Source organism: Galbibacter marinus, assembly GCF_000300875.1.
Lineage (GTDB): Bacteria > Bacteroidota > Bacteroidia > Flavobacteriales > Flavobacteriaceae > Galbibacter > Galbibacter marinus.
In genome coordinates, this window is the sequence record NZ_AMSG01000001.1 from 288,357 (window position 1) to 398,436 (window position 110,080).

Annotated in this window: 92 protein-coding genes and 2 tRNA genes (1 of these 94 running past the window's edge); 50 read left to right on the forward strand and 44 right to left on the reverse strand. The window is 37.2% G+C overall.

Translation table 11 applies throughout. The features are described 5' to 3' along the window. Together I215_RS01270 and I215_RS01275 are read left to right on the forward strand one after the other, a co-directional pair. Window positions 1-986 carry the 3' end of a TonB-dependent receptor domain-containing protein gene (locus tag I215_RS01270; protein ID WP_040459657.1) on the forward strand. The gene continues 1,429 nt to the left of window position 1, outside the view, so 986 of the gene's 2,415 nt are visible here — the last part of the coding sequence; its start codon lies off the left edge, out of view; it ends in the stop codon at window positions 984-986. A gap of 84 nt (window positions 987-1,070) precedes the next feature. Continuing rightward, entirely contained in the window at window positions 1,071-2,267 is a 1,197-nt protein-coding gene (locus I215_RS01275; RefSeq protein ID WP_008990132.1) for an SH3 domain-containing C40 family peptidase, read from the forward strand. 15 nt (window positions 2,268-2,282) lie between these two features. Here the strand turns inward: I215_RS01275 and I215_RS01280 are convergent, their stop codons facing one another. The 4 genes from I215_RS01280 to I215_RS01295 form a co-directional block, all read right to left on the reverse strand. Then, window positions 2,283-2,666 (reverse strand): DUF3037 domain-containing protein, encoded by a 384-nt coding sequence (locus I215_RS01280; RefSeq protein WP_008990133.1) that lies wholly within the window; start codon window positions 2,664-2,666, stop codon window positions 2,283-2,285. Then, window positions 2,644-3,438 (reverse strand): HipA family kinase, encoded by a 795-nt coding sequence (locus tag I215_RS01285; RefSeq protein ID WP_040459658.1) that lies wholly within the window; start codon window positions 3,436-3,438, stop codon window positions 2,644-2,646. The genes I215_RS01280 and I215_RS01285 overlap by 23 nt, the downstream gene beginning before the upstream one ends. Before the next feature lie 116 nt (window positions 3,439-3,554). Next, window positions 3,555-4,943, reverse strand: coding sequence for a SusD/RagB family nutrient-binding outer membrane lipoprotein (locus I215_RS01290; protein ID WP_008990135.1), 1,389 nt, complete (start codon window positions 4,941-4,943; stop codon window positions 3,555-3,557). A gap of 11 nt (window positions 4,944-4,954) precedes the next feature. Continuing rightward, window positions 4,955-8,137 carry a SusC/RagA family TonB-linked outer membrane protein gene (locus I215_RS01295; RefSeq protein WP_008990136.1) on the reverse strand — a complete coding sequence of 1,061 codons (3,183 nt, stop codon included), beginning with the start codon at window positions 8,135-8,137 and terminating at the stop codon, window positions 4,955-4,957. Window positions 8,138-8,379: 242 nt separating this feature from the next. Between I215_RS01295 and dusB the strand changes: the two genes are divergently transcribed. Then, window positions 8,380-9,372: a tRNA dihydrouridine synthase DusB gene (gene dusB, locus I215_RS01300; protein ID WP_008990137.1), complete on the forward strand. Its 993-nt coding sequence runs from the start codon at window positions 8,380-8,382 to the stop codon at window positions 9,370-9,372. On the opposite strand, the gene I215_RS01305 is transcribed toward dusB, so the two are convergent. Both I215_RS01305 and rbfA read right to left on the reverse strand, forming a co-directional pair. Continuing rightward, on the reverse strand, window positions 9,369-10,586 hold the full coding sequence (locus tag I215_RS01305) for an ABC transporter permease (protein ID WP_008990138.1): 1,218 nt from the start codon (window positions 10,584-10,586) through the stop codon (window positions 9,369-9,371). The genes dusB and I215_RS01305 overlap by 4 nt on opposite strands. Before the next feature lie 4 nt (window positions 10,587-10,590). After that, entirely contained in the window at window positions 10,591-10,983 is a 393-nt protein-coding gene (gene rbfA, locus I215_RS01310; protein WP_008990139.1) for a 30S ribosome-binding factor RbfA, read from the reverse strand. Window positions 10,984-11,046: 63 nt separating this feature from the next. Here rbfA and mce point away from each other — a divergent pair, with 63 nt between their 5' ends. The 3 genes from mce to I215_RS16730 all read left to right on the forward strand — a co-directional run bounded on the left by mce (window position 11,047) and on the right by I215_RS16730 (window position 12,086). Further along, entirely contained in the window at window positions 11,047-11,460 is a 414-nt protein-coding gene (mce, locus tag I215_RS01315) for a methylmalonyl-CoA epimerase (protein ID WP_008990140.1), read from the forward strand. A 65-nt stretch (window positions 11,461-11,525) separates the two neighbouring features. Further along, a tRNA-Ile gene (locus I215_RS01320) sits at window positions 11,526-11,599 on the forward strand. Between the two features lie 199 nt (window positions 11,600-11,798). Then, window positions 11,799-12,086, forward strand: a complete 288-nt coding sequence (locus tag I215_RS16730) for an ISAon1 family transposase N-terminal region protein (RefSeq protein WP_449404096.1) — start codon at window positions 11,799-11,801, stop codon at window positions 12,084-12,086. Between the two features lie 271 nt (window positions 12,087-12,357). On the opposite strand, the gene I215_RS01325 is transcribed toward I215_RS16730, so the two are convergent. Next, entirely contained in the window at window positions 12,358-12,957 is a 600-nt protein-coding gene (locus tag I215_RS01325) for a response regulator transcription factor (RefSeq protein ID WP_008990141.1), read from the reverse strand. Window positions 12,958-12,988: 31 nt separating this feature from the next. Continuing rightward, a complete protein-coding gene (locus tag I215_RS01330; RefSeq protein ID WP_162131548.1) occupies window positions 12,989-15,988 on the reverse strand; it encodes a ligand-binding sensor domain-containing protein in 3,000 nt (999 codons plus the stop codon). Window positions 15,989-16,474: 486 nt separating this feature from the next. On the opposite strand from I215_RS01330, the gene I215_RS01335 reads away from it, so the two are divergent. The 5 genes from I215_RS01335 (at window position 16,475) to I215_RS01355 (ending at window position 24,506) form a co-directional block, all read left to right on the forward strand. Further along, window positions 16,475-18,274, forward strand: a complete 1,800-nt coding sequence (locus tag I215_RS01335) for a coiled-coil domain-containing protein (protein ID WP_008990143.1) — start codon at window positions 16,475-16,477, stop codon at window positions 18,272-18,274. A 92-nt stretch (window positions 18,275-18,366) separates the two neighbouring features. Next, window positions 18,367-19,137, forward strand: coding sequence for a BT1926 family outer membrane beta-barrel protein (locus I215_RS01340; protein WP_008990144.1), 771 nt, complete (start codon window positions 18,367-18,369; stop codon window positions 19,135-19,137). A gap of 150 nt (window positions 19,138-19,287) precedes the next feature. Further along, on the forward strand, window positions 19,288-19,587 hold the full coding sequence (locus tag I215_RS01345) for a cupin domain-containing protein (RefSeq protein WP_008990145.1): 300 nt from the start codon (window positions 19,288-19,290) through the stop codon (window positions 19,585-19,587). Window positions 19,588-19,727: 140 nt separating this feature from the next. Continuing rightward, a complete protein-coding gene (locus I215_RS01350) occupies window positions 19,728-22,391 on the forward strand; it encodes an alpha-L-rhamnosidase (RefSeq protein ID WP_040459660.1) in 2,664 nt (887 codons plus the stop codon). Between the two features lie 165 nt (window positions 22,392-22,556). Then, window positions 22,557-24,506 (forward strand): M1 family metallopeptidase, encoded by a 1,950-nt coding sequence (locus I215_RS01355; protein ID WP_008990147.1) that lies wholly within the window; start codon window positions 22,557-22,559, stop codon window positions 24,504-24,506. A 271-nt stretch (window positions 24,507-24,777) separates the two neighbouring features. On the opposite strand, the gene I215_RS01360 is transcribed toward I215_RS01355, so the two are convergent. After that, complete coding sequence (locus I215_RS01360; RefSeq protein ID WP_008990148.1) at window positions 24,778-25,158, reverse strand: DUF1508 domain-containing protein; 381 nt, start codon at window positions 25,156-25,158, stop codon at window positions 24,778-24,780. 184 nt (window positions 25,159-25,342) lie between these two features. Beyond that, on the reverse strand, window positions 25,343-25,933 hold the full coding sequence (locus I215_RS01365) for a riboflavin synthase (RefSeq protein ID WP_008990149.1): 591 nt from the start codon (window positions 25,931-25,933) through the stop codon (window positions 25,343-25,345). A gap of 136 nt (window positions 25,934-26,069) precedes the next feature. On the opposite strand from I215_RS01365, the gene pdxA reads away from it, so the two are divergent. The 9 genes from pdxA to I215_RS01410 all read left to right on the forward strand — a co-directional run bounded on the left by pdxA (window position 26,070) and on the right by I215_RS01410 (window position 33,761). After that, window positions 26,070-27,116, forward strand: a complete 1,047-nt coding sequence (gene pdxA / locus I215_RS01370) for a 4-hydroxythreonine-4-phosphate dehydrogenase PdxA (protein WP_008990150.1) — start codon at window positions 26,070-26,072, stop codon at window positions 27,114-27,116. Window positions 27,117-27,216: 100 nt separating this feature from the next. Next, complete coding sequence (locus I215_RS01375; protein ID WP_008990151.1) at window positions 27,217-27,753, forward strand: YceD family protein; 537 nt, start codon at window positions 27,217-27,219, stop codon at window positions 27,751-27,753. A 9-nt stretch (window positions 27,754-27,762) separates the two neighbouring features. Continuing rightward, on the forward strand, window positions 27,763-27,960 hold the full coding sequence (gene rpmF, locus I215_RS01380; protein ID WP_008990152.1) for a 50S ribosomal protein L32: 198 nt from the start codon (window positions 27,763-27,765) through the stop codon (window positions 27,958-27,960). A 176-nt stretch (window positions 27,961-28,136) separates the two neighbouring features. Then, complete coding sequence (locus tag I215_RS01385) at window positions 28,137-29,132, forward strand: beta-ketoacyl-ACP synthase III (RefSeq protein WP_008990153.1); 996 nt, start codon at window positions 28,137-28,139, stop codon at window positions 29,130-29,132. Between the two features lie 34 nt (window positions 29,133-29,166). Further along, entirely contained in the window at window positions 29,167-29,658 is a 492-nt protein-coding gene (gene accB / locus I215_RS01390; RefSeq protein WP_008990154.1) for an acetyl-CoA carboxylase biotin carboxyl carrier protein, read from the forward strand. An 87-nt stretch (window positions 29,659-29,745) separates the two neighbouring features. Then, window positions 29,746-31,104, forward strand: coding sequence for an acetyl-CoA carboxylase biotin carboxylase subunit (gene accC / locus I215_RS01395; protein ID WP_008990155.1), 1,359 nt, complete (start codon window positions 29,746-29,748; stop codon window positions 31,102-31,104). Between the two features lie 101 nt (window positions 31,105-31,205). Further along, entirely contained in the window at window positions 31,206-32,342 is a 1,137-nt protein-coding gene (locus I215_RS01400; RefSeq protein ID WP_008990156.1) for an NAD(P)/FAD-dependent oxidoreductase, read from the forward strand. Continuing rightward, window positions 32,335-33,042, forward strand: coding sequence for a monofunctional biosynthetic peptidoglycan transglycosylase (gene mtgA, locus I215_RS01405; protein ID WP_008990157.1), 708 nt, complete (start codon window positions 32,335-32,337; stop codon window positions 33,040-33,042). Before I215_RS01400 ends, mtgA begins: the two co-directional genes overlap by 8 nt. Window positions 33,043-33,206: 164 nt before the next feature. Then, entirely contained in the window at window positions 33,207-33,761 is a 555-nt protein-coding gene (locus I215_RS01410; RefSeq protein WP_008990158.1) for a DUF5004 domain-containing protein, read from the forward strand. A gap of 76 nt (window positions 33,762-33,837) precedes the next feature. On the opposite strand, the gene I215_RS01415 is transcribed toward I215_RS01410, so the two are convergent. After that, window positions 33,838-34,791, reverse strand: coding sequence for an ABC transporter ATP-binding protein (locus I215_RS01415; RefSeq protein ID WP_008990159.1), 954 nt, complete (start codon window positions 34,789-34,791; stop codon window positions 33,838-33,840). 459 nt (window positions 34,792-35,250) lie between these two features. Here I215_RS01415 and I215_RS01425 point away from each other — a divergent pair, with 459 nt between their 5' ends. Beyond that, on the forward strand, window positions 35,251-35,814 hold the full coding sequence (locus I215_RS01425; protein ID WP_040459688.1) for a helix-turn-helix domain-containing protein: 564 nt from the start codon (window positions 35,251-35,253) through the stop codon (window positions 35,812-35,814). Between the two features lie 194 nt (window positions 35,815-36,008). Here I215_RS01425 and I215_RS01430 read toward each other — a convergent pair whose 3' ends face one another. From I215_RS01430 to I215_RS01460, 7 genes are all read right to left on the reverse strand, one after another. Then, window positions 36,009-36,554: a DUF1697 domain-containing protein gene (locus I215_RS01430; protein ID WP_008990162.1), complete on the reverse strand. Its 546-nt coding sequence runs from the start codon at window positions 36,552-36,554 to the stop codon at window positions 36,009-36,011. A 75-nt stretch (window positions 36,555-36,629) separates the two neighbouring features. After that, entirely contained in the window at window positions 36,630-38,180 is a 1,551-nt protein-coding gene (locus I215_RS01435) for a M20/M25/M40 family metallo-hydrolase (protein ID WP_040459690.1), read from the reverse strand. 13 nt (window positions 38,181-38,193) lie between these two features. After that, entirely contained in the window at window positions 38,194-40,341 is a 2,148-nt protein-coding gene (locus I215_RS01440) for a prolyl oligopeptidase family serine peptidase (protein ID WP_008990164.1), read from the reverse strand. A 100-nt stretch (window positions 40,342-40,441) separates the two neighbouring features. Beyond that, window positions 40,442-41,431 carry an aspartate-semialdehyde dehydrogenase gene (locus I215_RS01445; RefSeq protein WP_008990165.1) on the reverse strand — a complete coding sequence of 330 codons (990 nt, stop codon included), beginning with the start codon at window positions 41,429-41,431 and terminating at the stop codon, window positions 40,442-40,444. Window positions 41,432-41,638: 207 nt separating this feature from the next. Then, window positions 41,639-42,061, reverse strand: coding sequence for a large-conductance mechanosensitive channel protein MscL (gene mscL, locus I215_RS01450; protein ID WP_008990166.1), 423 nt, complete (start codon window positions 42,059-42,061; stop codon window positions 41,639-41,641). Between the two features lie 231 nt (window positions 42,062-42,292). Continuing rightward, a complete protein-coding gene (alr, locus tag I215_RS01455; protein ID WP_008990167.1) occupies window positions 42,293-43,396 on the reverse strand; it encodes an alanine racemase in 1,104 nt (367 codons plus the stop codon). Next, window positions 43,362-44,042, reverse strand: coding sequence for a thymidine kinase (locus I215_RS01460; RefSeq protein WP_008990168.1), 681 nt, complete (start codon window positions 44,040-44,042; stop codon window positions 43,362-43,364). The genes alr and I215_RS01460 overlap by 35 nt, the downstream gene beginning before the upstream one ends. A 353-nt stretch (window positions 44,043-44,395) precedes the next feature. Between I215_RS01460 and I215_RS01465 the strand changes: the two genes are divergently transcribed. From I215_RS01465 to I215_RS01505, 9 genes are all read left to right on the forward strand, one after another. Beyond that, window positions 44,396-45,097 carry a hypothetical protein gene (locus I215_RS01465; RefSeq protein ID WP_237738907.1) on the forward strand — a complete coding sequence of 234 codons (702 nt, stop codon included), beginning with the start codon at window positions 44,396-44,398 and terminating at the stop codon, window positions 45,095-45,097. A gap of 72 nt (window positions 45,098-45,169) precedes the next feature. After that, entirely contained in the window at window positions 45,170-45,841 is a 672-nt protein-coding gene (rsmI, locus tag I215_RS01470) for a 16S rRNA (cytidine(1402)-2'-O)-methyltransferase (RefSeq protein WP_008990170.1), read from the forward strand. A 14-nt stretch (window positions 45,842-45,855) separates the two neighbouring features. Next, window positions 45,856-46,428 (forward strand): uracil-DNA glycosylase family protein, encoded by a 573-nt coding sequence (locus I215_RS01475; protein WP_040459661.1) that lies wholly within the window; start codon window positions 45,856-45,858, stop codon window positions 46,426-46,428. A 114-nt stretch (window positions 46,429-46,542) separates the two neighbouring features. Beyond that, a complete protein-coding gene (locus I215_RS01480; protein ID WP_008990172.1) occupies window positions 46,543-46,968 on the forward strand; it encodes an OsmC family protein in 426 nt (141 codons plus the stop codon). Between the two features lie 84 nt (window positions 46,969-47,052). Further along, window positions 47,053-48,714, forward strand: coding sequence for a single-stranded-DNA-specific exonuclease RecJ (gene recJ, locus I215_RS01485; protein ID WP_008990173.1), 1,662 nt, complete (start codon window positions 47,053-47,055; stop codon window positions 48,712-48,714). Window positions 48,715-48,815: 101 nt separating this feature from the next. Next, the gene (gene msrB / locus I215_RS01490; RefSeq protein ID WP_008990174.1) at window positions 48,816-49,280 is read left to right on the forward strand and encodes a peptide-methionine (R)-S-oxide reductase MsrB; all 465 of its coding nucleotides are present in this window, start codon (window positions 48,816-48,818) and stop codon (window positions 49,278-49,280) included. Continuing rightward, complete coding sequence (gene msrA, locus I215_RS01495) at window positions 49,267-49,821, forward strand: peptide-methionine (S)-S-oxide reductase MsrA (RefSeq protein WP_008990175.1); 555 nt, start codon at window positions 49,267-49,269, stop codon at window positions 49,819-49,821. Before msrB ends, msrA begins: the two co-directional genes overlap by 14 nt. A gap of 31 nt (window positions 49,822-49,852) precedes the next feature. Continuing rightward, entirely contained in the window at window positions 49,853-51,424 is a 1,572-nt protein-coding gene (locus tag I215_RS01500) for a protein adenylyltransferase SelO (RefSeq protein ID WP_156800160.1), read from the forward strand. Between the two features lie 16 nt (window positions 51,425-51,440). Then, on the forward strand, window positions 51,441-51,845 hold the full coding sequence (locus I215_RS01505; RefSeq protein WP_008990177.1) for a DM13 domain-containing protein: 405 nt from the start codon (window positions 51,441-51,443) through the stop codon (window positions 51,843-51,845). Between the two features lie 18 nt (window positions 51,846-51,863). On the opposite strand, the gene I215_RS01510 is transcribed toward I215_RS01505, so the two are convergent. Continuing rightward, complete coding sequence (locus I215_RS01510; RefSeq protein ID WP_008990178.1) at window positions 51,864-52,625, reverse strand: UDP-2,3-diacylglucosamine diphosphatase; 762 nt, start codon at window positions 52,623-52,625, stop codon at window positions 51,864-51,866. 53 nt (window positions 52,626-52,678) lie between these two features. Then, window positions 52,679-53,131 carry a 6-pyruvoyl trahydropterin synthase family protein gene (locus I215_RS01515; protein WP_008990179.1) on the reverse strand — a complete coding sequence of 151 codons (453 nt, stop codon included), beginning with the start codon at window positions 53,129-53,131 and terminating at the stop codon, window positions 52,679-52,681. Between the two features lie 287 nt (window positions 53,132-53,418). Between I215_RS01515 and I215_RS01520 the strand changes: the two genes are divergently transcribed. From I215_RS01520 to I215_RS01560, 9 genes are all read left to right on the forward strand, one after another. Beyond that, entirely contained in the window at window positions 53,419-56,742 is a 3,324-nt protein-coding gene (locus tag I215_RS01520; protein WP_008990180.1) for a SusC/RagA family TonB-linked outer membrane protein, read from the forward strand. Window positions 56,743-56,754: 12 nt separating this feature from the next. Continuing rightward, window positions 56,755-58,581, forward strand: coding sequence for a RagB/SusD family nutrient uptake outer membrane protein (locus I215_RS01525; RefSeq protein ID WP_008990181.1), 1,827 nt, complete (start codon window positions 56,755-56,757; stop codon window positions 58,579-58,581). Between the two features lie 21 nt (window positions 58,582-58,602). Beyond that, window positions 58,603-60,276: a DUF5123 domain-containing protein gene (locus I215_RS01530; protein ID WP_008990182.1), complete on the forward strand. Its 1,674-nt coding sequence runs from the start codon at window positions 58,603-58,605 to the stop codon at window positions 60,274-60,276. A gap of 150 nt (window positions 60,277-60,426) precedes the next feature. Continuing rightward, on the forward strand, window positions 60,427-62,631 hold the full coding sequence (locus I215_RS01535) for a pectinesterase family protein (RefSeq protein ID WP_008990183.1): 2,205 nt from the start codon (window positions 60,427-60,429) through the stop codon (window positions 62,629-62,631). A gap of 10 nt (window positions 62,632-62,641) precedes the next feature. After that, window positions 62,642-64,042 carry a glycoside hydrolase family 28 protein gene (locus I215_RS01540; RefSeq protein ID WP_008990184.1) on the forward strand — a complete coding sequence of 467 codons (1,401 nt, stop codon included), beginning with the start codon at window positions 62,642-62,644 and terminating at the stop codon, window positions 64,040-64,042. Between the two features lie 6 nt (window positions 64,043-64,048). After that, window positions 64,049-65,686 (forward strand): glycoside hydrolase family 43 protein, encoded by a 1,638-nt coding sequence (locus tag I215_RS01545; RefSeq protein ID WP_008990185.1) that lies wholly within the window; start codon window positions 64,049-64,051, stop codon window positions 65,684-65,686. 75 nt (window positions 65,687-65,761) lie between these two features. Continuing rightward, window positions 65,762-68,407 carry a glycoside hydrolase family 3 C-terminal domain-containing protein gene (locus I215_RS01550; RefSeq protein WP_008990186.1) on the forward strand — a complete coding sequence of 882 codons (2,646 nt, stop codon included), beginning with the start codon at window positions 65,762-65,764 and terminating at the stop codon, window positions 68,405-68,407. A gap of 18 nt (window positions 68,408-68,425) precedes the next feature. Then, window positions 68,426-70,099 (forward strand): alpha/beta hydrolase fold domain-containing protein, encoded by a 1,674-nt coding sequence (locus tag I215_RS01555; protein WP_008990187.1) that lies wholly within the window; start codon window positions 68,426-68,428, stop codon window positions 70,097-70,099. A gap of 131 nt (window positions 70,100-70,230) precedes the next feature. Next, window positions 70,231-70,872 carry a 2OG-Fe(II) oxygenase gene (locus tag I215_RS01560; protein WP_008990188.1) on the forward strand — a complete coding sequence of 214 codons (642 nt, stop codon included), beginning with the start codon at window positions 70,231-70,233 and terminating at the stop codon, window positions 70,870-70,872. Between the two features lie 12 nt (window positions 70,873-70,884). Here I215_RS01560 and I215_RS01565 read toward each other — a convergent pair whose 3' ends face one another. Both I215_RS01565 and I215_RS01570 read right to left on the reverse strand, forming a co-directional pair. Then, window positions 70,885-71,652 (reverse strand): enoyl-CoA hydratase/isomerase family protein, encoded by a 768-nt coding sequence (locus I215_RS01565; protein ID WP_008990189.1) that lies wholly within the window; start codon window positions 71,650-71,652, stop codon window positions 70,885-70,887. A gap of 36 nt (window positions 71,653-71,688) precedes the next feature. Next, window positions 71,689-73,017, reverse strand: a complete 1,329-nt coding sequence (locus I215_RS01570; protein ID WP_008990190.1) for an MATE family efflux transporter — start codon at window positions 73,015-73,017, stop codon at window positions 71,689-71,691. Window positions 73,018-73,132: 115 nt separating this feature from the next. Between I215_RS01570 and I215_RS01575 the strand changes: the two genes are divergently transcribed. Continuing rightward, the gene (locus I215_RS01575) at window positions 73,133-73,927 is read left to right on the forward strand and encodes a universal stress protein (protein WP_008990191.1); all 795 of its coding nucleotides are present in this window, start codon (window positions 73,133-73,135) and stop codon (window positions 73,925-73,927) included. A gap of 35 nt (window positions 73,928-73,962) precedes the next feature. Continuing rightward, window positions 73,963-74,036, forward strand: a tRNA-Ala gene (locus I215_RS01580). Window positions 74,037-74,426: 390 nt separating this feature from the next. Here the strand turns inward: I215_RS01580 and I215_RS01585 are convergent. Continuing rightward, on the reverse strand, window positions 74,427-74,675 hold the full coding sequence (locus tag I215_RS01585; RefSeq protein WP_008990192.1) for a helix-turn-helix domain-containing protein: 249 nt from the start codon (window positions 74,673-74,675) through the stop codon (window positions 74,427-74,429). 200 nt (window positions 74,676-74,875) lie between these two features. Between I215_RS01585 and I215_RS01590 the strand changes: the two genes are divergently transcribed. From I215_RS01590 to I215_RS01600, 3 genes are all read left to right on the forward strand, one after another. Further along, window positions 74,876-75,289: a hypothetical protein gene (locus tag I215_RS01590; protein WP_008990193.1), complete on the forward strand. Its 414-nt coding sequence runs from the start codon at window positions 74,876-74,878 to the stop codon at window positions 75,287-75,289. A gap of 101 nt (window positions 75,290-75,390) precedes the next feature. After that, on the forward strand, window positions 75,391-75,777 hold the full coding sequence (locus I215_RS01595) for a hypothetical protein (RefSeq protein ID WP_008990194.1): 387 nt from the start codon (window positions 75,391-75,393) through the stop codon (window positions 75,775-75,777). Between the two features lie 41 nt (window positions 75,778-75,818). Further along, the gene (locus I215_RS01600) at window positions 75,819-76,571 is read left to right on the forward strand and encodes a hypothetical protein (RefSeq protein WP_008990195.1); all 753 of its coding nucleotides are present in this window, start codon (window positions 75,819-75,821) and stop codon (window positions 76,569-76,571) included. Window positions 76,572-77,115: 544 nt separating this feature from the next. Here the strand turns inward: I215_RS01600 and I215_RS01610 are convergent. The 5 genes from I215_RS01610 to I215_RS01630 all read right to left on the reverse strand — a co-directional run bounded on the left by I215_RS01610 (window position 77,116) and on the right by I215_RS01630 (window position 79,435). Further along, a complete protein-coding gene (locus tag I215_RS01610) occupies window positions 77,116-77,685 on the reverse strand; it encodes a hypothetical protein (RefSeq protein ID WP_008990197.1) in 570 nt (189 codons plus the stop codon). Beyond that, entirely contained in the window at window positions 77,685-78,014 is a 330-nt protein-coding gene (locus I215_RS01615) for a helix-turn-helix domain-containing protein (protein ID WP_008990198.1), read from the reverse strand. The genes I215_RS01610 and I215_RS01615 overlap by 1 nt, the downstream gene beginning before the upstream one ends. Before the next feature lie 195 nt (window positions 78,015-78,209). Next, window positions 78,210-78,554: an IS3 family transposase gene (locus I215_RS16450; RefSeq protein WP_394330789.1), complete on the reverse strand. Its 345-nt coding sequence runs from the start codon at window positions 78,552-78,554 to the stop codon at window positions 78,210-78,212. A gap of 185 nt (window positions 78,555-78,739) precedes the next feature. After that, window positions 78,740-79,051, reverse strand: a complete 312-nt coding sequence (locus I215_RS01625; RefSeq protein WP_008990200.1) for a transposase — start codon at window positions 79,049-79,051, stop codon at window positions 78,740-78,742. A gap of 42 nt (window positions 79,052-79,093) precedes the next feature. Further along, complete coding sequence (locus tag I215_RS01630; RefSeq protein WP_008990201.1) at window positions 79,094-79,435, reverse strand: hypothetical protein; 342 nt, start codon at window positions 79,433-79,435, stop codon at window positions 79,094-79,096. Window positions 79,436-79,475: 40 nt separating this feature from the next. Between I215_RS01630 and I215_RS01635 the strand changes: the two genes are divergently transcribed. After that, window positions 79,476-80,186, forward strand: a complete 711-nt coding sequence (locus I215_RS01635) for an SDR family oxidoreductase (protein WP_008990202.1) — start codon at window positions 79,476-79,478, stop codon at window positions 80,184-80,186. 14 nt (window positions 80,187-80,200) lie between these two features. On the opposite strand, the gene I215_RS01640 is transcribed toward I215_RS01635, so the two are convergent. The 5 genes from I215_RS01640 to I215_RS01665 all read right to left on the reverse strand — a co-directional run bounded on the left by I215_RS01640 (window position 80,201) and on the right by I215_RS01665 (window position 89,957). Next, the gene (locus tag I215_RS01640) at window positions 80,201-81,049 is read right to left on the reverse strand and encodes an alpha/beta hydrolase family protein (protein WP_008990203.1); all 849 of its coding nucleotides are present in this window, start codon (window positions 81,047-81,049) and stop codon (window positions 80,201-80,203) included. After that, window positions 81,042-83,795: a PD-(D/E)XK nuclease family protein gene (locus I215_RS01645; protein WP_008990204.1), complete on the reverse strand. Its 2,754-nt coding sequence runs from the start codon at window positions 83,793-83,795 to the stop codon at window positions 81,042-81,044. Before I215_RS01645 ends, I215_RS01640 begins: the two co-directional genes overlap by 8 nt. A gap of 249 nt (window positions 83,796-84,044) precedes the next feature. Then, a complete protein-coding gene (locus I215_RS01655) occupies window positions 84,045-85,394 on the reverse strand; it encodes an OmpA family protein (RefSeq protein ID WP_008990205.1) in 1,350 nt (449 codons plus the stop codon). A gap of 109 nt (window positions 85,395-85,503) precedes the next feature. Next, complete coding sequence (gene kbl, locus I215_RS01660) at window positions 85,504-86,697, reverse strand: glycine C-acetyltransferase (protein ID WP_008990206.1); 1,194 nt, start codon at window positions 86,695-86,697, stop codon at window positions 85,504-85,506. A gap of 128 nt (window positions 86,698-86,825) precedes the next feature. Beyond that, entirely contained in the window at window positions 86,826-89,957 is a 3,132-nt protein-coding gene (locus tag I215_RS01665; protein WP_008990207.1) for a UvrD-helicase domain-containing protein, read from the reverse strand. Between the two features lie 122 nt (window positions 89,958-90,079). Here I215_RS01665 and I215_RS01670 point away from each other — a divergent pair, with 122 nt between their 5' ends. Both I215_RS01670 and I215_RS01675 read left to right on the forward strand, forming a co-directional pair. Next, complete coding sequence (locus I215_RS01670) at window positions 90,080-90,688, forward strand: superoxide dismutase (RefSeq protein ID WP_008990208.1); 609 nt, start codon at window positions 90,080-90,082, stop codon at window positions 90,686-90,688. A 127-nt stretch (window positions 90,689-90,815) separates the two neighbouring features. Next, entirely contained in the window at window positions 90,816-91,823 is a 1,008-nt protein-coding gene (locus I215_RS01675; protein ID WP_008990209.1) for an LLM class flavin-dependent oxidoreductase, read from the forward strand. A 117-nt stretch (window positions 91,824-91,940) separates the two neighbouring features. On the opposite strand, the gene I215_RS01680 is transcribed toward I215_RS01675, so the two are convergent. The 7 genes from I215_RS01680 to I215_RS01710 all read right to left on the reverse strand — a co-directional run bounded on the left by I215_RS01680 (window position 91,941) and on the right by I215_RS01710 (window position 99,505). Further along, window positions 91,941-92,777: a 3-keto-disaccharide hydrolase gene (locus I215_RS01680; protein ID WP_008990210.1), complete on the reverse strand. Its 837-nt coding sequence runs from the start codon at window positions 92,775-92,777 to the stop codon at window positions 91,941-91,943. After that, a complete protein-coding gene (locus I215_RS01685) occupies window positions 92,774-93,523 on the reverse strand; it encodes a 3-keto-disaccharide hydrolase (protein WP_008990211.1) in 750 nt (249 codons plus the stop codon). The genes I215_RS01680 and I215_RS01685 overlap by 4 nt, the downstream gene beginning before the upstream one ends. Before the next feature lie 18 nt (window positions 93,524-93,541). Next, window positions 93,542-94,594, reverse strand: a complete 1,053-nt coding sequence (locus I215_RS01690) for a sugar phosphate isomerase/epimerase family protein (protein WP_008990212.1) — start codon at window positions 94,592-94,594, stop codon at window positions 93,542-93,544. A gap of 95 nt (window positions 94,595-94,689) precedes the next feature. Continuing rightward, window positions 94,690-95,838, reverse strand: a complete 1,149-nt coding sequence (locus I215_RS01695; RefSeq protein WP_008990213.1) for a Gfo/Idh/MocA family protein — start codon at window positions 95,836-95,838, stop codon at window positions 94,690-94,692. A gap of 129 nt (window positions 95,839-95,967) precedes the next feature. Beyond that, on the reverse strand, window positions 95,968-97,101 hold the full coding sequence (locus I215_RS01700) for a Gfo/Idh/MocA family protein (RefSeq protein WP_008990214.1): 1,134 nt from the start codon (window positions 97,099-97,101) through the stop codon (window positions 95,968-95,970). Between the two features lie 118 nt (window positions 97,102-97,219). After that, window positions 97,220-98,446, reverse strand: coding sequence for a nucleoside permease (locus tag I215_RS01705; RefSeq protein ID WP_008990215.1), 1,227 nt, complete (start codon window positions 98,444-98,446; stop codon window positions 97,220-97,222). Window positions 98,447-98,491: 45 nt separating this feature from the next. Next, complete coding sequence (locus I215_RS01710; RefSeq protein ID WP_008990216.1) at window positions 98,492-99,505, reverse strand: sugar phosphate isomerase/epimerase family protein; 1,014 nt, start codon at window positions 99,503-99,505, stop codon at window positions 98,492-98,494. A gap of 146 nt (window positions 99,506-99,651) precedes the next feature. Between I215_RS01710 and I215_RS01715 the strand changes: the two genes are divergently transcribed. Both I215_RS01715 and I215_RS01720 read left to right on the forward strand, forming a co-directional pair. Next, on the forward strand, window positions 99,652-101,367 hold the full coding sequence (locus tag I215_RS01715) for a GMC oxidoreductase (protein ID WP_008990217.1): 1,716 nt from the start codon (window positions 99,652-99,654) through the stop codon (window positions 101,365-101,367). Between the two features lie 12 nt (window positions 101,368-101,379). Then, window positions 101,380-102,027 (forward strand): gluconate 2-dehydrogenase subunit 3 family protein, encoded by a 648-nt coding sequence (locus I215_RS01720; RefSeq protein ID WP_008990218.1) that lies wholly within the window; start codon window positions 101,380-101,382, stop codon window positions 102,025-102,027. A gap of 261 nt (window positions 102,028-102,288) precedes the next feature. Here the strand turns inward: I215_RS01720 and I215_RS01725 are convergent, their stop codons facing one another. From I215_RS01725 to I215_RS01740, 4 genes are read right to left on the reverse strand one after another with little or no spacing between them, the layout of a single operon-like run. After that, window positions 102,289-105,762: an efflux RND transporter permease subunit gene (locus I215_RS01725; RefSeq protein WP_008990219.1), complete on the reverse strand. Its 3,474-nt coding sequence runs from the start codon at window positions 105,760-105,762 to the stop codon at window positions 102,289-102,291. Window positions 105,763-105,765: 3 nt separating this feature from the next. Further along, window positions 105,766-106,929, reverse strand: a complete 1,164-nt coding sequence (locus tag I215_RS01730; protein ID WP_008990220.1) for an efflux RND transporter periplasmic adaptor subunit — start codon at window positions 106,927-106,929, stop codon at window positions 105,766-105,768. Window positions 106,930-106,940: 11 nt separating this feature from the next. Beyond that, the gene (locus I215_RS01735) at window positions 106,941-108,305 is read right to left on the reverse strand and encodes a TolC family protein (RefSeq protein ID WP_008990221.1); all 1,365 of its coding nucleotides are present in this window, start codon (window positions 108,303-108,305) and stop codon (window positions 106,941-106,943) included. A 4-nt stretch (window positions 108,306-108,309) separates the two neighbouring features. Then, window positions 108,310-108,918: a TetR/AcrR family transcriptional regulator gene (locus tag I215_RS01740; protein WP_008990222.1), complete on the reverse strand. Its 609-nt coding sequence runs from the start codon at window positions 108,916-108,918 to the stop codon at window positions 108,310-108,312. 126 nt (window positions 108,919-109,044) lie between these two features. Here I215_RS01740 and I215_RS01745 point away from each other — a divergent pair, with 126 nt between their 5' ends. Beyond that, on the forward strand, window positions 109,045-110,019 hold the full coding sequence (locus tag I215_RS01745; RefSeq protein WP_008990223.1) for a polyprenyl synthetase family protein: 975 nt from the start codon (window positions 109,045-109,047) through the stop codon (window positions 110,017-110,019). The last annotated feature ends 61 nt before the right edge of the window (window positions 110,020-110,080 follow it).

The following is a 110,080-nucleotide window of genomic DNA, read 5'->3' on the forward strand; positions in this document are numbered from 1 at the left end:
AAGAAGATAACCTATCCTTATATGTCAATTATTCAAAGGATTGGGATATTTGGTCAATTCAAGCTGGACTACGAGGCGAATCAACAAATACCTCAGGCGTTTCCCAGACCTTAGGAGAGATCAATGGACAGGACTATTTAGAACTTTTCCCAAATGTTGGCATACAGCATCAATTAAACGAAAATCATCTTCTTGGTGTGTATTATAAAAGAGGAATCAATAGGCCAAGGTATCAGAGCCTTAATCCGTATCGTTACTATGTAAATGAATACAATTTTATCAGTGGAAATCCTAACTTAACCAGAGCAATTGAAAACAGAGTAGGGCTTGAGTATACCTATAGCGGTAACTTTATTTTCGATTTGTATTATCAACATATTAAAGGGGATTTGAACCGTTTTAGTTTTCAAGACAACGAAAACAAATTTTTATACAATGCTTATTTTAACGCCGAAGAGTTTTATCAATACAGTCTTGATTTTACACATTATAGATACCTTACAAAAAACTGGTTTGTAAGCCTTTATAGTTCTGCCTATTATTACAATATCGGTTTTGAGGCTATCGAGAGTCCTAAGAAGGTACAAAACCTTGACACCTTTGGGTTTTTTGGGCAGTTAAATAATTGGATTACTCTATCAAAAGACCGAACTTGGAGAGCAACCGTTAATCTTGAGTATTTGACAGGATTTTACTTTGGGAATTATTATCTAAATAACCGATTTAAAACCTCCATTGGTCTTCGAAAAACCATATGGGATGGTAGAGGAGAATTTAATCTGAACCTAGCTGATGTATTTAATTCGGTAAATGTTCCCTTAAGCATCGATTATCAAAATCAGAATAATTGGTATTCCGCTAGACCCGAAACCAGAGTTTTAACCCTTAGTTTTAAGTATAAGTTTGGGAACTACAACTTAAAGGATAATCAAAGAGATCTCGAAATTAAAGAACAGCAACGATTAGAGGAACAGGAGCAACTCTAAAGAGGCTTTTTTGGAAAATAATGCAATCTATCTACAGGTTACCAATTATTCGTTACTTTGCAACTTTATTAGCAGTATTTTACGATGAGGAATTTTAAATTAGACGCTAGGTTACTTTGCCTAAGTATACTGGCTTTTGTGAGTTGTCAAACCGATACCAGTGAGCAAGATATCAAAAAAATAGAACAGCTCACCCAACAGGTGAAAACCCAATATGCACCCGACTCTCGGGTTGCGATTTTTGATATAGAAGCCACTGCAATTAATGATTCTTATATTTTGAATGGGTCCACAAACATTCCCAAGGCTTTAAGTACTTTAAAGGATGAACTCTCTGGACTTAATATCGCTTTTATCGATAGCGTTTCTGTTTTACCAGAGGCTAATTTAGAGGGAAAAACTCAAGGGATTATTGCCCTGTCCGCAGCCAATTTAAGATCAACACCAAAACATTCTGCCGAACTAGTCACCCAAGGAACATTAGGAATGCCTGTTAGGATATATAAAAAGCAAGATAATTGGTATCTAATTCAAACTCCAGACAATTACATTGCTTGGGTGGATTCTGGTGGGGTGGTTCCTATGGACAGTACCTCTTATGATAATTGGATCCAGAGCGAGAAACTTATTTATACCAAAACCTTCGGAAGCTCCTTTGCAAAAAAAGATGAATCTGGGCAAGTAATATCAGATTTAGTAGCAGGTAATATTCTTAAACTTCTAGAACGACAAGACGATTTTTATCAAGTGGAATATCCTGATGGTAGAAAGGCATTTGTGTCTAAATCTCAGGGGGAGCCTTATACAGATTGGTTAACATCCTTAGATCAAACCAAGCAGAGTCTTGTAGAGACCTCCAAAACACTTATGGGACTCCCATATCTTTGGGGAGGGACTTCGCCCAAAGGAGTGGATTGTAGTGGGTTTACAAAAACCATTTTCTTCTTAAATGGTTTAATTATTCCACGTGATGCTTCCCAACAAATTCATCAGGGAGTTTTGGTGGATCAAGACAAGGATTTTTCCAAGTTACAACCAGGTGATTTATTATTTTTTGGTAAGAAGGCCACCGATTCTACAAAAGAGCGTATCGTCCATGTAGGCATGTGGATTGGAAATAATGAATTTATCCACTCAGCGGGAAGTGTTCATATCAGTAGCGTGGACAAAAATGATCCCAATTATGATGCGTATAACATTAACCGTTATATCCGTACCAAAAGGATTTTAGATAACAAGACAGAAGGGATAATTGATCTTAAAGATAACGCTCTTTTTTAACCTAATACCGATACCTTACAGAACAAGATCTTCAAAAAGATGGTTTAGGGTAGTCTCTAAATCTTCACTGTAGCCTGTATGAGGCCGAGAGGTTTGTATGCACGAGCTTCGAACTGCGGTGAGCCAACGGAATCGAGAGGCTACATCCATGGCAGCAATACGACCACCGTCCTTGCTGGCTTTTGAAATTTTTTCAAAGGATTGTAGGTGCATTTGCAGTTCACTGAAATCTAATTCCGTGCAATAGTGTTTTAACTTCTCCACTGGAATATGGTATTTTACCTCTAAGTATTTTTGCTGTTTACAAAACATTATTATCCCAACATTTGTAAATTCTTCGCGTTCAACTCTTGGAACCACGCGAATTACAGCATATTCATATAAGTGCTTGTCTTTCATGCTGTGCTTGTTTTACAAAGATTTCAGAATGCTTTAATCGGGTGGCTAAAAACTCAAAATAAATTTCTCGGATTTCCTTTGGCGTGAGTTCGGTTTCTTTCCATTGCAACCACTGATCGGGAATTAAGGCTACTAACTGCCCAAGGATGGATTCATTTAAAATGGATTTAAACTTCTGGTTTGCTTTTTCTAATTCATTTGCCTGGGGTAACAATACATGATCTTTAATTAGTGGAAAAGTAGTCAGCGCTTGTTTTTCCCAATTGGTAAAAGCGTGATGAAAATAAAAGGAAGCCCCGTGATCGATCAGCCATAACTCTTTGTGCCAAATAAGCATATTGGTGTTTCTAAAAGTACGATCTACATTGGTTATAAAGGCATCAAGCCAAACGATTTCAGAAGCTAAATTTGAAGGTACTTCCATTACAAGTGGATCAAAATTAACCGCTCCTGACAAAAAGTGCATTCCTAGATTAAGGCCTTCACTAAATTTTAATAAGTCCTGGATTTCTTCATCAGCTTCTGTTCGTCCAAAAGCCTCATCAAAGTTAGCCAAGACCAGCTCGGGCATTTTAAATCCGAGAATACGCGCGAGTTCTCCTCCAAGCAACTCTGCAATAAGTGCTTTTTCCCCATGTCCAGCACCTTTAAATTTGATTACATATTTAAAGCTGTCATCTGCCTCTGCTAGTGCAGGTAGCGAACCACCCTCTCTAAGAGGTAGTATATAACGCATGACATTAACGCTTCTAAGCTCAGCTATAGTTTTCATGATTGCTATCTATAGAAACAAAGGTATTGAATTTGGAAAGATCAAAAACTAAAAAGCCGTCATACAAATGTATAACGGCTAAATATTCAAATTAAGATTTAAAATAAGAAGTGTTTTTACTGATCCCACCAAAGGGTTCCATGTATAGGATCTTCACCGCCAAATTGACGATCAACAGCTTGTTTATAATTTTCTTCATTGTTAAATACTTCGTTATCAGGATAAGCCAAACGAGTAGGAACCGCTACTCCGTTGGGTTGAACAAGGTTGCTTGGGTATCCGGTTCTTCGCCATTCAGACCATGCTTCATATCCAAACATAAACAAATGCACCCAACGCTGTGTTGCAATTTGCTCTAAAGCGTTCCCTTGATTAAATGCGATATCTGGCTGGGCTAAAAAACTTTGCGCTGCAGCACTGCTACCTGTCCATTGTTCTAATGAACTTTCTATCGCTTGATTATAGTAAAGCTCAGCATCTCCAGATATCCATCCATAGTGGGCAGCTTCAGCTAAAGCAAAAGAAATTTGGGCATATGTCATTAAGTGTATAGAGGCGTCTTGAGCGTATAATGCATCACCAAGCAAGGAATATTCTTCTGTTCCGATTTGATCTTCTTCTCCAAAGGTTAAACCTATGTACTGTCCTTGAGTTCTGTTCGGATTTCCAAATATCTCTAACCGCGGGTCATCGACGGGTTTCATAATACTTACGAGGCCCTCTGTAAGTGCCCACCATTCTCGGTTTCGATTAACCACTTGATCGTACCAATAATTTTCATTGTTGGCCTCAGCTAAATGATGAAAGACAAAATTGTCATCATTAGAGGTAAAGACCCCATCGTTTAATGCACTATTGAATTCTGATTGGGCAAGTGCAGGATTTACTTCTGAGAGTCTTAGGGCCATTAATAATCTAGTCGAGTTGGCAAACTTTTCCCATTTGGAAATGTTACCACCATAGATGATATCATTGGATAGATCTCCACTTACCATCATTTGAGTCGCTTGTTTTAGTTGCTCAAATAGATCCAAATAAATACTTTCTTGAGTGTCGTATACTGGCGTGAAATTCTCATTTCCCTTTAAGGCCTCTGTGTAGGGAATGTCCCCCCAACGATCTGTAAGATTCCAAAAGTAATAGGACTTTAAAATCATGGCGACAGCCATTTGATTTGCAATAGGTCCTTCATTGGCATTTAAATCTTCAGATGTTAATACTGCCTGGAGATCCGCTAGGGGACCTTGATACCAAGGGTAAAAACTTGTGCTTTCTTCTGGATATAATGAGACGCCTACATACTGGGTTTCTGCCAGGTACTGTGCCATAAACTCACCTTGTGGTGAAGAGCTTAAGCCTGGTAGTGATAACTGCGCCTGAGCGATTAATTGCATACCTGAGGCCTGACTAGGTTCATTGGTGGTGATATTAATATCCTCATCAAATTTATTACACGCTGTTATGAGCAGGGTGAATAGTATGATACTTATATGTGTTTTTTTCATGATCAGATAGTTTAAAATGTGACGTTTAGATTTAATCCAATAGAACGTACCGAGGGCAATTGCCCAGATTCATACCAACTTATGGATTGCGCCCCAGTGGAAATTTCGGACGGGTTAATTCCCTTTGGAGCTTCCTGCCAGATCATCACAGGATTTCTAGCGATCAGAGCAAAACTCATGGTTTCAAAAGGAAGGTGACTCATGATGTCCTGTCCTAAATTATATTGGACTCTAAGCTCGCTAAGCTTCACATAAGAAGCATCATAAAGCCATTCTTCATAAATTCTACGCCCAACTTCGTTTCTGTAATAAGTTCGAGCATCCACAAATGCACTTACTTGCTCTCCAGTGGAGGCTGATATACCGTGAACTTGTACACCACCGCCTTCTTCTAATGGATCACGTACATTCATGCCATTTTCGTTGGTGGCTACCGTTAGAATATCTTGTCCAGTCCTCACAGAGAGCATCTTAGATCGGCTAAAAAACTGACCGCCCCCTTGGAAGTCAACCATAGCGGCAATATTGAATTGTCCTATACGAAAGTTGTTCTGGAAACCGCCATTAAAATCTGGAAGTACAGTTCCGAAATCGTGTGTAGCATCCGTGTACAAAGGCATGTTGTTGTCACCAAGAAGAATTTGACCTGTAGCTGGGTCGCGCTGATATGCCTGTCCCACTAGACTACCAAAAGGTTTGCCTTCGTATGAATTTAAATAGCTTGTCACACTCGAATAGGTGGTCGATCCGTAGGTGTAGACATCAATACCAGGGGCTAAGGATACCACCTCACTATTGTTTTTGTTGATATTAAAAGTCATGTCCCAAGAAAAGGTGTCGTTTTGAACGGGAGTTGCATTTAAAGAAAGTTCAAATCCGTCATTTTCAATCAGACCAGCATTAATGACTGTAGAGCTATACCCACTGGTTGCTGATATATCAAGATTTAAAATTTGATTTTTATTTTTCTGTTGATAATATGTAAAATCAAGTCCTAAGCGATTATTAAAGAAATCTAGTTCCAAACCAGCCTCAAAAGAGTTTGAGAATGAAGGCTCAATGTCTGGGTTGTTCAAATTATCAGGAACATACATAGTATTTGTACCTTGATATACGGTGCCCACGCCATAATATTTGCTGGTTTGATAAGGTGATAAATCAGAACCTGCTTGGGCATAACTGGCGCGTATTTTACCAAACGATAAAGGTTCCCAATTTAAAAGTTCACTGAAAACGACGCTGGTAGAAACCGAAGGATACCAGTATGAATTATTATCCTCAGGAAGCGTAGATGAATTATCATTTCTAATGGAGGCATCAATGTAATAGATTCCTTTATATCCTACTGATACTAAACTGTAGAAACTCCGAATTTGTTTTTCCAACAGATAAGAGGCAACATCAGGACGGTCGATAGAAGCTTCGATGTTGTAGAATCCTGGAGATGAAAGCCCTCCTACGGTAGCCTGGTATAAATACGTGTACTCTCGATCGTATATATTACCTCCAACGGAGGCGTCTAAAGAAAAGTTATCCCAAGATTTTTTGTATTGCGCTAATACTTCATAGTTAAATTCTTTGTTCTGGTATTTTCCAATAGAAAAGGAAGGTAGTCTTGTTCCTCCAAAGGCCTGTCGACTTTGAATGTTTTGGGTAAACATATCAGCACGAATAAAGGCGCTCACCTCTAACTCAGGTAAAATCTTATACCGTAATCCTACATCGCCAAAGAATCGATCTCTTTTATCCTCACTGGTGTTTTCAAAGGCTTCAAAATACGGGTTGTTCCAGTAAAGGGGTTCATAATCTGTAATTTCTCCTGTTGAGGAATTAGGCCTCCCTAGGTTCCAATGAAGGTAGGTGCCGTCATCGTATTTATAATTTCGGAGTCGGTTCATATCCAAGTTACGCTGAAACCATTGGACCATAAAACTTCCACCATATTCCGAGCCCTGTGATGGACGTCGACCACTGTTGGTTGCATAATTAATGTTTGATAATACACTTAACTTTTCACTCAGGTCCAAACTTGCACTTAAGCTGACATTGGTTCTGTCCAATTGGCTGTTGGGAACTACGCCCTCAACTTTTGTGTTGTTTGCACTTAGCCTATAAGCAGTATTTTCATTGCCTCCAGAAACGCTGATGTTATTGCTGAAAGTTGTTCCAGTATTATAGAAGTCTTTTATATTATTTGAGTGGGGTAGAAAAGGTGTCAATTTTCCATACTCTGCATCTTGAGGGTAAAAACTAAATACCTGTCTTACTGGTGTTCCATCCATTCTTGGACCCCAGCTTTCATCCACACTCATATCAACATAAGGCTGACCATTATCTATGGTTCTAAAAGTTTGACTTGATCCACCTCCATATAAATTTTGTAGTTCGATAAAATCGTAAGCGGATTCTACAGAGAAGGTAGAGGAGAAATCTACATTTACTTTTTTAGGGCCTTTTTGACCTTTTTTGGTGGTAATCATAATCACTCCATATTGACCACGTATCCCGTAAAGAGCGGATGCAGCAGGACCTTTTAGAACGTTTACCGATGCAATATTATTTGGATTTACATCCTGTGCTAGGTTACCGTAATCTGCCTGATCGCTACCAGAGAAATTGGCGTTTGAAATCGGTGTTCCATCTACCACAATTAAGGGCTGATCGCCTCCACCAATGGAATTTACTCCTCTAATTTTTATTTTTTGAGTTCCTCCCATACTCGCCCCTGAGGATCCCATAACTTGGACTCCAGCCACTCTTCCAGAAAGCGATCCTAGAACATTTTGCTGGTTGGTTAAACTAAATGCTTCACCATCTACCTCCTGGGTTGCATACCCTAAGGATTTTTTATCCCTAGTAATTCCTAAGGCGGTGATAACAACCTCTTCTAAGCCTTGCATACTCTCACGTAAGGCTACATGGAGAACTTCTTGCTGTGATACTTGAATTTCTTGAGTTATAAATCCGATGAATGAAAACACAAGAATGTCTCCTTGGTCGGCTCGTATCGAATAATGGCCATCCATATCGGTTGAGGTTCCATTTTGGGTCCCTTTCACTAGTATGGTTACCCCTGGAAGTGGCATTGAGTCACTTTCGATTGTCACTGTCCCAGAAATAAATTTTTCTTGGGCAGATAGCGTCCAATACTGGAAGCATAACAGCAACATTAGTACTGTAATTTTGCATTTCATGTGATTGATTTTGGTGGTTAAAACGTTAAATTAAATAGTTTTTACGTAGTAAGTTGTGATAAAACTAACACAAAATACGACAATATGTTCGGAATTATCGACAAAACTATAATTTATATCAACAATTCACGAATATATAAAAATGCATAAAAGACGCATAACATATGCCTGAAATTCTGCATATGTTATAATTTTTCACAATTTTAGAAATCCGTACCTTTGTAGCGCTAAAATTATAAGACGTGGCCAAAATTGGATCGATAGATGTAGGAGACTTCCCTTTGTTACTAGCACCCATGGAGGATGTTAGTGATCCTCCTTTTAGAGCCTTGTGTAAAGAACAAGGCGCTGATGTGGTATATACGGAGTTTATTTCTTCTGAAGGGTTGATACGTGACGCTGCAAAAAGTGTAATCAAGTTAGATATTTACGAAAAGGAACGCCCAGTAGGAATTCAGATTTTTGGGGCGGAACTAGATTCTATGCTCCAAGCTGTGGAGATTGTTGAAAAATCGAATCCAGATATCATCGATATCAACTTTGGTTGTCCTGTTAAAAAGGTGGTTTGTAAAAATGCCGGAGCAGGTATTTTAAGGGATATTCCATTAATGGTAAAGCTGACCGAGGAAATGGTAAAGCGAACCAATCTCCCAATTACTGTAAAAACTCGACTGGGCTGGGATAGTGATTCTATAAAAATTGTGGAAGTTGCTGAACGGTTGCAAGACGTTGGAATACAGGCAATCTCTATTCATGGACGAACTCGTGTTCAGATGTATAAAGGACATGCCAATTGGGAACCAATAGCCCAGGTAAAGAACAATCCTAGAATGTATATTCCTGTCTTTGGAAATGGAGACGTGGACACCCCTGAAATGGCAGTTAAAATGCGCGACCAATATGGTTTAGATGGTGCTATGATAGGAAGAGCAAGTATTGGATATCCTTGGTTTTTTAGAGAGGTTAAGCATTATTTTAAAACTGGTGAACATTTGGCCCCACCTACGATTTTAGAACGTGTTGAGGCTGCTAGAAGACACCTGCAGATGTCCATTGATTGGAAGGGAGAAAAATTAGGTGTTTTTGAGACCAGAAGGCATTATACGAATTATTTCAAAGGAATTCCTCACTTTAAGGAGTACCGAATGAAAATGGTAACTAGTGATCATTCTGAGGATGTTTTTGCTGCCCTTGCTGAGGTAGAAGAGAAGTTTTCAGATTTTCAGTTTGTCTAGTTAAATTCAATCAACTTTTTAGTAATTCTACTAGCTGCAATTTTAGAGGCTATAAACCCTAGTACAAAAATCGTTACAAAAACAATGACGAGGTTACCGATCTGAAATTCTACAGGGTAGGCCAGTGTCGGAGTTAATTTAATCCACTGAAACTGTAGTTGGGTCCAGACCATAAACGAGGCAAGTATTATACCAATAAGTCCTCCAACAGAGGTAACTAAAAGTCCTTGCAAGAAATAGGTTTCTCTTAATTTTTTAATAGACACTCCCATACTAAAAAGGGTGGAAATGTTGCCTCTTTTATCTAGGATCATCATGATAATTGCCCCTACCACATTAAAAAGAGCGATGATTAGTACTAAGGTAAAAATTAGATATATCACTAGATTTTCCATATTGAGCATTTTGTATAGTGAATCGTTGAGTTGAGCTCTTGTTTTAAGAGCAACCTTATCACCAAGAACATCTTTAATGCTAGCTGATACGCTATTTAGATCTGCCCCTGGGGCTAATCTAAAGTTAATGCCAGTAATTTGATCAACATCCTTTTCCAGTAGCGGTTGGATTGTGGAGAGTTTGGCAAAGACATATTTTTTATCCAAATTATCTTCTATAGCATAGACTCCTGAGACTGTAACAGACAAATCATTATAAGGACGAGATGCACTGCCCACTGCTGAGGTAATACTTCCCTCGCCTGGCTTAGGAGCAAGTATTTTTAAGGGATTTCTATAAACATTGATGCCAAGTCCAAGTGCATTGGCAATACCAGCCCCTGTAACAACCTGGTAGGGATTATTACTTATCCAACTCCCGTAGTACATCATACTATCCACATCGATCACCCGTGTATAATTACTGTCAACAGCTTTGATATAGGCGATAAAGTTTTTCTGTTTATGAGTTAAAAAGATACGTTCCTCAACTTCCGAAGAATACGCGTAAAGTCCTTCAAGGGAATCCAAATTTTGAACATCCTTGTCTGTTAACCTGAAATATTTACCAGTTTGTGAAACGGCCATCAGATCTGGATCCGAGAAATTTGAAAAGGACAGACTAAGGGTTTTCAGTCCTGCAAAAGCAGAAAGTACAATGAAAAGTGAAGCGGCGCCTATAACAATGACCAAAAAGCTGACAAAATTAATGATGTTAACCGCATTTTGACTACTTTTTGAAACCAGGTAACGTTTTGCTATGTAGAGGGCTATGTTCAAAAGTTTATGACTTCTTTCTTTTGTCTAGTAAATCAGGATTTTCAATAGGATTATCGCTTCTCTTTAAGGATTGATCTATCTTATCAATATATTCAAGGGAGTCATCAATATAGAAACTTAAATCAGGCACCCTCCTTAGTTGATTTTTAGTTCGCTGTGATAGCTCGTGTTTGATTAGAGGCTGGTTGGAACGAATCCCTTCTATGAGCTCTTGCGCATTTTTATGAGGAAAAATGCTGACAAAAACTTTTGCTACTGATAAGTCAGAAGTTACATGTACCTTGGTAACGCTAATTAAAGTGCCACTCATATTTCCGTCCTTTGCTGCTCTTTGAAGGATCTCTGCTAGATCTTTCTGCAATACACCACCAATCTTTTTCTGTCTATTTGTTTCCATAGTGCAAAAGTACAAGAATAATGGTTACAATTTAAAGTATTATTTTTGAACAAAAGACGAGTCATGAATAAAATCGAACATCTCGGTATTGCTGTAAAGGACCTAGAGGCTTCTAATGTTATCTTTGAAAAACTACTTGGAGTAGCGCCATATAAGACCGAACATGTAGATAGAGAAGGGGTGAAAACATCTTTTTTTAATACTGGAAATAGTAAAATTGAGCTTTTAGAGGCGACATCTGAAGAGAGTCCAATTGCAAAGTTCATAGAAAAGCGAGGAGAAGGAATTCATCATGTGGCCTTTGATGTTACGGATATTCAGTCAGAGATCAAACGTTTAAAATCAGAAGGATTCGTGGTCTTGAATGAAACTCCACAAAAAGGAGCAGATAATAAATGGGTTGTTTTCCTTCATCCTAAGAGTACAAATGGAGTGCTTATTGAATTATGCCAAGAAATAGAAAAAGAAACCCCTTAAAACAAAAGCGAAAAATCCCTTGCAGTGCTTAAAAAAAAGTGCTAATATTGCATCCGCAAATTCGCGGTCCTATAGCTCAGCTGGTTAGAGCACTTGACTCATAATCAAGGGGTCCCTGGTTCGAGCCCAGGTGGGACCACAATAGTATTAGAAAGCCATTCAAATTGTTGAGTGGCTTTTTTTTCGAATAAGTACTACATCAATTTTCTTTGTGTATTTCGACGTAAAACGGATCAATCACAAAAGTTGTGTTTATATTAAAATATTATTTCGACTTTTGTCTTCAAAATAAGAATCCTTGGAGACCCATATAGAATTACTAAAATCATTTTAACGTTATAAGGTATCATACAGAAGATGATGCATTACATATCCACTTTGAGGAGAAATCAGAGAGACCTCCAGAGTTTACTTCTGACTCAATTATAGCTCATGGGTTTCATAAGGAAATTACTATTCAGGGCTTCCCTATCCGTGGAAAAAGTGTGTTTCTTCACATTAAACGTCGGCGTTGGCTGAATAAGCAAAACAGGACAGTTGTTCAACGTAATTGGAATTTAGTTTCTCGCGGAACCCAGATGACCACCGAGTTTGCTGATTTTTTAAAAGAAATTAGTCAATACTAAGGCTTCAGACTGTCATACTATAGGTTCTTTTTATGGAGTTGATGGTAAGAAACTCCAGCGCCAGTACAAAGACTATCTAAGTGACTTTAAGGAATGGGAACAAAAAAAACATGCTAAAGAAAGGCTTCTTTTCCCTGAAAACATAGGTGCTTATTTATCTATTGATGAAACAGCCTTTTAAAAGCTGTTTTTCAAGAGGAGGTCTTTGCGGTAGGTCAATATTAATAGATAGGTTTTTAGTTGTAGTTTCAAAAGTATGGCATATTTTGATTTACATCCACTGCTTTTGTTTAGCGATGGCAATAAGTTCTATGGAGTTTTTTGCACTAGTTTTTCCAAGTATATTCTTTCTGTGAGTAGAGACTGTTAAGGGACTAATGTTTAAGTTATCGGCAATTTCTTTGGTGGTTTTCCCTAGTGACATTTGCTCGATAATTTCCAGCTCTCTTTTTGTCATTTTAAATGTAAATGCATTTTGTATATCCTCTGTAGGAATTAAACCAGTTCTAGTAGAATTCTTTAAAGCCAATTTGAGAGTAAGAATGAGCTGGTTATTATTAAAGGGTTTGGTAAGAAACGCATAGGGGCAAATAGGCTCTACCCTTTTAATGGTATTTAGATCACTATAAGCCGTTAGAAAAATTACTGGAATTTTTCCTTTTATGATCTCTGTGACAAAGTCTATACCGTCACTAGTTTGCTTAAGGTTGATATCACAAATAGCAGCATCGAAATCATGTTGTTCAAATAAGCGAATTGCCGAATTAAAGCGAGTAGCAATATGGGGGTCAAAACCACTACTAATTAGCCCAATTTGAATACTTTTTGCGATGACAATGTCATCCTCTAATACAAGAACTTTGTTTTTCATTGTGTTTTTTTTATACTCGTTTATTTGGCTATTAATTGTTGGCAGAGTTAACCACCTTTTTAATGAACCTAAAGCAACAACCCTTATCACTTTTAATTTCCAGATCCATTTCTAGTTCTTCAGTCAACAATTGAATTAGACTGATTCCCATTGTTTCGCTAGCATGAGGGTTAAAGTCTGTAAAACCTTTTCCGTTGTCAGAGTACTCAAGGATCACGTCTTGATCAGTTTTTTGTAAAAAGATCGACACTTGAGGATTTGGGTGTTCTTTATCGAAGGCATGTTTTATGGAATTGGTTATGAGCTCATTTAATATAAGCCCAATATAGGTTAGATGATCGTTGGGTACTATTAAGGAGGATAAATTCGTCTCTAATTTGATAATGGAGCCTGAAAACGATATAATATCTAGGGCTAGTTGATGTATAAATTTATCCAGACGAATCTGTTCTGTATTTAAATCCTGTTGATTGAGGGAATCGTGAATTTTTGCGATGGTAAATATTCGTGACTGCAGTTGTTTCAACTGTTGGCGGTGTTCTGGGCTTTTAGAGGTCACGTTTTGAAAATCGATAAGGCTAGTCATGAGTTGAAGATTATTTTTAACCCTGTGATTCAACTCACGCATCAAATAAGAGATGTTTTCCTTTTGCTTTTTGGTGATTTCAAGAGTCGTTTGAAGCGCTAGGTTTGATTCCAGTAAAGAATAAGTACGATCCTTTACCCTTTTGGAGAGCTTCTTATTTAATTCTCTTTCTTTCCAATGCCGGTACATTACAAACCCACTAACAGCCATCACTAGAAAGAGAGTTAGTAGAATTTTAAACCAAAGCTTTTGATACCACGGTGAATTAATAATGATTTTAAAACTTTCAATATCCCCCCATATTAACTCATTGTTACTGCCTTGTACTTTGAAAGTATACACGCCTGGGTTTAAGTTTGTATAGGTAGATGAGCGTTCCTTTGTAACAGGTCTCCACTGTTTGTCAAACCCCTCTAGTTTAAAACGAAATAGATTCTTCTCAGGCCATAGATAATTCAGATTCGTATAATTAAATGTAATTACATTTTGCTCGTGAGAAAGCCTGAGCTCTTTTGAGTACACAATGTTTTTTTGAATGGATTTACCAAACAACTGAATGTCTTCAAGTACCGTGTTCCCTGGTATTTTATTTATAGGGATACTATCGACATTTATAATGTTAAAACCATTCATTCCTCCAAAATAAAGGCGACCCGAATCATCCTTATAAGAGGCTTTACCATTGAACTCATTGTTTTGCAGTCCGTCTTGTTCTGTGTAATTAGTGAATGTTTCTGTGTCTGGATTAAACTGCGATACCCCGAAATTAGTACTTACCCATATATTTCCTTTATGGTCGGCTTCAACCCCGTAAATAAAGTCGTTTGGCAGTCCTTCTTGCTGGGTAAAATGGTCAACCTCACCAGTTGCTACATTAATTTTATTAAGGCCTTTTGCTGTTCCTGCCCAAATATTATTTTTTAAATCCTCTGTTATGGAAAATACCCTTTCATTGGAAAGTGAACCATAATAGGTGGTTTTATGATCCTGGATTTGATAAAGGCCATTATCACTTGCAAGCCAGATAGAACCAGAGGAGTCAATATAACTATTTCTTGAACGGATCAATGATTTTCCATTAATGGTTTTCTGCTTTATTTTATAGTCGTTAATGTTTAAAGAATAAATGCCATCAGACCATGTATGTACCCAAATGGAGTCTTTAGAAATTGGTGTAATGTGTATAACTTCGTTGTCGGTAATGGGTAACAACACAGGATCAAAGGAATCATTTTCGCGGTTGTATTTTAATAATCCATCACCAAAACCCCCAGCCCACAGGGTGCCTGAATGATCCTTTGCCAGAGTATAATCTAAGTTATTGGTCAGGTATAATTTGTACTTATCCTGGTTTATAAGATAGCGCACTATCCCAAATTCTGTAGCCATCCATAAGGTATCCTTCTCCTTTAAGAAGTTGAAAATACTTATAAAATCTTCTTTAGGAGCATTGTCCACCTTTATTCTAAGTGTTGTGAATTTTTGCTGTTTAGGATGATAATACAACACTCCTCTTCCTTCACTTCCTAGCCAGACTCCTCCTTGGATATCTTTTTCTACACTACGGATGGTGGTGTATATCGTTTTTTCCTTTTCACCTAAGAATGTAATTTCTCGACACTGATAGGAATCGTCAAGGAGATAATTATGGTTTGCTGCACTGATTAAAACTTGATTGTCATACCAAATAAAAAGACCTGTAATTTCGCCTTTTTGAAAGGGAGTGTTAATGGGTTTAAGTTGGTTATCAGTCGTATTGTACACATATAAACCTGATGTAGTTGCAAATAGAATACGATCTTTCCCCCATTTTAATACTAGATTAACTGATTTACTCTGCGTAGCATGAAGTGGTTGGAGTTTTTGTTTTTTATAATCGAATACAAAACAATCTTTATAATTTGTCGAGAGCAGAAATGAATTCTTCTTAAACGGAACTATGGAGGTGATGTATTCATTGTCCATTTCATCGGTGATAGAAAACTTTTTGAATGATAATGTTTTTCGATCAATTAGAACGCAATAATTAATGGTCCCGGCGAGCAAATAACGCTCATTTATAGGGGTAATATTATAAGCGAACTTTAGTGATGGAAACTTGTCGAAATCTAGCTTGTCATTGAAACTTATAAACTGGTCTTCGTTTAGGATGTATGCACAAATGGAATTGGTGTTAGTAGCTAACCATAAGGTATCATTGCTTTGATATAAATCTCTTATATGATCATCAAGCAGGCTTCCTGGTTCATTGCTAGTCTTGAAGACTTTCATTCGATCTCCATTGTAACGGTTTAAGCCATTTTCGGTAGCAATCCATAAATATCCTAGGTTGTCAAATTCTAGTGAAAGTGCGTTGAGTTGTGAGAGACCTTGTTTTTGTGAAATTTCCCTTACCTTGATTGTGTCCAATGGGAGCTCCTGTGCTTTAACTTCAAAGAAAAGCACAAAAAGGAGTGTAGTATATAGTAATAGGCACTTTAACATATGCTTAAGGATTGTGGAAATTACGCTTAAATGACGGTATTACAAAAGAAACTTGAGAATATACCCATAAATGGGTAGATAACATCTACCCAAGTTTAAAAATATTTGGCTTGATACTTAAGCTTTTTAATGGTTTGTACTATCATTAATACGTTTCCTGAAATGATTATAATATCTTTAATAATAATAAGTTATGGATGAAATTAAGATTCTATTTAATTATTTTTAATACTACTTATAGATAAAAAATCAGTCGAACCTTCGACTTATAGAGAGTAAGGTAAAAAAAGGATAAAAAAGAATCATATTTAAGGTCAATAGCCCTAATTAGGACTCTTGAAACTACAGGAATTAGGGGTTTTTGCTAAAATATACTCATAAATAGGTATTGTATGCTATGGAATAATGCACTCATTTTGTAGAGTTAAGAAATTTAAATCAATACCTATGAAAAATTTTAATTTAAGTCTTAGAAAAACGTATCTGTTCGCCTTAATGGGAACATTGATACTATCATCGTGTTCAACAGATGACACACCATCCGAAGATGTTTCTGCCATTAGACAGGCAGAGGCAGCAAATTTAAACGCTAATGCGCAAGTTGCAGCTGCACAGGCAGCGTTACTTAATGCCCAGGCGGAAGTTGAGATTGCTCAAGCCGAGCAAATTAAACTTGAAAATGCTTTTCTGGCCATAGAAAATGCGACAGCACAGGCAGAATCGGAACTTTCCATTGCTGAAATTCAAGCACAAATGATTGCAGCTGAAACAGCAAGAGTAAATGCCCAACTAGCATTAGATCAGGCTATGAACACTATGCAAGAAAGTGTAGCTGAGATGCAAGCAGAAGAGGTTCGCACTTTGTTGTCCAAGCTAACTACAGAGCAAAATAACCTTGACCAATTGATGGACGAGAGAAATGCAGCCGTTAAAAAATTAAGTTTAGCAAAATTCAACCTTGAATTTGGGGTGGATTATTCGAATGAAAGCGACTTGATAAGTATGCAGACTAGTTTAGAAACAAGTCAACTCGCTCATGCAGATCTTGAAGCTAATTTAATCCTGCTTAAGGAAAATGGACAGGGCAAACAAGATGTCTCCGAGAAACTTAGCATGTTACAATCGGATAATAGCTCATTAACACAGAAGATCGATAGTTTGCAGATACTCATGCAAGAAAGCGTGAAAGGGTATTCTGATTTGTTTGGTCAACTCTCAGATCTTTCAGATTTAAAATTTAATTATGAAAATGCCTTAAATTCTATTGAAGGTTATCAAGCTAACATAGAGAGTTTAAACACAACTCTTGAAGTATACAACTCAGACCTAATTCAACAACAAAGTGATTTAGAATTAAAAAATACTCAGCTCGCACAAGCCCAAGCAAGGTTAGATGCTGCAAGTGCAGAATATAATGCTAGGGTTGAGGCAACTACTGCCGCTCAAGCTGTTATTCCAGGGCTACAAAATGCCGTAAAGGATGCTGAATTGAATGTTAACATGGCAGTTGCTGAAAGAAATGAATACACAGGAACCGATGCCACGGTAATTAGTGATTTAGACCTAGCAGTCACTGACGCGGGAACCGTTTTAACGGATGCCCAAACTGCTCTTTCAGATGCATTTACCGCATTAGGTGATGCTCAAAACTTGGAGAACAATTATTACAATAGTGTTGTTCAACCTGAAGAAATGACCATTTCAACTCTTGAATCTCAGATTGACAATCATTTAAATGTAATAGATAATTTGCAAACATTTATAAGAGATGGTGAATTGGATATTGTGCGATTATCTAGTGATCTTGAAAATGGACAAAACTTCGTTGCTGAGCATAAGGAGACCTATGATCAGATTGTTTCTGAATACGAAGCGTTATATAGTAAGGTTCAACCGGTAATGAGCGCAATGAATTCAATAAATGACCAAGTTAATACATTGTCGAATTTGAAATCTAGTAATCAAAGTTTAATTACTTTCTATAATAGTGTTGACTCCAGTAATGATTACCATAACAGTATGGTTAAACATCAAGAAGAGCTAATTGCTAAATCCAAGTTGGATATAGAGGATTTACAATCGCATATCAAGTCAATTGAAAACAATATTGTTATTAATGTTGAGGACTTACAACAAGAAATAGATTCTTTAACAAATGAAATAGCGTCAATTGATGTTCGAATTGAAGGACAAGCTGGAATTGTTTCTCATTATGAAGATTTACTTTCTCAAGCATTAGCTGAATAATGTGATCGGGTATTGTAAAGTGGGCTACCGTGCTTATTAAACTGTAGCCTTCTTTATCAACTATTTAATTATAAATTTTAATACTCAAGATCATGATGAGATACATATTATTAGCAGTATTATTATTGGTTTCAATAATAGATACCAATGCACAAGAAGAAATAGGCCCAGAGAAGGGTGACTTCACAGGTTCGCTTCTATTGGGTAGAGGTAGGTTTTTACAAGCTGGTTTGACAGTTCCTTCTCCTGTACCCCAAAGCGTTTCTGGTGACGCTCCTTATATAAATACAATGAGTAATAATAATAATGAACTCACCAATATGATTGGAGCTGAGCTTCGGTACTTTGTTACGGATCGTATTTCTATATTAATGAGCGGAGGAGCTATTATTAGGCATACACCCGGGATGACAAATATCCCAGGAGTAATAACTAGTAGTAACGCTTCTTCTATTCCAGAATTTGAATCCATCGTTGAGAGCAATGAAGTGGATTTAAATTTAAACCTTGGAGGGCAGTACTTTTTCAAAACTAAATACGAAAAAGTCCACCCTTACATGGGAGTAACTATTCCATTTTATTATGCCAAAAGGAGTCAATTTGATCCTGCGATTGATGGAGGAAATATTGTAGATATTAGTGAGAGAAGTGTTTCATTACTTGGCGTTGGCGCTCAAGCCACCGCTGGTATTGACTATTACTTTGGAGAAGCATTCTTTATAGGAGCAGAAATTAAGACTGTAAATTATGTCTTTGCTAAAACAGAAAAATTCGCTGGCCCTGGTTTTGGGGAACGCTCAGCACAAACTTCCACGGTCTCATTTTTATCCCAACCATTCATTCGTATAGGATTTAAATTTTAAATGTTCAATAACATAATGGTTGGGTTAAGGGGGCTTCTGAATAAGTGGCCCCCTTACTTGTTTTACTAAAAGTTGGTAGATTTTCGCTATCTTTAACCAGTGTGTTCCACAGTAAGTGTATATCGGAATTTTGAAGAAAATCTATTAAAAATGACCATAAAACAAGTAAAGGAAAAACTCAAAACATCTAAAGGCCCGGTGGCCCTATCCCTTCATCAAGGATCAGGTTTTAAGACTCTAGTGATGGGGTTTAATAAAGGTATGATTTTAAAAGAGCATAAGGCACATCTAAAATCTAAATTAACCGTTTTAGAGGGCGCTGTTATTTATCAGGAAAAGGATAGGGAAGTAACACTTAATAAATATGAAGAAGTGGATATTCCCCTTGAGGTAACACATTGGGTAGAGGCCTTGGAAGACAGTCTGTGTTTGTTGACCCAAGGGAACTAAGTTAAGATCTAAAGGCTACATTAAATGCAAAAATCCCAACGCAGAGAAACACAATTTGATGCAGTTGAATAGATTTCAAAGACGGCCTGTTTTGTCATATGAAAATTAAATACCTACATTTAATTTCCAAAACATAATATATGCGTTTATTACTAGGGATGCTACTGTTAGTATGTACGGCCTGTATGCAATCCAATCAAATACAACTCACCGATCTTAAAGTCGAACATTTGGATCACCCATTGGGTATGGATGCATCAAATCCCAGGTTTTCTTGGAAATTTGAAAAATCAGCACCACTGACCATCCAGGATCAATACGAAATATTTCTATCCACAGATTCTTTAAAATTACTCAACAAAGAGGGTATAATATGGAGCAAGCATGGCAAGTCAACTACTAATTTAATCACTTATGACGGTGATTCACTAAAACCTTTTACTAAATATTATTGGGGTGTTTCTGTTGTGGGAGCTTCTGGACAAAAAAGTCCATTAAACATTTCTTCTTTTGAGACTGGAATGATGGGAACAAAGCAATGGGAAGGAGAATGGATTACCGATAATGAGGATGTTGATCTTAAACCAGCTCCTTATTTTCGAAAGGAGTTTGGTTTAGAAAAAAATGTTGTCAAAGCAAGAGCTTACATTGTTGCAGCTGGGTTGTATGAACTTTATATCAATGGAAGTAAAGTTGGAGACCATCGATTGGATCCAGTTTATACGCGTTTTGACAAAAGAAATACCTATGTCACCTATGATGTAACGGAATATATTAAAGAAAATCAAGTGGCAATTGGAGTCTTACTGGGTAATGGATGGTATAACCATCAGTCCACCGCAGTATGGTTGTTTGATCGTGCAAAATGGCGGAAAAGACCACGGTTTTGCCTGAATATCCGAATTACTTTTGACGATGGAACAACTAAGCTGCTCACAACGGATAAAACCTGGAAAACTTCATTAGCACCGGTGGTCTTTAACAGTATCTATACAGGTGAGCATTACAACGCCAATTTGGAACAAAAGGGTTGGAATACCGTAAATTTTGATGACCAGTTATGGAAGTCTTCCCTTGAAGTTGAAGCACCTTCTAATAATATAGTATCTCAATCCATTCCGCCGATTAGAACTGTTAAAGTACTTCAGCCGGTTAGTATGAAAAAAATGAGTGATAAGCGCTATATTTTTGATCTAGGACAGAATATTTCTGGAATTACAAAACTTCGTATCAGTGGAGATAAGGAAAGTATTGTTCAAGTGACGCATTCGGAACAACTGGACAGTGTTGGAAACTTAGATTTATCGAATATTAATATGCATTATCGGCCTGAAGATACTTTGGATCCTTTTCAGACGGATATCTATATCTTAAGTGGTGCAGGTGATCAAGTGTTTGCTCCTAAGTTTAATTATAAAGGCTTTCAATATGTGGAGGTTAAAAGTTCCACTCCTGTTGTTTTGGAAAAAGACGATCTCTCAGGTCTGTTCATGCACACAGATGTTCGCCCGATAGGGAAAATTCACAGTTCGAATAAACTATTGAATAGCATTTGGAAAGCAACTAATAATTCCTATTGTTCGAATTTATTTGGATATCCAACGGATTGTCCACAAAGAGAAAAAAACGGTTGGACGGGTGATGCCCATATCAATATTCAAACGGGGCTCTATAACTATGATGGTATTACCGTTTACGAAAAATGGATGAAAGACCACATGGATGAGCAACAACCTAATGGTGTTTTGCCTTCCATTATTCCCACCTGGGGTGGCTGGGGATATGATTGGGGAAATGGACCAGATTGGACAAGTACTATAACGATAATTCCATGGGAATTATATCAGTTTTACGGTGATGATCATGCCTTGAAAATGATGTATGAACCCATGAAAAGATATGTTGATTACATAAGCTCTATAAGTTATGGTGGGGGACTCACCGATTGGGGGCTTGGGGATTGGGTCCCCGTGAAATCCGTTACTCCAAAAGAATTGACATCCTCTATCTATTACTATGTCGATGCCAGTATTTTGGCAAAAGCAGCAAAGCATTTTGGAAGGCAGGATGATTTTGAAAAATACACTTCGCTGTCAAGACAAATTAAAAAAGCTATAAATGATAAGTACTTAGATCCCACAACTGGCATCTACGGAAAAGGATTTCAAACAGAACAAAGTGCTCCCTTATATTGGGGAATAGTTCCTGATTCTTTGGTAGAGAAGGTTACCAAAGGTCTTGTAGATGCAGTTGAAAAAGCAGATAATCACATCGATGTTGGATTGTTGGGTACACGGACAATTTTGGGAGCGTTGAGTCAAAATGGTTATGCGGATTTAGCCTATAAGGTAGCCTCCCAAGTTACATACCCTTCATGGGGATGGTGGATAAAAAATGGAGCAACGACGCTTTATGAAAATTGGGATATTCACGCGACTGCTGATATATCTAAAAACCATATTATGTTTGGGGCTATTGGAGGTTGGTTGTACTCAGGTCTTGGTGGAATCCTACCAGATCCCGAGGACCCAGGATTTAAACATATTATTTTGAAACCAAATATAGTGGCAGGACTCGATCAGTTTGAGGCGAAATTCCAGAGTCCTCAAGGGGAGATTGTGTCGCGTTGGGAAACCGATGCTGATGGAACGATCCTTTATCAGGCTCGTATTCCAAGCAATAGCACCGCGACCTTATTTCTGGATGTTGACACTGTTAAGTTTCAGGGAGATACTCTTTCGTTTAGTGAGGTTTTTACCAAAGAACTCAGTCCAGGAACCTATATATTTGAAGTGAAGCGATAGGTTTAAAAATCCCAAGTTGTGAGGGTATTTTCAATTAATTAATTGCCAAGTAGTAAAATATTCTTTTCGAATTATTTGTTCTGCGAGAAAAAGTTTGCCACACAACCTAACGTTCATTAGATTTGTTGGTTAAGAATACATCTGGCTAATTTAATAATTATACATATGAAGTACACAAAAAGGTATCAAGGAGGAATGTTTTTATTTCTTTTCCTTGCATTTACAACTGCTGCTATTGGACAAGTGGTGGAGCGAAATCAGCAGGAGTTCAGCGAATTTATGGATCGCTCTGGTAACCGTTATCGTTCGGCTGCTGGGATTCCAGGACCAGACTATTGGCAAAATCGCGTGGATTACTCTATCAAAGCAACCCTAGACGACCAAGCACATACATTAACAGGTGAGATTACCATCACCTATACTAATAATAGTCCGGATGCTTTACCATTTATTTGGTTACATCTGGAACAGAATAGATTTACTGAAAATTCAAGAGGAACTCTAACCACCCCAATTGAAGGGAATCGTTACAATGGAGAAGTTGACGGCGGATATGAGATTTCAAACCTAGAAGCTAAAACACAAAGAACAGTTTCTTCCAAGCACATTATAAATGATACCAGAATGCAGGTTTGGTTCGAAAAACCTATAAAGGCCCAAGGAGGTACTGCAACTGTTTCTATGGACTTTACCTATAAAATTCCTGAGAGAGGAATGGATAGAATGGGAAGAATAGATGTAGAGCAAGGAACTATTTATGCTATGGCCCAATGGTATCCACGTGCTGCGGTTTATGATGATGTTGAAGGCTGGAATGTTGAACCTTATTTAGGCGCAGGTGAATTTTATCTGGGATATGGAGATTTTGATTACCAAATCACCGCACCCTATGATCATATCGTAGTAGGATCAGGTGTACTTGTTAATCCAAATCAAGTATTATCTCCATTAATGAGAGAACGTTTGGCTCAAGCTCGTAAGAGTGATGAAACGGTTTTTATTGTTAAAGAAGAGGAAGTTGATGACATGTCAATTAGAGCAAAACAAAGCGGAACTCTTACCTGGCATTTTGAAATGGAAAATACCAGAGATGTGGCTTTTGGAAGTTCAAAAGCATTTATTTGGGACGCTGCTAAAATAGATCTTCCAAGTGGAGAAAAAGCTTTAGCACAATCTGCTTACCCTAAAGAAAGTGCTGGATATGAGGCTTGGGGACGATCTACTGAATATTCAAAGCATTCTGTTGAGAACTATTCAAACAGATGGTATGAATACCCATATAAAGTGGCTACAAACGTTGCTGCTAATGTAGGAGGAATGGAATATCCAGGACTAAATTTCTGTAGCTGGAAAAGTAAAGGTGAACGTCTATGGGGTGTAACAGATCACGAATTTGGTCACAACTGGTTCCCAATGATTGTTGGATCTAACGAAAGAAGATACGCTTGGATGGATGAAGGTTTTAATAGCTTTATCAATTATTATAGTACACTTGATTATGGAGAATATCCAGCTTCTTTATCAAAGACTAGAAATATGATTGGGTGGTTCCAAAGCGAAACTAGAGAAGGAATTGATACCTACCCAGACGCTACGAACTTAAGAAACCTTGGTATGACTGCTTATCGAAAGCCAGCAATTGGATTGTTATTACTCAGGGAGTATATTTTAGATCACGAGCGTTTTGATAATGCCTTTAAGTCATATATAGAAGCATGGGCGTATAAACACCCTCAGCCAGCAGACTTTTTCAATCATATGGAAAATGTTACTGGAGAGAATCTTTCTTGGTTCTTTAAAAATTGGTTCTACGGAACTGGAAACATTGATCTTGCAATTTCAGGTCTTCGTCAAACCCCAGAAAAGGACGCTTTCATTGTGACTGTAGCCAACAAAGGGGATATTCCTATGCCAGTTAAAATGGAAATTACCTACAGAGATGGTACTGTGGAGCAGAAAACATTACCTGTAGAAATTTGGCAAAGAGGAGATACTTGGAGCTTTTTATTAGAGACAGATGTGCTTCCACAGAGTATCGAAATTGATCCGGATAAGTTGTTACCCGATGTCAACCCTTCTAACGATTCATGGCCTGGAACTTCTTTTTATGATTAAGGCTTAAAGGATTAAAATACTTAATTAATTAAACTGTCTGAGCTTCTCAGGCAGTTTTTTTTAGCCCTACTTCGGCCTGAACCATAAAGTTCAAATTTATAAACAGAGTAGCAATCTTCTCTTGAGAATTAATCGGAAAATTATCCATCTTTCTTTCAGGAATTATCGCGAGTTCTCTTCCTATTACCAGATTTATAATTTGGTACGGAAGATGCAAAAAAAGATAAAGTCCATTTCCGCTGCTGGCATGAGGGATTATTAAATTCGGGGTTTACAGGGAATTGGGTTGTTCCACGAGTTTATTGTCGTCTTTGAAAATATCGTCATTCTCAGAAAAATCCAATGTTTCTGCCTCTGGGAGGTATTTTAAAATCTCATCAATACCTTTACTAAGCATTAGTGGAGTAGAATACTTACGGCTTGTAGCAAGAACAAAGCCATCTTTGATAAGCCTGAAGTAATGTTTGCCAGAAGGAGTTGATTTTTTTCTAAAACTGAACTGGTGAATATGGCCCGCCAAGCCATTTATCATCGTTTTACAATCCTGCTTTTTTTTCAGGCCAATACTGGTGAATATTGTTTTTCCTTTTCTCGATGTAAAGACAAATTTATAATCTCCGTTTTGTCGTTTGCTGATAACAAACATACCCATAGGTCAGAATGAATTTTAAAGTTAAGCCTGCAAAGCTAAAATTTATTAGACATTGATGGCCATATTTAATTTGAGAAACACTTTTGAACTAATAAAACAGTAATTCACCTAAAAAAAAGGGATAGTTCTACCGCAGTTTAGGACTTTTGCAGGGAATCGACTTTAAGGAATCCCCTAAACAAATCTATTTCTTAATTTGCATTAATCGAGAAACATATTTTCCTATCACGTCGAATTCTAAATTCACTGTGGTGCCTACCTTATACTGTTTGAATCGTGTATGATCATAGGTATAAGGTATAATGGCCACGCTGAATTGACTCTCTTTTGAGTCCACCACCGTTAGGCTTGTACCATCTATTGTAATAGAGCCTTTTTCTATAGTCACATTATTTAATGACGGGTCATAGCTAAAGGTAAATCGCCAACTACCATTTTCATCTACGATAGAAATACATTCACCCACTTGGTCTACATGGCCTTGTACAATATGTCCGTCAAGTCTGGTGCCCATTTTCATGGCGCGTTCTAAATTGACAATATCCCCAACAGAAAGACTTCCTAATGAAGTCTTGTCCAAGGTTTCTTTAATCGCGGTCACGGTATAGGTATGATCATTTACTGATGTCACCGTTAGGCAAACACCATTGTGGGCCACACTTTGGTCAATCTTTAATTCAGGCGCAATACTACTCTTTATAGTGAAGTGAAGATTTTCTCCCTGAGACTCTATTTTTGTGACACTTGCCAATTCTTCTATTATTCCGGTGAACATATGTATAAATTATTAGTTAAATTTGCATTTGAGGTATCGCTCTTTGGGGTAGGTCGTAATTGTTATAACAAACCTACTAAATAGTGTAATAACTGCCAATAAACAGTGTTTGTAAAAATCTAAAGCATCCAAAAAGATGAACAATGGTGAAAATATCCGGTTGGGAATATCAATAGGAGATCTCAATGGAATAGGCTGTGAGGTAATTCTTAAGACTTTTGAAGATCCTAGAATGCTGGAGTTTTGTACTCCAATAATCTTTGCATCTACTAAGGTAATTAATTATCAGCGCAAAATGCTTGGGATGAATATTGCTTATAATGGAGTAGATGATGCCTCTAAAGCGGTTGCTGGAAAATTAAATGTTGTCAATGTTTGGAAACAAACTCCTAATATTGAACCTGGCAAGGAAACTGCTGAAGGTGGGAAATATGCTTTGTTATCTTTAAAAGCGGCTGTAGAGGCGCTAAAGAATGACCAGGTGGATGTTCTAGTCACAGCTCCGATTAACAAGCACAACATCCAGTCAGATGAATTTAAATTTCCTGGACATACGGATTATCTGGCGCAGGAATTAGAAGGACAAGCACTCATGTTTATGGTAACCGAAGAATTAAAAGTAGGATTACTAACTGACCACCTTCCAGTTAAAGCAGTTAGTGATGCCATCACTCCTGAGCTGGTAGAAACTAAAATTAATAAGATTTATGAATCTCTTAAAGAAGATTTTAGAATTCGCAAACCAAAAATAGCTGTTTTAGGTATCAATCCTCACACAGGTGATAATGGCGTTATTGGAACGGAAGATGATGAGGTATTAAGGCCTACAATTGCTAAATTGAACGAATCTGGCAAATTAATTTACGGTCCTTATGCTGCCGATAGTTTTTTCGGTTCTGGATCGCATCATAATTTTGATGCCATTCTCGCCTCATATCACGATCAAGGATTAATCCCTTTCAAAACGCTCTCCTTTGGAAAAGGAGTGAATTATACAGCGGGATTATCTAAGGTTAGAACTTCACCAGATCACGGTACAGCCTTTGAGATTGCTGGTAAAGGGGAAGCTAATCACAGCTCTTTTGCCGAAGCTGTATTTACGGCATTACGTATTTATAATAATAGAGAAGAATATAAAGAATTAACCAAAAACCCACTTAAAAAAAGCGGAGGAAAGTTATAAACAAAAAAAAGTTAATAAGATTATTTTCATAAATAAAAATTTATATCTTTGCACCCGCCTTATTATTAAGTGATAAGGTTTGTAAAAACTGATGTTGAAAATGAAGAAACTTAAGGACTTTGATATTCCTTTTGTGGGATTGAAACAAGGAAAACACCAGTTTGATTTTGATATCAAAAAAGCGTTCTTTGATGCTTTTGAATATGATGATTTCAATGATGCAGATGTAAAAGTCTCAATGGAATTGGATAAAAAAAGCAGCTTGTTGGAATTGACCTTTAAGGCTCAGGGTTATGTAAATGTGAATTGCGATGTATGCAATGAGCAGTATGACCAGGAAATAAAAGGAAAACTACATTTGGTGGTGAAATTTGGAGATCAGTACAATGATGAAAATGAAGAAATTCTCATTATTCCACATGGAGAGCATCAAATAAATGTAGCACAATTCATTTATGAAATGATTGTACTTTCTGTTCCTTTAAAACGGGTCCACCCAGGAATAAAGGACGGAACGCTATCAACTGAGATATTAGATAAACTGGAAGAATTCCAGCCAAAGGAAGAAATTGAACATAAAGACGGTGAAACGGATCCTAGATGGGATCAATTGAAAAAACTATTAACGGATAAATAAGATTTAAAAATGGCACATCCTAAAAGAAGACAGTCTAGTACTAGAAGAGATAAAAGAAGAACGCATTACAAGGCGACTGCTCCTCAAATAGCTACAGACCCAACAACAGGGGAACAGCATGTTTATCACAGAGCTCACTGGCATGAAGGAAAACTTTATTACAGAGGTCAAGTTCTTATTGATAACACAGTAGAAGAGGTTGCATAATGTTGATTTGCAATTAAAAGACTTTAGAACTCTCACAAGAAGTGAGAGTTTTTTTATTTAAAATTTTTCTATAAATCAAAAACACCCTATTTTGCACCGCTAATCGGACAAAAATTAGTAATTTCGATTAATTTTGATCGCATTTTTTCACGTTTTTGATAAAAACTAAGCGAATTATGAGTAAACTTAAGGCAGCTATTACTGCTGTAGGAGCTTATGTGCCTGACTTTATTTTGACCAACAAGATGTTGGAAGAAATGGTAGATACAAATGATGAGTGGATTACAACTAGAACTGGAATCAAACAAAGGCATATATTAAAGGAAGAAGGAAAGGGTACTTCTTTTATGGCCATTAAGGCTGCGCAGGAACTGCTGCAAAAAAGTGGCGCTGATCCGAAAGAAATCGACATGGTAATTGTCGCCACGGCTACCCCAGATTTACCCGTTGCTGCAACAGCTGCTTATGTAGCCTCTGAGGTTGGCGCAGTTAATGCATTTGCATACGATCTTCAAGCTGCTTGCTCTAGTTTTTTATACGGGATGTCTACTGCTTCTAGTTATATTGAATCAGGACGCTATAAAAAGATACTATTAATTGGAGCAGATAAAATGTCTTCAATTTTAGATTATACAGATAGAACCACCTGCATTATATTTGGAGATGGTGCAGGCGCAGTTCTCTTTGAACCTAATGAAGAAGGATTAGGACTGCAGGATGAATATTTGAGAAGTGACGGTATTGGAAGGGAGTTTTTGAAAATCGATGCTGGAGGTTCTGTACTTCCTGCTTCATTAGAAACCGTAAAGAACAAACAGCATTTTGTTTTCCAAGATGGTAGAACTGTATTTAAATATGCGGTTTCTAATATGGCTGATGTTGCGGAAAAGATGATGGATCGCAACAATCTAACTAAGGAAGATGTCCAATGGTTAGTACCACATCAGGCCAATATGAGGATTATTCAGGCTACGGCTAACCGCGTGGATCTCGATCCGTCTAAAGTAATGATAAACATACAGAATTACGGAAACACCACATCGGCTACCTTGCCGCTATTGTTAAGCGATTACGAAACCCAATTAAAAAAAGGGGATAATTTGATATTTGCTGCCTTTGGAGGTGGCTTTACTTGGGGGTCTATCTATTTAAAGTGGGCCTATAATAGTTAGTAAAAACAAAACTCAAAACTAATAAGAAACAATCATGGATTTAAAAGAAATTCAAAGTTTAATCAAATTCGTGGCAAAATCTGGAGCAAGTGAAGTGAAACTTGAGACGGATGATGTGAAAATCACCATCAAAACCGGTTCAGAGGATAAAAAAGGTGAGACGACAACTTATGTTCAACAGATTCCTGTTAATCAGGCATTGCCAACACAGCCAGTAGCTCCTCAAGCTCCTGCTGCTACTGAAAATGCACCTGCACAGGGGCAACCTTCAGAAGAAGATAGCAAGTACATTACGATTAAATCTCCTATTATTGGGACTTATTACAGAAGACCTGCTCCAGATAAACCAAACTTTGTGGAAGTGGGCGATACCATTGCTAAGGGTGATGTGCTTTGTATTATTGAGGCCATGAAACTTTTCAATGAAATTGAAGCTGAGGTCTCTGGTAAGATCGTAAAAGTGTTGGCTGATGATTCTTCTCCTGTTGAATTTGATCAGCCTTTATTTTTGGTTGACCCGTCATAAGAAATCTTGAATCCTGTGTTTTAAAGGTCCTAAATGGGTCTTTAGAATGATTTAAAATTTAGAATCGATAATTTAAAGTTTCAAGAGATGTTTAAAAAAATACTGATTGCAAATAGAGGTGAAATTGCGCTTCGTGTGATTAGAACTTGTAAAGAGATGGGGATTAAAACCGTTGCGGTTTATTCCAAAGCTGATGAGGAAAGTTTACACGTTCGATTTGCAGATGAGGCGGTTTGTATAGGACCAGCGCCTAGCAAAGACTCTTATTTGAAAATCTCCAATATAATAGCAGCTGCAGAGATTACCAATGCAGATGCCATACACCCAGGGTATGGGTTCTTGTCTGAAAATGCTAATTTTTCAAGAATCTGTAAAGAACACGGCATAAAATTTATAGGAGCTGGCCCAGAGATGATCGACCGTATGGGAGATAAAGCCTCTGCAAAAGCAACTATGAAAGAGGCCGGAGTTCCTACTGTACCAGGTTCTGATGGTTTATTGGAATCCATAGAACAAGCTAGAAAACTAGCTAAAGAAATGGGATATCCAGTAATGCTAAAGGCAACTGCTGGAGGTGGTGGAAAAGGGATGCGCGCAGTGTGGAAAGAAGAAAATCTTCAAAAAGCATTTGAAAGCGCAAAACAAGAAGCTGGAGCCTCCTTTGGAAATGATGGTATGTACATGGAAAAACTCATCGAAGAACCACGACATATTGAGATTCAAGTTGTAGGAGATCAATTTGGAAATGCATGCCACCTTTCTGAAAGAGACTGTTCAGTTCAACGTAGACACCAGAAATTAACAGAGGAGACTCCTTCTCCATTTATGACTGATGATCTACGAGAAAAAATGGGTAAAGCAGCTGTAAGAGCGGCAGAGTATATTAAGTATGAAGGAGCAGGAACGGTAGAATTTTTGGTGGACAAACACAGAAATTTCTACTTTATGGAAATGAATACTCGTATCCAAGTAGAGCACCCAATTACCGAGCAGGTTATAAATTACGATTTAATTCGCGAGCAGATCCTAGTAGCTGCTGGTGTGCCTATTTCTGGTAAGAACTACTTTCCTAAGCTGCATTCAATAGAATGTAGAATTAACGCTGAAGATCCTTATAACGACTTTAGACCTTCACCAGGGAGAATAACTACCCTTCACGCTCCAGGAGGACATGGAATCCGTTTAGACACTCATGTTTATAGTGGATATATTATCCCTCCAAACTACGATTCTATGATTGCTAAATTAATTACCACTGCGCAAACGCGTGAGGAAGCGATCAATAAAATGAAGCGTGCCTTGGATGAATTCGTAATCGAAGGAATTAAAACAACCATACCGTTCCATAGACAACTTATGGATCATCCAGATTATGTGGCTGGTAACTACACCACTAAATTTATGGAAGACTTCCAAATGGAGCCTAAGGAGGAAGAGGACGAATAGTTTTTCTTTTTAAGGAAACATAGACAATATATCGGCTTGCAATTTCTGCAAGCCGTTTGTCGTTAAAGTAAATATCATTCCAATTTTCTTAACTTTAAGTCATGGCTATATCTCTTTCATACTGGGAGCGGAAAACGTATTTTTCAAACGTCGACTTTACCGTGGTGGGCGCAGGGATCGTGGGTCTTAATTGTGCATTGAAGTTAAGAGAGAAATACCCAAAAAGTAGTATAGCAGTTCTTGAAAGAGGTCTTCTGCCTAAAGGGGCCAGTACTAAAAATGCAGGGTTTGCTTGTTTTGGAAGCGTCTCTGAGCTTTTAGATGACTTAAACGGGCATTCTGAAGATCAAGTTCTTGAACTAGTAGAAAAGCGTTACAAAGGGCTTCAGAAATTAAAAAGCACCCTGGGTGAACAACAGATTGGTTACAAGCATTACGGAGGGTTTGAAGTGTTTTTAAAAAAAGCTCCAGAGACTTATTTGGAGTGTATGGATAGCTTTGATCAGATTAATAAGCGCTTATACCCAATTTTCAAAAAGAACGTTTTTTCAACCCAGAAAAACACTTTTTCTTTTCAGGGTGTTTTTGATCAGTATCTAGTGAATAGTTTTGAAGGACAAATAAACACTGGCATGATGATGGATGCGCTGTATAGGAAATGTGTAGCAAGCGGGGTCACCATCTTATATGGCGTATGTGTAGATGGATATCACACCAGAGAAGATGACGTGCTGGTAAAGTCCAATTTAGGAGATTTCACAACAAAAAAGTTATCCATTGCAACCAATGGTCTATATAACGAATTACCTAATAGCGACTTAAATGTCAGACCTGCTAGAGCTCAAATACTGATTACAAAACCGATACCGAATTTAAAGATTAAAGGTAGCTTTCATCTGGATAAAGGTTTTTACTATTTTCGAAATATTGATAATCGAATTTTACTTGGTGGCGGTAGAAACTTGGATATCTTAACTGAACAAACCAGTGTTTTTGCAACCACTAAAATTATCCAAGATAAACTCCAAGAGCTCCTCAGGGAGGTAATTCTTCCTGGCGGTGAAGCGAAGGTTGATATGCGATGGAGCGGTATCATGGGAGTAGGGAATTCTAAGCAGCCAATAATTAAACAATTAACGAATCATGTGTTCTGTGGTGTTCGACTTGGAGGCATGGGAATCGCTATTGGTTCACAGGTAGGTGAGGACCTAGCAAATTTAATGATGGAATATGTTTAAAAAATTTGTTCGTTTTGTTTTAAAACTGTGTTTTTGGTTCATAATCATTACCGTATTCTGGGTGCTTTTTTATAAATGGGTGCCAGTTCCTGCTACTTCGTTAATGGTCATTCGTAGTGCTGAACAACTACAACAGAAAAAAGAAATTAAATGGAACCATCAGTGGGTGGCATTGGAGAAAATTTCTAAGAACCTACAACTTGCTGTGATTTGTAGCGAAGACCAAAAGTTTAGTAGCCATGCTGGATTTGATGTTCAGGCCATTGAAAAGGTTCTTGACAATTATTCTGAGAACAAGCGACTAAGAGGAGCCAGTACCATTAGTCAGCAAACGGCAAAGAATGTATTTCTTTGGCCACAAAGGAGTTGGGTCCGAAAGGGATTTGAAACCTATTTCACTTTTTTAATTGAGTTACTTTGGTCCAAGTCAAGAATTATGGAAGTGTATTTAAATAGCATTGAAATGGGGGATGGAATCTACGGAGCTCAGGCTGCCGCCAATTATTGGTTCGGTAAAGATGCATCAACGCTTTCTAAATACGAATCGGCTGCCATTGCAGCGATTCTTCCCAATCCATTAAAAATGAAAGCAGATCCAGCAACGTCCTATGTGCAACAGCGCAAAAATTGGATACTTCAACAAATGAAATTCTATGGCCCTTTGGATTTAAATAGCCTACCTACTCCTTCTGATAAATAATTTGGATTTGTTTTGGAGAGGATTAACATTTTAAGAATTCAGTAGTGCTTAAATCCCTTATATCCACTGGATATAAGCACAATTATTAAAATTCTTTTCCAATATACGCAACCTTTTTACTGTTTTTGCTTCTTTAAGGTATAATAAACACTAAATAGCAAGAAATGAAAAAACAAAAATTGATGGCAGTTGTTCTATTTGCCGCTCTAACAGGGGTGTTTGTGAGCTGTAATGATGACGATAACCAATGTATCCCAGATTATACTGGAGCGCTTAGCGCAGATGAAACTGCTTTTGCAGGAGAATGGCACCTAACTGCCATAGAGTCTTCTGAGGAGATCGATCTAACGGACGATGATGAAGATAATCCTAGCACCGATATTTTTGCCCAACAATCCGATTGTCAAAATGATTTGCAGTACGATTTTGGTACAGATAGAATCTATAAATATTCTGCTCGTACAAATGTCGAAGACTGTGAAGATTCTCCTGCAGCTATCGAAGGTACCTGGAAATTTGGAGGTTCTACTTTAGGCCTTATTACTGCATGTACAGAGAGTGTCGTTGAATTAGATGTAAATGACCAGAGAACTACTTTTTCGTATACAATATCAACTTTCTTTACCAAAGAAAGTGGTGAGAGAATTGAAATAGATGTGACTCATACTTTTACTAAAGGACCTATTGTGCCAACACCACCGGTAGAAGAAGCTGAATAACAATATTTAAAATAAACAAGTTTTAGGTTTTGTGGAAGACCATTGTATTCTAAATCAAGAATGCATTGGTCTTTTTTTATGACTTTAAATTTGCTTCTAAGTGAACTTCTTTACCCGGCTCTATCGCATTATTGTGATTGAAAAATACTGTTTTTGATTTCAAAACACTTTCAATTAAATAATGACTTCCTTGGAAATATGAATTTTTAACACGAACGGTTAAATAGCCGTTTTGACTTAACTGGAGTTGATGCGGGTAACAAACGATTTTTTTATTGGAGGTGGAATTGGGGACAATGTGTTTTTCTAAGAGCTCATTTACCTCACCAAACAACGATGCTACATATTTGTTTTTTGGGTTTTTATACAACAATTTAGGATCATCCAAACATATGATCTTACCTTCTTTGAGTACCATGGTTTTATCGGCATAGGCCAAGGAATCCATATTGTCATGTGTAGCAGTAATACAACTGATGTTCTGTGATTTTAAATACGAAAATAGTTCACGCCTAAGGCTATTTTTTTTAAAGTTATCAATATTAGAAAAAGGCTCATCCAGTAGAAGCAATTTGGGCTGCTGTGCTAAGGCTTTTGCAATTGCCACACGTTGTTGCTGTCCACCACTAAGATCTGTGGGCTTTGTCTTTGCATAGGCTGTTAGACCTACAAGCTCAAGTAGTTCTGCGATGCGTTTACTTTTCTTTCTCGGATAAAAATTCGACAGATATTTACCCACATTTTCCTCCACTGTAATGTAGGGCATTAAGTCATAATCTTGAGCAACATATTTGATAAATTCTTCCCCAGGAACTAGGTTGTAATTTGGTCCAAGAAGGCGTTTTTCACCCCAAAAGAGTTTCCCTTTTTCAAGGTGGTATAATCCGTAGATAATCTTTAATAAGGTGCTTTTTCCAGAACCACTTTCCCCAATAATTGAAAGTTGTTCTCCAGGATTTAATTTCAGGGAAATATTTTTAAGAACTTCTTTTGTGTCGTACTGAAAAGTAACGTTTTGAACCTTGAGCATATTCGGTTTTATTTTGATTCCCAAAGTTAGGGAATATGCTTTTATTTCACCCTTTACTCATTGGAAATCCTTCCGTATTTGTAGTATAGGAAAAGGTTTATAAACTGAATCACAAACCCGATTCCAAGTAGAATAAGCCCAATGGTATTACTATTAAAAATTAATATTAGGATAATACCAATGATAGTAAAGATGGTACCTATAAAAAGCAATAAAACAAAGGTGGGTTTAAAGTTTGGATTCATCCTTTTTAGGTTTGGATTATTTGTAAATTGATTATTTAAAGTTAAGCAAAAAGATTAAATCACTAAAATTAACAATCAGGACTTCTATTGCACTTTTTTTGTATTCTGGATATGGCTTAGCACAAAATAGTAAACAGCTGGGGTTAAAAATGCTATTTAAGGATTAAGTAAACAGTATTCTTTACCTTTGCTTAAAATGGTCAAAGTAAAGTTTATGGATTCAGTTTTCATAAAAAATATGGTTTGTAACCGTTGTATAATGGTTGTGAAGAGCGAATTGGAAAAGTTGCATTTGGATGTTAATTCAGTGTCTCTTGGAAGAGTGGATTTAAATAGCCCACTAGAAGAAGGTGATAAACTGAAACTCAAACAGGCTTTACTTCCCTTAGGTTTCGAGGTAATTGATGATAAGCGGAGCCGAATTATAGAAAGTATAAAGAATACCATTATTGATGCTGTTCACCATCAGGACACGGAAATAAAGGTTAATTTATCTGAGCTCTTGAGTCGTAAATTACACCTTGATTACGGTTACTTATCCACGCTTTTCTCTGAGATAGAGGGTACTACTATTGAAAAGTATTTTATTGCTCAAAAGATAGAGAAGGTAAAGGAATTACTAGTCTATGATGAACTTTCCCTAAGTGAAATTGCATTTAAACTGAATTATTCCAGCGTATCTTATCTGAGTAATCAGTTTAAAAAAGTTACGGGACTTACTCCTAGTCACTTTAAAGAGATTAAAGAAGAAAAAAGAAAACCCCTTGATGAAATTTGAATTATTTCTTTAAATGGAGGTTAAAATAAGGGTCTTTATTCTAAGATGTGTTGTGCGGTTGTTTATGCAAAATTTCACAACTAGCTATCATAGAGTAGTTTAACTGTAAGTTTTGGGTGTCCCATTTAATTTTTATTTTTAAAAGCATGGTTGTACGCCGAAAATAAAATGACATTAAGAAACCTTAATTTGAACTATTGTTTTGATAGTTCCAGTAATTTACGCATAGTCTTCCAGTTACGACTCGTTCCTTGAATTTTAAGTTTTTTCTCCACAAAAGGGTTGCTCACCTTTGCCTTCCCATAACCTTTGTGGTAACAGAAATAGAGTAGGGACCGATCAAAGATAAATTCTTCATCCTGAGTTTTAAAGCCCAATAAAATTTCTTTGGACTCAGGATCTGGTTGATTTTCCAAAAAAGTACAATAGAGTTTTTCAATAGGAGCTTGCTGTTTTACATACGGGTTATTCTCTATTATAGCCTGTAAATCGGTTGGAGTTAGTACGAAGGTAGTAACCTCGAACCCGTAGTTTTCTAGGATAAGTGATTCGATATGTTGTTTGATCTGAGATTTTTCTTTCTCACTCACACAAATGACATTCCCACTTTGAATATAAGTTTGCACATTCTGGTATCCACTATTGAGCAACAGCTGCTTTAAATCTGCCATTTTAATTTTACGGTGCCCACCCACATTTATTGCTCTAAGTAGAATGATATATGTCTTTAAAAGCTTCATAATAAAATAGATTTTGCTTAAAATTAAAAAAACTCCAAGAAAAGCTCTTGGAGTTTAATTTTTGGATTGGAGGACTTAATTTGCTCCACCATTTCTTTCTGGTTGTCTTGGCGTTGGCCAAACACCGGGCTCTCCTGTTCTCTTATCTATTGGTAAGACACTTTTTACTCTTGAAGTACGATCAGGGTCTTCACTAGCCATATAAGTTAATATCACAGTTAGAATGACATTGTTTTGGATATCGTCAAAAACAATTTTATCATAGGTATCTAAATTGGTGTGCCAAGTGTAGTTCCAATATGCCCAGCTTAATGAGCTCAAGGAGAATGCTGGAGCTCCAGCCGCTACAAAGGAAGCATAATCGGATCCTCCTCTAGCAGGAGTGCCTGGGAAATGAGTTTCAATATGTTTGCTAACATCTTCAGGAACGGCATGTAACCAGCTACCTAAATAATCATAAGCATTTAAAAAACCTTGTCCTGATAGGTTAACAACTCTCCCAGTACCATTATCTTGGTTAAATACCGCCTGAATATTGCTGACAATTTCAGGGTGATCTTCTACATAAGCTCTGGAACCATTTAATCCTTGCTCCTCACTTCCCCATAGACCAACGATGATAGTTCTTTTAGGATTTGGGTATATTTTTTTCAAAATTCTAGCGGCTTCCATCATAGTAATGGTTCCAGTCCCATTGTCCGTTGCTCCTGTTCCTCCGTCCCAAGAATCGAAATGTGCAGAAAGTATGATATACTCTTCAGGTTTTTCAGTCCCTTTAATTGTTGCAATAGTGTTAAAGGTTGGAACCATGCCCAAGTCCTTTGACTCTGCAACAATACGAAGTTTAGGTTTGGCATCGTGTTCAACCATTCGATATAGCATTCCATAATCCTCAAGTGAAACATCAACCATAGGAATTTCCTTTGTATAGGCACTAAAAATTTTATTCGCACCAAAACCTTCTGACCAATACGATTGTACAATACCTACCGCTCCAGCTTTCTCCAAAGCCTCAACGATGGTTCTTCTGTCGTAACCCGTATTTTCCATATTTTCGCGCCATTTACGCTCTGCCTCAGCTTTATCTTTTTTCATTTTTTCAAAAGATTCTTCTGTAGCATATTCTTTCCAGTTAGCTTCAGGTCTCCCTGTAGTTTGCTTCATAGATACCATCACAATCTTACCTTTCACACTAGGAAGCCAATTTTCAAAAGCAGCGGAGTTAGCCACCGTAGGAAGGATAACCAATTCAGCTGTTACTCCTTTTTTTGAAGTACTCGGATTCCATGCCAGTTGAGTTCCTGAAATGGTTTCAACTCTTGGGTAAACCATATCTATATGGGTTATTCCTCTTTCCCATCCTTTCCACTGTCCCCACTGTTCATTTTTGGCAGAAATACCCCAAGATTCAAATTTATCAACAGCCCAAGAATGTGCTTGTTGCATCTGTGGGGTACCTACTAATCGTGGTCCTATTCCTTCTAAAAGTTCATAGGCCAATTCTTCCAATTGTGAGTTTTCTGAAGCCTCTTTAACAAGGGCATCTACAACTTCTTGTTGTGTTTGAGCTTGTACTAGTGCAGTAATAGAGAAAAATACTGCAGTACATGTAATTTTAAAATTCATGATTTCACTTGATTTAGTTGTTAGATTTTTCTGAAGGTAGTGTACTATATCCCATATTGTATAAAGTAAATCCATAGATATCAGCATATTGCTCAATGGTCTTACTTACAGGAGTTCCAGCACCATGTCCAGCATTGGTTTCTATGCGTATAAGAACAGGGTTGTCACCACTTTGCTTGTCCTGAAGCTCTGCTGCAAATTTGAAACTATGAGCGGGAACTACACGGTCATCATGATCTCCAGTTGTAATTAAAGTTGCAGGATATTCCACTCCTGCTTTCACATTGTGAACGGGAGAATAGCCCAATAAATATTCAAACATTTCTTTATTGTCTTGTGAGGTCCCATAATCATACGCCCAGCCCGCACCAGCTGTAAAGGTGTGGTAACGCAACATATCCAATACTCCTACTGCAGGAAGTGCTACTTTCATCAGTTCTGGACGTTGGGTCATGGTTGCACCCACAAGTAATCCTCCGTTGGATCCACCACTGATTGCTAAATAATCTGAAGAAGTATATCCTTTTTCAATTAGGTATTCAGCTGCAGCAATAAAATCGTCAAATACATTTTGTTTTTGCATTTTAGTACCTGCATCATGCCACTGTTTTCCGTATTCTCCACCACCGCGAAGATTAGGAACTGCATACACACCACCTTGCTCCAACCAAACTGCTCTTGAGATACTAAATGATGGAGTTAGGCTTATATTAAAACCTCCGTAACCGTATAAAATGGTTGGATTCTTTCCGTTTAGTTCAATTCCTTCTTTATAAGTAATTATCATAGGAACTTTGGTACCGTCTTTAGAGGTGTAAAATACTTGTTCAGAGGTATAATCTTGGGGGTTAAAATCAATTTCAGGTTGCCAATAAACTTCTGAATTACCAGTTTCGGGATCGTATTTATAAGTCCTTCCAGGGGTGTTATAGTTGGTGAAAGAGTAATAAATTTCCTCAGCTTCTTCTTTGGAAGAAAACCCTCCAACACTACCAATTCCAGGAAGTTCTACCTCACGAACCAAGCTTCCATCATAATTATATTGATTTACCTTAGATACTGCGTCGATCATATATTCTGCGAAAATATAACCAGAACCTGTTCTTGGACTTAACACATTCTCTGTTTCAGCGATAAAGTCTTCCCAGTTCTCTGGTCCTGGATTTGATGCGTCTACTGTTACTATTTTGCGATTAGGTGCATTCAAGTTTGTTACAAGGTATAATTTAGAATCTACGTTTTCAAGAACATAGGTATCACTTTCGGTAGTTTCCATAATAGGAATAAGTGGCGCATTGTCTTTTGTAAGATCCTTTATAAATAACTTATTTCCTGAGGTAGCTACTGATGCCCTTATAGTCAAATAGCGATCATCTTCTGTAACACTTCCACCAACATAGCGATGTTTTTCCTCTTCGGTACCACCAAAAATGAGTTGATCTTCAGATTGTGGGCTACCTAGCTCATGATAGTATAATTTGTGTTGGTCCGTCTTAGCAGAAAGCTCACTTCCTTCAGGTTTATCGTAACTCGAATAATAGAATCCCTGATCTGCTTTCCAAGAAACACCACTAAACTTTACGTCTATTAGGGTATCTTCAACGATCTCATTGGTTATGGCATCTAGAACAATTATTTTTCTCCAATCACTTCCACCTTCTGAGATAGAATAAGCAGCAAGCTTACCACTTTTAGAAAAACTGACTCCACTTAAGGAAGTAGTACCATCTTTGGAAAAGGTGTTGGGATCCAAAAAGATTTCCTCTTGATCTTGACCATCTTTTTTACGGTAAAGAACATACTGGTCTTGTAAACCATCATTCTTATAATAATAAGTATAACCAGCCTCTTTAAATGGCGCAGTAATTTTTTCGTAATTCCACAAAGTTTCTAGACGCTGCTTTAATTGATCACGAAATGGGATTTTATCAAGGTAATTGAATGTTACTTCATTTTCAGCTTTTACCCATTGGGCAGTTTCTTCAGAGCGGTCATCTTCTAACCATCTGTAAGGGTCTTTAATTTCAGTGCCAAAATAGGTGTCAATTGTATCGACCTTTTTAGTAATTGGGTATTCCAAAGGAGTTGAATTTTTAGTTTGGGTGGTTTCACAAGATTGTAGGATACCAGTGACCACCGCAAAAGCGATTAATTTTTTCATTGAGAAATTTGATTAAAATTAGCGGAGCTTAAAATACAGAAAAAGCCCATGAATAACTGTATTCAAGGGCTTAATTTAACATATTTTTGGTTAATCTGCCTTATACTAGATTATTTTGCACAAGATACTCAGCGATTTGTACTGCGTTTGTAGCTGCACCTTTTCTTAAATTATCCGCTACAACCCACATATTTAGAGTGTTATCTTGGGATTCGTCTCTTCGAATTCTACCAACAAATACATCGTCCTTATCATGAGCGTAAATCGGCATCGGATAGGTGTTTGTATCTGGATTGTCCTGTACTACTACACCAGGAGTGTCATTTAATAGTTTACGAACCTCAGAGAGTGTAAAATCATTTTCAAATTGAACATTCACAGCCTCCGAATGCCCTCCTGCAGTAGGAATTCGAACCGCAGTGGCAGAAACCGCAAAAGAATGATCATTGAATATTTTTTGAGGCTCATTGGCAAGCTTCATTTCTTCTTTAGTGTATCCGTTGTCTTCAAAAACGTCACAATGAGGCAGGGCATTTTTATTGATCGGATAAGGATAAGCCATTTCTCCTTGAACACCAGCGAGTTCGTTTTCCAGCTGTTGAACAGCCTTTACACCTGTTCCAGAAATACTTTGATAGGTAGATACAACTACCCTTTTCATTTTGTATTTCTTATGTAATGGAGCCAAAGCCATAACTAATTGTATGGTTGAACAATTTGGATTTGCGATAATTTTATCCTCCTTAGTCAATTCGTTTGCGTTAATCTCTGGAACAACCAATTTTTTGGTAGGGTCCATTCTCCAAGCTGATGAATTGTCTATCACAGTAGAACCTACCTCAGCAAATTTAGGTGCCCACTCTAGTGAAGTACTTCCACCAGCGGAAAAAATTGCGATATCAGGTCTTGCATCAATTGCATCTTGAAGACCAATAATCGTATAGTTTTTGCCGTTGAATTCTAATTGCTTACCAACAGATCGTGGTGAGGCAACTAACAATAATTCGTCCACAGGAAAATTACGTTCCTTTAGAACTCTAAGCATGACTTCGCCTACCATCCCGGTAGCTCCTACAACTGCTATTTTCATTTTAAAATATTTTGATTTCTTAAACGGTAATTAATCAAAAGCAAAAGTAATTAATATTCACGGCATTATTGATCTAAAAGGATGAAAAAATATTTTTATAACAAAATGTTACAAAAGTTGAATAATTAAAAAATAACCACGCGGTTAAACGTGGTTTAAATTTAATAATGGTGTAGCGGTATGCACCTCACTTTGAGGTATGCCTTACTATTTATTATTCTGTTTTTTTAATTCATCACGAATTTCAGCAAGTAAGTCTTCAGTAGTGGGCCCAGCAGGAGCTGCAGGCGCTTCCACTTTTTTCCTCTTGGTTTTCTCATATGCTTTTAAAACCATGAAAATACAAAACCCAATGATTACAAAATCAATTACGGTCTGGGCAAAAGCTCCGTAGTTTATACTGACAGCTTCTGAAACTACATTCTCACCATCAACAACGGCATCTTTTAGTACAATACTTAGATCATTGAAATTCACCCCACCCAAAAGAAGCCCAATGGGAGGCATTAAAATATCATTTGTAATAGAAGTTACAATTTTACCAAAAGCTCCGCCAACAATTACTGCAGTAGCTAAATTAACAATGTCGCCTTTAAGTAAAAACGACTTAAAATCTTGTAAAAATCCCATAAGCTTTGAACTTAAAATTTATAAATTAGTTTATTAATAACTATAAGTAATTGAATTATAATTTCATTTTTGGTTTGCTAAAGTGTCAATTATGACCCTAGATTGGTTGGGCTGATAATCACGAATATACAATTTAATTTTAAAAATAATAGATTATTTTTCCTCTCCACCAGCTATATTACTTACACATCTAAAGAAGAAATTTCGCAAGCTTTGTCTTTAAAACGGGTTTCAATACACGATTTTCCTGGTAATCCTTTGAGAGACGGCAGTGATTAATTCATATGAAATTGTCGAGGCTGTGCTTGCTAGTTCTGCTGCACTATGTTCTGGGCCGAAAATAACAACTTCATCTCCCGCCTTACAGTCCACCCCGCTAACATCAATCATTAGCATATCCATACAGACATTACCCACAATAGGACATCTTTTACCATGAAGGGTTAAAAACCCGTTTCTTTGACCGTATTGCCGGGATATTCCATCGGCATGGCCAATTGGAATAGTGGCTGTAGTCATTGGAACAGAGGCAACGTGCCCTCTGTTATAGCCAACACTTTCTCCAGGTTTTAAATGGTGTATTTGTGAGATGATACTCTTTAGACTTGCAATAGGTGTTAAGCATAGGTTATACTGAGGATCATTTCCAAAACCATATAATCCAATTCCGCTACGAACCATATCAAATTCTGCTTCGCGGCTATAATTTAAAATCCCAGAGGTATTCAATAGGTGAAACAGAGGTCTATAAGATAACATTGAAATGATCTCATTTCGAATTTCTTTAAAGGCTTTAATTTGATTAAGGGTGAAGTCCTTTTCATTTATATCTTCTGATGCTCCTAAGTGGGAAAAAACAGACGCTATTTTTAATTGGGATTGAGCTTTAAATTTCTTGAGTAATTCAGGGAGATCCTCCGCATTAAAACCTAAACGATTTAGTCCTGTGTTAAATTTTAAATGAACAGGATACTGATTCTCTTGTTTTCCAACTTTTAGAAAGGATTCTAATACAGGATAACTATAGATGCTTGGTTGTAAATTAAATTTGATAATATCCTTGAAATGAAGCTGCAATGGATGTAGCACCACGATAGGTGTTTTCACACCCGCTTCCCTGAGTCTTATACCTTCTTTAGTGTAGGCAACAGCAAAATAATCCACCCCCAAATTTTCTAAATACAAGGCTATTTCGCAAGAATCGCTTCCATAAGCATAGGCTTTGACAACAGCCATGAATTTGGTATTCGGATTTAGATTTGAACGTAAATGGTGGTAATTCGCTTTTAGTGAGGGTAGGTTAATTTCCAGTGTTGTTTCCTGAATCTTGGTCATTATCTGTATTTTTTTCAATGCGGTCTGTTACCTCTACCACATCCTTGACTTCCATTTTATTCAATTTCTCTCTTAGCATCGCTTTAAAGTAAGCAGCTCTACTTAATGGCTCATACTCTTCGGTTTCTCCTAGTAACACCAAATTTTCATTGGAAGATTTTCTAAAGCTGTAGTTGGCCAAATTTCCAGTTCTTGTACATACAGCGTGTACCTTAGTGACATATTCAGCTGTAGCCATCAGTGCAGGCATGGGGCCAAAAGGATTACCTTTAAAATCCATATCCAACCCAGCAACCACAACCCGAACGCCTTTGTTGGCTAAATCATTGCATACCGATACAATTTCCTCATCAAAAAATTGCGCTTCGTCAATACCAACTACATCACAGTCATCAGCCAATAGTCTAATATTGGCGGCTGCAGGAACTGGAGTTGATCGAATTTCATTGGCATCATGTGAAATTACCATTTGATCATCATAGCGATTATCAACACTGGGTTTAAAGATTTCAACCTTCTGTTTGGCAAATTGTGCACGTTTCAAACGACGAATCAATTCCTCGGTCTTACCAGAAAACATGGAACCGCAGATTACCTCTATCCATCCAAACTGTTCTTTATGATTTACTGTATTCTCTAGAAACATGTTATTATTTTCTCGGGGTATTTAAAAGGAAATTCTCGCTTTAGCATACGACAAAACAAACTTACATAATTAATTTTTTTGGTTTACGGATTAAAAAAAATAATATCAACAATTTCGACTAAATTTAATTTCAACTTCATAACACCTGATCTGGAGGTAAAGTTTTTTCATCAGTACTTAAAACATATGCTTGATCCTGTAAGCCCGTGTTTTAACCACTATTTCGGCAAAATCACCCAGTATTTTAAGAGAAATTAAACGGACTTTTAATAAAAAAATAGCTATCTTTTAGCCGTCCTAATCGTTGTGGTATAAGGCCAAGTAATTTAATCGTAGAATCGCTTAAAATAGATATGATGAAAAAGCAATTGGAAGCAGAACTGATGGTATTAGCGCAAAAGGTATTGAACAAAAAAGGGGCAGATGATGTTCTTGTTTTACACTCCCAAGCGCAAAAGTTATACGAAAAACTAACACTCCTAAAATATGTTGAAACTCATTTTGGTGAACTCCAGACAACAGATCACAAACATGAAATTGCTGATCGATTTGAAGTCTTAGCCAATGAGGTTCTTAAAGGAAATACGGATGTTCCAGAATCGAATCCCAACGCTGACGAAGAAGAGATTATGACGCCAGTGATGGATACGATCAAAGATTTGGTTGGTGAGATGCCCGAAGAAGAAACCTTAGAGGATATACTAGCTGGGATACTTCCTCAGCCAACATTTGTCAAACGAGATAAAGAGACCGTGACACCAAAAACCTCAGAGGTTGACACCATGATCGTTAAAAATTACCCAAAACCATCAGATTTTCAAGCTCATGGTGGGTTTAAGATAGGATTAAACGATAAGCTCGCTTTTATCAAGCACCTTTTTAATGACAGCAGTGAGGATTATGTAAGAGTGGTTTCTCAAATTAACACCATTGATTCTTTTGAAAATGCTCAGGAGTTTATCGTTACCATGGTAAAACCAGATTACAATCATTGGCAGGGTAAGGAAACTTATGAGACACGGTTTATGACTATAGTAGAACAGAAGTTTTCTTAAATCTCAGTGATAGAAAATTTTAAAAGAAAAGTCCTCAAAATTGTTGAATTTTGTAGTCTTTAAGCGCGCAACATGGCAAAACTTTATATTGTCCCAACTCCTATTGGGAATTTAGAAGACATTACCTTAAGGGCAATTCGAATACTCAAAGAGGCGGACTTGATTCTTGCAGAGGACACACGCACTAGTGGAAAATTGTTAAAACATCTTCAGGTTCAATCCCCAATGCAGAGCCATCATATGCATAACGAGCACAAGACTGTTCCTGGTTTGGTAGACCGTATTTTAAGTGGCCTAACCGTGGCTTTAATAAGTGATGCTGGCACCCCTGCAATATCTGATCCTGGGTTTTTACTCACTAGAGCATGTGTAGAAAATGGGATTGAAATAGAGTGTCTGCCTGGAGCTACTGCTTTTGTCCCTGCACTTGTCAATAGCGGTCTTCCCAATGATCGATTTGTTTTCGAGGGTTTCTTGCCAGTGAAAAAAGGACGACAAACACGTTTAAAGTTTTTAGAAAATGAAACGCGGACCATGATATTTTATGAGTCACCCCACAAGCTTTTAAAAACCCTTGGGGATTTTTCAACTTATTTTGGAGAAGAACGATCACTTTCGGTATCAAGGGAGTTAACCAAGTTGCATGAACAAACTATAAGAGGAACAGTTTCTGAGCTCATCGTTCATTTTGAGCAAGTGGCTCCAAGGGGCGAATTCGTAATTGTGGTAGCAGGTAAAACATAAAGAAAGGGAACGCTTTGAGCACGCTTTTAGAGGATATAAAACAGTGTAAATTGTGCGCAAAGTATTTGCCGCTGGAGCCCAAACCAATTCTTCGCTTTCATGAAAAATCAAAAATAATGATTATCGGACAAGCGCCTGGATTAAAAGCTCACCAAAGCGGATTGGATTTTGATGACCCTAGTGGAGATAAGCTAAGGACTTGGCTAGGAGTTGATAGAGAAACATTTTACAATACGGATAATTTTGCCGTTATCCCTATGGGATTTTGTTTTCCTGGAAAGGGGAAAACGGGAGATTTGCCTCCAAGACCAGAATGTCGACCCAAGTGGCACCCAAGTATCATAGAGTCTTTGAGTGAAGTGGAGTTAACTATATTAATCGGAGCTTACGCGCAAAAGGCGTATCTTGGAGAAAGATTTCAAAAGAATTTAACTCAAACGGTTTTGAACTATCACAAGTACCTACCCACCGAGTTTCCTATTCCTCACCCTTCTCCTACCAATAGATTTTGGATGGCGAAGAACAAGTGGTTTACTACCGATGTCCTTCCAGTATTGCAGCAACGGGTCGAGATGATTTTAAGTTGATTGATCTTATTTTTAGCTTAATATTCCGTATTTTTGATGGTTCAAACAGGAGATAAACTTTGATTCTCCTATTAATTTTATCTTGTTTAAATCCAACTTTTAAAAGCACTTATTATGGCAAATACAACTACAGTGGTAACCACCTGGAAAAACAATATGCAGTTTCATTCTACCAATCCTGCAGGGGAATTAAACATTGATGCAAGTCCAGAGGATGGAGGTGATGGAGAAGGACTACGCCCTAAAGCACTGATGCTATCAGCTCTTGCTGGGTGTTCTGGTTTGGATGTAGCCTCACTGATGAAAAAAATGAAGCTTGAAGTGGAGGATTTTAAAATTGACATCACTGCACAGCTTACTGATGAACATCCAAAATATTATCATAAAGTTAAAGTAGAATACCATTTCTATGGATCTAATTTGGATCAAAAGAAATTGGATAAGGCGGTTAATTTATCTGTAGAGAAATATTGCGGGGTGATGGAGATGTTTAGAAAATTCGCAGATATGGATATACAAACCATTTATCATAATTCTTAATCTAAATTACAAATTCAAATCGAAAGCACTATAAAAATTCCTAAATACCGGTGGAACCTCTTAGCAGCACCTGCTAAAGATGATGTGGCCTTTTTGGCAGGTCAATTAAATGTTGATCATAGTATAGCTAGCCTATTAATTCAAAGGGGCTTTTTAAACTTTGATCAATCCAAGACCTTCTTTAGACCTTCACTTAATGATCTACACGATCCCTTCTTAATGAAGGATATGCAAAAGGCTGTGGATCGTATTCAAAGAGCGATTGAAAATAAGGAGCACATTTTAGTTTACGGTGACTATGATGTAGACGGTACAACTTCAGTGGCATTACTCTATAGTTACCTAAGCGAATCATATCCTTATGTTACCACTTATATTCCAGATCGTTACCAGGAAGGTTATGGTGTGTCTTTTGCAGGTATTGATTATGCCAAGCAGCATAATTGTAGCCTCATTATAGCTTTGGACTGCGGGATTAAAGCCTTGGATAAGGTGGCCTATGCCAAAGATGAAGGTATCGACTTTGTTATATGTGATCACCATAGACCTGGAGCTGAGGTCCCTGATGCGATTGCAGTTTTAGACCCCAAACAAGAAGACTGCTCTTATCCCTATAAGGAGTTATGCGGATGTGGAGTAGGATTTAAACTTATTCAAGCCTTGGCACTAAGTGATGGAAAAACCATCACAGACTTAATTTCATATTTGGACTTTGTTGCCACAGCAATTGGAGCAGACATTGTTCCCATCACAGGTGAAAATAGAGTATTGGCCTATTTTGGGATGATACAGATCAACGAATATCCAAGGGTTGGATTTAAGGCCTTGACTCCCCAATTGAATAGGAAGCTTAGTATGACGGATGTAATTTTTAAGATTGCTCCTCGAATTAATGCTGCTGGAAGAATGGAGCACGCAAGTTATGCGGTTGAAATACTGATTGAAAAAAAGCTAGAAAAGGCCATAGAAATGGCTCAAGGAATTGAAACCTTCAACAGTAGTCGGAAAGACTTGGACAAAGAAATCACCAAGGCAGCATTGGAACAAATAAGTAGAAACAAGGAGGAAGATTGTGCTACTACGGTTGTATATGATCCCTCTTGGCATAAGGGGGTTATCGGTATTGTAGCATCTCGTTTAACCGAGACCTATTACCGGCCTACAATTGTTTTTACTAAAAGTGGCGATAAGTTTGCTGCCTCCGCTAGATCTGTTAAGGGATTTGATGTTTATAATGCTTTAGAGGCATGCAGTGATTGTATAGAACAGTTTGGTGGACATATGTATGCCGCGGGTCTTACCCTAAGTCCAGATCAGTACGGGCCTTTTAAGGAAAAATTTGAAAAAGTAGTACTCCAGACTATCGATAAGCGTCTATTGATCCCAGAAATTAAGGCAGATCTAAAAATTGATTTTAACGATATCACGCCAAAATTTTATCGAATACTCAAGCAGTTCGCTCCTTTTGGTCCTGGAAATACCATACCAGTATTTCTGTCCCAAAACCTAAGGGATACTGGCAGTAGTAGATGTGTTGGTCAAGAGGATGCACATCTGAAACTCAGTCTAGCCCAATGTGACGGAGTGATTTTTGATGGAATTGCTTTTGGTATGGGTCATAAACTAACTCTTTTAAAAAGTAATCAACCTGTGGACATCCTTTACACCATCGATGAGAATCATTTCAATGGAAAGACGAATCTCCAACTTATCATAAGAGATATTAAGCCCACAATTCTCGGGTGAATTGGACCGTTCAAACCTCTTGATAAACTGTTAGGAAAAGGATATAATTTCGACTATATTATAGTGATATCAATGTTGTTTAATTAAATATGTAAAAGGATATGCTTACTTGGAAAGACATTATAAATTTCACTCAGAATTCGAATCCAACACCCAATAGGCGCGTGGAGAAAACTCCAGAGCAATGGAAAGAAATACTCACTGATCATCAATTTAAAATCACTAGACAAAAGGGTACAGAAATGGCGCACACAGGTGCTCATTGTACCACACATGAACCTGGAAAATATCACTGCGCTTGTTGCGCTGAACCTTTGTTTGATTCAGGTATTAAGTTTGAATCAGGAACAGGATGGCCGAGCTTTACGCAACCCGTTGCAGAAAACGCTATTAAATATGATAAAGATATTTCCTTTGGGATGGTACGCGTAGAGGTGATGTGCAACGTTTGCGATGCGCATCTAGGACATGTGTTTCCTGATGGTCCTGAACCTTCTGGATTGCGATATTGCGTTAATTCTGCATCAATTGAACTTGAAAAACAAACACAGCATGAGCCAAAGTAACAACTATGAATTAGCAACCCTAGGAGGAGGCTGTTTTTGGTGTGTGGAAGCTGTTTTACAACGTTTAAAAGGCGTACATTCCATTACTTCAGGTTACTCTGGTGGAAATGCTCCTGGTCACCCAACCTATAGGGAGGTATGTTCCGGGCTCACTGGTCATGCGGAAGTAGTACAGGTAAGTTTTGATCCTACTATTATAAGCTATCAAGATTTACTTGGCATTTTTTTAACCAGTCATGATCCTACCACTTTAAATAGACAAGGTGGAGATGTGGGAACCCAATACCGATCTGTTATATTTTATCACAATGATAAGCAGAAGGAAATTGCGCAAGATGTTGTAAAGAAATTAGGATCTTATTTTGACGATCCAATTGTGACAGAAATCAGTCCTTTAGATAAATTTTATCCAGCGGAGTCATATCATCAAGATTATTATAATAACAATCAATCTCAAGGATATTGTGCAATGGTAATTACTCCTAAAATTGTAAAGCTAAAACAGCACTTTGCCGACCGGTTGAAGCCCTTAGATAATTAATGACTTTTTAAAGTTCAAACAAATGGCACCAATGAAGAACCTTAACTTAAATATCGATAATAGTTTTACTCGAGAACTCCCAGGGGATCCCATTTTAGAAAATTATATTCGCCAGGTTCAACAGGCAAGCTATTCTTTTGTGGAACCTCAAAAAAGTAAAGCACCAAAACTACTCCATGTCTCAAAGGATTTAAGTGATCAACTTGGCTTGTCTGAAAAGGATATCCAAGGGGGTCAATTCCTTAATATAGTCACGGGAAATGAGCCTTTATCCCAGAGTAAGCCCTATGCCATGAATTACGGCGGACATCAGTTTGGTAATTGGGCTGGGCAGTTAGGAGATGGACGGGCTATTAATATTGGAGAAGGAATTAAAGGGGATAAACGATATGTTCTACAATTAAAAGGAGCTGGTAAGACTCCTTATTCTAGAAGGGGAGATGGACGAGCTGTGCTACGTTCCTCGATTCGTGAATATTTATGTAGTGAAGCCATGTTTCATCTTGGCATTCCTACCACAAGAGCTCTTTCACTTTCTCTAACTGGAGATAAGGTGCTCAGGGATATACTTTATGATGGCAATCCCGAGTACGAACTGGGTGCTATAGTCTCTAGAGTTGCTCCGAGTTTTATTCGCTTTGGTAATTTTGAACTTTACTCTCAAAGGGGTGATATAGAAAATCTTAAGCGATTGACTGATTACACGATAAAATACTTTTATCCTCATCTTGGAGCCCCATCCAAGACGACTTATATAGCCTTTTTTAAAGAAGTCATGAGGCGTACTCTGGATACGATTATTCACTGGCAGAGAGTAGGTTTTGTTCACGGGGTGCTAAATACTGATAATATGTCTATTCTGGGTCTCACTATTGATTATGGGCCATATGGATGGCTAGAGGTCTATGACCACAATTGGACTCCAAATACTACAGATTTACCACAAAAGCGATATCGATTTGCTAACCAACACAATGTAGGATTGTGGAATCTCTATCAATTGGCCAATGCACTCTATCCTTTAATTGAGGAGTTAGAACCGATTGAAGAAATCCTTGAAAGTTATGAAAGTGCCTTTACCACAAAGTACTTAAAAATGCTAAGATCTAAGCTAGGCCTAGAAAAAGAACATCCTGATGACGTCGAGCTTTTAAGCGAATTAGATCAAGTATTAACTCTCACAGAAACAGACATGACTCTGTTTTATAGAAAATTGAGTACCTTTAGCAAGAACAAACCAAAGCAAGGTTTAGATACGATAATGGATGCCTTTTACGTTAAAGAAGAGCTTAACCATGAAATAAAACAAAAGTGGAATGCTTGGTTTGTAAAGTACAGTGAGCGTCTGAAGTTAGAGGATGCCGCGGATGAACAACGAAAAATTAAAATGAATAACACAAACCCCAAATATGTGTTGAGAAACTATATGGCCCAGCTGGCAATAGATGCCGCCGAGCAGGGAGATTACGGTTTAATAGACCAATTTTACATCATGTTACAAAACCCATATAAAGAACAACCGCAGTTTGAAAAATGGTTTGCGAAACGACCACAATGGGCCGCTGATAAAGTAGGTTGCTCAATGTTATCCTGCAGTTCATAACCAAAAAACCAATCAAATGAAAACCAATCTTTTAACCCTGTTGTTGTTTATAACATCACCTTCTCTATTGCTCGCCCAACAGGGAGACCAATGGACGGACAAAGTGTATTCCGTAGAAGGAAATTGGAAAATTCAAGAAGATCAAGGAACCTTTTATTTTGTGTTAGGCAATGATTTTATGACCCTTGCTGGGCCAGATCTAAAGGTCTATCTATCCCCAATGACAATTGAGGAAATTGGTGATAGAGAATCTATTGACAAAAATGGAGGAGTAATGATTGCTGGGTTAAAATCTAATAAAGGTGCTCAAAAATATCCATTTCCAAAAGGTATCCAACCTGGTGATTATAAATCCTTAGTGATTTTTTGCCCTCAGTTTTCCGTGGTCTGGGGAGGAGTCTCTCTAGAGGCAGAAAATTAAAGGCAGTCAAGAGGAAGATTAAGGATTCTCAAAAGTCTTGAGCTCCATAGTTTCTCCATCAAAAACCCCATAGGTATAATACTGAATCCAATCCCCAAGATTAATATAATGACTTTGATTCCCTAAGGAAATTTCAAGAGGCAGATGTCTGTGGCCAAACACAAAATAATCGCGGTGCTTTTGTTCTAATTTACGCTTTGCGTATTGTACCAACCACTCTTTATCTTCCCCTAAAAAGGTAATGTCTTCATCGCCAGAAATTAACTTATTTTTCACCGATAGATACTGTGCAAGGCGAACACCTAGATCGGGGTGTAACCATCTAAAGAACCATTTTGCCACAGGGTTTGTAAAAAGTTTTTTCATACGTTTATACCCTTTATCTCCAGGGCCCAAACCATCACCATGGCCTATAAAAAAAGATGTGTCATTAAATTGAAACTCTTTGGGTTGATGAAAAACTTCAATATTGAGTTCCTGCTCGAAATAGCCATTCATCCACAAATCGTGATTTCCGACAAAATAATAAATAGGAATTCCAGCATCGGTTAATTCAGCAAGTTTACCAAGAGTTCTAGTAAAGCCTTTTGGCACAACTGTTTTATACTCAAACCAAAAATCAAATAGATCCCCTAAGAGAAAAATAGCTGCAGCATCTTTACTTACAGTATCAAGCCAATGCACGAATTTCTTTTCGCGAACCAAACTCTGTTTTTGTGTAGGTGCTCCCAAATGATTGTCGGAAGCAAAATATATTTTTTTACCCTTTGGAATTTGCATTCGGTTTGTTTTGAGGATAAAGATATAATAATTAGAGAACTTCTAGGAGCGCACTAGCTATTATCACTAGCATACCATTCGGCATAGGAACTTTCAGTTTCTTGAAGTCTGAGCGAAAAGAGTTTGATATGCGAAGGGAGTCGTTTTTGGATTTTAATGGCAAAATCAACCACCATGTTCTCACTTGTTGGTTGATAATCAACAAGAATTACATGATGACCGCGATTGGATAATTCCTCTGCCAGTTCCTTATGAGGCGTATTTTGATTAAATACAGTCGCATGATCAAATTGATCTACGATCTCTTCTTTTACAATTTTCTTTAAATCTCCAAAGTCGATAACCATGCCTAGTTTTACATTATTAGGATCTGTAATAGGACTGCCAATAACGGTCACCGATAGCTTGTAACTATGGCCGTGAACGTTTCTACACTTCCCGTCATAACCATAAAGTGCATGCCCAGTTTCAAAACTAAATTGTTTGGTAATTCTAATTGTGCTCATCGTTTGAAAATTTGTGCAAAGATACTACAGAATTTCTAGCCTGATGGTGCAAATTATAATGTTATCGATTGCACAATAGAGGTGGTTTGTCTCAATTCCTCTATTAATACTTCAATAATCATCGATTATTATGGGGTATGATGTAGTTTGAGGAGCATTATGTTATGAAAAACGATAAAATTTAACTTAATATTTGGAATTCTACAATTTATAAATATATTTGTGTAATCGATTGCATTTATGAGTGTTTAAATTGCAGTTATAATCAACCACTAAAAACCAATTTTATGAAACACCAAAGTTCTTCAAATGCCTCAGATCATTGCAAGGATGTGAGTGGCTTTGTGCAGAAGCCTCCTAAGGAATGGAAATTAGGGATGGTTTTTCTTTTTTTTACTCTTTTTACTACAACGATTTCGGCGCAACAAATTCAGGTCACTGGAAAGGTTGAAGCTGGAGATGTTGGCGGTCCATTACCTGGGGTAACTGTTTTGGAAAAAGGAGTTAGTAATGGAACCTCTACTAATTTTGACGGTGAATTTTCACTGTCCGTTTCAGGTCCAGAATCCGTTCTGGTATTTTCTTACATTGGATATTCTACTAAAGAAATTGTTGTGGGTAACCAAACCACCATCAACCTTGTTTTAGAAGAGGATGTCAACCAGTTGGATGAGGTTGTACTGATCGATTATGGATATGGTAAGGTACAACAGTCCGATATGACTGGGTCTGTGGCTACCATGAGCAGTACAGAGATAGCGAAAATTCCAGTGGCCAGTGCTGCGGAGGTACTCTCTGGTAGGTTACCAGGTGTGAATGTAACTACTGCCGATGGAGAACCAGGCGCTGAAATTCGAATTAGAGTTCGTGGAGGTGGTTCTATTACTCAGGACAATTCTCCTCTTTTTGTTGTTGATGGATTTATTGTTAGTAGTATAACAGATGTCCCCCCAAACGATATTCAAAGTATTGATGTTTTAAAGGATGCTGCTGCCACAGCAGTTTACGGAGCCCAGGCTTCTAATGGTGTTGTGGTTATCACTACAAAATCACCTACTGTTGGAAAGGTGTCCATTTCCTATAACAACTATTTTCAGTTTAACGAATTACCAAAAGATAGACGCTACGAAGTTTTATCTCCTTATGAATATGTGATGGCAAATTATGAGTATGCCAGATTGCAAGGTCAAACCGCAGTGGATGATTTCGAGAAATATTTTGGGAACTACGATGACTTAGAATTGTATAAATATAAACCTGCCACGGATTGGCAAGAAGAATTGTTTGGTGGGCAGAGAATGTCTCAGTATCACAATTTGAGTGTTAGTGGTGGAACTGAACAAACAAAAATGCGATTAAGTGTTACCCGAAACAATGAAGAGGGACTATTAACTGGTTCAGCTTATGAGCGAACTTCGATTAATTTTAAATTAAATCAAAAGCTAGCCGATCCTTTGTATTTAGATGTATCTGCAAGGATTACCAATACAGAGATCGACGGTGCAGGAACCTCCAATAATGCACAATTAAAAATTAAAGATGCCGTACAGGCAAGGCCTGTTAACGGTATTGCGGATGAATTGGATATTGATTTGAACGCACCGAATACGGATAATGATTACCAACAATTTTTATTGTCTTTGGTCGATCCTACTGAACTTGTTAAACAAGATTGGAGAAAACGAAGCGATAATAATTATGTCCTTAATGCAGGATTGACCTGGTCAATACTACCTGATTTGGACCTTAAGACCGTTTACACCAATCAACGTAGGTTCCGAGAAGAATTACGTTTCTATGGACCTTTAACAGGTGAGTCGTTTAACAATGGGGGAAGCATGCCACTAGGGCAAAAGGAAGATCGTGACAACACTTCCTATCGTTGGCTTACTACTTTGAATTATAAAAAACAATGGTCATCAGATTATAAATTAGACTTCTTAGTTGGTTTCGAAATGTCGTCTTCATCAGGAAAACGTTCCTTTATTCGAGCCGAAGACTTTAGATTGTCTATTACGCCTGAGGAATTATTTGCTAATATGGCCTTTGGTCGTGTGGATAGACTCTCCACTTCTGAAGATACAGATATTAATAGACGCTCTGCTTTTGGACGTCTGGATTTTCAGCTTTGGGAACGTTTTATATGGACGCTAACCTTTAGAGCAGATGAATCGAGTCGTTTCTCCGAAGGAAATCGATTGGGTGTGTTTCCCGCTTTGGCTTTCGCCTGGAAACTTAACAACGAAAAATTCATGGAGAATGTCGATTTCGTTGATGATCTAAAACTTAGAATCACTTATGGTGAAACGGGTAATGATCGTATTGATGCTACGGCAACACAGTTTCTTTTTTCCGCAACTACTAACCGTGGACCAGGTTTTGGAAACATAGACAATGTATATTACACTCCTAGCAGCGATATTTTATACAATCCGGATTTAAAATGGGAAACAACGGTGACCAACAATATAGGGTTGGATTTTACCCTTTTCAATCACAGACTAAGAGGAAGCTTAGATTACTATAAGAATGAAACTAGAGACTTACTTTTGGCTTCCGCTATACCGAATAATACTGGATTCTCTGAACAATGGGCTAATATTGGTTCAACTTCTAATCAGGGTATTGAGTTTGGGGCAACAGGTTATATTGTAGATACAGATAATTTTAGTCTTTCAGCTAATTTCAATATTGGTGCCAATACCTTTAAGATTGAGGAGCTCGATGGAACTACAGAACGATTTCAACGATCCAATTGGGCAAGTACTGACTTAAATAACATAAACGATTATTACCTTACTGTAGGTGGTAAAATAGGAGATATTTATGGTTATGTGACCGATGGCATGTACACCACAAATGATTTTGAGTCTTATGACCAAGCCGCAGGAGAATACATTTTAAAAGAAGGGATTCCTTCTTCAGGGTCGGTGGTAGGAAATACTAACATCCGTCCAGGGTTTCTACGATTAAAAGATTTGGATGGCAATGGAGAAATTAACGCCGATGACCGTAAGGTGATTGGAAATGCGCTTCCTGATTTTCAAGGTGGATTTGGACTAAGCGCTCAGTACAAAGGTTTCGATCTATCTATTTTCTTTAACTATCAGTATGGAAACGATGTTTACAATACTGGGAAAATACAGTACAATCAGTTCAGAAGGGTGACTTATGGTAATATGTTAAACACCATGAATATGGATAATCGCTATTCCTATATCGATGTGGACGGACAGCTAACAGGAGTAGCTGGTGGAGTGGTAACCGATTTAAATCAATTACAACAACTAAACCAGGATAAGAATATATGGTCTCATGGTAGTCATGGGATTGCAGGTGCTGTGGTTCATTCATGGGCTATTGAGGATGGTTCCTTTTTAAGACTTAACAATTTGACCTTGGGATATAACTTACCCAGAAAATGGATTTCCAAACTTGGAATGACACAATTTAGAGTTTATGCCACTGGTAGAAACCTAAAATTATGGACCAATTATTCAGGGTATGATCCTGAAGTGAATTCATCAAACAACGGTCTTACACCAGGAGTGGATTACTCTTCCTTTCCTAGAAGCCGTTCGTACACCTTTGGGCTAAACCTAACTTTTTAATCCTTTTAAACAATGAAAAATATAGCAAGTTTATTTAAAATAGGATTTACATCAATTACGCTGATCTTTGCCATGTCGGCCTGTAGTGATGATTTTATGGAGCCAGACTCTATTTCGACCTTCGATAATGCATATATTTATTCCAATGTAGATGATGCCAGAAATGGGGTCAACGCGATTTACTCCTATTTTAATCAGGACGCCTTTCGTTCCCGTTTATCAAATAACTTTACTGGAAATACCGATATTGAACACCAATCGGGATGGAGTAGTAATGGAGATCGTTATCAGATATGGAATCTCGATGCCCTTCCAAGTAATAGGGATTTAGATATTGTATGGACTTATGCTTATAGAGCCATAAGAGATGCCAATATTGCCATTGAAGGAATTACCTTAAGTGGAAATTTAGAAAATCAAGACCAGACAATTCGTGCTACAATGCATCATTTGCTAGGGGAAGCTTATACCCTTAGGGCGTACTGGTATAGTATGCTGATCTATTATTTTGGAGATGTTCCCTATGTGGTTAGTGCACCTATTGCAGGTCAGGATTTTAATTTACCCAAAACCCATAGAAACGAAATTTTAAGTGGGGAAATTCAGCAACTAATTGCTGTTGAACAGAACATGAAGTGGGCCGACCAAACCACCTATGGTGTTGAACAGGTTAATAGAGAATACACCTTAGGAATGATCGCTCGTTTAGCCTTACAAAGGGGTGGATATTATCTAAAACCAAACCTTAGTCTTGGCAGGGAAAGTGATTATCTTGAATATTATGAGATTGCTAAACAATATACTCAGAAACTGATCACACTAAAAGATCGCCCACTGCCAGAGGATTTTTCTCAGATATTCCTAAACAATGTAACCTTTCAAACACCGACCAACAGTGAAATACTTTTCGAAGTACCTTTTTCACTTAACAGTGGCGATGTGGGCTGGAATATTGGGATTGAAGTTGAAGGAGGGCCAACTTCCTCTCATGCTTATGGTTCCGGAAATAATTATATGGCCATGCCAGTTACCTATTACTTTTCTTTTGACACCTTAGATATTAGAAGAGATGTCACTTGTGGATTGTATAGAATAAACAAGGACTTTGAGGCTGAATTTATCAATGGGCCCATGAATATTTCTCAAGGTAAATGGGGGCGTCATTTACTGACAACACCTCCAGGAGCTTCTACGGCTAAAAGTACAGGGATCAACTGGCCGATGATGCGATATGCTGATGTTCTTTTGATGTTTGCAGAAGCAGAAAATGAGCTAAACGGTCCAACAGCTGCAGCTCAAGAAGCCTTGAAACGTGTCCGTCAAAGAGCTTTTAAGAGCGAGGATTGGGCGGAAAAAGTTGATCAGTATGTCGCTGAAATCTCCGCTGATAAATCCAGTTTCTTCGATGCAATTGTCGATGAACGCGCTTGGGAATTTGGTGGTGAGATGATACGCAAATATGAACTTATTCGCTGGGGGATATACTCAGAAAAGGTGGCTGAAACTGTTGAAGGATTAAAAAAATTGGCAGACGAGGCTAATAATGGTACAACGGATCTCCCTGATTATATGTATTGGAAATTAGATCAGCAAGGTGAATTCACCATTTTGAATCCTAATCGAAAAGTAATTGCACCCCCAGATGATACTTGGAATCAAGTACCTTTTCTATTGGATCTACACGATGAGACCACTAATTATGATGAGTGGATTACTAGGGATTGGGAGAATTACATTAACGGCCCTAATCCAGGAGTAGTTAGGTATATTTTTCCTATACCCACAATTGCGGTGGAGAATAGTCAGGGCACACTAAAAAATGATGGATACGGATTCTAGATCAACTAAAAAAACACCAAAATGAAAATCAACAAAAATATAATGAACAATCAGCTCCTTATCTGCTTTGTCCTATGTGCTGGTTTCTTTATAGCATGTAGTGATGATGATCAGTCAGACTATGAGAAAACAAGGCTATTTCGTCCAGTACTCAATGAAGAGTTGTACTCTGAAGGCAATAGTATTATTGTAGATATGGGTAGCTTAAAAGCGGCTCAGTCCTATAGTTTTGAGGTGAGTAGGGATACTTTTTCTACCGTGGATTACGCCTTTAAAACGGACACCAGCTTTGTGACCATTGATGAGAAATTAGTAGGTGAAGAATTATTTTGGAATACGTTATATCAGGTAAGGGTTATTGCCCATGCATCAGACCCACAGTACGATAGTAAGATGTCAGATTTAGGGAATGTGCGCACACAGCGTTTCCCTACGATTTTGAATATTCCAAAGGCTTACGATGTGACGGATGTAGCTGCTAGGGTTACTTGGACCCCTACAGGAGCTGCCGTAACTTCAATGCAAGTATTCGCAGGAGAAGATTTGAAATTAGCCACTCCACTAATCGATGCTGTTTCGGTAGGATCAGATGAGCAAGCAAGTGGAGAAAGCTTTATTTATGGACTAGAGCCAGAGACTGATTACCAAATAGCTATTTACAGTGGAGACGAAATCCGTGGTTGGGTGAATTACAGCACAAAAGTAGCTGATCTTGATCCTAGTCTTCCAAATGTTATTGACCTCACCGAAAATGAGAGTTCTTCTGCTGTGGCAGATGCGGTGGCAACTGCACCAGACGGAGCCATTATTCTGGTCAAACGTGGTGTAACCTATGATTTGCCATCGGATGATTTAACCAAATCAATTACCATCCGAGGAGCCTATGGCTTTGGACCGCAGAAGGCTAAATTGTATACCACTGGGAATTGGAATATTGCGGCCAATAGCAATATCGATCATATTAACTTTATAGATATGGAAATCAGAGGTGAAGATTATAGTGGAGACTATGTATTTAATCCCAATACGGACAATGTATATGTTAGAGAGCTGAATTTTGAAAATTGTGAGATAGGAACCTTTAGAGGTATTATTAGAATTAGAGGAACTGTGGAGATTGATAACTATATCATCAATAACAGCGTTGTTGATAGTATTGGAGGTTATGGAATTATCACCACCGACACTGACCCTAGTGATCCTATGACGGCTCATGTGAATACTATTGTTTTGAGTAACAGTACTTTTAATAAAATTGATACTGGAATACAGTCACGTAATAATTCGCTATCCTTGACCATTGAGGGTTGTACATTTGCCAATTTTATTGTTCCTGGAGGCCGATTACTGCGTTACAGAGGCGGTGATGGAAACAACAATATCACTGGTGGGATAACCATTAGTAATTCTGTATTCGGTCATAGTTGGGATCAATCAGGAGCAGGGGAATACGGAAGTATTCAAGGAATTGGAGAAGGTTTGGAATCTACCTCTATTTCACTTTTAAACAACTATAGTACTCAGAATTTTGCTTTTAGTGAATCAACTGAAATTCCTGGGTTTCCTCTCGGGAATTACAATAGTACACAAGAGGATTTATGGGTGAACCCAGATCAGAATGACTTTAATTATAAAGACTCTGGGTTTTCTGGAAAATACACCGCTGGTGATCCACGATGGAGAGCCAAGCTTTAAAGAATGGAATTGAATTGTTTTAGTTTGTTTGTAGTTAAATTTGCTTAACGCTGAGAAAACGCACCGGTAGTAGTTAGTATACCGGTGCATGACTCAGTCTCTTAAGTATTCAAGCTAATTGGAACATCAGAATTATATAATTTTTAGCATATGTTTAAGAAGAGTCGCGTACTAGGATACCTTTTATTTCTTTGTAGCTTTTCGCTTTCTGCTCAGCAGTTGGCTTTTCCGGGAGCTGAAGGTTATGGGCAATACGCCTCTGGAGGTAGAGGTGGCGAAGTATATGTGGTTACCAATGTAAACGATGACGGAGAAGGTAGTTTAAGAAAAGGTATTCGCAAAGATGGACCAAGAATTATTGTGTTTGCAGTCTCAGGGACTATAAATTTAGAATCTCCTTTAGATATTAATAAACCAGACTTGACGATTCTTGGACAGACCGCTCCACCAAAGGGAATCACTTTAAAAGGATATCCATTAAATGTAAAGGCGAACAACGTTATTATTCGATACCTTCGGTGTCGTATGGGCGATATTAACGGTATCGAATCGGATGCTCTTGGAGGTCGCGATTTAAAAGGTGTTATAATCGACCACTGTTCCATAAGTTGGGCTGTAGATGAGAATGTTTCCTTTTATAGAAATGAGGACTTCACCATGCAATGGTGCATCGTTTCTGAGGCTTTGAACAAATCAGTTCATTCTAAAGGAGCTCATGGATATGGAGGAATTTGGGGTGGTGTAAACGCATCTTTTCATCACAATCTAATTGCCAATAACAACAGTAGAAATCCCAGGTTTAGCGGTTCTAAGTCTACCAAAAACAGTAAAGATGAATTTGTAGATTTTCGCAATAATGTAATCTACAATTGGGGGTTTAATAGTGTGTATGGAGGAGAGAATGGCACCTATTCCATGGTCAATAATTATTATAAACCAGGGCCAGCAACTACCAAAGAAGACCGTATTGTGAACCCGTCTAAACCTTATGGTAAATTTTATGTGGAAGGTAACTTCATAGAAGGTTCTGCGAAGATATCTATGGATAATTGGGATGGCGGTGTTCAGTGTGATCAGCCTGAATTAACTAAGCTTACCACAGCTCCAGAAGTTGAAAATGTAAAAACCCATCAAGCAAAACAGGCCTATCGACTAGTGCTAAGAGATGCTGGAAATAGCCTTTACAGGGACGCAGTCGATCTTCGCATAATACAAGGAGTTAAAACAGGAAAAGCAGCTTATAACAAAGGGATTATAGATTCTCAAGATGATGTAGATGGTTGGCCTATTCTTCCAAAAAACAGTATAGAGCAGGATACTGATTTGGATGGGATTCCTGATTTTTGGGAAGATGATAATGGTTTAGATAAAACAAAAAATGATGCGGGTTTACATACCTTAGATAATCATTATGTAAATATTGAGGTGTATGCAAATTCGCTAGTTCCTAAGGTGTATGACTATACAGTGGCACCCGATGGAAGTGGAGATTTTTTAAAGGTACAGGACGCTATTGATGCCGTGCCTGATTTTCGTAAAAATCGAACCTATATTTATATTAGTAATGGTGTGTATAAAGAGAAACTAATACTGCCAAATAGTAAAACAAATGTGAGTTTGATAGGACAGGACAAAGAAAAAACCATCATAACAAATGACGATTTCGCCTCTAAGGTAAATGAATTTGGAGAAGAAATGGGAACTACAGGCTCTAGTACATTTTTTGTTTTCGGTGATGGTTTTCAGAGTGAGAATTTGAGTTTTGAAAATAGTGCTGGAAATGTTGGTCAAGCTGTGGCTGTTCGAGTAAGTGGTGACAGGGTTGTATTTTACAATTGTAGATTCCTTGGAAACCAAGACACCTTATACTTACAAGGAACTCATAGTAGGCAATATTATAAAGAGTGCTATATTGAAGGAACCGTCGATTTTATTTTTGGCGCCTCTACAGCGTTCTTTGAAAACTGTACCATTAATGCCAAGTCTAAAGGTTATATTACAGCGGCTTCGACAACAAAGGATACGCCATATGGGATGGTTTTTAAAAATTGTAAACTTATTAGTAGTTCCCAAAAACACAGTGTTTACCTAGGGCGCCCTTGGAGGAATTATGCCCAAACGGTTTGGATTGACTGTTATATGGAGGATCATATAATACCCCAAGGATGGCATAATTGGAACAAGCCTGAGGCGGAGCGAACAGTAGTTTATGCCGAATTCAACTCCAGTGGACCTGGCGCAGCAACTAACCGAGTGGCATGGTCCAAGAAGTTAACCAAAAGCAAAGCTTTGGAGTATACTAAAGAAAAGATATTAAAAGGAAATGATAATTGGAATCCAACTATAAACAATTGAATTAACAACTATGAAACAAATTATTTTCAGCCTAATGATTTTTAGCCTTATTATAGGCTGTAAAACCGAATCTAAAAAGCAGGTCACCCAGGAAAAAGATGCTGCAGATTTAATCATTGAGTCCATAACAGTACCCGAATTTCCAGATAATGATTTTAGCATTATGGATTACGGCGCAGTAGGAGATGGAACAACGGATAATACACAGGCCATTAAAGATGCAATTCAGGCTTGTGTGGAAGCAGGTGGTGGAAAAGTTGTTATCCCAGCAGGGAAATTCTTAACTGGCCCTATTCACTTAAAGAGCAACGTGAATTTACATCTTGAAAAAAATTCGGAAGTAATATTCACCAAAGATAAACAAGCCTATCTCCCTGTGGTTAGAACTTCATATGAAGGTGTAGAACTTATGAATTATTCGCCTCTTATATATGCCTATCAACAAAAAAACATAGCCGTTACAGGAAGCGGTACTTTTAATGGTCAAGCTGGTAAAGAAAACTGGTGGCCATGGAGCGGTGCTGAGCGATATGGTCATAAAAAAGGAGATCCACATCAAAGGGATTCTATAAACTTGCCAAGACTGCGTAAAATGAATGAGGATGCTACACCTGTTAGTGAGCGAATCTTTGGAGAGGGTCATCATCTACGACCAACATTCTTTGAGCCTTTTGAAAGCGAAAATGTGCTGATTAAAGGCGTTACCTTTATCAATGCTCCTTTCTGGGTAATGCATCCAATTAAGTGTACTAATGTGACTGTTGATGGAGTTAAGGTGATTAGTCATGGACCAAATAATGATGGTTGTAATCCAGAGTACAGTAAAAATGTACATATCACCAACTGTGTGTTTGATACAGGGGATGATTGTATCGCTATTAAATCTGGTCGAAATGATGAAGGTCGAAGAGTAGGTATAGTCAGTGAAAACATTGTGGTGGAGAACTGTATTATGAAAGATGGCCATGGTGGCGTTGTAATGGGAAGTGAAATTTCAGCAGGCGTTCGCAATGTTTATGTGAGAAACTGTAAGATGGATAGCCCTAATTTGGATCGAGCAATCCGTATTAAAACCAATACCTTAAGAGGAGGTTTTGTTGAGAATGTTTTTGTGAAAGATATTCAGGTTGGACAGGTGAAGGAAGCCTTTTTGAAAATCAACACCTATTATGCGATTTATGACAATCAAGAAGGAGAACACATACCAACTATCAAGAATATTCATATCGAAAATGTAACGGTTGAAGACGGAGGTAAATACGGGATTTTAATTCAAGGACGTGAAGAAAATCCAGTTAAAAATGTGACATTTAAGAATGTAACCATAAAAAAGGCAGAAATGCCTATGCGAGTTGAAAATTCAGAGCCTATTGAGTTTACAAATACTACAATAGGTGGGCAAAAATATTAATTAACCATGATTAGAATTCGTTTTTATACCTTTCTTGTTGTAAGTGTTCTGTGCGGTCTTTTATCTATTGTTAAAGCCCAAAACCCGTATCAATCTATAGTTTGGCAAAGTGATCAAGGCGATGGAACTTACAAAAATCCAGTTTTATATGCAGATTATTCAGATCCTGATGTAATTCGAGTAGGAGAGGATTACTATATGACTGCTTCAAGCTTTAATTGTGCCCCCGGCCTTCCAATTCTACATTCAAAAGATATGGTGAATTGGCAGTTAGTGAATCATGCATTACCTTTTCAGGTTCCCAATGAGCATTTTAGTGTTCCTCAGCATGGTAATGGAGTGTGGGCACCGAGCATTCGGTATCATAATGAACATTATTATATCTATTGGGGAGATCCTGATTTTGGAATTTATATGGTAAAGACCAAAGATCCTTTTGGATCATGGGATCCTCCAGTACTTGTTATGGAAGCCAAAGGGGCTATAGATCCATCGCCTCTATGGGATGATGATGGAAAGGCTTATTTGGTTCATGCTTGGGCTGGAAGCCGTGCAGGGGTAAAGAGTTTATTAACCGTTCATCGCATGAACGCAGAGGGTACTAAAGTACTCGATGCTGGAAAACATGTTTTTGATGGTCATGATGAACATCCTACTGTTGAAGGATCTAAATTTTACAAGCGCAATGGTTATTATTATATATTCGCCCCTGCTGGTGGGGTAGCCACTGGATGGCAATTGATATTACGATCTAAGGACATTTATGGTCCTTACCAAGAAAAAATAGTTTTAGAACAAGGTAGTACTACAGTGAATGGTCCGCATCAAGGTGCTTGGGTGGACACCCCTGAAGGTACTTCATGGTTCTATCATTTTCAGGATTTAGATCCCTATGGACGACTTGTTCACCTACAACCCATGCAATGGAAAGATAATTGGCCTGTAATGGGTGAAGATTATGATGGAAACGGTGTAGGAGAACCTGTGAGGCAGTATAAAAAGCCTATTAGTGGAGCTGATTATCCCATACAACAACCGGTAGAGTCCGATGAATTTAATTCCGATGAGTTGGGGTTGCAATGGCAGTGGCAGGCAAATCCAAATGTATTGTGGAGCGCACAAATTCGAGGAACAGAACATCTACGGTTGTTTTCTATTAAAACCGATCCAAAGGATAAAAATCTATGGACGGCACCGAACCTTTTATTGCAAAAATTTCCAGCCCCAGAGTTTTCAGCCACCACCAAGGTAAGACTGTATCCAGAGGAGGCTACCTCGGGTAAAAGAGCAGGATTAATCATAATGGGAATGGATTATGCAGCTTTGAGTATTGTTTATGATAACCAGAAGTATTACGTCCAAAGATCAGAAAGCATCAATGCCATTGACCAGCAACAGGAAGTTGTTTTGGATAAAGCGCTTTTAACATCCAATCAGGTCTATTTTAGAGTAGAGGTGGTTGGTCCTAAAGGACAGTGTCAATTTAGCTATAGCGAAAATGGTAAGAAATTTAAAAATATTGGAAAACCATTTTATGCACAACCAGGCAAATGGATCGGTGCAAAAGTAGGACTCTTTTGCGTAAGTACCCCAGAGGCTAAACGCGGTGGATATGCTGATTTTGATTGGTTTAGGGTGGACTAACACAGAAAATCATTTTTAGTTTTGGAATTTTCGGATTAATTCCATTGCTTTAAGTGTTAATTAAACACCTATATAATGAATACAATCAACCAACTAAAACGATTATTTTTTATAGCCTTCGTGCTATCAATGTCCATATCCAATGGTCAACAATATCCTTTCCAAAATCCAGAATTGGACGATTCAGCTCGCGTTGCGGATCTTTTGGAAAGGCTAACTGTAGAGGAGAAAATCGATCAACTTTTATATACCTCACCGGCTATAGAACGACTTGGAATTCCAGAATACAATTGGTGGAATGAGTCTTTACATGGTGTGGCAAGAGCTGGTTATGCCACCGTTTTTCCACAATCGATCACAATTGCAGCTGCCTGGGATAGCGATTTACTTAAGGAAGTTGCAGATGCAATTTCAGATGAAGCAAGAGCAAAACACCATGAGTATATAAGACGTGGACAGCGAGGAATCTATCAAGGTCTTACTTTCTGGTCTCCAAATATCAATATTTTTAGAGATCCTAGATGGGGACGTGGACATGAAACTTATGGAGAAGATCCCTATTTAACTGGACAACTAGGGATAGCTTATGTGAAAGGTCTTCAAGGAAATGATCCAAATTATTTAAAGTTAGTTGCTACAGCAAAACATTTTGCTGTGCATTCAGGTCCAGAGCCTCTAAGACATGAGTTCGATGTAAGCCCTAGTAAACGCGATCTGTGGGAAACCTATCTTCCTGCTTTCCGTTACCTAGTAAAGCAAGGTGATGTAAAATCGGTAATGACCGCTTATAACCGTGTTTATGGGGAAGCGGCGAGTGCTAGTGATACCCTATTTACTATTTTGAGAGACTATTGGGATTTTGACGGTTACGTGGTTTCTGATTGTTTTGCTATTTCTGATATTTGGAAATATCATAAAATCGCAAAGGATGCTGCAGAAGCTTCAGCTATGGCAGTTATTGAAGGCTGTGACCTTAACTGTGGTGATTCTTATGAGAAACTTAACCAGGCTTACCAGCAAGGTATGGTTACTGAGAAAGATATAGACATTGCACTAAGTCGTCTAATGGAAGCCCGTATTAAATTAGGAATGTTTGACCCTGAACAATTGGTTCCCTATGCACAAATTCCATTTAACGTTAACACAAGTGAAAAGCATAACCAATTGGCGCTCAAAGCTGCTAAGGAAAGTATAGTTCTTTTGAAGAATCAAGGTGATTTACTTCCCCTTTCTAAGGATTTAAAATCCGTGGCAGTCATAGGACCTAATGCAGATAACATTCAATCTTTATGGGGAAATTACAACGGAAATCCTAAAGATCCCATTACTGTTTTGCAAGGAATACAAAATGCTCTTGGGCCTCAAACTACTGTTGTTTACCAAGAAGGTAGTCCATTAGCTAAAGGGATTCCGACAATGGAAGTCATCCCATCAGAGTTTCTAAGTACAGAGGATGGAACGCAAGGTTTAACAGCGCAATATTACGATAATAATAATTGGGAAGGTACACCCGTGATTGACCGTATTGATTCAAATATCGATTTTCAATGGGATATAGAAACACCACATCCTAGCTTTAAAATGGGTGATTATAGTATTCGTTGGAGCGGGTACATCACTCCACCAAAAACAGGGACTTATTCTTTTAGTGACTGGGGAAAACCATTTATGGAATTTGAAATTGATCAGCAGATAAGTGGTGGCGGAAACCATGAGCATCGCCCTGCTATAATCAATGAAGAGATTTATATGGAGAAGGGGAAAAAATATAAAATAGAGGTAAAATACAATAACTACTATGGAAACTCTACTGCGAAAATGCTTTGGGGTGTCCCAAAAGAGAACCAATTAGAAGATGCAGTTGCAGCTGCAGAAAAGGCTGAAGTTGTGGTGATGGTATTGGGATTGAATGAGCGATTAGAAGGTGAGGAAATGGATGTGGTAGTTGAAGGTTTTGCAGGGGGAGATCGTACGGCCTTAGATTTACCTGCCTCACAGAGAACGCTTCTTAAAGAGGTGGCAAAAACAGGAAAACCTATTGTATTAGTGCTTCTTAACGGAAGTGCCCTTTCCATAAATTGGGCTGCGGAGAATATTCCAGCCATTATGACCGCTGGTTATGCAGGTCAGCAGGGAGGAAATGCTGTTGCTGAGGTTTTATTTGGGGACTACAATCCCGCTGCAAGACTTCCAGTGACATATTATAAATCAGTGGAGGATTTACCTGACTTTGAGGACTACAATATGGATGGAAGAACTTACCGATATTTTGAAAAAGAACCACTTTATCCTTTTGGATACGGGCTTAGTTACACCACCTTTGACTATTCCAAATTCCAATTACCTTCTAAAATTGATATGAATGAATCCATAGAATTAAGCGTGGAGGTGACCAATACGGGAGCTTATGATGGCGATGAGGTTGTGCAGGTGTATCTTACAGATGAAAAAGGGAGTACGCCTAGACCGATTCGCGAATTGGTTGGTTTTAAACGAATCCACCTAAAAAAAGGAGAAAGTCAAAAGGTTCAATTTACCATAGAACCAAGACAACTTTCCATGATAGATGACAAAGGAGATCTTGTTATTGAGCCTGGTGTATTTTCAATAAGTGTGGGAGGAGAACAACCTGGTTTTAACGCCAAGTTAAATGCTAAATCAACATCAACAGTGAGTAAAAAGATCAAATTAACAGGATCAACATTTAAAATAGATTATTAACATAAAGAAAACAATAGGATGCCAGTACTACCATATAAAAATCTCCTCATTGTTTTCTTTTTCTTATTCATAGGGTCATTTTCTTGTTTATCACAAGTGGATGACCCTATTACGATTCACTTAATTGGTGATTCTACCATGGCGGATTATAATGATAACTACGATCCAGGCAAGGATTATATGGATACAAGATACCCGCTAACTGGTTGGGGGCAGGTATTCCAATCTTTGTTTACAAACAAAAGCATAGCCGCGCTTTCTAATCTTATCAAAGGAGATAGTGTTATTATTTCTAATAAAGCCCGTGGGGGAAGAAGTACTCGGACATTTTTCCAACAAGGGCGTTGGGCAGAGGTCTATAATGTTATAAAACCTAACGACTTGGTGATTATGCAATTTGGTCATAATGACGCCGCTAAGAGTAAACCTGAACGTTACGTGGATGTTGAAGGTTATAAAGAGTTCTTAAGTCTTTTTGTTACCCAAACGCGCCAAAAGGGAGGTGTTCCAATTATTCTTACTCCAGTTCCTAGGAACTACCCATGGGAAAATGGCGTTCTAGAAGATGTCCATGGTCAGTATGACAAGGCTCCTAGAGAAGTTGCTAAGCAAATGGGGGCACATCTGATTGATTTAAATACTTTAACAAGAACATCCTTTACACAAAAAGGAAAGAATTATGTCAGTTCTCATTATTATATGAATCTTCCCCCTAGTACCTTTACCGCTTATCCGCAAGGGGAAAATGACAATACCCATTTCCAGGTTGAAGGGGCTCAGGTAGTAGCTCAAATTGTATTTAATGCTTTAAAAGACCTATCACAAAATCTTCCTAGGCCCTACACGATTGTTACCACCTATAGGAAATTAAAGAAAGACTACCCACAAATACAACCCATTACCCCTGTTAAAAGCCCAAGCTGTATTACTCTTAAAGACATAGCGTACCGACAAACCCAGCAGCAAACTTTACTAGCAGATGTCTTTATCCCCAATTCAGGTATGAAACAGTATGGTTCAGTTCTTCTTGTTCATGGTGGGGGATGGATAGCTGGAAGCAAAGAGAATATGCTCCCCTTAGCTCAGAAGTTTGCCGAAAACGGATATGTCGCAGTTAGCGTAAATTACAGTTTAAGTACTCAGGCTGAATTCCCTGCTGCAGTAATCGATTTAAAAGCAGCTATTAAATGGATGCGAGCTCATTCAAATGAATTTAAAATTGATCCTGAACGCATTGTTATATTAGGAGCATCGGCTGGTGCACAATTAGCAACATTGGTTGGGGTGAGCTCATCGGATCCACTGTTTTTTGATGGGAATAAAGAATTTAGTGATAAAGTCCAAGGGGTGATTAACATTGATGGCATCACTTCTTTTATCCATCCTGAAGCCCAGGAGAGTGAAACCGCTGGAAAATGGCTAGGTGGTCTTAGGCATGAAAATTTTAAAAATTGGAAGCTTGCTTCTCCATTGGAGTATGTCAGTAAAAGCAGCCCTCCTATTTTGTTTGTCAACAGTTCTCAAGACAGATTTCATGCCGGAAGAGATGATATGATTTCACAACTTAATTCTTATCAAATTTACAATGAAGTCCATACGCTAAAGCAAAGTCCTCATTCTTTTTGGCTTATGCATCCATGGTTCAAACCGACATTAGAATATTGTTTACAGTTTTTGGATACATTATGGTGATTAATTGGTTTTAATTCATTCGTTTATCGATTCTGATAGGAAAAATTAAAAAAAATATAGGTTGACTTAAAAAAAAGTGAAACAACATATTCAATTTAGAATTATATTTGCGCACTTTTTAATTGACACCTATGGCAGAGTTGTTTGACCAACTTGAATTTGTAGAAGATCCTTTGTTTGAAACAATTATTAATGATCTTTTACAACAGAATTACAGTGTGATTGATAACTTCTTTTCTGAGGATGAAATTCTACTTTTAAGAGATACACTTTTAGAAAAATATCGAGAGGATTGTTTTAAAAAAGCTGCTATTGGAAATAAGTTCGACCAGCAAATTTCGGAGCAAGTACGCGGAGATTTTGTGTTTTGGATAGATGAAGCATCCACAAGTGAAGCAGAGGAATTATTTTTCCGTAAGATTAATGCCATGGTAAACTATCTTAACCAAACTTGCTTTCTTGGGATATTGCATAAAGAATTTCACTATGCCGTATATCCAAAAGGCACCTACTACAAGCGACACTTAGATACTTTTCAAAATGATGATCGCCGTAAACTTTCCTTAGTCTGCTACTTAAACGACCTTGGTTGGAAGAAAGAGAACGGTGGAGAGTTGGTTATTTATCCAAATGATTCCTCTGTAGAGCCATTGGTGATTCATCCATTGCCAGGTCGGGTGGTTGTTTTTGAGAGTCAGATCCTAGAGCATGAAGTAAAGCAGGTGTTAGACTCAGAGCGTTACAGTATTACTGGTTGGTTGAAGACCCGTTAAAGGTTTTCTCTCTTATTTTTTAAAACGCTCAAGTGCTTTCTTTGTAAAATCTGAAAGTACTAGTTCGCCAGATATTTCAGCTTGTTGTAAAAGTAATGTATCCCAGTGATCTGTTCCTTCCCAAAGAGTCTTTTTCATGGCCGTTAGAGCTAGAGGGTTATAGGATGCCAATTTGGAAGTAAGAATGTCTATCTCCTTATCTAAATCTTTTTGATTTTCAAAAACTCTTGCATAGAGTCCTTTTTCCATAGCCCAATACGCATTTTTCCACTGGGTAGGGTCCAAAGAAAGCGAAGCTAATGAACTGACTCCTATTTTGTGTTTTATCGCTGGAGCGATGACAAATGGACCAATACCTATGCTGAGTTCAGAGAGTTTAATAGAAGCTGATTCAGTTGCTAATGCGTAATCACAGGCAGCAATTAAACCAACACCACCACCAACTGCCTTTCCCTGAATTCGACCAACGATAATTTTATTACAACTGCGCATCGCATTGATGAGTTTTGCAAAACCACTGAAAAATTCTTTTCCTTCTTCTTTGTTGGTTATTGCAATGAGCTGATCAAAGGACGCACCAGCACAAAATGTTTTATCTCCTTCGCTTTTTAGTAATATTACTGAAACCTCTGGATTATTGGACAATAATTTAATCTTATCGGTTAAGCGCTCTAACAATACGCTAGGAAACGAATTGCTTGCGGGATGACCAAACTCCAAGGTCGCTATTTTATTTTCAATAGTGGTATATAAACTTCCATTAATGCGATCTGTGCCCATAGTGGTCGATTTTGTGTTATTTCAAATTTAAGAATTCTATATGGCATTCACGTATTTTCGTTTGAATTTGATCACTAATGAAATTCCTCTTATGAGCATCCATACAAAGAAAGCAATCCAAATGGCATGTAATTTCCAGCCTATAGAATCAAATAAAAGTAAGGTAGGTGTGAATCCGAGAAAGGTAGCCGCTAAGAGTACGTTCCTTAAATAAGCAGCTTCTCCCAGTCCTTTAAAAATTCCATCAAACATAAAGGCTATCGCATTGACAGGTTGCATTAAAAGAACAATCCAGAAAGCTGATGAGAATAGAACTAGCACGGTTTCCTCTTTGTTGAATAAAAGCCCTATTTGATTGTAAAAAATAGCACATATGCCCATTAGAATAAGAGAGATTATAATGGCGTATTTAGAAATGTCTATACTGAGAAGCCATAATTTTTTATATTGTTTTCCACCGAGTAATTTTCCTGATATAGCATTTCCTGCACTAGCATAGCCATCAACAAAAAAGGAAAAGAATAACCATATATTCATCAGAATACTTTGTGCTGCAATATAAGTTTCCCCATATCCAGTGGCATAAGCATTGGCTAGATAAATTGCGAAGTTAAGTGAAGTGGCACGGACAAATAAATTTAGACTCAATCCCAATAGTCTTTTCATTTGTGGGTTAACCTTAAATCGCAATGATAGTCCAAAAGGGGTTTTAGTAAAAAAAAAATACAAGGCCATACCAAACATAACAAGTTGGGCAACTACACTAGCGTATGCAGCACCTTTCATATGCATCGCAGGAATAATACCATCAATACCATAAACTAGAATAATGTCTAGGACAACATTTACTAGAGCACCTGTAAGGCTACATTTCATAGCCCATAGCGTGTTTTGCAAGCCCCTAAAGACTCCAAAAATGGCAAAGGTTACTAAAGTAAGAGGATAGCCAATGGCTCTTATTGTGTAATAGTCTTTAGCATATTCTAGCAATAGGCCTTCGGCATTATATAGCTGGAAAATTTCTTCAACCAGTATAGTGGTGCTAATGTATATGATTATACTTAGTATTAAATTAAAAGCAAGAGCCTGAGGTATTAAAGTTTTAATGGCATTTATACGATTTGAACCTAGGTGTTGGGAAACGATCGCAGAAATGGCTGTTTTTGTTTGTGCAACAATCCAGATAATGGCCGAAAGGAAAGAACCTACAATACCTGCAGCAGCCAAAGCTTCAACAGGATTTTCCTTAACGTTACCGATCACAGCTATATCAGTTAATGAAATTAACGGCTCAGCTATACCAGCAATAATAGCTGGAATGGCAAGTTTGTTAATTTCTTTAAAGCTTATTTTAGTTTTTTCCATATGTTGCCTCATAGAAATCCAGACAATGGTCAGACTTAAATTTTTTGTTTAAATTTAAGTGCAAATGTACTGAAGCTAAGCACAACAACATACTACACCTTAAATTTTACACCAAATGAGAAATATTTTAGTTCCTATTGGCACCACTGAGAACGCGGTTAAAACATTACAATATGCTATAGATTTTGCCGAATTCATGGATTCTAATGTGTATGTTATGCAAGCCTTCACCTTGATTACCAAGGCAGGAGGTTTGGCCAATGTGGAAAAGGCTGTTGTTAAATCGACAACAAATCAACTTGATGAAATTGTTAGTCAGGTTGACAAAAAGGACGTCTCTGTTACTATTGCCGCTTATAACGGGGATGTGGTAGACGGTGTAAAGGCGATCAATAAGCAATATGGAATTGATCTCATTATTTTAGAGCCAAAAACAACTGATATTAGAGAAGAGGTGTTTTTGGGAAATACTTCTGGGAGTATTATTAAACAAACCAATATACCGACACTTATCATTCCTGAAGGAAATTCATTTTATCATTATAAAAACGGATTGGTTGCCTTTAAGTCAGGAATTGTCAATCATGAATCGATTCTCGATGCTTTAATACAGTTTAAAAATGCATTTAAGTTATATTTAAACCTTTTATTGGTCAAAACTCCTAAGTATACAGCAGAAGATTTGGTTTTAAATCCCATCTTAGAAAGTTTAAGTGATTCTCTGAAAACCTCTGAAAACACTAGTACTTTCGAGGGTGTGCTAGAACATTTTCAGACCAATCAACCTGATATTTTAATTGTTTTTAGAAGAAAACGTGGATTTTTTACCAAGTTATGGGAAAAAAATATAATTTTGAAGCGCGAATTTAGATGCTCAATCCCATTGTTGGTTTTGAGCGTTAAGAAATAAGCAAAGCACAATTTTAAATATAAAATAGCTTATTTGGGGCATTAGCTCAGCTGGCTAGAGCGCTACACTGGCAGTGTAGAGGTCATCGGTTCGACTCCGTTATGCTCCACAAACGAAACCTGTAATTTCTTTACTGTAAAGTGATTATGGGTTTTTTGTTTTTAAATATGTACGATTTTAGTATGATTAAATATCTTTTAACTAATTTTTGTTATGCTCATACTATGGCAACTTTCGTAAATTAGTATATCGTAATATATGTATTCTTTATAGATTGAAACTATGTAGGTTGTTTATTTTCAATAAAGTAAAGAATGATTTTATATGATAGTGAAATTTAAAATCAATAATCATTATTTGAGGATTGGGGTGTAAGGTAAAACACCTCTATAGCTTTATCTAGTTAGCCCTTGTCATTCTTTGTAAGAATATACACATTATAAAATTTGTTAATTTTTATAGTAAAAAACTATATAGTAGAAGATTATTCATTGTGATCTCATGAGCTTTCATTATTATGTAATTTTCTCCCTAATAATAATGTTATATCCACCTTTAAGGCAGCTGCTATTTTATGAAGCGTCAATATTGTTGTGTTTATCTCTGCCCTTTCTATTCTTCCTACTTGGTTTTTGGGGACTTCCGCCTCATTTGCTAGTTCAAATTGAGACAATCCCTTATCTGTTCGGAGTTTTTTTATATTCTCTCCAACTTTCCTAAGTACCTGTATTTCCTCTTTACTAAACACAGGCTAAAATTGAGGTTAATCAAAATTATATTCGGACACACATATGTGGTAGATGGTTGAAATTTACTATTATTGTACAATAAAAATTCTTGGATTAAGGAAACCCGTAAGGAGATATAGCCTACCGTCAATATTTTTGAAGAAACCTAAATTACGTATAGTTATAATCGTATAATAAATCTTAAATCAATTAAAAAATTATGGTCGATGAAACCTTTTCAATCTTAGATGATTTAACAAAAAATCAAAAATTTACAATTATAGTCGTTTTAAGGATTTTTAATAGTGGAAATGAAGATACAAATATTCAAAGAAAAAGAGATCGTGTTATTTCACATATTGAAAATGACTTAAAACTAAAACATGCTGAAGTTGAAACATATATTAACAATAGTGCTCCCGAAGTTATTGGTCGTGAATTATTGAATTTACGGGAAATGCAGAAAGAATTTTTGATCGCTTTAGCTTATGATGTATTGTTTTGCATTGGAAAACCGAGTGAAAGAGATCTCATGATCATGGAGAATGTTTTCAATCAGATCATTGGAATTGATCGAACAAAATTTTCTAAATCTCTTGAAAAAATCCATGTTTTAAAAAATCATTTCCAATAAAAACAAGCTTAGCAATTAATAATATGTTAATGGAAACGGAAACAAGGAAGACTTAATCTAAATATTAAAAAATCTATGAGAAATATTAATAGAATTGAGCTATGATTTGGGTAATAACAGTTTTAGCCATCATAGCTTTTCTTTTCTTTAAGGACAAAGGAGAAGAAAATAAAAGAATTGCAAAACAGGGAGGTGTAAAGCAGAAATATGGAATTTTAATAAACTATATTTTATCGTCTCACCCCCAAATGGAAGTTCAGAAGCTAAATACAGATTCTATAACAATGGCAGTAATAGAACCTGGAGTTAGAACAGAGTTTTCAATAAGACATGGTTTTGAAAGTGTTAGTGTTTTTTGGCGGCATTATAGCGCAGGTTTTGGAAATCACAGACTAAACTGGACTTTCCCAGAGTTTCAATCGCAAGAAGAAATGATTAATGAGATTGAAGGTGATATAGCAGCTTATGAACATAAGCTCTTATTTTAAAAAATGCATTTTGATTATTATAAAACTTATTACTTATTCTAATGGAGCATAAACTTGATTATAACGAAACCTACAAGAGGTTTTACGAGAGTAAAGAACAATTTTACCCAGAAATTGTGGCTATAATTGAAATGTTTATTGAAGATGAAGTAAATAATATATGGGAAAGAAATAAAAAGTATAACAACTTTACTACAAATTTGACTAAAGAAAAGGTTCGCGAACTGTATGTTGTCGACCCTTATAGTTGGGATGGATCTTTCTCAGGTATTGAAAGTAGATCAATCAAATTAAAGAATCTAACCAAGCATTTAAAAAAAGTAGAAAAAAAATTAAAACGAGAAAAATACTCCCCTCCTAAAAAAAGTAATAAATTTAATTTTTTAAGAAAAGCAATAGGCTCCGCACCCATTTCCTCAGAGGAAATTGGAAAGTTTTACTATTATTCAAGCTATACGAGAACTGGGAATAATTGGTTTGATATAGATTTAACGTATATTAAAAAAGAAGAGTTTCAATTTAAATTGAATCATTACAAAACCACTTCAATAAAAATAGAGATACTTTCAACTCATGGAAACAAATTTTTTGATTTAAAAAGTCCCCCAGAATACCACAATGATAAGATTGTTTTTAAATTATTTGATTTTACCACTAGAGAAAATATCTCTCTTATCCTAAGCGATATGTTTGCTTTCTTTATGATAGAGCATTCAAAAAAAGGTTGGATGTATTACAAAGAACAGAAGTATATTGATATTCGGATTGATATAGATCGTAAACTGAATCAATAAATGGTAAGGGAAATAGCTATGGGCTGCCCAACATCTCTCTCTTATGAATGATATTGTTATCCAAAAATTGTTGGGAAAGAGTCGTCTGTCGGGAATTATATTCATTCCAAAACAATACCCAACCAAGCCAAAAACTCGATTGGGTAATTTTGGATAAAAAGTCATAAGTATTATAACTGACATTTACTCCCTATGCTGCTTCTTGATAGAATTCTTCTTTACAATTCATCATTTCTTGAAACTTTTTATGGAGTAAATCCCTAATGAGTAATCTAGTGTGATTTAAACCATATTCTTCAATATACCTATTGCAATCTCTCTTAACTCTAGAGTAAACTTTGTAAGAAACTGCTTGTTTTAGACTATCCCAGTAATAAGGATTTGTACAGTCGCAAATCAATCCTATATGGCGCTTATCTAAGACTTTCTCCATGCCTTTAAGGTCTATTATTAGTAACTTATCAAATTGCTCTAACAGGAGCTGAAAAAGCCTAAATATAACATCCTGACTTCGTAAATCTTTAAGGTTATAAATTTGCATTTTCTACAATAACCGAGAACGAGTTATTTTTATCTCAAATCTCACAACATTTCCCTTTTGCTTGTAATGCTTGGTCTTATTATATATCTTAAAAGAATAATCTGTTCTTTTAAACTCCCTATAATTACCTTTTCCATTAAAGGTCTCGTTTCGATTCGGAGCTTTAAAATCATACATTAAAAGCATATGATCTAAAAAGCGGTCTGCATCTATTGGTAAATCGATATTCAAGCCAAACTCTAAGTTTGTGATTTTAGTTTCCTCTGGTCGAACATACAATTCATCACACATAAAATCTAATGTTTGTTCAAGTTCGCAAAAACTAAAGTCATTATAATTGTGTTCTTTACGGTCAAGAATTAAGTTGTGTAACTTATGCAAGCTTCCTTTAATGAATGAGCTTTTCTTTAGTAAATTTACCTGCATATTGTAATACATTCCCTTTTTGGGGTATTCTTCAATTTCCCCTGTTTGACGATTAAACTTTGATTTAAGCTCAACTGTTTGCTTTTCTTCCGTTCTAAAATCAAAACTCCCTTTGTCTAGAACATAAAACTTAACATTATCTATCATTAGGCTACGTTTTTAAATGGTTCATAATTAACTGTTCTTGGGTTGTTCAGTGGCGCTAAACAATTTAATACCTCGTTTTTTTTGTAATACCGTTGGTGCTTGATGCTGTATTGAGGAATAATACCATCTCTGACCCAACGCCATAGCGTAGAAGAGTCAATTTTTAATAGACTGCAAGTCTCCTTTGGCGTTAATAACTCATCAACTGCTTTAGGTTGACTAAGTTCCTTTTTGAAATCTTTTAAAAGGTTTTCGACTGTGTTCTTAATAAGGGATTGTAATTCTTTTACCTCTAGCCCTTGCATGAAAAGGTGTTTCTCTTTAATCATAAATGTTATTTTAATAATTTATGATGCAAAGATGAGGGAAGGGAAATCGGGGAAAAATAAGGGAAAAAATAAATTTGAAAACACAATGTTTTCAAGGTCTACGAGGTGAAAAAAAATATTTAAGGGATTTGTTTTAACTTTTCCCTTTTGATTTTGGCAATACCATCTATTTTATCCAAAAATTTATCATAGGATTTAAAAGGATAATGCCTGTTTTATGGTAAAAGAAAAATAGTCTTTTAAAATTCTACGCGTATGCACATCTATAATTGAGAGCAAATAAGCGTTTTTACCGGCACTTGGGATCCATACCATCTTGATGTCCATTTCTAGACACTCCATGGGTCTGGAGGTCTTTACTTTGCGAAACTTCACAAATTTACGTCCAGCTCCACTACGTTTAATTCGGTTTTCTAGTTTTAGCAATCCAGCGGTTTTCATAATTCGGTATAGTTTCTTATGGTTGATAAGATATCCGTCTCTCTTTAAATAGGATGTCATAAGCCGATATCCACAATCAATGAATTCATGTGCAAGCAACCTATGAACAGCATCTAATACGATGGGTTCTTCTACCCAGCCATGGGTCTTGTTATAGGTTAGTTTAGAGGGTTTGTTTCCCTTCTTCCCTTTACTGGGTTTTCTATAATAACTACTCGGTACTAACCCAACTATCTGGATAATCCAGGACTTACTACACTTATGCTTCTTATAGATAAAGTCTACTAAATCTTTCTTGGATCGGATGTCCCAAACTTTTTTTTTAAAAGTTCCCGCTGTACTTCCAACTCTATTTCTTTATTCCCAAGGAGTTTACGAAGTACTCGGTTCTCTTCCTCTACTTGCTTAAACTCTTTACTCTTGTTGTCATAGGTAACTTTTAAGCCCGCTTCTCCTTTATGGTCAAACTTCTTCTTCCAACTATAAAAAGTTCCCGTGCTAACACTGTATTTCCTACAGGTCTCTACAACTCCAATCTCTTCCGAGCAAGCTAGTATTTCTAACTTCTCTTTTAAACTCCATTTCTTGTATTTCATATTTCAAAGGTATAAATTGAAATTTAAAATATCACTCCGATCTTATTGGGGGCTAAAATACATCATCTCTGATCTTAAAGAGGGGTAAATGTCAATATTCTGAAAGCTCCATACGATATTATAAAATTTTTCTATTTGAGCTTTAGCGGTGAAAAATTCGATTGCTTCTCTTCCGTTAAGAGGCACTCTAGTTACACAGGCCTCAACCGCCTTATATAAGATCTCCAAGTTGATTATGTCGTAAAGTGCAAATTTCTGTGATTGAATCAGATGAAATTCAGTGTATTTTTCTCCGCTAATCCTAACCAATATATTTTTTGCAAGATATATTTTGTTATTAACTCTTTTCAATTTTAGTGAAACAATAACATCACTTATTTCCATTGATGCGTATTATCTTTTACCTTTATAAAAAAGATTTTTTATGGATTTAAAAGGTAAAGTGGCCTATATCACCGGGGGCACTAAAGGAATAGGTTACGGTGTAGCCAAAGTTTTAATAGACCAAGGAATGAAAGTAGCCATAAGTGGACGTGACGCTGAAACTGCCAAACAAGCAGCCACCGCACTTGGCGGTTCTGATGTTGTTATTGGATTGGCTTCTAATGTTGGCGTTCTGGAGGATGAAATCATGGCAGTAAATGAAATCATTTCCAAGTGGGGACAATTAGATGTTGTATTAGCAAATGCTGGTGTGGGTCATTTTGCGCCCATAGATGAGCTTGAGATTGATAAATGGAAGCAGATGATAGATACGAATCTGAACGGTGCTTACCACAGCTTAAAAGCATCTGTAGAAGCTTTAAAGGCTTCCAAAGGATATTATATTACGCTTGCTAGTTTGGCTGGGACAAATTTCTTTGCCAATGGTGCAGGTTATAATGCTTCGAAATTCGGGGTGGTTGGCTTTACTCAAGCCGCCATGATAGACTTACGTAAATACGATATCAAAGTATCCACCATTATGCCAGGTTCTGTTTCTTCTCATTTTAATGATAATGATCCAAGTGACGCAGATGCATGGAAAATCCAGCCTGAGGACATTGGAGACCTTGTTGTGGATTTATTAAAAATCAATCCAAGGACACTCCCCAGTAAAATTGAGGTGCGTCCATTGCGACCAGATAAAAAATAAGCTTCTATTATTTATTATAGAATAAAGGCTATTGAGGCTTCCACAACCTGTTTCATTTGTTGTGGGAGCTTTTTATTTTCCCATGGATGCTTACCTCCAAAAACGTGATCACCATTCGGTATCACTAAAAACTCTCCTCTTGGACTCCAATTATATAATTTCCTCCCCTCATTAAGGTCTACCGTGAGATCATCTGTTCCATGGACAACTAAATTCTGAATTGTTAACTTTTCTACAGCCCCCTTAATAGTAAAACGCTTCTTATTTTTTACAAAATCTTCGTAAAATTGATAATAATGAGGTAGCTGTTGTTTTGTTCTGCTGTTTTCCACATATATGACGCCATTTTCTTTCCAATAAGCCCTAGCTTTTTCATCGGAAAACCGAGATTCAAAATTGCTCACACTAGCCCAACTGACTACTTTTTTAATTCTATCATCTTCACTAGCTTTGATATAGACAATACCACCTCCTCTTGAATGACCTACAAGATTTATATTATTCGGATTTGTATATTGGTGGTAAAGAAAATCTTCACTGCAGCAGTGATCTATCACCACCTTTAAATCATCCAATTCAATTGAGAAATTATTTGAAGCGAAGGATTCTAAATCTGGAAAATCAATAGGTTGATCAACCGTACCGCCATTGTGGGAGAAATTAAACTTCACAAAACAAAAACCTCTTTCGGCAAAAGATCTAGCAACGATATCCCAATATCCCCAGTCTTTAAATCCCTTATAGCCATGACAGAATATAACTATTGGGGCTTTTGTATCTGTTTTTGGTTTTTCAAAATAGATGTCATATAAAATCGGCTTATGATGGTTTCCTTGTAGGACCTGGTTTTTTAAATTATCCATATAGCTCTATCTCTTTTTCTTGTAAATTTTGGTTTTTATCAAATATTTCAACGATGAGTTTCTCAAGGGCATGGGAAAATAGATCTAAAACCTCTTGATCGATAATGTGTTCTTTTACTGCTCCATTACCGTTTTTGTCTTTAGTAGCAAATGGAAGTACTCCAGCTTGGAGGTTTTTAAATGAAATGATGCCTGCTTTAAAGGAGTTTAATCCAGTTTGCTTGTGGATCAGTAAAGCATAACAAAGAATCTGAAAGGCTTTATTATAAGTGGCATCCTCAATTATGTCTTGCCATCCGATAATTTCTAAATTCTTAATTACTGCTTTTCCAGTCTTGTAGTCGATAATTTGTATGCACTGATCTACCATTTCAACACGGTCGACCTTTCCTTTTAAATACACTTTAAAATCGAGCGAGGACACTGGAATTTCTGCTTTAATATTTTGTTCAATATGAATGATTTGTATCTTTTTACCTTGCTTTAAACGGTTTTCCTCGAACTTTAAGAAATTCTCAATATAGCGTTTAGCAATATGATACGATATCAGATTTTTGCCCTGAAGCTTTTCGACGCTCGTATAGGTTTTAGAAAAGAAATTTCGAACCTTTTCATCCACCTTGGATCGCATATCTTTAAGGTGCTCTAATTTCAAGAATTGTCCCTCTAGTGGTTTGTAGAAAAATTCTAAGGTGTCATGCACAATGGTACCCAAGGTATTAGCAGCAATGGTCTCTTCAACCTCCTCAACCTCTTTTATTCCTAGTATAGATCGACTGTAAAAATCCAATGGATTACGGATATAAGTGGTTAATGAAGTAGGGGAAAACCCTTTTTGGGCTACATTCTTAAGTGACTGTAAAAGCATTGAATCTTTTTCAATACTTAGGAGCTGGGTTTTTTCATTTTCAATCCTAGCCGTGGCGATCTTTTCTACAATATTGTGCGCCTGTTGTGGTAACATTGTGAGCTGATGTATAAGCCTACTCTTTTCTCCGCCTTCCAATGAATTGGGTTCGGTGTTGTATATTATATAAATATTCTTTGCACGCTGTAAAAGCCTATAGAAGTGATAAGAGTATATAGCATCTTTCTCCTTAAAAGTAGGCAGGCCAAAGGCCACCTTTAAATCTAAAGGGATGAATGAATTGTGCGTTTTACCTGCGGGTAGTATTCCTTCGTTAACCGATGATATGATTACGCTTTGAAAATCTAGGTTACGGCTCTCTAACATACCCATTATTTGAAGTCCTTGTACAGGTTCTCCTTTGAAGTCAACAGTTTGTAATTGAACGGTAGCTGAATAAACCTTGCGAAGTGACCTTATATCAGTAATACTTCCATAGGTGTTGTTGAATTGTTGAAGTTGATTAAATACCTGATAACATCCAAAGAGGTATTCTAAAAACAAGGCGTTCTCATCTATTTTGTACCGATCCCTGAGTTGAATTATTATAGCTAAACAGTTTTCAATAACTTGGGACATTAAAAGCTTTTTCTGCCTTGGAAATAGCAAATTTAATTCTGTAATATGCCCGAGTTGTTGATCTGTCACATACACTTCATTGTCTTTGTTGATGGCAGATAGAAGATCTTCAACCTCTTTGTTTCTATGGTTTAAAATTACTTGGGCTACTGGATTGGTAAGTACTGAAATAAGATCTTTGTAATACCATGTGCCTTCTGACTTATTTTCCCATACCTCTAGCAAGGTTTCGAAAAATGACCCTATTGGAGTTAAAGCAAGTGGAAAACCACTAGTTATGTTGGCTATGTCTATGGAATCAGGAAGACTACTTAACAGTGGTGTTAAAAGACTTTCATTTGACAAAACTATCGCTGTTTTGGAGGCCTCAAGTTGGTTATCCTCTAAGATGTGCCCTATATATTTGGTTTGGCCTACATTTTTAGGCGTACCAATAATTTCAATATTTTTCTCGCTTTTATAATTTTCTGAGATATATTCAAATTTATTAGTCTTATAATAAGGCCAAGTATTTTTGTATTTCCTTAGAAACAGGCCTGCATCATGATCCTCCTGGTCTAAAAATGTTTTATCAAGATCCCAATATACTGTAGTGTTTCCAGTTTCAAGAAAGGCCTGGAACATATTTTGTTCCGCTGTGTTTAAAGCATTAAATCCTATAAAATAATGTTTTAATGTAGCGTTGTTCTGGAGATATTGCTGGCAATTTTCATGGGCTTGTTTATAAAGTGCTCCTTGGTAGGCGAGTCCCTGATCTGAAAGATACTCGTTTAGTTTGCCATAATAAAGATGCATCTTTTTCCAAAGTTTAAGATAATTCTTTTGGAGATCGGTTTTATCCTCAGAGTTTGTCCAATGAAATTGGTCCAATTCTTTGATGTTAAATAAATGCGTAAAGAAGGATTCTGGCGGGATCAGATACCGGTCAATTTCATTGAAGTCTTGAACCAAGGTTTGTGCCCAAGAAATAAAACTATAAAAATCCTCCTGTTGATCAGAAGGAGTAAGTTGTTTATAAAGGTTGTAAAATTCAAATAAAAGATGAATGTTACCGACAAGTTTTAAATTGGCTAATTCCTCTATAAATTCCTCAATACTGTATATCACGGGAGAAATACTTGTGATTTTTACAGTTTTTAGGAATTCATTCCTAAGGATCGTAGCCGCCCTTTTGCTAGGCAATACTAAAATCACATTTGCTAGGTTATCCTGATGTTTGCTATAAATGGCTTGGGAGACTTCGGATAAAAATGATTTCATAGCAATATGGCGTGCTTTTTAAGTGTAGTTATGTTGTTGTATTAATTGTTTAAGGATTCAGAATCCCTGCTTATGATAAAGATAGCAAAAAGTCTCATAAATAATCAAAGGTGGACTAGGATTATGGATCATCTACCGGACGCTGATGCTAGGAATAGAAGTATGAAGGGTAATGACTGGTCAAATTTAATGCATAAAAAAACGCCCCGATTTCTCGAGGCGTCTTTTATATGATTTGAACTAATCTAATTATTTAACTAGATTAATCTCAACTCTTCTGTTTTGTGCTCTACCTGCTCTTGTAGCATTAGAAGTGATAGGGTTATCTTCACCAAATCCTTTAGAATCTAATCTGTTAGTAGAAATACCGTGTTCGATTAAATAAACTTTAACTGCACCAGCTCTCTCTTCAGACAATCTTTGGTTAAGTGAATTACTACCTGAACTATCAGTGTGTCCTTCGATTGAAAAATTAGCATTTGGATATTCGTTAAGAATTTCAATGATATCGTTCAATACTTTTTCAGACTCAGTTTTGATAGTTGCTTTTCCTAGATCAAACAAGATGGTTTTAGCATAGTCGTTCAATGCTTTTTGAACAGCTTCAGTTACTTCAGGACAACCGTTGTTAGCAACAGTACCAGCAACATCTGGACACTGATCATCTTTGTCAAGAACACCGTCACCGTCTTTGTCTGGACAACCATTGGTTGCAGCAGGACCAGCAACATCTGGACACTGATCATCTTTGTCAGCTACACCGTCTCCGTCAGAATCTGGACATCCAGCTAGTTCTTTAAGACCTGGAGTCTCAGGACATTCGTCAACGTTATCAGCTACACCGTCTCCGTCAGAATCAGGACAACCGTTCATTGCAGCTGTACCAGCTTCGTTAGGACACTCGTCTTTAGAATCTTCGATACCGTCTCCGTCAGAATCAGGACAACCGTTGAATTCTTTTAAACCAGGTACTTCTGGACAAGCATCGTCTTTGTCGTATACACCGTCTCCGTCTGTATCAGTTCCACCAAATTTGATCGCTAGACCAGCTAAATGTTGGAAATGAGGAGTGCTGTAATCTTCGAATACGTGCTTGTAGCTAGATTGTACTGTCAAACCTAAGTTTTCAGTAAACCAAACATTGAAACCAACACCTCCGTTAAGAGTACCAGCTCCAATCTCATCTAACCAAGTGTAACCACCTCCGATTTCAACAAAAGGATCGAAAACAGTTCCTTGAACAAAATTGTACTTGATTGTACCGTCAACACCGTAGTAAGATAGGTCATCTACACCAGTGTCTCCTAGTTTGTCAATTTTGTTAAGTGACCCACGAACTCCTAAAGAGATTCCACTTCCTACATATTTAGAAACAGATACGTAAGAAATAGATGGTAGAATGTTCCAGTGATCACTCGCGTTGAAATACTCGTCAAACCAAGCCTCTGAAGCATATGGTCTATCAGAATTTGTAGGGTAAGCATCAACTGCATTTACCCCAAAACTGATCTGCCATGGATTGTTCTGGTCTTGAGCATTCATGTTGCTAATCCCCACAAATAGGAACGCAGCAACTAGTAATTTGCTAAGATGTTTCATGTTCAATTATTTAATTTTAAGTGTTAATTTAATGACAAATGTAAGTTGTTACAACTTATTAACAAAAACAAATATATAATTTTTTAGTTAAAATGAAAAGAGTAATGCTTTAAACTACTCCAAGATTTTTACCAACCTCAGTAAATGCTTGGATTGCTCTATCCAAGTGTTCACGGGTGTGAGCCGCGGATAGCTGTACTCTAATTCGCGCTTTTCCATGAGGAACTACAGGATAGAAAAAACCTATAACGTAGATACCTTTTTTAAGAAGTTCATCGGCCATAGTCTGCGACAATTGTGCGTCATATAGCATTACTGGTACTATGGCAGCATCTCCGTCAATGATATCAAAGCCTGCTTTTTTGATTCCTTCCTTAAAGTATTTCGTGTTTTGCTCTAGTTGGTCCCTTAGCTGAGTATTGTTGGATAACATATCAAAAACCTTCAATGAGGCCCCAACAATACTTGGTGCCAATGAGTTTGAGAATAGGTATGGTCTTGAACGCTGTCTAAGGATTTCAATGATCTCTTTTTTAGCCGTGGTATATCCTCCCATAGCACCGCCCAAGGCCTTTCCAAGTGTTCCAGTAATGATATCAATGCGATTTAGTACCCCTTTCTCTTCTAGGGTTCCTCTACCAGTTTCTCCTATGAAACCTGCAGCGTGGCATTCATCGATCATAACTAAAGCATCATATTTCTCCGCCAAATCGCATATTTTATCCAATGGTGCTAATAGACCGTCCATGGAAAACACACCATCAGTTACAATGATTTTAAAACGTGCTTGATCTTCATTGGCCTGTTGTAATTGCTTTTCTAAATCGCTCATATCATTGTTTTGATAGCGATAACGTTTGGCCTTACAAAGTCGCACTCCGTCGATGATTGACGCATGGTTCAAAGAATCTGATATAATAGCATCTTCTGCAGTTAGTAAAGGTTCAAAAACCCCTCCGTTGGCATCAAATGCTGCTGCATATAGTATGGTGTCTTCTTGATTGTAGAATTCAGCAATCTTTTGTTCTAGTTCTTTATGAATATCTTGAGTTCCACAAATGAAACGCACGGACGACATTCCAAAGCCATGAGTATCCATGGTGTCCTTTGCGGCTTGAATTACTTCTGGATGAGAAGAGAGTCCAAGATAATTATTGGCGCAGAAATTCAATACTGTTTCGCCAGTACTTATCGTGATTTCTGCATCCTGAGGGGAGGTAATGATGCGTTCCTTTTTATAAAGTCCCGCCTCTTTAATCGCTTCGAGTTCGTTCTCTAAGTGTTGTTGAATTTTACCGTACATCAGTTCTAAATTATTAGTTATAATTCACAAAGTTAGGAGATAATTATTCATCAAGAGTGCCTTGAGTAATAAAATTTCGAATTATCTTTGTTTTAAAAGAATTACCATATAAAACGTTAATAATATACTTACGTTTCAAGTATTTTTATTTCTTCATTAATATAAACTATCAATTTTCTTTCGACTTCATAACCGATTTGACTTAGTGCCTTGGCATAGGTTTCAATTTGAATACGATGTTGATGAGAAGGGGTCCCAGTCTTGTAATCTATGATGTGGGCAGTATTTCCATTGACCATAAAACGATCGGGTCTTAAAACAACCCCTTCTTGGGTATACAAATCTCGTTCAATATAAATTTCAAAGCTGTTAGTGAAAAAGGTGTTCAATTTAGGATTATCGACTAATTCTAATAAGTACTTTACTACTTTGTCTTTGTCATTTTCACTGAGCAGCCCATTATTAATAGCTAAAGTAACTGTGGAATCGATATCTGTTTTGTGGATGATTTTTGAAAGTAGAAAGTGGTATAAATTTCCACGATCAATTGCTTTTTCTAATGCTGTACCCCAAAGTGATCCTGCTTTTGTTATGATTTCAAAAGAATTATTCCATGACATTTTACTGTGAAAAGGAATCATTTCAACAGCGTCGTTATTTTTTTTCTCCTTTGATACTCGCTTTGCTTCTCCAATACTAAAGGTGGAAGAGGATTCGCTCCAAATTCCTAAGTGTTGTAGATAACTAATAAAGAGTCCTGCAAAGGTCTTTGTGTTTGCCCCCTTGTCAGTAGCATCTCTCTTACATACTACATAAAGTTGTTCAACTGCCCGTGTAAGAGTGACATATAATAAGTTGTAGTTGTCGAGTCTTAAAACTTCTTTTGTTTGTTCAATTAATTGAGCGCCTAGTTCACTGGAAGTTTCAATAGTGCTCATTTGGTCAAATAAAGCATATGGGATACCGTAGACCTGCTGGTCTACAGGTAGCCATGTTAGATCATTTTTAAGTCTTTGAGTATCCGTATTTGCATATGGGAAAATAACCACTGGGAATTCGAGACCCTTGGATTTGTGAATGCTTAAAATACGAACCGCATCGGAGTCTTCTGGCGCAGCAAGGCTTAAATGAGTCTTGTTCAGGTCCCAATAGGCTAAAAAATCACTTAAACTACCATTGTTATTTTGAGTATAATTTAATACTTCATCTAAGAAGAATTGCAAATAAGCATCCGATTGGGCAGCTAATTTAAACTGAGTAATGGCGTATTCCACTGCCGTATACAATGGCAATTCTAAAAAAGTTTCTTCTTTGAAATTATACTGCTCAAGTACAGCACTGAGATCAGAAAGGTTATGTTGAATAAAACTGTGTACCCCTTCTTTTGTTTGTTTCTCGGCTAAATAGAGTAATATTTGATAATTTATCTCAAAGTCATGAGGGGTGATAAGGTGCTGTAGAACCTTAATTAAAAAAGCGATCTTTCTGTTGTTATTAAGCAGTAAGCTTTCAGAAGAAATAATAGGGACACCTTGCTGGGTTAAATAATCGGCCAAAGAATACCCATCTTGGTTTTTTCGTGTTAAAATACAAATATCCCCAAAATTAAAACCTTGATGTTTTGCTTGGGCTATGATTTCCTGGGTCTTTAAATGGTAGAGATCATCTTCTGATTCTTTATTGTCATTATGGTCAATAAAACTAAAGTTTAAGTAGCCTCCTTTTTTATCATTGGTTTGCTGTGAACTGTGCTCTTCAAATAAAGCCCTATAAGTAGGATGTTCTAAATGTTTAGAAATAAACTTGAAAAATCCATTATTGAAATTGATGATCTGGTCGTAACTACGATAGTTTTTTGGTAAATTTTCAACCGTTTTTGGTGCTTGAAACGGACTTGCAACCTGCTCGTTGTACAGATCGATAAATTGCTCTGCTTTTCCACCTCGCCATCGATAGATGGCTTGTTTAGCATCTCCAACAATAAGGATGGAGCCAGTATTACCATTTGGCAACTCTGTTTCCAGAGCATTGGATACCAGGGGCTTTAAATTCTGCCATTGCAAAATGGAAGTGTCTTGAAACTCATCTATGAAATAGTGCTTGTATTTTTCCCCGATTCGCTCATAAATAAAAGGAGCTGGTTGATCTGCAATGGTGGTGGATATAAGTTTATTAAACTCAGAAATCAATAAGACATTTTTCTCTTTTTTAATGGTATTGAGTTCTGCATTTATTGCGTTGAGAAGCGATAATGGAATTAAGTTTTTATGGAAATTCTTTAAGAAAAAAATTTGGACATTGGCCTTTTTTAGGCCATGCATCACTTGAATAATTTGTGGTTGTATCTGATCTAAGAAAGCTGCCTTATCTGGCTGGCTTGTTGCAAAAGCGTTAGCATATAGTTGTTTGGCTTCAATATTCCTATACCAAGCATAATTCCATTTATTTTCAAATTTCTTAGCAACAATTTTCTTTAGTTGCTTATAGAGGTACTTGCCACTAAAACCGGATTCGTCAATTCCTTCAGATGCAAAAAGGTCTAATAATTCCTGAGCGGATCGGACAGTTTGATCTTCAAGCGTTTTAATTTGTGTGAGTAAATTTCCTCCCAAGTCACTAAAAAACCCTAGTGGTTTATCTTCAAGAAGTTTAATATACTCAGCATGGTCTTCTTTGGATAAAAGTTCAGCTATTTCTCTTAAGTCTCTAGAAATATCCCAACTTTTGTCTTGGTCTGCTTTAGATAACGCGTAGTCAACTAGTACTTTTGTGAGGTCTTTATTGGTTCCTGTCTTATGGATTAAGTTATCGACTGCCTCTGCTTGTAGCGCTTTTTCATCAAGGGAGACTTCAAAATTGGTAGATAATTTTAAATCAAAGGCAAAGGTTCTAATGAGTCTATGATTAAACTTATCGATGGTAAGGATATCGAAAAAAGCATAATTATACAGAATTCGATTAAGTATTTTACGGGCTCTTTGGTGTAACTCTACTGCATCTAATTGTAATTCTTCTTGCAGGTCTAAGAAAATGGAAGTGGGCTCCATCAAAATTTCTTCTTTTGAAAATTCATGGAGGTTTGAAAGTACCCTTTCTTTCATTTCATTAACCGCCTTATTGGTGAAGGTAATGGCAAGAATCTGCTTAAAACTATCCAAATGTTTTCTACCTAATAAGATGGATAAATAACTTTTAACCAAGCTATAGGTTTTCCCTGATCCTGCTGATGCATTGTAAATTTGAAAAAAGGCTGGTCTCAAATCTTTAGTTTATTGCAAAATAAGAAAACTCTATGGGTTCTTAACAAATATTTGATGAGATTTCGTTTGAATTTGCTTAAATTTGAGAAACGATATATTTATTAACTAAAAAATACAAAAAAATGGCTTTTGATTTACCAAAATTACCATATGCGTATGATGCTTTAGAACCACATTTAGATGCGCGTACTATGGAAATCCATCATACAAAACACCATCAAGGATATACCTCTAAGCTTAATGCTGCCATTGAAGGTACAGACTTGGAAGGAAAATCGATCGAAGATATCTTATCAGGTCTTGATATGAATAATGGTGCTGTAAGGAATAACGGAGGTGGTTTCTACAACCACAGCTTGTTCTGGGAAATTATGTCATCAGAAGGAGGAGGAGTTCCATCAGGTGAATTGGCTTCTGCAATTGACCAAGCATTTGGATCGTTTGATAAATTTAAAGAAGAATTTTCTGCCGCAGCAGGATCGCGTTTTGGTTCAGGATGGGCTTGGTTATGCGTTCACAAAGGTGGAAAAGTAGAAGTTTGTTCTACTCCAAATCAAGATAACCCATTAATGCCAAATACTGGTTGTGAAGGAACACCAATTCTTGGACTAGATGTTTGGGAACATGCATACTACTTAAATTATCAAAACAGACGTCCTGATTATATCTCTGCTTTCTTTAATGTGATCAATTGGGATAAAGTCTCTCAGTTATACGCTCAAGGGAAATAAACAGGCGTTTTTATAATAGAATTAGAGTCACTCTGTTAATATGGGGTGACTTTTTTTTGTAATTCCAGTGACGGCATTGTTGTAAGTAAAGAAGCTTTACTTCGTCAACCTATTAAAAAGAATTGTTATGTCGAATCAAGACGCATTTGCCAATACTCAGTTTTCTGTTCTAGATCTAGTGCCTATTGCTTTAGGTAACTCCAACTTGCAATCCATGCAAAACAGCTTGGATTTAGCAAGAAATGTAGAGGATTTTGGATATAAGAGATTTTGGGTATCAGAGCATCACAATACCGATACACTAGTAAGTTCAGCAACAGTAGTTTTACTAGGTTATCTAGCACAAGGTACTTCGAAAATAAGAATTGGTTCTGGAGGGATTATGTTGCCTAATCATGCTCCTTTAATTGTAGCGGAGCAGTTTGGTACACTAGAGACTCTGTATCCAAATCGTATTGATTTGGGGCTAGGAAGAGCCCCTGGAACGGATCAGTTAACTGCACATGCTCTTCGCAGAGGAAAGCAAGAAAGTGTTCAAGATTTTCCAAATGATATTGAAGAATTACAAACCTACTTTTCCGTAGAGAATCAGGATGGTCGTGTACGAGCGATTCCTGGAGAGGGCTTAGATATTCCGATCTACCTACTGGGTTCCAGTACATTTAGTGCACAATTAGCTGCCAAAAAAGGGCTGCCTTATGCTTTTGCAAGTCACTTTGCGCCAACACATTTAATGGAAGCCTTGGATTTATATAAAGGCGGTTTTACGGCCTCCAAAAGTTTGGAAAAGCCTTACTCAATGGCTTGCGTAAACGTATTTGTTGCCGATACTGATCAACAAGCGGAGTATTTAGCTAGTAGTTTTTACCAAATGGCAATGGGTATTATCACCAATAAAAGAGAACCATTACAACCTCCTGTGGAGGATATGGATGAAATCTGGAATTACCAACAAAAATCCATGGTGCAAAATATGATGTATTTTACTTTTAAAGGGACCCAACAAACCGTTGAGAAAGAATTGGGCGCCTTTATTAAAAATACCGGGGTCGATGAAATTATTGTTACCTCACATATTTATGATCACAAGGAAAGAATAAAATCGTATAAATTACTTAGTGAACTATTTAACTAAAGTTCAATTTTAGTTCCTATCAATTAAAAACACCACTGCAGTCCCTTAAAAAGGCCAGTGGTGTTTTAATTTTGCTTAACCTTCAAAAACAAGGCTACGAAGTTTTACTTTAGTCTACTATTCTAAAGGTCGAACCCATATATTTCGGTAACTTACTCTACTATTGTCTCCATGGTCTTGTAGACGTATAGGAGCTTTACCATGTGCTTCATTTTTAGGCCAACCGATATAAGGAGTAGTTCCTTTTATCTCAGTATGATCTTGAATAAGTACACCATTTTGAAGAATGGTAATTGTAGCGGACTTTATTTTACCTCCTAGCTCATTAAACTCAGGAGCATGATATATAATATCATAGGTATTCCACTCTCCAGTTGGGACTGAGGCCATTGCTAAGGTTGTTCCTTGTTTGTAAATCGTTCCAACCTGACCATTAGTATAGGTAGGATTGTCATTATTATCAAGTATCTGGACCTCATAGCGATTTTGCAGAAAAACGCCGCTATTAGCACGACTCTGTCCTTCTCCCTGGATTTCTTCAGGTGATTTCCATTCTATGTGAAGTTGAACGCTTCCAAAACTTTCTTTGGTCTGAATATCACCTGTTCTATTTTTCACAGTCATACTACCATCCTCATTAAGGATCCATTTGGCCTGTGAATTGTCTGAACTACTTACCCACTGATCTAAATTGGAACCGTCGAATAACACTATGGCGTCACTAGGGGCTCCATCTTGTGCATATGGTTGTACCTCTGGTACTACGGGCTCATAAAACTCAGTTTCTTCGGGTTTGGTAGGCTCTGTACCACTATATTCTTCGTAGGTGATAACAGGGTCCAGCTCTTGTGGCTGATCCACAGTCTCAGGTTCGTTATTCTGCTGTGTCTTGGATTGCTGACAAGATACTAAAACGATTAACAGTAATAGGCTTAAAATTGAGTGTCTGATCATTTGGTAAGCTCTTTAATCTTGATGTTTTTAAAAGATACTTTATCACCGTGATATTGTAGACCTATTTTACCTGTTTTATAGGCACCAAATCCTTCCCATCCTTTGAATTTAGAATCAGCGATCAAAGCTTCCCATTCTGGTCCGTGTACTGGAAATTCAACTACTTTAGTACCGTTCAAAGTAACTGATCCTTTATTGGTGATATGGTTGATTTCTAAAACACAGTTGTTCCACTCTCCAGCTGGTTTTGCTACTTTTTCACTTGGAGCTATCATATCATAAAGGGCACCTGACTGATGTGTTGTACCCGCTTTAGCATCTGGGTGTCTCTCATCGTCCAGTACTTGGATTTCTGGTCCAGTTTGATAAGGTTGGTTGAATTTTTCATCCTCAATTACCCCCCAGAATATACCACTGTTACCACCTTCTGAAATCTTCCAATCCAGGGATAAAACAAAATTAGTATACTCTTTTTCAGTGACAATGTTTCCAGCTGAATCTCCTGGTGTTAATACCATTGCTCCATTTTCAATCGACCATGCTTCTGATACTGGTTCGCCAGTATTGTACATATGCCAGGCATCGAAATTGCTCCCGTCAAATAGAATTTCCCAGGAATCTTGAGCTTGTTTTTCATGCTTGTGTTCTGCCACGGGTTCTGATTTTTCTTTACTTTCTTTTTGGGTGTTTTGTTTACACGAAATTAAAAGTAATGCCGCGACAAACAAGTAGCTTATTGTTTTCATCAATTGATATTTAGTTGTTTATATTCCTAAAATGTTTTTTAGTTTGTTTTGGTCTATTTCAGCACCAGCAAAATCATCAAAAGCTCTTTCAGTGGCCTCTATGATATGTTTTTGGATAAAAGGCGCACCTTCTCTTGCTCCTTGCTCTGGAGATTTAATACAGCATTCCCATTCCATCACAGCCCATACATCACAACCGTATTGTGTCAATTTTGAAAAAATTGTTTTAAAATCAATTTGTCCATCACCTAAAGAACGATATCTCCCAGCGCGATCTCCCCAATTATTATAACCACCAAAAGCTCCTTTTTTACCTGTAGGATTGAATTCTGAATCTTTTACGTGGAAGGATTTAATAAATTCATGGTAATGATCTATATAGGTGATGTAGTCTAATTGTTGAAGCACAAAATGCGATGGGTCATACAGGATATTCACGCGTTTGTGATTTCCAGTAGCTTCTAGAAAGCGCTCAAAAGTATCACCATCGTGAATGTCCTCACCTGGGTGCACTTCATAACAGACATCAACACCATTTTCATCAAATTCATTTAAAATGGGTAACCATCGTTTTGCCAATTCTTCAAATCCCATTTCTACCAAACCTTCTGGTCGTTGTGGCCAAGGGTGGAAGGTATGCCAAAGTAAAGCACCAGAGAAAGTGGCGTGTGCCTTAAGTCCTAAATGATTACTGGCCTTAGCTGCTTTTTTTAAAGTTTCTACGGCCCATTCTGTTCTCGCTTTTGGATTTCCGTGCAAATGCGCAGGAGCAAAGTTGTCAAACATTAAGTCATAAGCTGGATGTACTGCTACTAATTGCCCTTGCAAGTGGGTTGAAAGCTCGGTAATCTCTAAGCCATAGGAATTAATGGTTCCTTTAAGTTCATCACAGTAAGTTTTACTTTCGGCTGCTTTGTCTAAATCGATTAAAAAGCTCTCCCAAGTTGGAATTTGAATGCCTTTATATCCCAAATCAGCTGCCCATTTACACATGCCTTCAAGGGTATTGAAAGGCGCTTTGTTATCTACAAATTGAGCCAAAAATACCGCAGGCCCTTTTATTGTCTTCATTTGTTATATTTTTAATGGTCTATATTATATCTTGTTAACCAAGCAAGTTATTTAGAAATCTGCATATTGGAAAATTTTAGAAGTGTAAATTACACTTAAAATTCACTTGGCTTTTTCCAAGCTGCATTATTTTTATCACTATCTACAGCAGCATAAATAAATTGAACGCCTTTTACCCCATCATTTACGGTGGGATAATCAAGATTCTCAACCTCTTTATTTTGTAGAACTGCGCTGAGGTGCGTTGCGAAACTTTTGTAAATATTTGCAAATGCTTCTAGATACCCCTCTGGGTGACCTTTGGGAATTCTTGAAACCTCTCTTACATTACCGTAGATTCCATAGCCATCGGGAGTAAAGGTTTTCTCTGGTTCCCCTTTGAATTGTACAACGAGTCGCGTAGAATTTTCTTGTTCCCACTTGATACTCCCTTTTGTGCCATACACACGGATCGCAAGGTCGTTTTCCTCACCCAATGCCACTTGTGAAATGGTCAAGATGCCCTTGGCACCGTTTTCCATTCGAAAAAGCAGATTACCATCATTGTCTAGTGTACGTCCTTCTCCGATACGTCCTAAATCCGAGGCAATTTCAGTAATGTCCATGTCGGTAACATAACGCACCAATTGTTCAGCATGGGTTCCGATATCCGCAAGTGAACCTCCTATTCCTGATTTTTTAGGATCAGCACGCCATGGTTTAATGGATGCCTGTTCATCAAGTTCATCCGCCATCCATCCTTGTAGATACTGCGCCTGAACTTTAATAATATCACCTATATCCCCATTTACCACCATTTGTCGCGCTTGTTTAACCATAGCATTTCCGCTATAATTATGGGTAAGGGCAAATAACAATCCTGTTTCTTTTACCAAATCCTGCAGAACCTTAGCTTGATCGACTGTTAATGTCATGGGTTTATCACAAACCACATGAAAACCATTTTCCAAGGCCATCTTAGCAGGTTCAAAATGCAAGTGATTTGGTGTAACGATGGTTATAAAATCTATGCGCTCTCCAAGTGGGAGTTCCTTTTCTTTTAAAAGCATTTCCTCAAAGCTCCCATAACAACGGTTTTCGTCTAAGTAAAGCTCTCTACCGGTGGCTTTGCTTTTTTCTACGGTGCTGCTAAATGCTCCAGCTACAAGTTCAATCATTCCGTCTAGTGCGGAAGCTTTACGGTGAACTCCTCCCATAAATGATCCGAGTCCGCCACCGACCATGCCCATTCTTAGTTTTCTCATTATAGTACTGCTTAATGTTTTGTATTTTACGATGTTAAAATACTTAAAAAAAATCTGATTAACGATTAAACAAATCATATAAGGCTGTGAATATTGCACAGCCCTATGTTAATTTTTCTATTTATCGGATTATAGTTTTACCCAAACATTTCCCTTTTGGTGGGATTCAACGACGCGTTCGATAAAGTTCATTCCTCTAAAACCATCGTTCATTGTTGGAAATTCTCCTGGGTGATATTCTTCTTTTCGAATGGCTTTTGCAACCCCTTTATAGATATTTCCCATGGAGTCAAAAATACCCTCTGGGTGTCCTGGAGGAAGTTTCGTTCCATCAAGTGAAAATTCACTGTTATAGCCATGGCCTGGTTTAAGCACTTTAAGAGGCCCATCCTCCGTTAGGTGATAGAGGTAATTTGGGTTTTCTTGTTCCCATTTTAGACCTCCTTTTTCTCCATAGATGCTAACAGTAAAGTTGTTTTCTTCTCCTGTGGCTATTTGAGAGGTTCGCAATAATCCTTTGACATGTTCAGAAAAACGCAATAACACAGTTCCGTCAATATCCATTTTGTTATCGCTGTACATGTAATTTAAATCAGATAAGATACTTTCTACTTCTAATCCAGTTAGGTATTCGATCATATCGTACCCGTGGGTTCCAATATCACCAATACAACAGCTTATTCCCCCTTTTTCTGGATCTAATCTCCAAGTATTTGCTCTTTTCTCTGCGTCGTGAATAATTGGGTTGATCCAACCTTGATAATACTGTACATCTACTTTTTGGATTTTACCAATTACACCCGAAGCAATCATTTCTTTCATTTGTCTTACCATTGGGTAACCCGTATAGGTATAGGTCACGGCAAATAAAACATCTGATTTATCCAAGGTTTCTTTAAGGATTTGTGCCTCCTCAAAAGAAGTGGTCATTGGTTTTTCACAGATGACGTTAAATCCAGATTCGATAAGCTTTTTAGCCATCGGAAAGTGTAAAAAATTTGGTGTCAGTACAGAGACCACTTGCATACGCTGATCTTCAGGAAGTTTTAACTCCTCTTCGATCATGGTGTCAAAGTCATTGTAAACTCTGTTGGTAGGTATGCCGATTTTCTCTGCAAATCCTGTATTCTCTTCAGGGATAGGATTAAACACCCCCCCCACTAATTGATAGCTATCGTACATAGAAGATGCAATTCGGTGTAAAACGCCAATAAGCGAATCACCGCCTCCTCCTAAAATTCCCAATCGTATTTTCTTGCTCATTTTGCTTGTTGAAATGTTAAATAGTTAGTATATGAAATGTAATAATTAATAGTAGTAGCATAAACGCAAAAAGCTTTGGTGAAGAAATTCACCAAAGCACCTTTGCAAAAACTTAGTTTTATTGTTGGTATTCTATTTTCTCGTCTTTAAATAATAAGGCAAATAATAGGGCTACAACTAGAGCAAATCCTGCTGGGTAAATCCAAATGTTTTCCCAGTTATGTAGTCCTTCAGTATTTTGATACATATCTGTGATAATTCCTGCGATGTAGAAACCAATAAGCATACCGACTCCGTAGGTTGCTAGTGTAATTAACCCTTGAGCAGCACTTTTAAATTTCTTTCCTGCTTTGGTATCTGTATAGATTTGTCCAGAGACGAAAAAGAAGTCATAACACAAACCGTGCAGCGCAATACCGATAATAAGCATAAAGACTAATTCTCCTGAGTCCCCATAGGCAAATAATAAGTATCGAAGTGTCCATGCCAACATACCGGCTAGAATAGTCATTTTAAATCCGAATTTCTTAAAGAAAAATGGTAATAACAACATAAAGACGACTTCTGACATTTGTCCGATAGACATTTTGAAGGTCGAATTTTCCACGCCTATTTCAGTTAAAAATGGACTGGCATTTTGATAATAAAATGCAAGAGGAATACAAATCAGCACTGATGCAATAAAGAACAATAGGAAGTTCCTGTCTTTCAGTAGACTTAGTGCGTCTAATCCAAGAATATTGGAAATGCTCATTTTTTCGTCCTTGTCAATTTTTGGTGGTGTTTTTGGTAGTGTGAAGCTATACAGACCAAGTACAGCTGATGCTATTGCTGTCATTAGAAAGGTGTTTTGAAGCATGCCTTGGGCAACGCTTTCAGTAGAATCCCAGTTTAAATAACTAATGAGTGAACCAGCTACAATCCATCCGATGGTACCAAATACACGTACAAAGGAGAATTGTTTTGCGGGGTCTGTCATTTGATTAAATGAAACAGAATTAACAAGTGCCAAAGTAGGCATGAACACGATCATATAACTAAGTACGTAAGGATAAAAAGCTCCAAAATCAGTACTTTGATACATCATATACATCAGTAGCGCCCCGATAAGGTGTAGTACGCCCAAAATACGTTCTGCATTGAAATAGCGGTCTGCAATTAAACCAATAATAAATGGAGCGATTATTGCCCCCCATGACTGGGTTGAAAAAGCCATCGCTGATTGTGCACCAGTAGCCTGGAGATTACTCCCTAAAAAGGTGCCTAAAGTAACGAACCAACCTCCCCAGATGAAAAATTCTAAGAACATCATAAAAGAAAGTTGAACCTGTGTTTTAATCTTCATGTTAGCCTGCGTTTAAATTTAGTATTTATAAAATAGTTAATAGTCTTAGCTTGTTAATTCATCTGCTACATTAATCAAAAGGGCTTTAGTAGCTAGAATCCCTTCTTCCTCTGAGAGCTCTTCTCCTTCATATTCAATTCCGATATATCCGTTGTAATTCGCATCATTCACAATGCCCATCATTTTTACAAAATCGATGGTTGTTTCTCTTCCATTGTTGTCAAAATTAAAGGATTTTGCACTTACTCCTTTGGCATAAGGCATTAATTCTTTAACTCCTTGGTATTTGTCGTATTCTTCAATACATGGTGTGCTCCAAAGTTCATTTGCTTCCCTTTTTAGACAGAAATTTGAAAAATCTGGTAGTGTACCACAGTTGGCCATATCGACCCCTTCCATAACCTGGACCATTAAGGCTCCGTTGGAAGATAAATAACCGTGATTTTCGACGATGACATTTATATTCTTTTTGGATGCATATTTGCAAAGTTCCTTTAGTGACTTTACAGAGTTCTTTACCCAAATCTTTTGATCGAGACTTCCAAACAAACTTACCCTCATAGAATGACATCCTAAAGCAGCAGTAGCATCCACCCAAATTCTGTGCTTTTCAACAGCTGCAGTTCTATAGAACTCATCCGAGGATGCCAATAACTCTTTATCATCATGAAGATCTACCATCATAATTTGATTCTTCATAGATAAGGAATCACTTTTTTCTTTGAGTTCAGTCATGATATCCATGATCGCCTGATCGGTGTTTCCTCTTTTTTGGATTTCAGGAATATATAACTGACTCACATACTCTAAAGATTCAAATCCAAGTCCTTTTGCTTTTTGTGCAAAATCCATTGCATCTAATGCGTTATTTAATATCATTTTATGCAATGACCATTGTGCGAGAGATAATTTAATCTTAGGATCAGTTTGTGAAATCATCACATTTTGATTCACAGTTGATTTTTGCCCCGATTTGTTTTCTTTACAAGCGTACATCCCTAGCAATGAGACTCCAGCGATGGAGTAGGTGGTATTGCTTATAAAATTTCTTCTCTTCATTTTAACAAAAATCAGGGGTTAAATATAGTAAATCTCTAATGTTAATGTTTCTGCTATATTAAATTCTTAATTAAAAGATTCGTCTAATGTAAAGAATTAATTTATATATTTGGAAAACTACTATAATAAACAAGCTAAAAGTAAACATGAGTACATTTTATTACAACTCCCCTGTAGAAGAGTATGACGCTATAGTCGTGGGTACTGGGGTTTCTGGTGGTTGGGCTGCGAAAGAACTTTGTGAGCAAGGCCTTAAAACACTAGTATTGGAACGTGGCCGAATGGTAAAACACCGTGAGGACTACCCGACCGCAAATTTGGATCCTTGGGATATGCCAAACGGGGGTGCAGCGACTGCGGATGTTAAAAGAAGGAAGTTTAAACAGGCTAGAACTGGGTATACCGTAAGTGGTTCTAGTGAGCATTTCTTCGTAGATGATATTAAGCACCCATATAATGAAGATAGACGATTTGACTGGATGCGTGGGTATCACGTTGGAGGACGTTCATTAATGTGGGGAAGACAAAGTTATCGCTTGAGTGATATCGACTTTGAATCCAACTTGAAAGAAGGTATTGCTGTAGATTGGCCGATTAGATACGCTGAAATCAAACCTTGGTATGATAAGGTTGAGAAATATATAGGAGTTAGTGGTGAAAATCTTGGTTTACCACAATTGCCAGATGGTGAGTTTTTGCCACCGATGGACCTAAACTGTGTTGAGGATCATTTTAAAACTCAAATTTCTGAAAAGTTTAAGGATCGTGTAATTACAATGGGGCGTGTTGCCCATATTACACAAGGTACCAAACCAGGTGATGGTAGAAGTACTTGTCAGTACAGAAACAGATGTATGAGAGGGTGTCCTTTTGGAGCATACTTTAGTAGTAACTCCTCGACACTTCCAGCAGCTGAAGCTACAGGAAATATGACGCTTCGTCCATTCTCTATTGTACATGAGGTTATGTATGATCAAGAAAGTGGTAAAGCGACAGGAGTACGTGTTATTGATGCAGAAACTAAAGAAACATTCGAATTCAAAGCCAAAGTGATTTTCCTTTGTGCTTCTGCAATTGCATCTGCTTCAATTTTATTACAATCAAAATCAGACCGCTTTCCAAATGGAATGGGTAATGATAGCGGTGAACTAGGACATAACTTAATGGACCACCACTTTAGAGTTGGTGCAAGTGCAAAGTTTGATGGGTTCCAAGATAAATATTACAAAGGTAGAAGACCAAATGGGATCTACATTCCTCGTTTTAGAAACCTTGGAGGAAGTAGTGATAGAAGTGACTATTTAAGAGGATATGGATACCAAGGAGGAGCTAGTCGCGGAGATTGGTCTGAGGCTATTCAGGAACTCTCTTATGGGAAAGAACTTAAGAAAGCGGTTATGGAACCAGGCGGGTGGACTATGGGCATGACTGCCTTCGGTGAAACTTTACCTGATCACAAGAACCGTATGTATATGGATTACGATAAATTAGATGAGTGGGGTCTTCCTACCGTTACTTTTGATGCGGACTTTGGAGAAAACGAACTCGCTATGCGGGCTGATATGAAAGAACAAGCAGCTGAAATGTTGGAAGCTACTGGTTTTAAAAATATATCTACCTACGATAGTATCGGAGGAATGGGGCTTGGAATACACGAAATGGGAACAGCTCGTATGGGTAAAGATCCTAAAACCTCTGTATTGAACAAACATAATCAACTTCATGACGTGCCTAATGTTTATGTAACTGACGGCGCCTTTATGACTTCTTCAGCATGTCATAATCCTTCATTGGGTTATATGGCCTTTACTGCTAGAGCTGCAAGTCACGCCGTAGAAGAACTTAAAAAAATGAATTTGTAATTTAATGTAATTATGGATAGAAGAAGAGCACTCCGAAATATAGGATTAACCACAGGTTTTGTCGCTGCATCTCCAGCATTATTGAGTTTACTTCAAAGCTGTACTGCAGAGAAAGCCAGTTGGATTCCAGAATTTTTCACCCCTGAAGAAGGTATAGTTTTAACCAATATCGTAGATATAATTATTCCTAAAACAGACACTCCTTCAGCAAGTGAAGTTAATGTTCCACAGTTTATAGATAAATACATCGTAGAGGTCGAATTTGAGGAAGATCAAAAACGTTATAAAAAGCGTATGGCTGGTCTGGTAAATCATTTGAAATCCAAATTCGGTGATGATATAGCCTCAATTTCCCCTGAGCAATATGAAGAAGTCGTTGCTGAAAACCTAAAAGTTTCAGGTGATAAGCGAGACGACCTTAACAAGCGTATTAGTATTGAAGGTAATGAAATTGAACTGGATAATGCTGAAAAGCAAGAACAAGATAATGAAGCGTTAGCTTTTGGTATGATTAACGACTTACGTTGGACTACTATTAATGCTTATAAAAATAGCCAGAAAATTGGAGAAGAAGTGTTAGCTTATGATCCAGTTCCAGGTATTTATAATGGTTGCGCTTCTTTAGATGAAGTGACCCAAGGTAGAGCATGGTCGCTATAATATAGCTAAGATTTTATTTAAATTTTGTGTCAAACCTCTTCTTTTAGCATCTAATCGTTTTGATTATTTAAAACGTTCTTAGGCTAAGGGAAGAGGTTTTTAATTGAAACCGATTCCACTAAGAATACAAATGGGTTAATACATACTATATTTAACTGGTACTGGTTGAGTTTTACGCTCAATTTAAATATAAAAGCGATGAAATCCCTTGGATTCCACCGCTTTTATTAAAATTCCTTAGCTTGGAATAATGCCGTTGTCTTATGCTGTAATTTTATTCTTTCTCAGTCTTAATTTTAAACTATGTACTAGATAAAATAGTGATGGTACAATGACTAAGGTTAAAAACGTAGCGATAATAAGTCCAAAAATTACGGTCCAAGCTAGAGGACCCCAGAAGATCACATTATCCCCTCCCATATAAATGTCAGCATCGAAATTAGAAAACAAAGAAAAGAAATCGATGTTTAATCCAATGGCCAGTGGAATTAGACCAAGAATAGTGGTAATTGCTGTTAGTAAAACTGGACGTAAACGCGCTCTTCCCGCCTCGATCAAAATTTGTTGAATTTCTTCTTTTGGTAGCAAATACTTACTATCAGAAATATTAAGGGCTATCTTTCTTCTATCGATTAGTATGTCCGTATAATCTATTAATACTACACCATTATTTACCACAATACCAGCCAGAGCTATGATACCCATCATAGTCATCATAATCACGAACGACCAACCAGTAATAATTAATCCACCAAATATCCCGAGGAGGCTTAAGAAGATAGCTAACATTATTATTGATGCTTTCGAAATGGAGTTAAATTGAAAGATCAGGATGAACATGATTAAACCAAGTCCAGCAAGGAAGGCATTGATTAAAAAGTTCATTTGTTTGTTCTGTTCCTCTATTTGCCCTGTATAGTCAATATGTATATTTTGAGGTACATTAAAACTCGCCATTTCCTTTTGGATTTTTCCTACCACCGCACCAGCATCGGTATATCCAGAAGTCAATCCTGAATAGACAGTCACCACCCTTTTTAAATCACGGTGTTTAATTGCACTGAATGAGGAGGTGTTTTGCTTAGTGGCTACAGCTGACACAGGGATTTCTTTAATTTCTCCACTGACTTGATCTCTGAAAATAATATTTTGATCAAATAGCGCACTTGGATTATAGCGGAGCGATTCTTTAAATCGTACATAAATATCATAATCTTCTCCACGTTCTTTATAGATTCCTGCTTTTTCTCCAAAAATTGAACGTCTTAATTGATTTCCTACTTGACCTGTAGAAATTCCGAGTTGTCCTGCTTTTTGACGATCCACCTTAACGATCATCGCTGGTTTGTCTTTATTGACATCAATCTTTAATTGATCTACACCTGCAACGTTTCGTCCATTGATATAATCTCGCATTTTTTCAGCTGTTGCAATAAGTTCATCATAGTCATTACCACTTAATTCAATATTAACTGGGTAACCCACAGGAGGACCTACGGCATCTTTTTCTACCGATATCGCTACTCCTGGATAAATTCCTTTCAGGGCTTGTTGTACCTTTTGACGAAGGATCTCACTATCCTCACCTCGTCTAAATTTATATTCCCTCATTGTAGCGGTGATCTTTCCTTTATGAGGCATTTCTGCGGTTGAACCACCATCTGTTTGCGGGTTTCCTGCACCTTCACCTACTTGAGATACAGCAGACTCTACCATGAAGTTATATCCATGGTCCATGTATTGATCTGCATTTAAAACCTGATAGACTCTCTTTTCAATTTCTTTAGTAATAGCGTTTGTTTTGTCAATATCTGTTCCCTGTGGGTATTCGATATAAACTATAATTTGGTTTGGTTTGTTGTCAGGGAAAAATTCCACTTTGGTACGTCCACTTCCTAATGATGCCCCAAAGGCCATGAAAACTAAAATTAGAATTATAAAGGTTCCTAAAGTGTAGAACAAAGGCCTTCTTCCTTTTATAGTGTTTTGTAAAAACTTTTTATAAGCGTTCTCAAGTCTGGTAAGCGTTTTTCGTTGAAAGTAATCAGCTGCACCTTTTATCCAATAACGATAGATCCAGAACATGATTGCAGTTGCAATCATCAAAGTCCCTAACCCTCTTAATTCTCCTCCGAAAATTAAAATCAAAATCCCAGGAATTCCAAGAATGAAACTCAGGCGAATAAGCTGTTTTCTGCTTAAACGTTTTTCACTAGTATCCATAAACTGTGAAATAAGTACTGAGTTCATAAAAATAGCTACCACCAAAGATGATCCAAGAACCACAGAGAGGGTTATTGGAAAGTATTTCATGAATTCACCCATGATTCCTGGCCACATACCCAGAGGGATAAATGCTGCTACTGTTGTAGCGGTGGAAATAATAATCGGATATGCAATTTCACCAATTCCTTTTTTTGCGGCTTCCATTCTGCTTTTACCTTCTTCATCTATTAAACGGTATACATTTTCCACCACCACAATTCCGTTATCAACCAACATTCCAAGCCCCATAATAAGACCAAATAAAATCATGGTGTTGAGAGTATATCCCAATCCTTGTAATATCATAAAAGACATAAACATGGACATTGGAATAGCAAAGCCGACGAACAAAGCATTTCTAAAACCTAAAAAGAACATCAAAACACCAACCACTAATATGACTCCAAAAATAATATTGTTGACAAGATCCCTCACCTGGTTTAATGTTTGGGAGGATTGGTCGTTGGCAATACTTATGGTTAGATCTGGTGGTAATTGGTCACTTTTTTTAGCCTCTTTTAATATTTGCGTGATTTTTTCTGAAGCTTCTACCATGTTTTTACCAGCACGCTTTTTTACATCTAGCATGACCACGCTTTCACCAAATTCTCTAGCAAAAGTAGTTTTGTCTTCTTCGTGAAATCTAACCGTGGCAATATCTCTTAAATAAACCATGCCTCCATCGGATTTTACAACAAATTCATTTAACCTCTGTGGGTCTTGAATTTCACCTAGAATACGAATGGTACGTCTTTGACCACTTGTAATCATATTTCCAGCCGATGTAGTTACATTACCATTGCGTATTGCATTTAGGACATCGTCAAAGTTAATTTGAGCTGCCATCATTTTATAGACATCTACTGCAACTTCGACCTCCTTATCCTGTGCCCCTCGTATATCAACCTGTTTGATCTCTGGTAGGGCTTCTACCAAATCCTCCAGATATTCCCCATATTCTTTTAATTTATCCACTGGATAGTCCCCTTGAATATTAATATTCATAATAGGCATCTCTTCGGATATATTTAAATCAAATACATTAGGTTCTACTTTAGCTCCGTTGAATATAGGCCAATCTTCCCCTGCCTTTTCTGCATCAACTTCGTCTTTTACCTTTTGTTTAGCTGCTTCTACAGTTATATTTTCATCAAACTCCACCGTGATAATGGCGTAGTCTTCTTGTGAAGTTGACAGGATTTCAACTACATTACTGATGTTTCTAAGTTGCTCCTCTAAAGGGTCAGTTATTAAACGCTCAATATCCTCAGCGGTATTGCCGGGATAGGGCGTACTAATGTATATTTTGGTTTCTTTAGCCTCTGGGAAGGATTCTCTAGGCATTCCGAAATAGGCAGAAACACCTAAAATGAATACCAATGCTATCACGACATAGATGGTCGTTTTATTTTCAATTGCCCATGAGGATAATCGAAATTCCTTTTCTGCATTCTTATCAACTGAGTTCATGAATTATTGTTTTAGAATTTTTACCCTTTGACCCTCTTGCACACTTCGTGCTCCTTCATTGATAAGAAAATCCCCAGCTTTAATCCCATCTAAAATCTCCACTAAATCTCCTTGGGTTTTACCTGTTTTGACGATCACCTGATGAACCTCTGCCTCACCGTTATCCTGGATATCGGAAGCGATGTAAAGATATTGTTCGCCCTCGGAATTCTCTGAGATAATACTTTGTGGAAGTAAAAAGGTGCTCTGATTAGTGTAATCATTTATAACCACTTTAGCTGTAAGGTTTGGTTTTATCATTTGGTCTTTGTTGGGGACATCAACCTCTATTTTAAAGGTCCTATTGCTTGGATTAATATAATTGCTCACTTGACGTATTTCTGTTTCTACCTTTTTATTTAATACTGGAAAAACTGCGATCACATCGGTTCCTTTGGTTATGCTTGGTAAATATCTTTCAGGAACTTCTGTTTCAATATACATTTGATCAAGACTAACGATTCTCAAAATCGGCGTACCGATAGAGATATTTGAACCTTGTTCTGAATGAATGTTTTCTATTGTTCCACTAAATGGCGCAATAACCTTCGATTTAGATAATTGTTTTTCCAATTGTGCAACAGCATTTTTGTTAGACTCATATTGTGTTTTTGCTTGTAGAAATTGAATTTCAGAACCAATGTTTTGATCCCACAATCGTTTCTGACGCTCGAAGGTTGTCTTTGCTAAATTTGACTGCGCTTTGAGCTGGGCTAATTGTGCCTCAAGGCCTCCGTCATCTATTTTAGCAAGAACCTGCCCTTTTCTTACCTTTTGTCCTTCGGTCACAAAAACCTGCTGAAGGGTTCCTGAATGTTCTGCATTAATAAGGATGTTTTCTTTGGTAGCAACATTTCCTTGCAGTTCAATATAATGGTGAAATAAGGTGTCCTTCGCCTTAATAGCGGTCACTAGAGCTAAGTTTGAGGTGGTATCTAATTCCTTTACCGCTGCACTCAATCTTCGCATATCTGCTCCTAATTGGTCATGCTGTATGGTTATGGCATCTAATTTTGTACGTATTTCTTGTAAATTTCCGTTTTCAATAACTTGATCAACAGAAGTTTCATTCTTGCCACAGGAGCTAAGAAGAATAGTTGAAATGAATATTAGGGATGCTTTTTTCATCTGTGCTTTTTTTAGTTTTGATCTGTGTTGTTGTTAAGTAAATCTGGTGAGTTAATGACCGTTTCTAAAGCCACTTTGGTATCTATGACAGTTTTCATAGAATTGATGTATTCCTGTTGTGCGGTGTATAGCTGTGTTTGTGCTTGCCTGAGTTCGAAGCTGCTACTAATTCCCTCTTTGAACTTTATGGTATTCTTATTCTCAATGCCTTGAGCTAATTTTAAATTTTCCTCTGCGGTTCGGTAGTTTTCAATGGCATATTCAAAATTACTTTCTGCTCTATCTAATTCAAGACGAATCTGTTGTTTTGCATGTTTAAAATCTGTTTTGGCTTGATCTAAAGATATTTTTGCTTGTTGGGTTTTTGCACTACGCTGTAGGGAACTGAAGATGGGCACTTCCATACTCAGACCGAAAACAGAAGATTGATACCAGGATGTTTCGCTGTCAAAGAAGACAAAGTCATTGTCAAATGCACTTGTGCCGTAATTTACAAAACCACTGATTCTTGGTAATGCTTTACTCTTTTCTAATTGCAGTTCAAGTTCCCTTTGTCTGGTAAGGTTTTTTGCAATTCGGTAATCCACGTTGTTTTCAAAATTGAATTGTTGTTCTTGAAGAAGGATTCCAATACTCTGCTCAGCTAGTGACTTTAAATCATCTTCAAGATTAACTTCTGCTTCTATTTCAATACCTAAAGAGAGATTGAGCATTTGCTTTGAGATGCCCTCAAGGCGCTTGGCATTTTTGAGATCGTTCGTAATTTGTGCTGTTGTGATCTGTAATTGTTCAACATCCTCCGCTTCTACAAAACCATTTTCATACATGGCTTTGGTTTCGTTGAGGTTTGAAGTAATATTCTCTAGGTTACTCTTCAAGATCCGGATGCCTTCCTGAGCCACTAAAACACCCCCATAGGCATTAATTACTCCTTCTCTTACCTGAAGTAAATTCTTCTCATTAGTGTTTTCGCTATATTCAACAAAGACCTTTGATGCTTTTAAACCTACTAAATAAGATCCATCAAAAATTAATTGTGTTAGAGTTGCGGTCAGGGACATTTGTTGCTTAGTTCCAAAGGTGACGGGAAGAAAGGTACCTGGTTCCCCTCCTGCTATTTCACCCGGGATCAATGTCACTGGTTGTTTAATCATGTTTTGGTAATCGGCCACCCCGTTAATTTGAGGTAAACCAGTTGCGGTGGTCTCCCATTTCTTTTTTAGAGATTTGGCAATTTCTCTTCTAGAATTTATAGCTGTATAGCTACTGTCCAAAGCAAATTCAACTGCTTGTTCAAGGGTGAAGCTGTATTGTTGTTGTTGAGAAAATCCCAGAGTGGTAAGCAGTGTGATACTTATGATGAATAATGTTCTCATCGGTTTAATTGGTTTGTGTGTTGTTGCAAAAATCTTTTAAAACTTTTAGACCTAAGTCTGTAGCGATAGCTCGAATGTGATATTCAAGGAATTTATGGCTAATGTCACTCGGAGAATACATTTCTAATGGAAAAAGGTCTGTATCCTTTATGCCTAACATACCACTGACATAAATGCGGGATGCAAATCCAACATCTATTTCTGCGCGATACATTTTACACGCTATCCCTTTTTCAATGTTTTCTTTTAAACATTCTCCAATTACTTTGAGCTGTTCGTGATATAATCGATTGTAGATCTTAGGGTAATATTTTTTTAGTTGAAACTGAGGTGAAGACTTTTCATCTTTAAGATAATCACTTACAAATTTTTTAACTTGAAATAATTCCTCAATTGGATTATCAGAAGCCTCTCGAATAAATGAAATCCCATTATTTATAGATTCAAATACATAAAAGGTGACCGATTCTATCAGGTCATTTTTAGTTGTAAAATGCTGGTAAATTGTTTTTTTAGAGATCCCTAACTCCAGTGCAATATCGTCCATTGTGACACTTTTAAATCCTAGATTTAAAAACATTTCTGCCGCCTTATCTAATATCTTTTCCTTCATAATATGTCACAAAGATATAACGGAAACTTTAAAAACATGAAAAGTTTCCAAAGTATTTGAATAATTTAACATAACAATTTCAATCACTACTTTTTTAAATATGGTATTTTAGCAAAAAATTACCTTATGTTATCTATTTCGGACTACCGAGACTTATTTTTAAGCCATTTACAACAAGAGATTATTGTTCGAGATCCAAAGAATTTATATCAGCCAATGGATTATATCTTAAACCTCGGCGGTAAGAGATTAAGACCAGTACTTACCTTAATGACGGCTGACTTCTTTTCAGGGAATCATCAAGATGCATTAAAGGCGGCTACGGCTATTGAAATCTTCCACAATTTCTCTTTGGTTCATGATGATATAATGGATGATGCCCCGCTACGAAGAGGGAAACAGACAGTGCATGAAAAATGGGATCTAAACACCGGGATACTTTCTGGTGATGCCATGCTGATTGTTGCTTATCAGTTCTTTGAAAATTATCCCGCAGAAACCTTTCAAGAATTGGCTAAATTATTTAGTAAAACTGCCATTGAAGTATGTGAGGGTCAACAGTACGACATTGATTTTGAAACCAGAGATGATGTACAGATCGATGAGTATCTCAAAATGATTACCTATAAAACAGCGGTCCTTGTAGGAGCTGCTATGAAAATGGGAGCAATTGTGGCAGATGCATCAAAACAAGAGGCCAATGCAATCTATGACTTTGGACTTAATTTAGGGATTGCGTTTCAATTGATGGATGATTATTTAGATGCCTTTGGAGATCCAAATACCTTTGGTAAGCAAGTAGGAGGAGACATTATTGAAAATAAAAAGACATTTTTATATCTTAAAACTCTCGAGAATCTATCTGAAGACCAATCGATGCAACTACGTCATTTATTTTCCATTACACCTGAGGATACTTCGGATAAAATTAAGGTGGTAAAGGATTTCATGATCTCAAGCGGAGCGGCCGATCAGACGCAAAAAGAAATTGAATTCTACACTCAAAAAGCCCTCGAAATTTTGGATGGATTAAGTGTTGAACACACTAACAAGAACATCTTAAGGGATTTCGCCATTTCCTTAATGAATCGAGAAATTTAACTCCTGTACTACTCCATTTAGTTAAGCATCAGTGAACTTACCCATCTACGCTAATGCGATA

Coding starts and splice junctions, on each gene's coding strand:
- I215_RS01275 (WP_008990132.1), top strand. CDS start 1,071: ATGAGGAATTTTAAATTAGACGCTAGGTTACTTTGCCTAAGTATACTG.
- I215_RS01280 (WP_008990133.1), bottom strand. CDS start 2,666: ATGAAAGACAAGCACTTATATGAATATGCTGTAATTCGCGTGGTTCCA.
- I215_RS01285 (WP_040459658.1), bottom strand. CDS start 3,438: ATGAAAACTATAGCTGAGCTTAGAAGCGTTAATGTCATGCGTTATATA.
- I215_RS01290 (WP_008990135.1), bottom strand. CDS start 4,943: ATGAAAAAAACACATATAAGTATCATACTATTCACCCTGCTCATAACA.
- I215_RS01295 (WP_008990136.1), bottom strand. CDS start 8,137: ATGAAATGCAAAATTACAGTACTAATGTTGCTGTTATGCTTCCAGTAT.
- rbfA (WP_008990139.1), bottom strand. CDS start 10,983: ATGGAAACAAATAGACAGAAAAAGATTGGTGGTGTATTGCAGAAAGAT.
- mce (WP_008990140.1), top strand. CDS start 11,047: ATGAATAAAATCGAACATCTCGGTATTGCTGTAAAGGACCTAGAGGCT.
- I215_RS01325 (WP_008990141.1), bottom strand. CDS start 12,957: ATGAAAAACAAAGTTCTTGTATTAGAGGATGACATTGTCATCGCAAAA.
- I215_RS01335 (WP_008990143.1), top strand. CDS start 16,475: ATGAAAAATTTTAATTTAAGTCTTAGAAAAACGTATCTGTTCGCCTTA.
- I215_RS01340 (WP_008990144.1), top strand. CDS start 18,367: ATGATGAGATACATATTATTAGCAGTATTATTATTGGTTTCAATAATA.
- I215_RS01345 (WP_008990145.1), top strand. CDS start 19,288: ATGACCATAAAACAAGTAAAGGAAAAACTCAAAACATCTAAAGGCCCG.
- I215_RS01350 (WP_040459660.1), top strand. CDS start 19,728: ATGCGTTTATTACTAGGGATGCTACTGTTAGTATGTACGGCCTGTATG.
- I215_RS01355 (WP_008990147.1), top strand. CDS start 22,557: ATGAAGTACACAAAAAGGTATCAAGGAGGAATGTTTTTATTTCTTTTC.
- I215_RS01360 (WP_008990148.1), bottom strand. CDS start 25,158: ATGGGTATGTTTGTTATCAGCAAACGACAAAACGGAGATTATAAATTT.
- I215_RS01365 (WP_008990149.1), bottom strand. CDS start 25,933: ATGTTCACCGGAATAATAGAAGAATTGGCAAGTGTCACAAAAATAGAG.
- pdxA (WP_008990150.1), top strand. CDS start 26,070: ATGAACAATGGTGAAAATATCCGGTTGGGAATATCAATAGGAGATCTC.
- I215_RS01375 (WP_008990151.1), top strand. CDS start 27,217: ATGAAGAAACTTAAGGACTTTGATATTCCTTTTGTGGGATTGAAACAA.
- rpmF (WP_008990152.1), top strand. CDS start 27,763: ATGGCACATCCTAAAAGAAGACAGTCTAGTACTAGAAGAGATAAAAGA.
- I215_RS01385 (WP_008990153.1), top strand. CDS start 28,137: ATGAGTAAACTTAAGGCAGCTATTACTGCTGTAGGAGCTTATGTGCCT.
- accB (WP_008990154.1), top strand. CDS start 29,167: ATGGATTTAAAAGAAATTCAAAGTTTAATCAAATTCGTGGCAAAATCT.
- accC (WP_008990155.1), top strand. CDS start 29,746: ATGTTTAAAAAAATACTGATTGCAAATAGAGGTGAAATTGCGCTTCGT.
- I215_RS01400 (WP_008990156.1), top strand. CDS start 31,206: ATGGCTATATCTCTTTCATACTGGGAGCGGAAAACGTATTTTTCAAAC.
- mtgA (WP_008990157.1), top strand. CDS start 32,335: ATGTTTAAAAAATTTGTTCGTTTTGTTTTAAAACTGTGTTTTTGGTTC.
- I215_RS01410 (WP_008990158.1), top strand. CDS start 33,207: ATGAAAAAACAAAAATTGATGGCAGTTGTTCTATTTGCCGCTCTAACA.
- I215_RS01415 (WP_008990159.1), bottom strand. CDS start 34,791: ATGCTCAAGGTTCAAAACGTTACTTTTCAGTACGACACAAAAGAAGTT.
- I215_RS01425 (WP_040459688.1), top strand. CDS start 35,251: ATGGATTCAGTTTTCATAAAAAATATGGTTTGTAACCGTTGTATAATG.
- I215_RS01430 (WP_008990162.1), bottom strand. CDS start 36,554: ATGAAGCTTTTAAAGACATATATCATTCTACTTAGAGCAATAAATGTG.
- I215_RS01435 (WP_040459690.1), bottom strand. CDS start 38,180: ATGAATTTTAAAATTACATGTACTGCAGTATTTTTCTCTATTACTGCA.
- I215_RS01440 (WP_008990164.1), bottom strand. CDS start 40,341: ATGAAAAAATTAATCGCTTTTGCGGTGGTCACTGGTATCCTACAATCT.
- I215_RS01445 (WP_008990165.1), bottom strand. CDS start 41,431: ATGAAAATAGCAGTTGTAGGAGCTACCGGGATGGTAGGCGAAGTCATG.
- mscL (WP_008990166.1), bottom strand. CDS start 42,061: ATGGGATTTTTACAAGATTTTAAGTCGTTTTTACTTAAAGGCGACATT.
- alr (WP_008990167.1), bottom strand. CDS start 43,396: ATGACCAAGATTCAGGAAACAACACTGGAAATTAACCTACCCTCACTA.
- I215_RS01460 (WP_008990168.1), bottom strand. CDS start 44,042: ATGTTTCTAGAGAATACAGTAAATCATAAAGAACAGTTTGGATGGATA.
- I215_RS01465 (WP_237738907.1), top strand. CDS start 44,396: ATGATGAAAAAGCAATTGGAAGCAGAACTGATGGTATTAGCGCAAAAG.
- rsmI (WP_008990170.1), top strand. CDS start 45,170: ATGGCAAAACTTTATATTGTCCCAACTCCTATTGGGAATTTAGAAGAC.
- I215_RS01480 (WP_008990172.1), top strand. CDS start 46,543: ATGGCAAATACAACTACAGTGGTAACCACCTGGAAAAACAATATGCAG.
- msrB (WP_008990174.1), top strand. CDS start 48,816: ATGCTTACTTGGAAAGACATTATAAATTTCACTCAGAATTCGAATCCA.
- msrA (WP_008990175.1), top strand. CDS start 49,267: ATGAGCCAAAGTAACAACTATGAATTAGCAACCCTAGGAGGAGGCTGT.
- I215_RS01500 (WP_156800160.1), top strand. CDS start 49,853: ATGAAGAACCTTAACTTAAATATCGATAATAGTTTTACTCGAGAACTC.
- I215_RS01505 (WP_008990177.1), top strand. CDS start 51,441: ATGAAAACCAATCTTTTAACCCTGTTGTTGTTTATAACATCACCTTCT.
- I215_RS01510 (WP_008990178.1), bottom strand. CDS start 52,625: ATGCAAATTCCAAAGGGTAAAAAAATATATTTTGCTTCCGACAATCAT.
- I215_RS01515 (WP_008990179.1), bottom strand. CDS start 53,131: ATGAGCACAATTAGAATTACCAAACAATTTAGTTTTGAAACTGGGCAT.
- I215_RS01520 (WP_008990180.1), top strand. CDS start 53,419: ATGAAACACCAAAGTTCTTCAAATGCCTCAGATCATTGCAAGGATGTG.
- I215_RS01525 (WP_008990181.1), top strand. CDS start 56,755: ATGAAAAATATAGCAAGTTTATTTAAAATAGGATTTACATCAATTACG.
- I215_RS01530 (WP_008990182.1), top strand. CDS start 58,603: ATGAAAATCAACAAAAATATAATGAACAATCAGCTCCTTATCTGCTTT.
- I215_RS01535 (WP_008990183.1), top strand. CDS start 60,427: ATGTTTAAGAAGAGTCGCGTACTAGGATACCTTTTATTTCTTTGTAGC.
- I215_RS01540 (WP_008990184.1), top strand. CDS start 62,642: ATGAAACAAATTATTTTCAGCCTAATGATTTTTAGCCTTATTATAGGC.
- I215_RS01545 (WP_008990185.1), top strand. CDS start 64,049: ATGATTAGAATTCGTTTTTATACCTTTCTTGTTGTAAGTGTTCTGTGC.
- I215_RS01550 (WP_008990186.1), top strand. CDS start 65,762: ATGAATACAATCAACCAACTAAAACGATTATTTTTTATAGCCTTCGTG.
- I215_RS01555 (WP_008990187.1), top strand. CDS start 68,426: ATGCCAGTACTACCATATAAAAATCTCCTCATTGTTTTCTTTTTCTTA.
- I215_RS01560 (WP_008990188.1), top strand. CDS start 70,231: ATGGCAGAGTTGTTTGACCAACTTGAATTTGTAGAAGATCCTTTGTTT.
- I215_RS01565 (WP_008990189.1), bottom strand. CDS start 71,652: ATGGGCACAGATCGCATTAATGGAAGTTTATATACCACTATTGAAAAT.
- I215_RS01570 (WP_008990190.1), bottom strand. CDS start 73,017: ATGGAAAAAACTAAAATAAGCTTTAAAGAAATTAACAAACTTGCCATT.
- I215_RS01575 (WP_008990191.1), top strand. CDS start 73,133: ATGAGAAATATTTTAGTTCCTATTGGCACCACTGAGAACGCGGTTAAA.
- I215_RS01590 (WP_008990193.1), top strand. CDS start 74,876: ATGGTCGATGAAACCTTTTCAATCTTAGATGATTTAACAAAAAATCAA.
- I215_RS01595 (WP_008990194.1), top strand. CDS start 75,391: ATGATTTGGGTAATAACAGTTTTAGCCATCATAGCTTTTCTTTTCTTT.
- I215_RS01600 (WP_008990195.1), top strand. CDS start 75,819: ATGGAGCATAAACTTGATTATAACGAAACCTACAAGAGGTTTTACGAG.
- I215_RS01610 (WP_008990197.1), bottom strand. CDS start 77,685: ATGATAGATAATGTTAAGTTTTATGTTCTAGACAAAGGGAGTTTTGAT.
- I215_RS01615 (WP_008990198.1), bottom strand. CDS start 78,014: ATGATTAAAGAGAAACACCTTTTCATGCAAGGGCTAGAGGTAAAAGAA.
- I215_RS01625 (WP_008990200.1), bottom strand. CDS start 79,051: ATGAAATACAAGAAATGGAGTTTAAAAGAGAAGTTAGAAATACTAGCT.
- I215_RS01630 (WP_008990201.1), bottom strand. CDS start 79,435: ATGGAAATAAGTGATGTTATTGTTTCACTAAAATTGAAAAGAGTTAAT.
- I215_RS01635 (WP_008990202.1), top strand. CDS start 79,476: ATGGATTTAAAAGGTAAAGTGGCCTATATCACCGGGGGCACTAAAGGA.
- I215_RS01640 (WP_008990203.1), bottom strand. CDS start 81,049: ATGGATAATTTAAAAAACCAGGTCCTACAAGGAAACCATCATAAGCCG.
- I215_RS01645 (WP_008990204.1), bottom strand. CDS start 83,795: ATGAAATCATTTTTATCCGAAGTCTCCCAAGCCATTTATAGCAAACAT.
- I215_RS01655 (WP_008990205.1), bottom strand. CDS start 85,394: ATGAAACATCTTAGCAAATTACTAGTTGCTGCGTTCCTATTTGTGGGG.
- kbl (WP_008990206.1), bottom strand. CDS start 86,697: ATGTACGGTAAAATTCAACAACACTTAGAGAACGAACTCGAAGCGATT.
- I215_RS01670 (WP_008990208.1), top strand. CDS start 90,080: ATGGCTTTTGATTTACCAAAATTACCATATGCGTATGATGCTTTAGAA.
- I215_RS01675 (WP_008990209.1), top strand. CDS start 90,816: ATGTCGAATCAAGACGCATTTGCCAATACTCAGTTTTCTGTTCTAGAT.
- I215_RS01680 (WP_008990210.1), bottom strand. CDS start 92,777: ATGATCAGACACTCAATTTTAAGCCTATTACTGTTAATCGTTTTAGTA.
- I215_RS01685 (WP_008990211.1), bottom strand. CDS start 93,523: ATGAAAACAATAAGCTACTTGTTTGTCGCGGCATTACTTTTAATTTCG.
- I215_RS01690 (WP_008990212.1), bottom strand. CDS start 94,594: ATGAAGACAATAAAAGGGCCTGCGGTATTTTTGGCTCAATTTGTAGAT.
- I215_RS01695 (WP_008990213.1), bottom strand. CDS start 95,838: ATGAGAAAACTAAGAATGGGCATGGTCGGTGGCGGACTCGGATCATTT.
- I215_RS01700 (WP_008990214.1), bottom strand. CDS start 97,101: ATGAGCAAGAAAATACGATTGGGAATTTTAGGAGGAGGCGGTGATTCG.
- I215_RS01705 (WP_008990215.1), bottom strand. CDS start 98,446: ATGAAGATTAAAACACAGGTTCAACTTTCTTTTATGATGTTCTTAGAA.
- I215_RS01710 (WP_008990216.1), bottom strand. CDS start 99,505: ATGAAGAGAAGAAATTTTATAAGCAATACCACCTACTCCATCGCTGGA.
- I215_RS01715 (WP_008990217.1), top strand. CDS start 99,652: ATGAGTACATTTTATTACAACTCCCCTGTAGAAGAGTATGACGCTATA.
- I215_RS01720 (WP_008990218.1), top strand. CDS start 101,380: ATGGATAGAAGAAGAGCACTCCGAAATATAGGATTAACCACAGGTTTT.
- I215_RS01725 (WP_008990219.1), bottom strand. CDS start 105,762: ATGAACTCAGTTGATAAGAATGCAGAAAAGGAATTTCGATTATCCTCA.
- I215_RS01730 (WP_008990220.1), bottom strand. CDS start 106,929: ATGAAAAAAGCATCCCTAATATTCATTTCAACTATTCTTCTTAGCTCC.
- I215_RS01735 (WP_008990221.1), bottom strand. CDS start 108,305: ATGAGAACATTATTCATCATAAGTATCACACTGCTTACCACTCTGGGA.
- I215_RS01740 (WP_008990222.1), bottom strand. CDS start 108,918: ATGAAGGAAAAGATATTAGATAAGGCGGCAGAAATGTTTTTAAATCTA.
- I215_RS01745 (WP_008990223.1), top strand. CDS start 109,045: ATGTTATCTATTTCGGACTACCGAGACTTATTTTTAAGCCATTTACAA.